Genomic DNA, 110,032 nt, shown 5'->3' with positions numbered 1-110,032 from the left:
GTCGACGGCATCGCGCGCGCGGACTCGGTGGTGTGGGACGCGCACAAGATGATGCTCTGCCCCGCGCTCGTCACGGCGGTGCTCTTCAAGGACGGCCGCGACTCCTTCACCGCGTTCCAAGGCACGAAGGCCGCGTACCTCCTCGACGCGCAAGCCGCCGCGACCGACAGCGCCGTCCGCACGCTCGAGTGCACGAAGGGCATGCTCGTCCTCGGCCTCTACGCCGCCCTCGCCGTGCACGGCGAAGACACGATCGCGCGCTACCTCGACGACGTCGTCGATCGCGCGCGCGACTTCGCGGCGCTCCTCCGCCGGACGCCCGGCTTCGAGGTCGCGATCGAGCCCGAGTGCAACATCGTCTGCTTCCGGTACGGCGAGGGCGACGACGCGCAAGAGCGCATCCGCCGCGCGGTCCTCGAGGACGGACGCTTCTACGTCGTGAAGACGCGCCTCCGCGGGCGCACGTTCCTCCGCACCACGATCATCAACCCGCGCACGTCGTCCGCCGATCTCGATCGCCTCGTCGCGACGATCCGGGACCTCGCCGGCTGACCGTTCGCGGAGCTTGGCGCGCGCGGCGGACGGCTCTATGGACCGCCCATGTCCGCGGACGCAGCTGCATTCTCGCGCGAGGATCGGCCCTTTTGGATCGTGAACGGGGTGCTCTCCGTGGGGGCGCTCTCCGTCCTCGGGTACCTCTTGCTCTTGCGGCACGGCTCCGGCGATCGCGAGGCGCTGTCGTTCATGCCCTCCGTCAACGCGGCGTTCAACGGGCTCGCGGCGGTGCTGCTCGTCCTCGCGGTGCGCGCGATCAAGAGGAAGCAGGTCGCGCGGCACCAGGCGTTGATGCTGTCGGCGTTCGCGTCGAGCGCCTTCTTCCTCGTCGGCTACCTCGCGTACCACTACGTCCACGGCGACACGCGTTACCCCGGCACCGGCGGCGCGCGCGTCGCGTACCTCCTGCTCCTCGCGAGCCACGTCATCCTGTCGATCCCGGTCGTGCCGATGTGCCTCGCCGCGTTCTACTTCGCGTTCAAGCGGCGCTTCGCGACGCACAAGAAGATCACGAAGGTGCTCTTCCCGATCTGGCTCTACGTCTCGGTCACCGGCGTCGTCGTGTTCTTCCTCCTGCGGAGCGCGTACTGAAGCGCGCGCTCGCCCTCGTCGCCCTCGTCGCGTGCACCGCGCCCGCGCCCGACGCGGTCGAAGGGCTCCCCGCCGCCGCCGCCGCGAGCGGCGACGTCACCGGTCTCCCCGACGCGTACGACCGCGATCACCTGATGGACGACGGCTTCTACGAGGCGAAGGACTGGGTGACGGTCGCGGACGTGCAGCGCTTCCTCGAGCGCACGCCGTGGGATCGGCCGTCGTGGCTCGCGAAGGAGAGCGTGGTGCTCATGAACGAGCTGCCGCGTGGACCGGTGCCGGTCTCCGAGGCCGTCGTGCGGACCGCGCAGGCGCACAACATCAACCCGGTCCTGCTCCTCGCGCGGATGCAGGTGGAGAAGAGCCTCGTCGCCGCGAGCGCGCCGCCGCCCGCGAGCGTGCGCGCGTTCGCGCTCGGCTGCGAGAAGCCGACCGCGGCGTACCCGAACGGGCGCGATCCCGCCCACGCGAGCCTCGAGGTGCAGCTCGAGTGCGCCGCCGCCACGCTCGAGAACCAGTTCGCGCGCGCCCGCAGCGGCAAGGGGAAGTTCATGGTCTGGGGAGAGACCGCGACCGAGGACGGCGTCCTCGTGCGCCCCGCCGAAGCCGCGACCGCCGCGCTCTACGCGTACACGCCGGTCGAAGGCACGAAGGCGAAGAACGGCAACTGGCTCGTGTGGACGGTCACGCGCCGCTTCGCCCTCGCGCTGCGGGAGCGCGAAGCGTCGCGCTGATCGCGTCGCGGAGCTCCTCGCTCACGCCGTCGCGTGCTCGAACTCGCGCGGCGGGTGGTCGGTGTCGGCGCCGGCGGCGAGCCACGCCTCGAGCGGCGCGGTGTTCATCCCGAGCTGCTTGAAGCCGGGGACGATGAGCGTCTTCAGCGCGTCGACGAGGGCGTCGTGGAGGACCTTGGTCGGCGGCTCGCCGTGCTCGGAGAGGATCGCGGTGTGGCCGGGATCGTACGGCGTCTGCGTCCGCCACTCGCGCAGGTTGAGGTACGCGAGCGGGAGGAGCCAGGGCTCGACCTGCTTCTTCTGCGCGGGCGTGAGCTCGGCGAGGTGCGCCCAGCCGATGCGGCCGTGGTCGATCTCGTCGGAGAGGAGCTCCGAGATCGCCGCGCGCGCGAGCTTCGTCTTCGCGGTGTGGAGCGAGGCCTCGAGGTAGGCGCCCGCCGTCGTCTCGTTGAAGACACACTGGCCGATGATCGTCAGCGTGTCCTTCAGCTCCTGGCTCTCGCCCTTGTACTCGGGCTGGACGAGCGAGAGGCGCGCCGCGCGCGGCATCTCGCGGCCGGCGTAGCGCGAGGCGACGAGGCGGCTCAGCTCTTCGTGCCGGTACTCGTCGTCGACCGCGCGCTTCGCGAGCGTCTGGAGCGCGGGGGCGGCGTTGCGGCGCGCGAGCGCGCCGACGACGACGGAGAAGGAGTCACCGACACGCCGCTCCATCGCCGAGCGCACGTGCCAGAGCGTCGCGAGGCGGTCGCGCAGCTCCTTCGGAAGCTCGTCGATCGCCGGATCCGATTCGGGAAGCGGCTTCCCGGTCAGCCGGCCGTTCCAGCGGCCCTCGTCGGTGTACTCCTTGACCATCAGCGTCGCTCCGGCTTCTCGTTCAGCGGCCAGACGCACTCGCTCACCTTGATCGTCCCGGAGGGGCACGACCATTCGTGCGAGGCGCCCGTGTCCTTGCAGAATAGCCAGAACTCGTTGGTGAACTGGCAAGTCGTCACGTCGCCGGCGACCTCCGTCGGCACGCACGACTCGTTCCAGCCGCCGGGCTGCGCCGGGTACGAGCCGCACTCGCGCTGCGGATCGATGCAGAGCTGCGCCTGGGCGGGCGTCGGCTGCGGGGAGCCCTTCGTCGTCGGCCACGGGACCTCGCAGAAGCGGTCCGGCTGCGCGGCCGGCTCCGTGACCGGCTCGGTCGCCGGCTCGTAGCTCGTGACCTGCGCCGTGTCCGTCGCTGCGTCCGGAGCCTGCTCCGCCGCACAGCCCATGCTCATCGCGCCGAGCGCGAGGCCAACCCCAACCACCGTGTGAAAGAGTCTCGATGTCATGCGGAGCTTCTTACGATCGAGATCGCGCACGCGGAATCGATATGATCTTTATCGAAGCGTAAGGCTCCTTCGTACAATGCAATACTGAAGCAACTACTTGACTATTGCGCGGGCCGAGACAACACTGAAGCCAATGCTTCAGCATTCGTCCCTCGACCAGATCTTCCACGCGCTGGCCGATCCCACGCGGCGCGCGATGGTCGAGCGCCTCTGCGCCGGCGCGGCGTCCGTGAGCGAGCTGTCGACGCCGTTCTCGGTCTCGCTGTCCGCGATCGGGCAGCACCTCCACGTGCTCGAGGCGAGCGGCCTCGTTCGAACCCGCAAGGAGGGCCGCGTCCGCACCGTCGAGCTCGCTCCCGGCGCGCTCGGCCCCGCCGAGCAGTGGTTCATGCAGCACCGCCAGCGATGGGAGCGCCGCCTCGACCGCCTCGGCGCGTTGCTCGAAGAAGAAGAAACCAGCAGCCCCAGAAAGAGGAAAAAGAAATGAGCCGTCCCGTGATCCACAAGAGCTTCACCATCGAGCGCACCTACGAAGCGACCGCGACGCGTGTGTTCGCCGCCAACTCCGACCCCGCGAAGAAGCGCCGCTGGTTCGCCGAGGGCGAGGGCTTCATCGTCGACAGCTACACCCTCGACTTCCAGGTCGGCGGCTTCGAGCGCTCGCGGTTTCGCTTCGGGAGCGACGGTCCGCCGATGACCTACGACGGCGTCTTCCTCGACATCGTCCCGAACGAGCGGATCGTCCTCGCCTACGCGATGACGATCGGCGGGGCGCCGATGTCTTCGTCCCTCTCCACGATCGAGCTCGTGCCGTCGGGTCAGACGACGCTGCTTCGCTTCACCGAGCACACCGCGTTCGTCGACGGCAACGACGGCTCGGCCGGACGGCGCGAAGGCTCCCTCGGCCTGCTCGCGGCCCTGGCGAAGGAGCTCGAGACCCACCGCTGACCGGCGCCGTCCACGTACCATGCAGCGATGCGCGTGATCCTGCCGAGCGAGCACCGCCGCATGCCGTGGAAGAACGGCGGCGGAACGACGACCGAGGTCCTCGTGGAGCCGGGCGTCGAGGACACCGCGCGCTTTCGCTGGCGCGTGAGCATCGCGGACGTCGCGAGCGACGGGCCGTTCTCGCGCTTCGACGGCTACGAGCGCCACATCGTTCTCCTCGACGGCGCGGGGATGACGCTCGACGCCGGCGCGCACGGACGCATCGAGCTCGCGCGTCACGTCCCGCGCACCTTCTCCGGCGACTGGGAGGTGACCGGGAGCTTGAAGAACGGACCGGTGCGCGACTTCAACCTGATCGTCGATCGCGCGCGCGCGACCGCGGAGCTCGACGTCCGCACCGTGACGCAAGCGACGACGGTGCGCGCGCCGGTGTGCATCGCGCACGTGCTCGCAGGCACGCTCGTCGACGCGCCGGAGGGCTCCACCCTCGTGGACGCAGGCGAGCTCCGCTTCGTCCCCGCCGAGAGCGCCATCGTGGTGGTGGCGCGCATCACGCCCAGCTGAGGACGCTCAGATACGGCGAGGCGCCCGGCCCGTCATGCGTTCGAGCGGATCAGCCCTTCGAAGAGGTGCATGAGCGGCGCCGCCTCGTCGAGGACGCGCGCGAACGACGGGCGCGCGCGGAGGCGCTCGAGGTACGCCGCGAGCGCGTCGTGGGCTCCGAGCGCGTGCACGCGGTCGGCGTAGTAGAGCGCCGGCGCGGCGGCGCAGTCGGCGAGGGTGAAGTCGTCGCCGCAAGCCCAGGTCCGCCCGCGCATGCGCTCGTCCGCGACGCGGTAGGCGGTCTCGAGCTGCGCGCGCGCCTCGGCGACGCCGTACGGATCGCGCGCGGCGGCGGGGCGGAGCTCGTCGAAGACGACCTTCTGCATCGGCGCGTGCACGTAAAAGTCGTAGAAGCGATCGAGCGCGCGGCACTCGAGGCTCTGGACGAGGCGGCGCTCGAGGTCGACGTGCTCGAGGAGGATCGTGCTCTCGAGCACGACGCGATCGCCGTCGACGAGGGCGGGCATCTTGCCCATCGGCGAGAGCTTCGTGAATGCCGCTTTGGCGTCCGGATCGGCGAGGTCGACGACGTGCTTCTCGAACGGCACGTCGAGCTCGTAAAGGCCAATCAGCACCTTCCAGCAGAAGGACGCGATCGGGTGATAATGCAGAGTCTTCATCGCCAGAGCGTCCAGCGATAGCCGTTCGGCCGAAACGGCACCGCGAGCTCGGCGCAGACCTCGGCGAGGAAATCGGGGCTGAAGAAGTAATTCTGGAGTCGCACGATCCCGGACTCGTCCGCGACGACGCGCGTGATCGCGCGCACGAACGAGCCGTCGTTGTGCTCGTACCAGTGGAGCAAGAGCCACTCCCCGCGGTGCGCGCGCGCCTCCACCCGCGGCGAAACCGGGAGCGCGCCGCAGACGAAGCGCGACTCGACGCCGGTGCCGTTCGCGAGCGCCGGGCTCCCGAAGAGCATTCCGCGCAAGACGTTGCGCCCTGCCCGCTCGCGGCCGTAGAGCGTCGTCGCGCCCACGACCTCGACCGACGCGGAGTCGAGGAGCAGCGCGGTGAGGCGCGGCAGGTCGGCCTCGTTGAACGCGGCGCAGAACGCCTCGATCGCCCCCGGAGCCGGCGGCTCCGCGAACGCCGGCTCCGCCTCGACGAGCTTCCCGCGACCGCGATGCAGCGCCGCCTTCACCGCGCCCGTCGTCGTGCCGAGCGCCTCCGCCGTCTCCTCGAGCGAGAAGTCGAAGACGTCCTTCAGCACCACCGCCGCGCGCTCTCGCGGCGCGAGCTGCGTGAGGAGCGTGCCCGCGGCTTCGCGCGTCGCGATCGGATCCGGCGCCTCCGGTCCCGGCGGCGGCTCGAGCCGCGCGGCGTGCTGCTCGTGTCGCCGCCGATCGATCCAGAGGTTGGAGGCGACGCGGAAGAGCCAGGCGCGCGGGTTCGGCGGCTCGTGCCCCATCTGCGCGAGCGTCACGAACGCGCGCGCGATCGCGTCCTGCGCGAGGTCCTCCGCGTCCCACGGGCTCCGCGTGAGGTGCCGGCAATAGCGGTAGAGCTCCGGCCGCAAGGGCTCGTAAGTAAGGAGGAAACGGTGCCACGAGCCGCGCAGCTCGTCGGGAAAATCGGAGCTCATGACAGGAAGACGATCGAGCCGTTCGAAAAGATACGTCAGGCGCGCTCCTACTGCGCGCGTCGCGTCATCGCGGCGTTTAGCCCTTCACCCAGCGTTCTTCGAGCCACGCGAGCGGGTCCTTCGCCGCGCGCAGCGCGCGCTCGATCTCTCTCGTTCGCGGCGAGGGCTCGGGATCGCCGTAGGCGCGCGCGTAGAGCACCCAGTTCGCGAGCTCGTAGCGGTAGAGGAGCGGACCGAAGCGGTGCGACTCCAGCTCCGCGAGGACGCCGAGCGCGGACTCGGCGTCGTTGCACGCGAAGAGCGCCGACGTCGCGTCGGTGAGGAGCTCGCGGAGCCGCGCGAACGCCTCCTCCGGATCGCCGGCCACACCCTCGAGCAAGCGCTCGAACGCGTCCTCGTCGAGACCGGCCGCGGACGCCGTCTCCGCCATCGCCTCGACCTGCGTCGCGAGGAAGGTCGACTTCGGCGCGTGGCCGAGCGTGCGGCCGACGAGGTACAGATCGAACGCGCTCGCGATCGCCTCGCCGAGGAAGAGCGCGTCGACCGGCGGCCGCTTCGCGCCCGGCGCCATGAGCGCCTTCGCCGCGAGGTGGTGCCACGCCACGTGCGCGACGACGTCGGCGGGGACGTTCGCGTCGACGAGCACGTCGCCGCCCTCGGCCGCACCCCAGAACGTGAGGTTGAGGAAGAGGGCGCGGTCCCAGCTCGCCGCGCTCTCCGGCAACGCGCGAAATCCATAATTGGCGCGCCGGAGGACCTCCTTCAAATCGGCATAAAGGCCAATGTGACGGAAAGATTTCTCGTCTTCGATCGTGAGGTCGTCGAGGCGGAGGCGGGTGAATTTCGGTTTATCGGTCTTGGGCATGGAATTCCGAGAGCGCGCGATGGTGACGGGAAGCGGCGATCATCGCGCCGCCGGCGACGAGGCCGAGCGCGCTCGTGAGCTGAAGGACGCCGGTGACGAGCCCGGCCGCCCCCGGCGCCGCCGCGCGCTCGCCCGCCAGGGTCCAGACCAGCTCGTATTTGGCAATCAGCGCGAAGAGCCCCATCGCGGCGTGGACGAAGAGCGCGAGCCCGCCGACGAGGCGCCAGCGCCGGAGGGGCGCGTGCCCGCCGCGCGTCGCCCGCGCGACGGCGGCGACGGCGAACGCGATCCAGGCCGCGGCTGCGAGCGCGCCGAAGACGAAGGTGCCCTTGGTCGTCGCGGCGTAGAGGCTGTCGAAGACGACGATGACGGCGGCGTCGGCGCCGGCGGAGGCAAGCCCCAGCGCGATCGCGGCGCGCACGAGCGGCGGCGCCGACGAGCGCGTCATCGCGATCTCTCCCGCGCGATAACCCGCACCTGCGAGCAGCGGCGCGGCGGGGAGGCGCCGCCAGACGTCGGTCGCGCGCGCGACGAGGCGGCGCGCGGAGAGGAGGCCGACGAAGATGCCGGCGAGCGCGACCGCGCCGGTGAGCCAGGCCTTTCGATCCGCCTGCGCGAGCGCCTCCGCGCCGGCGCTGAGCTGCACCCAGCCCATCGCGTGCGGCGCCTTCGCCCTTTGCCGCGGCCCCTCGTAGCCGACGCCGAGCCGCCGCGCGTCGCCCCAGCAGAGCACGTTGCCGGCCGCGTCGTTGCCGCACGCGAAGAACGCGCCGACGACGAGGTCCTCGAGGGCGTCCGCGTTCGAGATGCGCTTGGGCGAGAGCCAGCTCGAGGTCTCCGCCTTCGCGACGCCGCGATCGCCGCCCCAACACGCGGTGCCGCCGCCGGCGAGGAGCGCGCACGCGCCCCACGGCCCGGCCGCGATCTTCGCCGCGGGCGGGAGATCGATCCGCTGCGGCGAGGTCTGCACCTTCGAGAGGCTCTCCGCCGCGACGCCGTCGCGCCAGCACGCGACCTCGCCGCCCCGCCGGCGCACGCAGTGGAACGCGTGCCCCGACGCCGCCTCGACCGCGTCGTCGACGCCGGCGACGCGGAGGACCCCGCGCGCGACGCCGCCGAGGACCCACGCGGAGCCGTCCTCGCCGATCGCGAGGGCGGAGCCGACGCCGACGGAGAGGTGCACGATCGGCGGGAGGCCCTTCACGTCGGTGACGAGGTGCCCGTTCGCGACGCGCGCGCCGGCGGGGCGCGTGCGGTCGTGCGTGCCGGTGCGCAGCACCTCCGCCGCGTCGCCCCAGCACGCGACGGTGGCGTCGCGCCGGCGGACGCAATCGATGTACGTGCCGGTCCCGACCTGCACGACGTCCTCGAGGCCGCTCACGCGACCGAGCCGCACGGGCCGCTCCGATCGCGCCGCCGACTCGGGCAGGAGCTGCGCCGGCACCGGCGCCCAGGCCGAGTTGAAGCGACCGAAGCTCGCCTCGCTGCAGGCGACGCTCCGGTCCTGGAGGATGACGCAGACCTGCGCGCCCATCGAGGACGCGCGCTCGATCCCGGGCAGGACGGCGGGGCGCGCATACGACGAGCTGCCGCTGCCGGTGAGGGAGGTGTCGCCCCAGCACCACGTCGAGCCGTCGCTCCGGTGGGCGCACGCGAGATCGTCGCCGCCGGAGAGCGCGACGACGCCGTCGAGCGAACCTTCCGGCTTGCTCGGCCCGCAAGCGACCAGCGCGAGCGACACCAACGCGAGGACGACGAGCCTGCGCACGCAAAGGAAAGGATGACCGTTCGCGGAGGACGCGTAAACTCGTATCGCGTCCCCGCGTGAGGCGCGCGCTCAGAACATCTGGCTGAGGTAGTGACGCGCCTGCTTCTGCCACCACGGGTACGTGTGACTCGCGTCTTCGCCCCAGAACGCGATGTGGTTCGGGATCCGCTTCTTGTGCAGGATGGCGCCGAACTCGCGCGTCTCGGTGATGCAGCTGCCTTCGTTCGCGCCCTGGCCGACGACGACGGTGATGTGCGTGTTGCGGCGGACGCGCTCGAGCGCGGCGCCGCGGAGGTTCGGCGTGAACGCGAGCGGATCGTTGAAGTACACGTCGTCGTTGACCTGCCCTTCGAAGAAGGAGCTCGCGCGGTACTTGCCCGAGAGGCAGAGCGCCTGGCGGAAGGTCTCCGGGTGCTTGAGCGAGAAGATGGCGGAGTACATCGCGCCGACGCTGCAGCCCGTCGCGACCATGCGCGCGTGCGGCTGGCGGAGGTCGTTCCTGATCCACGGCACGAGCGTGTTCATCACGAAGCGCTCGTACGCGGCGTGATGCGCCATCCGCCAGCGAACGCCGCCCTTGCCCGAGAAGCTCTTCGAGACGTTCGTCTCCGGGCAGTAGACCTTCATCCGACCGCGCGCGAGGAGCGGCGCGAGCGCGTCGATCATTCCGCCCTTCTCCCACTCGTGCGCGACGCCGGCGTTGGAGGGGAAGACGATGAGGGGTTGCCCGACTTCGCCGAACGTCCACATATGGACGCGGCGACCCATGTCCGGGCTCTCGATCAGATGATGTCGTGCAGTCATTTTTCGCGCGCCCTCGGTAGCACGCGCACTGCGGCAAATCGAGCGCTATGCCGCGCTCAGACCGGCGCGCGCGCGGCCGAGGGCCTTTTCGCCGACGTTGCGGACGCGCTTCATCGAGGTCTTGCCGACCGCGACGGAGAGCATCTTCCGCGCGCGCGACCAGACGCTCTCCTTCACGTACGGGATGCCGTGCTTCGCGCAGAGCGCCTCGATCTTCGGCTGGATCTGGCGATAACGCGCCATCGGGATGTCCGGGAAGAGGTGATGCTCGACCTGGTAGTTGAGATAGAGGTGCGCGTAGTCGACGAGCTCGCTCCCGGTCGCGTAGTTGACGGAGCCGAGCACCTGCCGCACCGCCGCCTCGGCGTGCGAGCGCGCGGGCTCGTCGAAGCGATAGAGGTCGTCGCCGGTGTGGTTCGGCCCGACGACGAGGAACGTGTGCACGTTCGTGATCGCCTCCGCGCCGAGCGAGTTCACGAGCGCGCTCGCCATCGCGAGCGGCCCGAGCGGCGCGAAGAGCGCGGGCAGCGCGACGAACTGGAAGAGCGCGTACGGCGCATAACAATGGAGGAGGAGCGTCTTGAAATAGCCCGGCGGGTTCTCCTCGCCGGTGAGGTCCGTCCCGCGCTGGAGCCAGACGCGGATCGTCGTCGGCGCGTAGTACGAGGCGCGCCACGTCATCGCGAGGAGCCCCATCACGCCGTACTTGAACGCGGCCGGCGCGCGCATGTCGCGCAGCACCTCGGTGTTGCGCTCGATGAGGTCCGGATCTTTGAGCTCGCCCGTGTTCGTGTGGTGGAGCACGTTGTGCTCGTACTTCCAGGCCTCGGGCAGCATCCAGTCGGGCCAGTCGAGGAAGCGGCGACGTCCCGCCGCGAAGCCGCGGCTCGTGAGGTGCTCGGGGATGCCGGGCACGCGGTCGTAGCCGCGATGCCCGACGTGATGCATGAGGAGCCAGCTCGTCGAGCGGCCGAACGCGAGCGCCGCCATGCTCAGCGGGTTCGGGAACCACGCCGTCGCGAGGCCGAGCGCGGTCGACGCGCGGCCGAAGCGCTCGATGAAGCGCACGTGGGCGACGTCCTCCTCGCCGTAGGAGGTCTCGACCTCGCGGCGGATCGCGCGGAGGTCACGGAAGAATGCGTCGCAGTCGACGGCGCTCGGATCGAAGGGCTGGGCCAAAGCGGCCGCAGCTTAGCTCAACGGGCGAGGCCGTCGAGGCGATAGCCGTAGAATGCGCCTTCGAGCGAGAGCCCCGACGCGCCGTCCTCGGCGACCCAGGCGCGGTAGCCCCACGTCGTGTTGACGAGGAGCCCCTTCTTCCCGTGCCCCACGACCAGCACGAAGTGATCGAGCCCCCACGTGGGATGCGCGCTCGGCACGAGCTTCACGCCCGCGAGGACGGGGTGCCCCGCCGCGAGCGCGTCCACGACCCAGCGCCGGAAGCCCTCGTAGCCGCGACCGCCGGGGTACCGCGTGAACCGCACGCCGAGCTCCTTCAACGCGATCGGGATCTCCGTCGCGTAGAGATCGGGGTGCGCCGGCTTCCCGGCGCGGTTGATCGCGCGCTGCGAGACGGAGCGTCCGAGATAGAGGAGGCCTTCCTGGATCGCGGTCTCGCCGCACCATCCCGCCGGCGGCGCCTCGGGGGCCTGACTCCGCGCGGGGATCGGAAGGACGAGGTCGGCTTCGGCCGCGGGCGGCGCCGCGGGGGGAGGCCGCTCCGTGCACGCGACGAGGAAGAGGAGCAGCGCGCACGTTCGCATCGGAGGAGCGTCGCGCGGCAGCACGCGAGTGTGACCACGGCGGCCGCTGCATTCTTGGCGGCCGTCCGCTACGCTCGAGCGATGAGCGACGAGCCCCGCTTCCCGACCGCGGACGAGGCGAAGGCGCAGCGCACGGCGTATCGGTCGAGCGCGTCGACGCCCGCGGCGGAACCGGAGCGGGAGCCGACGCCGCGGCGCGTGGTCGTCGCGCGCGCCAAGGCTCTGCAAGACGAGACGGACGAGCGCGGAGCGGTGAAGCTCACGAAGGAAGAGGTGCGGGCGCTCCTCGAGGTCGAAGGGGCGAACGAGCGAACGAGCGCGTCGTTCTGGGGCCGCCGCGGCCGCGTCATCCTCGTGCCGACCGGCCTCTTCATGTTCGCGGCGCACGTGTTCTTCGGCTCCGCCGCGCCGTACGTGATGTTCGGCGCGGCGATCGTCGCGCTCGGCTGGATGGGACGCTCGCTCGTGAAGCGCGGCTGGTAGCTCCGGCTCCGCTCCACGACTCGTGCTCCGTTCAACGACGGCGGCGGCGGCGCAGCCACGACGCGCCCGCGAACGCGAGGCCGACGCCGATCGCCCACGCTCCCGCGCGCGAGCGGGCGGAGCGCGGGGTCGTATCGCAGCGGCCCTTGGTGCTCTCGGGCACCGCCTCCCCCTCGGCGTAGAGGGCCCAGTGCAGGTTGCTGACCGTGGTCGTGTCGGCGCGCCCGTCGGAGAGCTTCGCCGGCTCGACGATCAGATCGCCGTCGGTGAGCACCGTGCTCGGGAGCTGGGAGCGAAGGCGCGTGACCCACACGTTCTCGCGCGCGAGGCCGTCGATCGCGAGATCGAGGTCGTCGAGGTACGCGCAGTCCCGGACGAGGTTCCCGCTCGGCCTCGGATCGTCGGGATCGGGCTCCGGCTCCGGGTCGGGCTCTTGGGTCGAGCCGGCGTCGATCCCCGCGTCGTCGTCGTCTCCAGCGTCGGCGTCGGCTCCGGCGTCCACGATCGGAGGACGGCTCTGGCTGCCGCCGTCCTCCAGGCACGGCGTGAGGACGACGTTCCCGGACGACGACGAGCTGCTCGTCGACGAGCCGAAAGGCGACGGCGGCGGCCGGTAGAATTTGCAAAGTCCGTAATAGAGATCGGTCAAGCCGGTCTGCAGGCGGCGGGACGCGGCCGTGGTCTGGCCGAACCGCGTTTGCTGTTGCGGTGTCTGCCAGCCTTTCACGAGCGGCAACTGCGGGCGATCGGCGTATTCCGTCACCCACGTCCGCCCGTCGTCGCGCCCCATGATCTCCTGAGAGAGCGGCTCGTAGTTCGATTTGTTTTGCGAGTAATCCCAGCGGAGGTCATCGTCGTCGATGAGCGCGTGCGGGAAGTTCTGGGGCTGGTATTTGCCCTCCGTGATCACGTAAAGCGTGATACCGACGCGCGGCCCTACCCCCGCCGCGACCATGCGGAGCGGGAGGGTGGGGATCGCGCCCGGGCTCACGACGCGGACCGGTCGCATCTGGCGCTCGCCGCAGGTCGGCCGGAGCTTCAGCGCGATGAAGTCGAATCCCTCCTTCACGTAGGCGGCGATCGTCGGCTCGATCGACACGGGGATGACGAAGTCGTTGTTCCGGAGCCAGTTGGTGAGGGCGTCCTCCTCCGTCGCGCGGAGCGTGACCGTGTCGTAGGGACCGACCACGCTCTGGCTGAGGATCTCGACGTCGCTCCCACCGCCCGCGCTCAGGGCCGAGGCCTCGCCGTCGTCGGCGCAGCCGGAGAGGCCGCACCCCGCGTTGTCGAAGGCGCCGAAGCGCTGCGGGGCGTAGACGACGGGCTGGGTGCTCGTGTCGAGCGCGGTGAAGAACTCGTCGTTCGCGAGCTCGATGCGGGCGCCGGGCTTCACGGGGAGGACCCACGCGAACTCGGACGGATCGCCGGAGTAGCGGATCTGGTCCCAGAGCACGGTCTGGTTCTGCGAGATCGAGAACGCCATCCGGTGGTCGTTCACGACGGTGGCGTCGGCGGGCGGGATGAAGCAGCCGCCGCATGCCTCCGCCTCTCCGGCGTCGGTGACGAGAGCGGCGGAGACCGTCGCGAGGAGGAAGAGACGAAGCCCGTATTTCATGACGACACGTTTTTCGCGCGCCTCTCACCGTACACGCGGACCTTCGCGAAGTCATCGAGACACGGAGGCGTGGCACCGGATACCTTCGGGGCGTGCGTGTTCGACGCCATGGGCTCGGGGTGCTCGTCGCCCTCTTCGTCGCGGCCGCCCTCTCTTGCGCCAACTTCGACAACGACGAGCTCCAGTGCGAGGAGGCGGTCTCGCGCCTCGAGGAGTGTTGTCCCGACATCGACGCGCGGCGGTTCAGCTGCGACGTCGGCTGCAACTCCGGCGTCGACTTCACCAACCGCGCCGCCGGCTGCGTGCGCGACCGCAGCTGCGACGACCTCCGCAACCGAGACATCTGCGCCGCCATGACCCGCATCGCGAACGAGCCGTACCCCGGCCAGTCCACCGCCCAGATCGAGCAGGAGGTCTGCCGATGAGCCTCCGCGGCGTCCTCTTCCTCGGCGTCGCCGCGGCCGGCGCGCTCTCCCTCTTCTCGATCGCGCACGCGCAGGAGCTCGAGACCTTGCCGGCGCCGGCTCCCTCGAGCAGCGACGGCGGTGGCGAGCCGGCGATCGTCTACGAGCAAGCCGACGCGGGCGCCGAGCCCGACGCCGCGGGCCCCGCACCCGCACCTGCGTCCGCGCCGCCCCAGTCCGAAGAAGACGCCGCGAAGAAGCACCGCCTCTCGTTCCGCGGCGCGGGCGGCTTCCAGTACCAGCAGGTCAACGGCATCCCGGTCACCGGCGCGCGCGTCCGCCTCGGCGTCGGCTCGCAGACCGACACCATTGCCCACTACGGCGGCATCTCCGTGCTCTACGGCGCGACCGAGAACGATCTCCGGACATGGGACGTCCGGCTCGGCTACACCGGCGATCTCCTCCGCATGGGCGTGCTCCGCCTCGGGGGCACGGCGGAGACCGGATATCTCTTCATCCGCCGCGCGACGATCGACAAACGCATGTACGCGCTCGGCATCGGCGCCGGCGTGCACCTCGGGGTCGACCTCTTTCCGTTCGGACCACGCAACGACCACGCGGTGACGGCGGAGGCCCGCTTCGACGCGCACCTCCATTTCGGGAGCGTGTTCGTGTGGGGGCCGAGCGTGCTCCTCGGCTTCCGCTATTAGCGATTATCACGACGCGAGGTAGCGGCGGCGGAGGTGCGCGAGGAGCGCGTCGACGTCGAGGCCGCGGCCCGTCGCGCGCTCGAGGACGCCGTTCGTGTCGAAGCGCGAGCCGTGCTGGTGCACGTGCTCGAGCGCGTAGGCGCGGAGGCCGGTGAGCTCGCCGCGCGCGAGCTCCGACGGGATCGCGGGGTTCGCGGCGAGCGCGCCGGCGAAGAGCTGCGCCGCCGCGATCGCGCCGAGCGTGTAGCTCGGGAAATAACCGAACGCCCCCGACGGCCAGTGCACGTCCTGGAGACAGCCGTCCCGATCGGTGTTCGGGCGAACGCCGACGACGCGCGCCATCGCGTCGCGGAACGCGCCGGGGAGGTCCTTCACCGCGAGGTCCCCGCTCATGAGCGCGCGCTCGATCCCGAAGCGAACGATGATGTGGAGTGGATACGTCGCCTCGTCGGCGTCGACGCGAACGAGGCTGCGCTCCACCTTCAGCGCGTGCTGCGCGAGCGACTCCGGCCGGAGCTCGATGCCGAGGAGCTGCCCCGCCGTCTTTGCCAAGTATCCGAGGAACTCGGGAGTACGCGCCGCCTGCATTTCCATCAAGAGCGATTGGCTCTCGTGGAGCCCCATCCCTTGCGCGTGCCCGATCGGCTGGCGCGCCCACGCGCGCGGGAGCCCCATCTCGTAGAGCGCGTGCCCCGTCTCGTGGATGACGCCGAGGACGCTCGTGAGGAAGTCGCGCTCGTCGTAGCGGGTCGTCATTCGCACGTCCTCGGAGGCGCCGCCGCAGAACGGATGCACGCTCACGTCGAGGCGGCCGCGCGTGAAGTCGAACCCCATCTGCTGCGCGAGGTGGCGCCCGAGCGCGGCCTGCCGCTCGATCGGGAACGGGCCGGCGAGCTCCGGCGCCGGCGGCCGCTTCGCTTGCGCCTCGATGATCGCGTCGACGATCGTGGGGAGCTCGTGCTCGAGCCGCGTGAAGAGCGACGCGAGCTGCTCCTCGCGCGCGCCCGGCTCGTACTCGTCGGCGAGGGCGTCCCACACCGAGAGCTTCATCAGCGCGGCCTTCGCCTCTCCCATCTGGCGGGTGAGGTTCACGACCTCGGAGAGGAGCGGGAGGAGGCTCGCGAAGTCGTCGTCGCGGCGCGCGCTCCGCCAGGCGAGCTCGCAGGCCGAGGTCGCGCGCGTGCGCGCCTCGACGAGATCGGCCGGGACCGCGGCGGCGTGCACCCACGCGCGCCGCATCGCGGCGAGGTTGTCGCGCTCCCACGGATTGGCCGGCGGCGCGGCGTCGGCGCCGTCGAGGAGCGCCTGCATGTCGGCGCCGGAGATCGCCTCGTGCGCGAGGACGCGGAGGGTGCCGAGCTGCGCGGCGCGGAGGTCGCCGCCGCCGTCCGGCATCATCGCCTGCGCGTCCCACTCGAGCATGTCCGCCGAGCTCCGCAGGAGGTAGTGCCGATCGAAACGCCAATGTAGCTCGCGATACGCATCCATCGCGCCCAGGGTATCGCAGGCGGCGCGGCGCTCAGCGCGGCATCTTCTTCGCGTAGCTATCGCGCCACGCGTCGAGCTCCCAGTCGTACGAGGCCACCGTCCAGTGTTCGTCGGTCGCGTGCACGACCGCGAACGTGTGCGCGTCGTGCTTGACCGCGCCCGGCTTCCACACGTCGATGCCGCGCCACTCGTAGTGGCCCGTCGCGTGGTGATGGCCGTGGAAGATCGCGACCACGTTGCGCCCGTCGATGAGGCGATGGAGGCGGTCCTTGTAGACGCCGTCGAACCAATTGCCGTCCGACCACGGCCCGAGGAGCGCGAGGTGGAAGAAGAGGACGAGCGGCACGTCGGGCGCGACGTGGGCGAGGTCCTTCTCGAGGAACGCGAGCCCGTCGTCGTCCGGCGCCTCCCCGAGCGCGAGGAGGTGGAGGTCGCCCCAGTCCCACGCGTAGTAGCGGCCGCCGTGACGCTCCGCGACCCGATCGGCGACCCAGGGCCCGAGCGCGACCTTGTCGTGATTGCCAATCATCTCGAACACCGGCAGCTTCAGCGGCCCCTCGGTCCCGGTGAGGCCGTAGAGCTCGACGAACCGCTCCCACTCCAGGGCCTGCCCCCACTCGGTGAGATCGCCGGTGATGACGACGCCGCTCGGCGGCGCGACCTTGCCGCCGATCTTGGCGGGGTAATCGCGCCCCGCGATGGAGTTCAGGCGCGCGATCAACTTGGCATTGTCTCTTTCGAGCCCGACGGGCTCCTTCACCGCGCTCTTCGAGAGCTTCGATTTCTCGGCCGGGTACAAATAGCCAACATGCGTATCGGAGACGACGACGAACGTGGCGTCCGTGCCGCCGCGACGCACGCGCGTGTACGCCGGCGCGGCGTCCTGCGTGGGCGGGGCGGCGTCGGCGGCGGGCGGCGGCGGCGGCGGCGACGCGCGGGAGCGACAAGCGATCAGCGCGAGAGCGAGCAACGACCGGCGCACGATCCGTCTTATCGCACGAGCGTGGAGAGACGTGACTCATCGAGATTCGATGACGGTCCCGGTCGGGCCCTCGAGGACCTTCGCCGACCAGGCGGGATAGAACACGCGCACGCCCGGGCCTTCGGGGTGGCTCAGCGTGCGGACGCGCGAGCGCATGATGATCGGGTATCGGGGCTTCGGGATGGGCTGGTACGCGCCGCTGCCCTCGCCGCGCGCGTAATACGTCGCGGCGCCGGCCTTCTCGACCATGATGATGGTGGGGGTGACGGCCGACATCGTCCCGAGCATCGTGATGCGGTCCGCCTGGAGGCCGTTCACGAGCGCGGCGGTGGGCGAGCTCGGCGCGAACAGGTTGCCGAGCGCGATCGTGAACGCCTTGTGGTTCGTGCGCACGGTCTCGTCGACGAACCGCTCGTTGCCGGAGTAGAGCTTGTTGGTGAGGCGCGAGCGGACGAGCGCGACGACGTCGTCGGGCGACTTGCCGTCGAAGCCCGCCTCGACCGTGACGTCGTTCGACGTGGGCGGGCGGCCGAGGCCGTCGGGGATCGAGAGGCGCGCCGACGTCGGCGGCTCGAACCCGCGCGCCTCGACGTACCCGTTCGCGCGCGCGTCGGCGACGAGCTCGTCGAGCGCGTTCGCGCCGAGGCCCGGGAGCGCGGTGAGCTCGTCGAGCTCCATGAACCAGCGCGGCGCGCCGTCCGCGTTCGTGCGGTAGTCGACGATCGCCTGCGCGCCGGGCGCGGTCATCCCCGCGCGCGCCGTCAACACGTCCGCCGTGACGGCGCGATCGTTCACGAGCAGCAGCACACCTTCCTCGTCGAGCGGGTTCAGCGCGTCCTCGCCGAGCTCGCCCTCCGCCACGCTCGCGTCTTCGCCGCGCGGCTCCGCGCACCCGACGCCAACCATCGCCGCGAGCACGATCGCCAACCAGGGACGAAGTGTAGGCATATGTAAGATTGACACGCCATACGCTGCGCGCAACCCTAGTCATTTCCTACGGTTACCGTACTGCGGCGGCGAGCTCGTCGTCCGATCGAGCGTCTCCGACTGAGCGAACGACACTACGCGGTCGGGGCTTAGGTTCTGGTGCGTGAAGAACAAGCGCGTTGGAATCATCGTTGGTCTCTCTCTCCTCCTGGCAGCGGTGGGCTGCAGCGGCGCCGCCGAAGGCGACGGGCAGAACGACGGCGACGAGAGCGCGACGAGGACGGGCTTCGGCACGAACGACGGCGCGTCGTCGGGCGCGGTCCCGACGCTCTCCGCGTCCTCGTCGGGCGGCGCGGGCGACGTCGGCAACGTGACGCCGGGCTCCGCGTGCGCGACGTCGAGCGCGTCGGTGGAGGCGCCGCCGGTCCATCTCGTCTTCATGATCGATCGCTCGGGCAGCATGGGGAACTCGAAGCACGGGCAGAACGAGAAGGTGCGCTGGAAGCCGGTCGTCTCCGGCCTCAAGGCGTTCTTCGCCGATCCCGCGAACGCGAACGTTCACGCGTCGATCGCCTTCTTCGGTCAGGGCGGCGGCGACGCGGTCCAGTGCAGCGCCGCGACGTACGCGACGCCGGCGGTGTCGATGCGCGGCCTCCCGGAGGCGGACGCCTTCGCGGACGCGCTCGACGACGCGTCGCCGGGCGGCGGCACGCCGACGAAGCCGGCGCTCAAGGGCGCGATCCAGTACGCGCAGCAGATCAAGGCGTCGCTCCCCGCCGGCGAGAAGGTCGCGATCGTCCTCGCGACGGACGGCGATCCCAACGACTGCAGCTCCACCGCCGAGAACGTCGCGGCGGAGGCGGCCGCCGTCGCCGCGAGCATCCCGACCTACGTGATCGGCGTCGGCCCCGAGGCGACGAAGCTCGACACGATCGCGAACGGCGGCGGCACGGGCGACGCGATCATGATCCCGACGAGCGACCCCGCGCAGGTGAGCGCGGACCTCCGCGCGGCGGTGGGTCAGATCAAGGCGGAGCAGCTCGGCTGCAGCTACGCGCTCCCCGCGCCGCCGTCGGGCCAGACGCTCGACGTCAACGCGGTCAACGTCGACTACACGCCGGCCGGCGGCTCGTCGCAGACGCTCCCGTACAGCGCCGACTGCTCGAACCCGAACGGCTGGCACTACGACGACGCGGCCGCGCCGAAGGAGGTCGTGATGTGCGCCGCGAGCTGCGCGACGCTGAAGGCCGACGTGACCGGCGGCAAGCTCGACATCGTCTTCGGCTGCGCCATCAGCGCGCCGCCGGGCACCGAGCTCCCCGGCGGCGGCGTGCGCTGATCGCGCGCGCGGCTCTCAGAACGTGCCGGTGACCCCGGCCCCCTGCGCCGACACGAAGGGACGAACGACGACGGCGGACCGTCGTGGCTCGTCCTTTCCCATTTCGGCGAGCCCGAGGATCGACGCGGCGAGCCCCATCGCCTCGGTGGCACCGAGCGCCGTGATCGCCCCACCGAGCAGGAAGCCCTCGCCGTCGCCGTAGAGCGTGGCGGCGAACATCGCGCCGAGACCGTGGAAGAGGCCGCCGAACCCCGGGACGAGCCAGAGCCCGTCGGCCTCCCACGAGACTTCTCCCGCCGTGACGCGATCGGCGCTGGATTCGAAGGCCTTCAGACGGGCGACCATCGCGAGCGGCGTCACGGTGATGCCGCCGGCGACGAGGAGGAAGGCCTTGCTGATCCGCAGCGGCGCCTCGTCATCGGCGGCGCGGGCGGAGCCGGTCGAGAGCATCAGCGAGAGGACGACGGAGCAGAAGAACAAGCGCATCACCTCGGGATACGGCGCCGAGGCGTGAAACGCCCGCACGAGTCAGCCCGTGTCAGCCCGCGCGAGGCCGCGCGTCCGGCGGTGGGCCGCGCCGAGCGCGTGGTACGGAAGCCACGGCGCGAGGTGGTGGAGCGCGTGGTACCCGATCCCCATCGGAAAGAAGAGCCGCACGAGCCCGCGCGCGTGGAGGTCGACGGAGTCGCGCACCTGCCGCTCGAGGGTGCCGCGCTCGCCGTCGTCGCCGAAGCGATGCAGCACCTCGCCGCGCAGGTCGCTGATCGCGGTCGCGATCCCGAGCGCGATCCACGCCGCGACGAGCGCGCGCCACGGCATCGTCGCGAGCGCGATCCATGACCAGGCCATACACGCGAGCTCGGCCCACAGCTCGTGCGGCGCGCGACGCGTGGGCGGCACGTAGAGCGGGTTCATCGTGAGCGACGAGAAGCGACGCAGCACCCAGGCCCTGCCGCCCGGCACGACGAACGAGAGCGGCGCGACCACGGACCATCGCGCGAGGAGCAAGCCGGGGAACACGAGCGCGGCGGACTGGCTCACGGCGAGCCGCTTCCATCGCGGCCGTGTGTCGGGCGCGTGCTCGGGATCGCGCGCGGTCCGGTACACCGCGAGCCGATGATGCTCGCGATGCACGTGCTCGTAGATGAACGACGGAAACAGGAACGGCACCCCGATCGCGACGTGCCACGCGAGCCGCAGCCCCGGCACCGCGTCCCGCTGATGCGCGAGCTCGTGCGCGAACAGCGCCGCGCGACTGAGCGCGAGCGCCGCGACGCCGCCCCCCACCACGAACGCCGCCACGCCCGACGACGACGCGGCGACGCCGAGCGCCGCGTACGCCACCGCCGACGTGATCGCGAGGTCCAAGAAGTAAACGCGCCGATCCGGCGCCCGAAGATCGACGAGCGAGCGCCGCAGCGCCACGAGCGATGACATGCCCAGACGATGCGGCGCGCTCGTCGCGAGCGCGTCCACCCGAGCGCCAATGACGTCCATCCCAGCGCCAACGTCGATCCCGTCCAGGACCGCGACGAGCCCAACGACCAGCTACGAAGCGTCGACCCAGCCGTCGAGCACGAGGAGGCTCCGAATCGCGCCAACGAAACGTCCGGCCGATGCAAGGTCGGCCGTAACAGCTTCCGTCGTGAACACGAACTCGGCGACGTAGTCCGCGTCATGACGGAATTTCTGCAACGCAGAGAAGGCGCGTCCCATCTCCGCGTCGAGCTTTCCCGTCGCGACGAAGTCTCGCTGCAGGAGAATCCGCGCCGACGTGAGCGCGGCATCGGCGCGCCTTAGCTCGGCGGCGATGTTCGCCTTCTTGTTGTCACGCGTCATACGCGGACGCCTTCACGGTCGATGTCGAGAAACAGGCGGCGCTCGCGCTGGCGCAGCTCGCAGGCCTGCTGGGTCGAATAAGCCAGCGGGGAGATTCCGAGCCAGGGACCTGCAAAGTCGACGTCGTAGGAGAGATCGACGACGACGCGCCGCTCTTCGGGCGTGAGAGCGTCGATCACGACGAGGACATCCACGTCGCTTTCTTCATGCGCGTCGCCGCGAGCGCGCGAGCCGAAGAGCACGACCTCGCGAAGTCGCGCGCCAAAGCGGTCCTCGAGGAGCCCGCGGAAGCGCTCGAGCGACGCGAGGACTACCGACGACGGGTTCGCGCGCGCAGCCATTGAGACCCGATCCTAGCGCGCCGAAGCGCCTACGTCTCACCGCACCGATCGCGGAGCGGTGTCGTCTCGCGTCGACAGGGGATCCACACGGGTGTCCCCAATGCTCGATTCTCTCGGCGATTACGGACAAAACGAGCCGGCACGACGCCTGCTCGATGTCCGGACATCATGCGATTCCACAACTACGTCGTCGCTCTGTTCGTCGGGTCCTTCACCTGCGCCACCGTGGCGTGCCACGTCGCGGAGCAGGAGGCAGCGGAGGAGGTCGGCGAGACGAGCAGCAACCAAGTAGGCCCCCAGTGCGGGAGCTACCCGCAGAACCCGGCGTGCGACACGTCCTTCTTCGTCGAGAACCTCTGGCACAACGTGCAGGAGGACGGGTTCGCCGGCTTCGTCGTCCCCGCGGCGCAGGCCACCTCGTGCCTCGCCGGTCTCTCCGCCGGCGCGGCGATCGCGTTCGGCGCCGCGGGCGCGCCGCCGGTGGTCATCTCGGTCGGCGCCGTGGCCAAGGCGCTCGGGACGGTCGTGGCGTGCAAGGGCATCGTCGAGTACCTCCACCGGAGCGGCGTCGCGGACAACATCAGCTGCTTCTTCGAACCGAACCTCTACGATCGGGAGGTCCACCTCTGCGAGTGCCGCAACGGGTGCCGCAGCGGCCTCCGCAACAGCGGGACCGCCGGCGTGGGCGAAGAGCCGAAGGTCTACCGCTACGGCTACGTCACGCCCGGCGCCGCGCTGTGCTTCTGCACGGACGACGCCAAGGAGGTCGCGTGCGGCTGGCACTGCGAGAACGGCTGGCGCTCGACCGATCGCGACGACTGCACCTGCCGCTGACGCGTGCACACCGCCCGCGTCCGCGACGCGCTCACGCCGTGGCGGCGCCCGACAGGTACGCCTTCCACGCGGCGTCCGGCTTCACGTCGATCCCGTCCAGGAACGCGACGAGCCCTCGATCTTGATTGGGGAGGACGGAGTCGAACCACGGCGCGAGCCGCAGATCGAGAGACGCGATCGACGCCGAGGCGCGGACGACGGGAAAGAGCTCCTCCGCCCCCCCCTGCTTCCGACATCGCCTCATCCTATGCGTCGGCGGTGACGCGGGGCCGGGCGCTCGGAGGCGTCGAGCGCGTCGGGAATGACGCACGCACGTGCATGAATCCTCGCGTAGGATCGGCGCGGCGTCTGGCGCGCGACGTGAAACCAGGGGACGTCGACAGCCGCTGCGGCGGCAACTTCCGGGAGAACCAATGAGATTCCACGCCTTGTCTTGCGCACTGTGTCTCGGCAGCCTGTTCCTTGGTGCCGCGTGTCAGATCGAGACGACCGACGGCGGTGGCAGCTCCGGCACGAGCTCGTCCACCTCGTCTACTTCGTCCAGCTCCTCCACCTCGTCCAGCTCCGGGGGGACCACCTCCAGCGGCGGCACGAACGACGACGCCGGATCGAGCGGCGACTCGGGCGGCGGCGGCGGCAAGAACGGCACGTGCAGCGAGGGCGACTGCAACTGCGACGGGCAGGCCGAGTGCACGCGGACCTGCAGCGGGGGCAACTGCGCGATGAAGTGCGCCGGCCGCGGCGCCTGCAATTTCTCGTGCGACGGCGGCGGGTGCACCGTGCAGCACACGAGCGAGGGCGCGCTCTCGCTCTCTTGCAAGGGCGGCGGCTGCGCCGTCACGTGCGCCGGCACGGGCGTCTGCGAGATCGAGGACTGCTCGAACGGCTGCAGCTGCCAGTCGGTGATCGGGCTCTGCCTCTGATCCTCCGCTGATCCTTCAGCGCGGATGGCTGACCCGCCATCCGCGCGTCAGAACGTGGCGCACCCGGCGGTGCACGTGCTCGTCGCGATCACGCATTGGCTGTTGCACATGCCGAGCGCGTTCGTCCCCGAGATCCCGCTCGTGTACGTCGCCACGGTGGTGGAGGAGCCGTAGGTCTTTCCTCCAACGGTGACCGTCTTGCCGATCGTGAGCGATCCCGTCGAGCCCGGGTTCGTGGAGCAGCGCAGCATGCACGCCGCCTCGACGCTCATGCACTGGTTGACACACGATGAGAACCTCTTCGTGTCCGGCCCGAGCGGCATCGTGCCGTAAGGGACGTTCGACTCTCCTCCGAAGGAGCCGCCCGTCGTGTTGGTCGGCGGAAGCGAGCCGCCGGCGCCGCGCAGGCAGTCGTTCGTGTAGACGTCGCCCATCGTGGCGTTCTCGGCGTCGTAGGTCTTCACGAGATCCTTGCACGCCTTGATCCCCACGCCGTCGATCGTGGCGACCTCGGGCTCGTCCGGAATTTCGTCCGCTTCGACGCCACAACCGAGCGTGGACACCGCGAGAGCCAAGCCGGCAGTCATGAGGAGCGACTTCATGCAAGCAGGTGTGGCACACGAGCGACCAGCGGTGCCATGGTCATTTTTCCAGGGGTCGAGGGCGTGAGAATTTTTTCTCGTCGAGGCGCTACACCCCGTGACCCGCGCGTGTCTTCTCCGCGGAAGGACAAGACGCCGGTAAGGAAACCGGCTCTCACACCCTTCCCGCGAGGGAATCCATGTTTCTTCTGTCGATGATCATCGGGGTTGCGGGCGGTCTCTTGGCGATGTCGTCTCTGCTCGTCGGGCGGTCCGCTCAAGCGGCCGAGAAGCTCGCCACGCTCGCGAAGTACCAGGGCTGGATCGGGCTCACGATGTTCGGCTGGGGCGTGTGGGAGCTCATTCAGTGCGTGCTCAACATGTCGCTCCTCGGGAGCAGCCCCCTCCTGTTCGCGTTCTGGGCGCTCACCGGCTTCGCCGACTTCACGGTCGGTCTGCTCCTCGGGTTCGGGCTCATCTCGACGTACGCGTTCCGCGGCAACCAGATGGCGATCCAGAAGGGCGACGCGATCCGCTCGAAGCTCGTCGCCTTCCAGGTCCCGCTCGGCGGCCTCGCGATCGTGATGTCCGTCCTCTACGGCGTCCTTCACTTCGTCTGATCCTGATCGGGAGCGAGCGCGCTCTGCAGGCTCACGTCGAGGCGGCTCTGGATGAGGCGCAGCAGGCTCTCGACCTCGGTCGGTGCGAGGCGCAGCTCGGTCTCGAGCCGCTCCTTCGTCCCCTCCGAGAGCTCGAGCCGCGCGCGCTCGAGCCGCCGCAGCACCGTGAGCCGATGCACGCCGAGCACCTTGCCCACCTCCTCCATCGAGAGGCGGTCGAGGTAGTGCAGCTTCAAGAGGAGCCGCGTGCTCGGCGCGAGCGCGTCGACCGCTTCGAGGAAGACCCGCCGGAACGTCTCGCGATACTTGCCTTTGAGTAGCTCCAGCTCGAGGTCGCCCGCTGCCTCGGTCACGAGCGCGTCCTCCGCGCTCTCCGCCGAGGCCGCGCCGGGCGGCTTCTCGCGTTTGAGGTTGAGCCACGCGCGCACCGCCGCGACGCGCACCCAGGCTCGCAGCTCTCCGCGGCCGCCATACGTGAGGATGCGGCTCGGCTGTCCGGGCTCCGCGACGAGCAAACGATGTCGAAGCCGCTGCACCACCTCCTCCGCCTCGGCGGGATCCGCGCGCCGAGCGCGGAGGACCACGTGGAGATCCGCGAAGCAGCTCGCGTCGAGCGCCGCCACCGCCGCCGCGACGCCGCGACCCGCGTGGAAGGCGAGCCAGAGATCGGGGGCGCGGAGCTCGCCGAGTGGGACGGGTTCGGCGGCGCCGGCCTGGAGATCGTCGACGAATCGAGCGAACGCGGCGTCGTCCGCGCCCGGCCACGCCGGCCACGCCGCCCGAGCTGCGGTGACGAATTCGTCTCGCGTCATGTCGACGAGCCGCCGCTAACGGTACCATGGCGGGGCATGTCCGAGTGCCTCGACGACAACCTCGCCCTCGAGCTGATCGACGGAAAGCTCCCGTCGCCGCGGCGTACGGCGGTCGAGCGCCACATCGCCACGTGCGACGCGTGCCGCGAGCTGGTCGTCGCGCTCGCGAAAGACGACGCGAAGAGCGCCTCGCTCGGTGAGCCGCCGATCGACACGCACCGCGCGCCCGAGTCACCGCCCGTGCTCAGCCAGGCCGGTCCGTACCGGATCGAGCGCGAGGTCGGGAGCGGCGCCGCGGGCACGGTCTTCCGCGCGGTGGACGAGCGCGACGGCCAGGTCGTCGCGCTGAAGTACGTCACCGATCCGGGTTGGCGCGCCCGCTTCGCGCGCGAGATCGAGACGCTCTCGCGCCTCGTGCATCCCGGCATCGTCCGCTACGTGTCGCACGGCGAGACGCGCCAGGGCCTCTACCTCGCGATGGAGTGGCTCGACGGCGAAGACCTCGCGCGCGCGATGGACCGCGGCCCCATCCCCTGGCCCGCCGTCCGCCTCCTCGGCCTCCGCCTCACCGCCGCGCTCGCACACGCGCACGCGATGGGCGCGGTGCATCGCGACATCGGCCCGCGCAACATCTTCCTCCCCGGCGGGCGCCTCGAACAGGCGAAGCTCCTCGACTTCGGCCTCGTGCGCGTCCACGACACGCTCGATCGCACCGCGTCGCAAGCCGTCCTCGGGACTCCGCATTACATGGCGCCCGAGCAGGTGAAGGATCCACGCACCGTCGACGCGCGCTCCGACATCTTCTCGCTCGGCGTCGTCTTCTACGAAGCCCTCGCCGGGCGACGCCCCTTCGACGGAGACGATCTCTTCACGATATGGCAGAAGATCGTCGAGCAGCCCGCGCCGGACCTGCGCGCGATCGCGCCGACGGTGCCGGAGGGCTTCGTCGCGCTCGTCGAGCGGATGCTCGCGAAAGACCCCGCGCAGCGCCCGACCGCCGCCGCCGTCGTGCACGAAGCGCTCGTCCGCCTCGACGCGCCGAACGGCTCCGCGGGCGGCGTCTCGACCGCGGTCACGCCGCCGCTCCAGCAGCTCCCGACCCAACGCTCCGCCGGACCGCCGCCGCCCGTCTACACTTCGCCGCCGGCGGCGCCGTTCTACAGCGCGCCGCCGGCGCCTGCGTTCACCGCGCCGCCGCCCACGTACACGCCGCGCTCGGGCCCGTACGTGCTCCCCTCCTCCCGCGACGTCGCCCCGCCGACGACGAAGAGCAACAACAGCGGCATCATCATCGTCGCCGCCGTCCTCGTCGCGGGGGCGATCGTGATCGCGGGGCTCGTCGTCGTGCTCGGGCCTCGTTTCTTGAAGGAGACGAGCCTCGCGGCGGGGGGCGCGCAGCCGGCGGCGACCGCACCCGCGCCTGCGGCGGCCGCGGACGATGACGACGACGAACCTCCGGCGAAGAAGCCGAGCGCCAAGCCGGCCCCCTCCCCCTCCCCCGCTCCCGCGAAGCCGGCGGCGCGTGTGGCGGAGCAGTTCTTCTGCGGCTCCGACGCGATCGAGCATCGGCGCGGCGGGCTCTACGCGGCGAAGGACGCCGAGGACGCGGTCGTGATCGGCGCCGAATGCCAGGCTGTGCTGGAGGACTGCGTCATCAACGGGCCCAACGCGATCAACATCCTGAACAAAGGCCAGCTCACGCTGCGCCGCTGCCGCGTGACGGGCAAGACGCAGCTCATCGGCGACGCGCCGGTCCTCATCCTCGAAGGCACGGCGCTCCCGAGCCCGGCGAAGATCGTCGGGCGCGGCCGCGTCGTCCAGCGCTGACGATCACCAGCCCAGGTCTTTGGCGATCAGCGCGCCGACCTCGTCGGCGATGCGTTGATGCCACTCCGGCGTACCGTGGCCGTTGCAGGCGACCATCTCCGTCCAGACGTAGTCCTTCGCGACGAAGACATGCATCTTGTGGTCGCCCGCCGCCGCCCGCTCGTCGATGATCTCGCGCGCGATCTTGTCGATCGAGCCGCGCCCGCCGCGCCCGACGACGGACATGTAGATATGCGTATTGGGCCCGCGGCCGCGCAGCGTATCCATGACGAACTTGCGATATCCGGTCCGAAATACGTCGTAGTCGACACCCGAATTGAAATCCATCGCACCCTGGGCGAGCACGACGACGTCGGGCACCCAGCTCTGCAGATCGAAGAGCGGCGGGTTGCTGTTCGCGATCGCCGGATTGGGGTTCGCGCGCGGGTAATAATCGGAGAGCGTGTCGAAGTCGGTCGGCCAGACGTTCTGGACGAGGCCTTTGCCCGAATACGCAATACCGTGGACCTCGGCGTCGAAGCGCTCCCCGAGCCGGGCGCCCCACGCCTTGCGGAAATTCTGCCATCGCCCGCCGTGGTCCGCGCCGGGGCAGTCGTGGTTCGGCGCGTTCAGCATCTCGATCCCGAAGCCGGTCGTCTGCGAGTCGCCCATCACCTCGATCTTGCGCGTCTGCCGCGGCGGCGGCGCGAGCGGCGTACCGCCGTGCAGGTCGAAGCCGAGGAGCTGCGTCATGCCGGTCTGCATCTCGCTCCGCTTGTAGAGCTCGATCGTGTGCGCCCCCGGCGGGAGCCCCTTCGCGATCGCGAAGTCGTGCGCCTGTCCGTCGGGGACCATCGCGAACGGCGTCCACTCGCCGCCGTCGACGCGCACCTCCCAGTAGCTCGGCGCGCCCTCCATCCACGTCTCGACGATCTCGCGGAACCGCACCGACGCGTCGGTGCCCTCGAAGCGGACGAGGATGCGCGACCCCGGCCACGACGCGATCGGTCCCGCCGGATCGCGCGTGTCGAAGCGGCCGACGAAGAGCGGGGTGACCTCACCGACCGGGACGTTCGGCGCGGGCTCCGGCGTCGGCGCGACGGGCGGCTCGCCGGGCTCGCCGGGAGCGGGCGGATCGGACGACGGCGGCGCGGTCGTCTTCGTCGTGCCGGGGGGCGGTGTGGTCGAGCTCACGTCGCTCGGCCTCTCGGCGAGCGGAGCGGACGACGAATCGCCGCAAGCAGCGACGGCAAGGAGAAGAAGCACGAGCGCACGAGGGGCAGTCATGACCAACGGCTCGAGCAAAGGCGAGACCGCGAGCTCGGGCACCATAGCGGCCTGATTTTTCGAGGACGTGCGCATCGCCGCCGCGTGCGGAGCCGCTCACTTTCTGCGATGGTGCACGCATGCCTCTCAGCGAAGCCGCGTTCACGGAGCTCGTCGACGGCGGCTGCGCGGCGTGCAAGAGCCGGCGCGTCGTCGTCGAGTCGTACGTCGCGCAGACGTTGCCGCTGATGGGCGGCGAGGTCTACGGCTCGCCGTCGTGGGGTTACAAGGGTGAGGACCTCGTCCGCGGCACGTTTCGGATCGCGTGCAAGGACTGCGACCACGAGCGCTTCACGTCCACCGCGTGTCCCCGTTGCGACGCGGCCGGTGCGCTCGACCGCGTGCTCGAGACGGAGAACTCCTATCCGCTCGCGGTGTCGTGCACCGGCTGCGGCAGCGAGCTCCTCACCGCGACGGCGTACGTCCCCGCCACCGTCACCTACGAAGGCAAACGCGCCGAGAAGGCACGAACGCAGACCGCCCCGGAGGACCCCGGCTTCCACGCCTTCAAGTTCGAGTGCAAGTCATGCCGCCACCAAGCCGCGCGCACCACCCCGTGCCCACTCTGCGGCGGCGACGCGCCGGCGGCTTGAGGCGCAGCCGAGCCGCAGGGGACTTCGTGAGCGCCTCAGCTGCTCCTGACGAAGTCGAGGCGCGCTGGCGTCTCCTTGAAGTTGCCCCAGAAGCGGCTGTACTCGAGCGTCGCGATCGTGGTCGTCGCCTCCTGCACGCCGAAGGTGAACGTCTTGTTGCGGAGGCCGCCGATGCTCGTCTGCACGGTGTGGAAGCCGGGCGGGAGCGGAGCCCACCAGTCGAACCCCTGCATGAAGCTCCCGGTGAAGGCGACGACGCCGTTCACGGTCAGCGTCACCGGCACGTCGAGGATGAAGAAGCCGGGCTTCGGGAAGACGACGCGGAGGTAGCTGTTCATCGACCTCGCCAGCGTAGCGCGGCGTAGGCTGGGCGGCGTGCGCGCGACGGCGAGTCGATTGACGGGGAGCTTCCGCGTCGGGGCGGACTTCTTCGCGCGGCAGGGGCTCGTCGTGACGGACGGCGCGGCGCCGCGCGGGGTGGTGGACCGCGTCGCCGACCTCGCGAACGCCGCGGTCGACACCGCGCGCATCGATCCCGCGCTCGTCCCGTTCTTCGAGGAGACGAGCGCGCTCGATCTGCGGATCCGATCGCGCTGGCGGTTCCCGTTCTCGATCGGGTGGCGGCTCGCGCGCGTCGTCGCGCGGTGGATCGGGCAGCTCGTGCTCCCTCGGCACGAGGCGCGCATCCGCACCGAGGCCTTCGCGATCGACGCCGCGCGTGACGGGCGCGCCGACGTGCGCGCGATCGTGCGGACGTACGCCGACACCGGCGAGGTCTTCCAGGCGATGGCGTACGCGACCTGGGAGCGCGGCGGCACGCGCTACATGAGCGCCGCGTTCCCGCTGCCGTTCGGCTGCCTCATGGGGCTCCTGCGGCTCGACGCGATCGCGCGCGACGGCGACGTCGTTCGCGCGGTCGCGCTGACGTCGGCGGCGCAGGACGGCGACGACGCCGGCGTGTGGCTCACGCTCGGACGGATCGCGATCCCGCTGCCGCTCGGCGAGCGCCTCGAGCTGTGGGCGCCGGGGACGGAGGGCGCGCCGGACGAGCCGCCGCCGGAAGGGGCGCCGCCCGCGACGATCCTCGGCCGCCACGTGCAGACCTGCTTCGGCGTCCGCGTCGTCACCCACCATTATTGGTTCTGCCCGTCGTGAGCCTCGATCGAGAACGTGAACGTCACGGCGGGGACGTGGAAGCAGAGCGGCTCTCCCTCTACCGCGAGCACCCGCGCGGCGCGTGAGACGACCTCGCCCTCGAGCGGGGCGCACGCGTCGAGCGGGATCCCGAGGTCGATCTCCTGCCGCGAGACGCGCCCGCGCAGCGGCTGGCTCGACATCGCGCGGTCTTGCGGCACGCAGTAGGCGAGGAAATCGCGGTAGTCGGTCCAGCACTCCGCCCACGCGCCGGTAAGCGCGGGCGGCTCCGCGGTCGGGCGGAGCACGAGGTCGGCGTCGGGCGCGGAGCCGGCGCCGGGATCGAGGTGCACCGTGAGCGTGCCGTCGGCGTCGCGCGTCACCGAGCCCTCCTTCAGCACGTGCATCGGCATGCCCTCCGTCGTCAGCCGCGCCGCGAGCGCGGGGAGGGAGGCGGTGATCGCGTTGGTGAGGAAATAAATGCCGCGATGACCGGTGTTCGGATCGAAGACGTGAATACGCCAGTTGGTCTGGACCGGCGAAGGGAGGAGCCGCCGCAGCGGACCGAGGAACGCAAATCCGAAGTTGCCGTGGCGATACGTGAGAAACGTGAAGAGGGCATACTTGCCATTCGGCCCGACGCGCTGGAGCTCGAGCCCGGGCGGCACGAGCGCGGCCGCGGTCTCCGCCGCGACCAGGTAATTCACGTAGACGACGTCGCGGATGTCGCTCCGCATCGTGACCTCCGGCAGCGGCTCGAGGACCGCGCCGAAGAAGCGGCTGTTCGCGAGCACATCGAGCGGCCGCGCCCACCAGCGCGGGTGGCGCCAGCGCGCGAGGCGTCCGTAGGCCTCGAAGGGGCGCGCGCGGAGGAGGACCGCCTCGGTGAGGAGCCCGATCCACGCCGCGAGCGCGCCGCCGGCGGCGAGGCGCGTCCGCGGGAACGCGAAGGCGATCGCGACGACCGCGCTCGCGAGCGAGAGCGGCCGCGACCACACGCCGGCGCGGACGAACGCGAACGTCCACGCGAACGCGGGCAGCAAGAAGAAGGGGAGGCCGCGCCGCTCCGCCGCGAGCGCCACGCCGGCGCAGACGAGCGCCGCCGCCGACGCGAAGCGCGAGATCCACGCGACGCGCATCATCGCGATCGCGACGACCGCGTCCATCCCCGCCGCGATCTCCCACGCCTCCCAGGGCACGACGAGCGCGTGGACGAGCACGGCGAGGATGAGCACGTGCTCGAGATCGCGCTCCGCCGCCGCGACGCCGGCGCCCAACTCAGTAGAGGCCGTGGCGCGTGCGGAGCCAGTCGATGACCTTCAGCCGGTCCTCGGCGGAGTGGCCCGCGCCGAAGACGAGGACCTCGGCGATCGAGCCTTCGAAGTTGCGCGTGAGGTTGTCTCCCGGAGCGGCGGCGCCGATGCTGAAGCCGCGCGCCCCGTAGGCGCCGACGTCTCCGGTCGCGACCTCGACGTTGTTGATCGCCATCCCCGAGCCGGGCCCGGCGAACACGGCTTCGAAGAGGACCGGCTGGCCCTCCGTCAGCGGGACGTCGGGATCGAGCACCGAGGCGCCGCCGAGGAACGGATAGATGCCGTCGCCGGCGCCGTTGGTGAAGCCGATGCGGCTCACGGCCGGCTCGTGCCCGTCGAAGACGTAGCCGCTGCTGCGGGCCGCGCTGTCGAAGCTCAGCGCGAGGTAGACCGTCATCGGTCGGATCGGGGCCTCGGAGACGATCTGCGTGAGGAGGCGCTGCGGCGTGTCCTTGTTCCCGGCGCCGCCGGCGAACTGGATGTACGGTCCGCCGTCGAAGCGCGCCGACGCGTCCCAGAGCGTCGGCGCCTCGGCGTCGCCGCGCGTCGCGTGGTGCCCGTTCTTCGACTGATCCCGCCACTCCTGCACTTCGTGGTTCACCGCGACGACGCCGCGGTCCGCGCGATACCAAGCGAGGAGGTCCGGGAGCTCGCACGGCGTGCCGGTGGCGCACTCGGGCGGCGGCCCCGCGTCCGCGTCCGCGCCGGCGTCGGTCTCCGCGTCGGCGTCGGCGTCGGCGTCCGGCGGCGGCGGCGTCGGTCCGCTGTCGTCGTCGACCGGGGGCGCGCTGTCCTGCCCGCCGGAGAAGCGCACGCAGCGGCCGCTCGCGCACGACAGCCCCGAACGGCACGTGCCGTCCTCGAAGCACGCGGCGCCCTCGTCGCCGCGCGGCTGGGTGTCGTTGATGTTCGGATCGGCGCCGACGCAGGCGACGAAGGCCGCGCGAAAGACGATCACGACCCCGGCGACCCGAAGCAAGCCTCGACGCATCGCCGGAGCGTACCACCTCGGTCCCGCGGTTCAGAGCGCCTTCACCTTGTTCGTCCCCGCTTCGGCCGCGAACCGGTGGCGCTCGGTGACGCCGCCGTAGCTCTTGTCCTTCGGGCTGCCGAGTTGCACGAACGTGGCCTCCGCCTTCGTCCCGTCCACCGTCATCAGCGTGAATCCGTACGAGTCGGTGTCGGCGTAACGGAGATAAGGCGCGTTCGAGTCGACGAGCGCCTGGTCCGCCGCGCCCGTCCACGCGTTCGCGACGAAGCGGAGGACCGAGTCCTCGGGGATGAACTTGCCGATGAGGTCCTTCAGCGACGCGGAGGAGATGCCGGCGGTGACGAACTCCACGCCCACCGGTTTGTCTTTCGGCGCGTCGAAGTCGGCGTGGAGCTCGGCGGCGTAGAAGGAGTGGATGTCCCCGGTGCAGACGAGGAGGTTCGATATCCCCGCGGTCTCGAAGTCGCCGAGGATCTCGGCGCGCTCGCTGCGATATCCGTCCCACTGATCGCCATTCAGATAAACGGTATACGGCGTGAACCCGAAGATGCTGTCCGGCACGCCGGGGAGGCGATAGAGGTCGAGGCACATCTGGTAGACCTGGACCTCGTTGCCCCAGACCTTCCAGGTCGCGGTCGACTTCTTCACCGCGTCGACGAACCAGGCCTTCTGCTCGGCGCCGAGGAGGGACGGCTTGGCCTGCGCCTCGCGCGAATCGAAGCCGGCTTTTCGGATGAAGTAGCGCGACCCGACGCTCGTGTAGTCGACGAACTTCCCGACCGCGAGCGAGGCGCCCTGCCCTTCGGGGACGAGGTGATCGGCGCGGTAGGAGCGCTGATCGGTCAAGAACAGCTCGACGTGTTTCCCGTACCGGAGCGACCGGTAAATCTTGAGATCGAACGGGAACTCGAGGTCGGCGCGGTGGACGACGTCGATCGGCTGATGCTCGAAGAAGGCGCGGTTCGCCGCGGTCCGGCGCGCGGTGCTCTTCTCGTCGCCCGGGTTGGCCTTTCCGGGGTTCTTCGGGTCTTCGCCGTTGAACGACGTGGAGTGGTCTTGCCAGCAGTCGTCGGCGAACTCGTGATCGTCCCACGTGACGATGAACGGATAGAGGCGATGCACCTCGCGGAGGAGCGCCTCCTGCCGGTAGACCTTGTAGAGGGTGCGGTAGTCCGCGAGCGTCCCGGCCGCGAGGCGCGAGCCGTCTTGCTTCGGGGACGTGTCGATCCCGTCCGGCAGCTTGATCTCGCGATCGGGCGTGGAGGACTGGAAGCGCGCGTCGTTGACCGACTCGTAGATGTAGTCGCCGAGGTAGAGGACGAAGTCGACGTCCACCTTCTCTTCGAGGAACGCGCGCCACGCGTGCCAGTAACGGCCGATGTAGTCCTGGCAGGCCGCGAACACGAACTTCACCGCGACGTCGGCGTCCGGATCCGGCGCCGTCTTCGTCCGCCCCACCTGCGTCGTCGCGACGCCGAGGAGCTCGAAGCGATAATGGTAGAAGCGCCCGGCCTCGAGCTCGGTCGGGATCACGCGGACGGTGTGGTCGGCCGACGCCACGGCGGTGACGTTCACGCGCGCGACGATCTCCGTGAGCGCTTCGTCCTTCGCGATCACGAGCTCGAGGTCGACGTCGGCGTCGGCGCCCTTCCCCGCGGCGGACGGATCGATGCGCGTCCAGAGCACCACGCGATCGGGCCGCGGATCGCCGGACGCGACCCCTTGCGGGAAGACGCGATGGCTGTCCTCCTCCGCCGAGGTAGGCCCCGGCGGAGCGAGCGGCACCTCGCCGTCGTCGATCGGCGTGCCGCCGTCCGGTCCAGGGACCACGGGAGGCGGAGCCTTCTCGGCGTCGCTCCCGCACGCGACATAGATGATCGATCCGAGCGCCCCGATCAGGAGCTCGCGCCTGCGCATCCTCCGATCGTCGCACGCCGCGGCGCGATACGCCACCGCCAGCCAGTGCGCTCACGACGTCCCCACCTCAAGGCACGCGCAGCGCCTCGACGATCGCCGTCGCGCCGAACCCTTGCCGCGTGCCGCCGCCGGGCACGTACACGACTCCGTCGATCGTGGCCGCGCCGGTGCCGTGACGCGGGGTCGGCATCGCGGGGAGCGCCTCCCAGCGATCGGCCGCGATCGAATACGCCTCGACCTCCGCGAAGACGCCGCTTGGAACCGCGGGGTTGCCTTCACCGCCGAGGACCACGATCCGATCTCCCGCGAGCGCGATCGAAGAGCCCGCGCGGCTCGTCGGCATCGGCGTGCGCGACGTCCACGCGCCGGTCGCGGGATCGAAGACGTCGAGGCGCGTCGTGTGCCCCGCGATCGACGAGCGGCCGCTCACCGCGAAGAAGAGCCCGCCCGCCGCGACGCCGCCGCCGTGATCGCGCGCGGACGGGAGCGGCGGCAGCGACGACCACGTATCGGTCTCCGTGTCGTAGGCGGAGAAGTCCGCGACCGCCCCGCCGCGGAGGCCGCCCGCGACGTAGATCGTCTCGCCGATCGCGGCCGTCATCGACGATCCGCGCTCCGAGCCCGGCGGCATCGCGCGCCGTTCGACCCAGCTCCCGGCGCCGGGATCGAACATCAACGTGACGCCGGTGGCGGTGAAGGCGCCGCCCTCGAGCGCGCCCGCGATCCAGATCCGATCGCCCACCACGGCGGCGTTCACGTGATGGAGCGGGCGCGGCAAGGCCACGCCGTCGCGCCAGCGATCGGTCGCGGGGTCGTAGATGCGGACGTCGGCGAGCGTCGCGCTCGCGTCGTCGAAGCCGCCGATCACGTAGACGAGCCCGTCGAGCGCGAGGACCGCGACCTCCTGCATCGGCCGCGGCAACGACGCGCGCGACGACCAACCGCTCGGCGCCGCGACGGCGTCGGCGCTCGCGTCCGGAACGGCGACGGGCGGCGCGCCGGCCTCTGCTCCGGCGTCGGCGTCGGCGTCGGCGACGACGGACGCGGGCTCCGAGCACGCGACGAGGACGATCGCTGCGAGGGAGCGCATCGAGGCGATCGTACGTCAGAGCGCGAGCAGGATCGCGCCCGCCGTGACGGCGGCGGTGCCGGCGAGCGCGAGGCGGCCGGGTCGCTCGCCGAGGAAGAAGCCCATCCCCTGCGCGAACAGGATCGACGTGTTCCGCAGCGTCACGACGAGCCCTGCGCCGACCTCCGCCAGCGCGGCGAGGAAGAGGAGGAAGCCGGTCGCGCCGAGGAAGCCGGCGAGCCCGATCGCGAGGGGCGAGCCACGCAGCGCGGCGAGCGCGGCGGTGCGGCGCGCGCGGCCGACGAGCGCGACGTTGATCGCGGCCGCGAGCCCGAGCGACACCGCGTTCGACGTCGCCGCCGACACGCCGCCCGCGAGCGCGCGCTTGTAGGCGAGGTTGTACCCGCCGATGAACAGGCCCGTGAGCGCGGCGATCGCGAACCCGGAGCTCGCCGGTCCCGCCGTCGCGCGCGAGGACGAGAACCCCACCCCCGCGAGCCCGGCGATGACGAGCATGGTGCCGCCCGCGCGGAAGGGGGTGAGCTCCTCGCCGAGGAGGAGCACCGAGATCGGCCACACGACGAGGAGCGCGCCGCCGCGGCTCACGGTGTACACGGTGCCGAGCGTGCCGCGCGCGAGCGCGCGCCCGAGCGCCTGGAAATACGCGGCCTCGAGGAGCCCGGCGACGAGCGCCCACCCGAGCGCGTAGCCGCGCCCCGGCGCGAAGCCGAGCAGCGCACCGATGACGACGGCGAAGGACGCGGACACCACCGAGCCCGCGATCACCGCGTGCTCCGGCTCGCGGCACCGCTTGAGGATCGCGTTCCAGCTCGCGTGGATGAACGCCGAGGCGAGGACGAGCGCGAGCGCCTTCGCCTTCATGACGTCGCCGACTTCGACACGCGAGCAGCGTACGGCCGATCGGGGCTATCCTCTTCCCCGAATGCTCGAATCCACGCCGATGCTCGTGGGCGACGTCATCGCGGGGAAGTACCGCATCGACAGCGTCGCAGGCGAAGGCGGGATGGGGATCGTCTACGAGGCCGAGCACGTCATCCTCCGCCAGCGCGTCGCGGTGAAGGCGATGCTGCCGGGCCTGCTCTCCTCCGCCGACGCGCTCGATCGCTTCTCGCGCGAGGCCTCCGCGATCGCGCGCATCACCTGCGAGCACGTCGTGCGCGTCACCGACGCCGGCACGCTCCCGAACGGCGCGCCGTACCTCGTCATGGAGTACCTCGACGGGAGCGATCTCGCCGACGTCCTCTCCCGCCGCGGACCGCTCCCTCCCTCCGAGGTCGTCGACTACGCGCTCCAGGCGCTCGAAGGGCTCGCGCACGTCCACGCCGCGCGCGTCGTGCATCGCGACCTCAAGTCGGCGAACCTCTTCCTCGCGCGCCTCCACGACGGCCGCCGCGTCGTGAAGCTGCTCGACTTCGGCATCGCGCTCGCGCCCGATCTCCTCTCGAGCGACGATCGCGCGATCGTCGGCTCACCGAGCTACATGTCCCCGGAGCAGCTCCGGCGCGACGCCCTCGATACGCGCACCGATCTCTGGTCGATCGGCGTCGTCATGTACGAGCTCCTCGCGGGCGAGGTGCCCTTCACCGGATCGCTCTCGCAGGTCATCGCCAAGATCCTCGAGAAGCGGCCGGTCCTGCTGAACGAGCAGCGGCCCGCCGTTCCGCCCGCGCTCGCGGAGGTCGTCGCGCGTTGCCTCGAGCGCGATCCCGACGCGCGCTGGCCCTCCACCCTCGAGCTCGCGCGCGCCCTCGCCCCGCACGGCACCGGGCAGTGGCGAGAAGCGGTCGGCCGCATCGAGCGCGCGCTCGCGAACGTGACGCCGCGGCGCGAGCCTCGTCGCTTCGAGACGCTCGACACCGCGCTCCAGGCGCTCGACGACGACGCGGCGCGCCCGCGCTGCGCCACCACGCAGCCGCCCGCCTCGGACGCCGCGGAGACGGAGCGGATCGGCGCGGCGTTCGGGCCGACGATGCCGATCGCGATGCCGACCGTGCCCGCGGCGCCGCTCGACGCGCGGCCGGGGGTGCCCGCGCCCGCGATCGCGCCCGCGCTCGCGCTCGCTCGCGAAGCCGAGTGGACGCTCCGCATCCTCATGATCGACGACAGCACGTTCGTCCTCGGCGTCTACTCGCAGATCCTCGTCAAGGCGGGCTTCGACGTCCGCACGACGACGTCGGTGCGCGAGTTCGACGACCTGCTCGCGCGCTGGCAGCCGCACCTCGTCTTGATGGACGTGCAGATGCCGGAGGTGAGCGGCGACGAGCTGTGCCGCCGCGTGAAGGCGCGCTTCAAGGCGACGGTGCCGGTCGTGTTCGTCTCCGACCTCCCGCGCGCGCAGCTCGCCGACCGCGCCGCCGCCGCGCAGGCCGACGCCTTCCTCTCGAAGACGAGCGACTGGAACGGCTTCGTCGACTTCGTCCGGAACATCTGCGCGATCACGTATTCGCCCGAACACCTGCCCTGAGCCGGCGGGCGCTATTCGCTCACGAACGCGAGGGCCTCGCTCATCGTCGCGGCGCCGTTCGGGCCGTATTCGCCGTGCACCGCGCCGGCGAGCGTCCAGAGCTTCGCGTTCAGCCCGCCGGCGGAGAGGCTCTCGACGGTCTGCTGCGACGGCGCCTGGTCCTCCTTCTCGCCGGCGAGCACCGCGACCGCCTTCGGGTTGCCGACGCTCTTCGGCGACGACTTCTCCGGCGCTCCCACCAGCACGAGCCGCGTGTACTTGTCCGGCGACCGGGCCGCGAGCGACACCGCGCGCGTCGCGCCCATCGACTCGCCGATGACGGTGACCTCGCTCGCGTCGAGGTCGATCCCGCGCACCGAGCGCACGGCCGCGATCGCCGTATCGACGCGACGGTCCAGCGCGGCGACGTCCTGCGACCACGTGCGGCCGCCGTTCGCGCACGCCGCGTCACCCTCGAGCGCGATGATCGTGCCGTGCGTCCGCACGCCCGACGACCACGCATCGAGGTCCGATTTCGCCTCGCCGCACATCCCGTGGATGTAGACGATCGGCCGCTTCGCCTTCGCCCCAACGCCCGCGACCACGAGCGCAGCGCGATCGCTGGCGACGTCGACGGTCTCGATCGCTCCGCGCTCGGGCTCCGACGACCGGCCCAGCTCGGCGGAGCGCGTCGTCGCGGCGCCGGCGGGCTCGCTGTCCCTGCGGCACGCGGCCGAGAGGGCGGCGAGCGCGACGGTGAAGATGACTGCTCGGTGGTGCATCCTTCGCCGACGAAGCAATCAGCTTGCCAGCGCCGGGGTCTTCGCGTGGTCCTTCGCGAGGAGGATGTAGAGCGACGGCACGACGAAGAGCGTGAAGAGCGTGCCGATCGCCATTCCGCCGACGAGCACGATGCCGATCGAGTTCCGCGCGACCGCGCCCGGGCCCGACACGAGCGTGAGCGGGAAGTGGCCCGCGACGGTGGCGGTCGTCGTCATGAGGATGGGGCGGAGGCGCGTGCGCGCCGCCTCCATCACCGCGTCGAGCTTGCCCTTGCCGGCGATCTGCTCGGAGTTCGCGAACTCGACGATGAGGATCCCGTTCTTCGAGACGAGGCCGACGAGGGTGACGAGCCCGACCTGCGAATAGATGTTCATCGTCGTCGTCCAGCCCTCCGTCAGCGCGAAATTCATCCCCGGCGGCCCCGCGAACTTCAGGAACGTGAAGATGAGCGCGCCGAACATCGCGAGCGGGACCGAGCCGAGGAGGATGACGAGCGGATCGCGGAACGAGTTGAACTGCGCGGCGAGCACGAGGAAGATGAGCAGGATCGCGAGCGACATCGCGGGGAGGAAGCGGCCGCCCTCCTGCCGGTGCTGCCGCGACTCGCCGGTGAAGTCGACGCGATAGCCGTGCGGCAGCTTCGCCGCCGCGATCGTCTCCACCGATTGGAGCGCGCCCTCGAGCGACTGCGTCGCGACGCCGGAGAGCTTCACCGCGTTGAGCTGCTGGAAGCGGTTCAGCGTGCGCGGCTCGACCTCGTCCCGGAGCGTCGCGACGGCGGAGAGCGGCATGAGCTGCCCGTTCGCGCCGGTGACGTGGATCTGCGTGAGCTGCTCCGGCGTGAGGCGGCCCGAGCGCTCGATCTGGGGGATGACCTTGTAGCTGCGACCATCCATCGAGAAGCGATTGACGAAGTTGCCGCCGAGCGCGGCGGACATGTCGGCGCCGATCTGCTGCATCGAGAGCCCCATCGCCGCGATCTTGTCGCGGTCGAGGACGATCTCCGTCTTCTGCTGATCGATCCGCACGTCGACGATGGGCGGAAACGCGAACTGCCCCGTCTTCATGAGCTCTTCGACGATCTGGTCGCTGAAGCGGAGGATCTCCTCGTGGTCCGCGGTCGACGCGATGACGACCTCGACCGGGAAGAAGCCGGGGCTCGGGAGCGGCGGCGGGTTGAAGACCGGCGCGCGCACGCCGGTGATGCTCATCGTCGCGGCGGAGAGCTCCTCCTGGATCGGGAAGATACTTCGTTTACGCTGGCTCCACGGTTTGACGATCATGCCGCCGAAACCGGTATTCGCGAACGTGATCTGAAAAGAATGGTCGAACTCGGGGACGGCCTCGAATTTCTCCTCGACCTGCTTCGAATAGGCGACGACCTGCTCGAGGCTGGCGTTCGCGGGCACCTCGAGCGCCCCGAAGACGCCGCCCTGGTCCTCGTTCGGCGCGAGCTCGGCGGGCGAGAACATGTACATCGGCACGACCAAGATCGAGAGCGCGACCCACACCGTGTACACGAGGCCGCGGTTCCGCAGCGTCGCCGCGAGCGCGCGCTCGTAGCGGCGGCGAATGGCGTCGAAGACGGCGTCGACCTTCGTCACGAACCAGCCGTGCTCGTGGCGGAGGAGCTTCGACGACATCATCGGCGAGAGCGTGAGCGCGACGACGCCGGAGATCGTGACCGCGCCCGCGAGGGTGAAGGCGAACTCGCGGAAGAGCGCGCCGGTGAGGCCGCCCTGGAAGCCGATCGGCGCGTAGACGGCGGCGAGCGTGATCGTCATCGCGATGACCGGCCCGACGAGCTCGCGCGCGCCGACGTACGCCGCCTCGAGCGGGCCCTTGCCCTCGCGCATGTTCCGCTCGACGTTCTCGACGACGACGATCGCGTCGTCGACGACGAGGCCGACCGCGAGGACGACGGCGAGCAAGGTGAGGAGGTTCACCGTGAACCCGAAGACCTGCATGAGGAACACGGCCCCGATGAGCGACACCGGGATCGCGACGACGGGCACGAGCACGCTGCGGAGGCTGCCGAGGAACAGGAAGATCACGACGATGACGATGCCGATCGTCTCGAGCAGCGTCGTGACGACCTCGCGGATCGCGTCGTCGATGTACGTCGTCGAGTCGTACGCCGTCTCCGCTTCCATCCCGCTCGGGAGCTCGCGCTTGATCTCCTCGAGCTCCGCGCGCACGGCGGCGATGACGTCGAGCGAGTTCGCGTTCGGCAGGACCCACACGCCCATGAAGGTCGCCGCCTTGCCGCTCATGCGGACGTCCTGATCGTAGGTGTCGGCGCCGAGGACGACGTCCGCGACGTCGGCGAGGCGCACGAGGGTGTCGCCCTGGCGCTTCACGACGAGGCGCCGAAAGTCCTCGATCGACTTGAGGTCGGTCGCGGCGGTGAGGTTGATCTGGACGAGCGCGCCCTTGGTCTGCCCGACCGCGGAGAGGTAGTTGTTCGCCGCGAGCGCCTCCCGCACCTGGAGCGGCGACACGCCGAGCGCCGCCATGCGATCGGACTTCAGCCACGCGCGGACGGCGAAGGTGCGGCCGCCGAGGATGTCGGCGCGCTGCACGCCCTCGATCGCGGAGAGGCGCGGCTGGACGACGCGTATGAGGTAATCGGTGACTTGATTGTCTTCGAGGATGGTCGACGCAAAGCTCAAATACATCGCCGCGACCTGCGCGTCGGACGGCTCGATGCTGATCGCCGGCACCTCCGACTCCGGCGGCAAGTCGGCGCGTACTTGATTGACGCGCGCGGTGATGTCCGCGAGCGCGTTCGCGGCGTTGAAATTGAGCTTCAGCCGGACGTTGATGGTCGAGAGCCCCTGCGTGCTCTGGGACTCGATGTAGTCGATGCCGTCCGCGGCCGCGATCGACCGCTCGAGCGGCGTGGTGATGAACCCGCGCACGAGGTCCGCGCTCGCCCCGACGTAGGCGGTGCGCACGGTGACGGTGGCGCTCTCGACCTTCGGATATTGCCGGACGTTGAGCGTCCTGATCGCCTGAATCCCGGCGACGATGATGATCAGATTGACCACGATCGCCAGCACCGGCCGGCGAATGAAGACGTCGGTAAACTTCATTGGCTTACCGGTTCTCGGGCACCGGCGCGAGCTTGGGATCGACCGTCTTCTTCGAGTTGTCGACCGCGACGGGGGCGTTGTTCCGGAGCTTGAACGCCCCCGCCGTCACCACCTCTTGCTTCGGCTTGACGCCGTCGAGGATGGCGACGAAATCGCCGCGCGACTCGCCGGTCCGCACGAACTGCTGCCGCGCGGTCTTGCCCTCGACGATGAAGACGGAGTCGCCGTAGGTCGCGTGGACGATCGCGGTCGCGGGCACGGTCGTGCGCTTGGACTTCCCCGGCAGCACGACCGCGACGTTCACGAACATGCCGGGGCGGAGCTGCTCCGCGCCCTTCCCCTCCTCGACGTCGGCGCGGAGCCGCGCGGTGCGGGTCGTGTTGTCGACGGTGGGATCGATCGCGGCGACCTTGCCCTCGACGACGCCGGCGTCGGACTCGAGCTGGATGCGCGCCGGCATGCCGAGCTGTACTTGCTGGAGCCGCTGCTGCGGCAGCGAGAAGTCGACGTGCACCGTCTCCGCCGTCTCGAGGCTCGTGATCGGCGTGCCGGGGTTCAGGTATTGCCCGAGGTTCACGCCGCGGATCCCGAGCTTGCCGCTGAACGGCGCGGTGATCGTCTTCTTCGCGATCTGCGCCGTGATCGCCTCCGCGTCCGTCGTCGCGTTCCGGAGCGCCGCTTCGTCCGCGTCGAGCTGGGCGCGCGAGATCGCACCCGACTGCGCGAGCGATCGCGCGCGATCGGCCGTCACGGCGGCGTGCTCGCGACGGGAGACCGCGGCCGCGAGCTGCGCGCGCTCGACGCTCGAGTCGAGCTCGACGAGGACCTGCCCTTGCTTCACCGTCGCGCCGGACTCGAAGCGGATCGCGCGGATGACGCCCGCGATGTCGGAGCTGATCGAGACGCCGCGCGCGGTCGCGACGCTGCCGACCGCGGTGACCAGCTCTTCCCACTCCTGCTCCTCCGCGATCGCGGAAGACACCGCCTCCGGTGGCGGCCCGGCCGCCTCCATCTGCTTGCCGAACCCGATGAGCTTGGCGATCTGCGCTCCCTTGATCGCCACGAGGGCGCCGATGACGGCGAGGACTCCGATGACGACGAGGACGTAACGCACGACCTTCCTTTAGTGCACGGTCCGTCGGCGCGCGGTGAAATCGACAGGCTGCGACTACCAGGCTTGCTCGAGCTCATGAGTGGTCGGGCGGGTCGCGGGGTCCTTGGCGAGGCAGCGGAGGACGAGCGCGTCCACGTCGGACGGGACGGCGGGCGCGTGCCTCGACGGCGGCTCGGGCGTCGCGTGGATGTGGCCGGAGAACACCTCGACGACGTTGCCGCCGGTGAAGGGCTCGCGGCCGGTGAGGAGGAAGTACGCCACGCAGCCGAGCGCGTAGACGTCCGCGGCCGGGCCCACCGTGTCGGGCGCGATCACGCACTCCGGCGCCATGTAGAGCGGCGTGCCGGCGAGCGCGCGCTCGCTCGTGAGCTTCATGTCCGGCGGGGTCGCGACGTCCTTCACGAGACCGAAGTCGAGGACCTTCACGAAGTCGCGCGCGCCGCCGCGGCGGCAGAGCATCACGTTCGCCGGCTTGACGTCGCGATGCACGAGGCCGGCGTCGTGCGCCTCGCCGAGCGCGGCGACGACCTGGCGCAGGATGTGGCGCGTCCGCGCGACCGGCTGCGGGCCCTCCCGCTCGACGAGCCGCGCGAGGTCCTCTCCCTCGAGGAGCTCCATCGCGTAATAGAAGACGCCGCCGCGCGTGCGGCCGTAATCGTAAATGGCGACGTTGTTGGGATGGGTGAGGCGGCTCGTCGCCAGGACCTCGCGCTCGAAGCGCGCCGTCGCCGTCTCGCCCGCCCGCTCCGGCGCGATGACCTTGATCGCGGTCGGGCGCTTCAGCATCGCGTGGCTCGCGCGGTAGACCGAGCCCATCCCGCCTTCTCCGATCTTCTCGTGAACGACGTATTGCCCGAGCTTGACCGCCTTCTCGACCGCGCTGCGTAGTCCGTAGATCGTCCTCGAGACGACGTAGACGCCGACGACGCCCGCCGCCATGCTGCGAGCCGCCGCGAACGTCGCCGCGTCGGAGAGGCCCGCCCGCCGGTACATCGCGGCGAGGCCGAAGAGGAAAGGCACCGCGCCCAGGGCCGCGAACGCCGTCGCGAGCCACGGCTTGCTCGGCACGAGCGCCGCGCGCACGACGAAGAAGAGGACGAAGAAGGCCACCGCCGACACGTCGACCGTGACGACGTACGGGACGACGGAGAGCGCGACCGCGGCGGTCCCCGCCGTCGCCACCGTCGCGACCACGTCGAGGGCGCGGAGGAGGAGCTCGTCGTGGACGCGGAGCCGCAACGCCGCGAAGACGAGGCCGAGCACGACCGCGTGGCCGGCCTGGACGTTCATGACGAAGCGGAGGAGCTCCGGATCGAGGTCCGCGAGGACGTGCCGGACGCGCCCGGCGAGGGCGGCGAGCGTCGCGAGCAACGCGAAGTAGCCATAGAAGACGGTGAGCCGGCGATGGAGGAGGGCCTTTCCGTCGACCGTCTCGGAGAGGGGGAGTCGATCGGCGGCGACGATCGCGCGCAAGGTGCCGTCGAGGACGGTCATCCCGCTCCCGAGCGCGCGAAGGCGCTGGGCGCGCAGCCGGTGTGGCGCGAAAACGCGGTGCTGAACGCGCTCGCCGATTGATATCCAATCTTCTCCGCCACCTCCGCGAGCGGGGCGCGATCCCGCTGGAGCACGTCCTTGGCAATCGCAATTCGCCATTCGAGCAGGTATTGCATCGGCGGCATTCCCACTTTGCGCGCGAACCGCTCCGCGAAGACGGCACGCGACATGCCCGCCGCCCGCGCGAGCTCCGCGACCGTCCAGCGATGGGCGACGTCCTCGTGGATGCGCCGCAGCGCGCGCGCGAGGGCAGGATCGGCGAGCCCGGCGAGCAGCCCTTGCTCCTCCCGCGCCGCCTCCACCGGGCGAAAGCGCATCGCCTCGACGAGGAGCACCTCGACGAGCCGCTCGAGGATCAGGTCCTTCCCCGGACGCTCCGCCGTCGTCTCCTCCGCGATCAGCTCCACGATCGTGCAGAGCCGCGCCGCGCCCGTGTCGCCGCGGCGAACGAGGACGATGGACGGCAAGAGCTTCACGAGCAGGTCCGCGTTCGCGCGGTCGAAGCGGAAGTAGCCGCCGAGCATCCGCATCGACGGCGGGCCTGTCTTCGTTCCGTGCCGCAGCTCCTCGCCGTGCGTCGGCGGTACGAGCCGTGGCTTCAGCGCGAGATCGCTCGCGAGCGTGAAGCCGGGCGTGGCGGGGAGAAGGACGAAGTCGCCCTCCGTCAGCTCGAGCGCGCCGATCCCCTCCCCGTCGAGGAAACACGAGCCCTCCAGCATGAGGCAGAAGCCAGGATCGACGTGCGCCTCGTACCGCACGCTCCAGCGCCCCGCGCCGGAGACGATCTTCGACAGCACCGTCTGCGGCCGCAGCAGCTGGATGACGGCGGCGAGCGGGTCTATGTTCGAGCCAGACGATCGCGAACGCATTCAGGAGTTCGCATTATAGCGCGTCTCGGTCGCGGGCCATATGGTCCTCTTCATGAAGACCGCTCTCATCACGGGTTCCTCCTCTGGTTATGGCCGCGCCACCGCGATCGAGCTCCTCGAGCGCGGGTGGAACGTCGTCGCGACGATGCGCTCGCCGCAGAAGTCCGACCTCCCCACCTCCGAGCGCCTCCGCGTCCTCCCGCTCGACGTCACCGATCGCGCCTCGATCGCCCGCGCGATCGAGGACGGCATCGCCGCGTTCGGCGGGCTCGACGTCGTCGTCAACAACGCCGGCATCGGCCTCCTCTCCGCGCTCGAGGCGACGCCGGAGCAGACGATCCGCGACGTCTTCGAGACCAACACGTTCGGCGTGATCGCGGTGAGCCAGGCCGTCGTCCCGCACTTCCGCGCGCGCCGCGCCGGCACGCTCATCAACGTCACGTCGAGCGCCGCGATCGTGCCGTTCCCGCTCGTCAGCGTCTACAACGCGAGCAAGTGCGCGATCGAAGGCTTCACGGAGTCGCTCTCGTACGAGCTCGCGTTCTTCGGCGTGACGGCGAAGATCGTCGAGCCGGGCTACGGTCCGGCGACGAGCTTCATCGCGAACGCCGCCGACCGCATGAAGGGCCTCGTCCCCGAAGCCTATGCGCCGTACGCCGAGCAGCTCGCGCGCGGCCGCGACGACACGAAGACCACGACCGACGCCGACGTCGCGCGCGCCGTGTGCCTCGCCGCGACCGACGGCTCCCGGCGCCTCCGCTACCCCGCGGGCCCGGACGCGGAGGAGCTGGCCGCGCTCCGCCGCGCCTACCCGGGCGACGACTACGTCGAGCACGTCCGCGCGCTGATGGGCCCGGCGCGGTAGGGGCGCGGAGCGACGCTCAACCGCCCGAGCTCGTCGACGACGTCGAGGAGCCGCCGCCCGAAGCGCCGTGGTCGGGCGGCACGGGAAGGTTGCACTTTGCATATTCCTCGGGGCCGGGGCCGCAGCCCTTCGCGCAATCGAACTCGAAGGTGATCCCGTTGCAGCTGCACGTGCCCGGCGCCCACTGGCCATTCTGCGAGCTGCAGCTGCACGTGAGGACGGCCTCGCCCGAGTCGCAGACGTACCGATTGGCGCTCTCGCACGAGAAGAGGCCCGCGCCGTTGCCGCCGCTCGACGAGCCGCTGCCGTCGTACTTGCAGCTCGAGGCGGGCGCGCCGGACGTCGAGGTCGTCGTCCCGCCCGTGGGCGGATTCTCCTTCACGGTCTCCGAACGATCCTCGTCCCGCTGGCCCGCGCGCGACCTCGACGACGTCGAGCCGGAGGGATCGGGATCGTCGACCTGGCCGTTGCAGGCGAACGCCGTCGCGCCGAAGAGAGCCGTGCCAACGAGGAGGAGAGCGAAGGTCCGAGTTGCGATCATGCCCGGTATTCAAGCACCGCGCGGGCCAACTCGATCTCGCGCCGTTTCAGCTCTCTGCCCTCGGAATGTGTGCCACTCGGCGCCCGAGGCACACCTTCGCGATCACGGATCGTGAGCTCTATCTCGATTGGCATTACACTGACGAGGCATGTCCGTCGTTCGCACGCGCGCGCTTCGTGGCGCGCTCCTCCTCGTCGCCGCGGCCTTCACCTCGTTCGTCCTTCAGGCTTGTGAGGACGACAGCGACCTCGGTCCGATCGCGTTCGACGCCGGCGGCCTCGACGGCGCGACGCCGCCGCGCGACGGCGCGACCGGCGACGTCGACCCGAACGCGCAGGTCGACGCAAACACGCAAGACGTCGCACCGCTCGACGGGGACATCGACTCGGGCGATACCGACGCCGGCGACGACGACGCCGGTACCGGTGACGACGCCGGCGACGAAGCAGACGCCGGTGACTCCGGTGACGACGACGCAGGTGACGACGCCGGTACCGGTGACGATGCCGGCAACGAAGCAGACGCCGGTGACGAGGCAGACGCCGGTGGCGACTCCGGCCTCCTCGATTCCGGCACCGAGATCGACTCCGGCACCGAGATCGACGCGGGCGGCTGCACGTCGCTGCCGCTCACCGCGACGGACAAGCCGCTGCTCGCCGCCGCGCCGCCGGCACCGACGCCGGCCGGAACGACGATCACGCCCGGCACGTACGACCTCTCCGGAGGGTTCTCGTACACGAACGCGTCGGCGCCCGGCACCGAGGTCGACACGCTCGACGCGGTGACGCTGCGCTTCAACGCGAACGGCACCTACGAGGCGGCGCACGACGACGGCTCGAAGAGCAGCGGCACGTGGACGACCGTCGGCACGAACCTCACGCTCAACATCGGCTGCCCCGGCGTCGTGGGCCCGATCGTCCGGCCGTTCACCGCGACGAGCACGACGCTCCACATCTTCTACGAGTCCTCGCTCGAGCACGTCTACGACAAGAAGTAGCGGCGCCGCACCAGCTCTCAGCCCGCGCCGCCGAGGAGCGCGACGGCGGCGCCGGAGCCATTGAAACGCATTCGTACCAATCAACTTGCAGACAGTGTAGTCTTTGCTACTACATGCGCATGAGTCAGCGCATTCTGAGCAAAATCCTCGCTCTCGTGGCGGTCGGTGCGGTGGTCGTCGCGTGCGACGCAGGCGCCGAGGCGGACGCGCCGGCGACGAGTGAGAACGCGCAAATCAGCGATATCCTTACGATGACGCGCCGTGCAGACGGGCAGTTCGACGTCCTCTGCGCGGACGGCTCCCGCGCGGTCGTCACCGCCGAGCAGATCGCGGCCAACCAGGTCTGCGGCGGGCCCGTGACTCCTCCACCCCCGGCGAGCATCCGCGGCCGCATCTTCGGGCGGACCGACAGCTGCGACGGCGATCCGGTCGCCACCGTGAGAGACGACACCGACTGCTTCGCGCTCAGCGCCTCCGCCGTCGCGTGGAGCGTCTGGAAAGACGGCCGCTGCGTGAACATCAGCGACACGAACGTCCGCTCCGCGTGCCTCGCGCTCAAGCCGGAGGGCAAGGCGGTCTTCGGGCGAAGCGACAGCTGCGAAGGCGACGCGGTCCAGGTCACGTCGGAGACGAACTGCTTCGCGCTCAGCGGCTCCGCCGTCGCGTGGAGCGTCTGGAAGGACGGCCGCTGCGTGAACATCAGCGACACGAACCAGCGCACGGCGTGCCTCCAGCTCAAGCCGGAGGGCCTCGCCGTCTTCGGGCGGAGCGACAGCTGCGAAGGCGACGCGACCCCGATCACGCCGGAGACGGACTGCTTCTCGCTCAGCGCGAGCGAGGTGGCGTGGAGCGTCTGGAAGGACGGCCGCTGCGTGAACATCAGCGACACGAACAAACGCGCGGCGTGCCTCTCGCTCCAGCCGAGCGGCCGCGTGATCTTCGGCCGGAGCGACAGCTGCGAAGGCGAGCCCGTCGCGCGCATCACGCCGGGCTTCGACTGCTTCACCCTCAGCTCGAGCGCGCCCGCGTGGAGCGTCTGGAAGGACGGTCGCTGCGTGAACATCAGCGACACGAACGTGCGCGCCGCGTGCCTGCAGCTCGAGCCGCAGTAGCGACGCGCTCACTTGCAGCAGACGGTCAGCTCCTGCGCGAGGGCAGGCGTCCCCGGCGCCGACGTGCCGCCCGTCTTGCACGACGTGTTCGTCGGCGGGTTCGGATCGTAGCGGTGCGAGCCGTAGGTCGTGGCCTGCGCCTGCGTCGGGTTGCAGCCGCCGACGGGGTACGTGAGGCCGGCCGTGCCGCTGCAGTTCGTGCTCGCGAAGTAGCGGAGCGTCCCCGAGGTGGAGCACTGCCCCTCGACCGAGCACGTGCAGCCGCTGCCGCACGTGAAGCTCGCGCTCGCGCCGACGCGATGACGGGTCGGCCACTCGGCCGGACACGCTCGCGCTCCCTGCGACGCGACGCACGTCTCGTACGGCGCCACCTGCGGCGCGCACGTCTTCCCGTCGCACTGCGGGATCACCGTCGCCTGACACACGCGGACGCTGGTCGTCTTCAGCTTCGAGTTGTCCTTCGACGCGGACGCGGTGCAGTTGCCGCCGGTGCGCGTCGCCGTCGGCGCGACGTAGTTGCGGTCGTACTCGATGAACGGCCCGTGGAAGCCCTCGGTCGAGCACCCCGTCGGAACGGCTTGTCCCGTGCTCGTGCACGAGCCGCTGCCGACGGGTCCGTAGAGGAGCGTGATGCTGCCGCCGGCGGGCACGGTGCACGTCGGCGGCTGCGTGAGGTTGCACCCGCACGTGCACGCGCCCGGATCGAGCGTCGGGTTCTCGACGCCGTCGAGGAGCGGCGCGAACCCGGTCGGACAATCCGCGTCCGAGCTCGGCGCACCGAGCGCGACGAGCTCGAACCCGTCGGGGAGGACCTCACAACCGCTGGCGCTGCACGCATCGACGACGGTCGCGTCGACGAGCGGCAAGCCGCCGTCCTCCGGCGGAGGAGGTGGCGGCGGGCTCGTGCCGGTCCCTGTCGTCGTCGGCGGAGGCGCCGCGGCTTCGGAGGCGTCGGGAGCATCGGGATCGACGAGCAGATCGCCGACGCCCGTGAGCGCCGTGCACGCTACGAGGACGGTGCCCATGGCGCATGCAACGACGGCGCGTGAGAGCCCTTTGCCCCGCATGCTCGCAGAGCGTAACGGAAGTCCGACCGATCCGTCGACGCGAAGGTTTGTCCGTAGATGTGCGCCCCGCCCGCTTCGCGCTCACGGGATCGGGACCTCGCCGCGAGCGATCGCGTTCACGACCACGCTCGCCGCGACGAGGCCGAAGGTCCCCGTCACGAAGCTCGCGCTGCCGCGGACGAGCACGCGCTCCTCGCACGAGTGATGCTCGTTCTTGCCGCCCGGGCACACGCAGTGAAACCCTTCGTCGCCGTCGTACGCGAGGGGGGAAGGATCGCGCGCCGGCTCGGTCGACCACACCGCGCGCACGCCGAAGCTGCCTCGCATCGGAAACCCGTGCTCGTGACGAAGCACGCGGCGGACGTCGGCCGCGAGCACGTCGCCCTTGGTCTTCGCGAGGTCGCTCGTCGTGACCGCGAGCGGATCCGTCCGGCCGGCCGATCCGAGCGTGGTGACGACACGGAGACCGCGCGCGCGACACTCCGCGAGGAGATGGCACTTCGCGGTGACGTTGTCGGTCGCGTCGATCGCGAAGTCGACGTCGCTCCGGAGGATGCGGTTCGCGGTCGGCGCGCCATAGAAGAGCGGCAGCGCCTGGACCTGGAGGCGCGGATCGATGAGCTGGGCGCGCTCGGCGAGGACGTCGGCCTTGCGCTTCGCGACGTTGACGGAGAGCGCCTGCAGCTGGCGGTTCGTGTTGGTAACGCAGACGCGATCGAAGTCGACGAGGGTGAGGCGTCCGACCCCGCTCCGCGCGAGCGCCTCGACCGCGAAGGACCCCACCCCGCCGAGCCCGATCACGAGCACGTGCGCGCGCGAGAGGCGCTCCAACGCCGCGTCGCCGTAGAGACGGCCGAGCCGATCGAAGCGGCGATGGAGCCGAAACGGCGCGCGGGCGGGCTCGGTCGTAACTTGGCTCATGGCTCCTCGATCCGGAACAGACGGCAGGCGTTGTCGTGCGTTCGCGCGGCGATCTCCCGTTCGGGCTCGCCGCGGATCGATGCTACCGCGCGCACGACGTCGGCGAGAAAGGCGGGCTCGTTCGGCGCGGGGCGACGCGCGCGCGGGGTCTGATCCGGCGCGTCGGTCTCGACGAGGAGCCGCTCCGGTGGACACGCCTTCACCGCCCGCGCCGCGCGGCCGCCTTCGTGCCACGTGATCGATCCCGAGAACGACAGGTGGAGCCCGAGCTCGAGGTAACGCGGGACGAGCTCGGGGCTGCCGCTGTAGCTGTGGACGACGCCGCCGGCCGCGGGCACGCCGACCGCGGCGAGGACCTTCAGCGCCTCCTCGTGCGCGCGGAGCACGTGCAAGAGGACGGGGAGGTCGTGCTGCTGCGCGAGCCGGAGCTGCGTCGCGAAGAGGTCGGCCTGCGCGTCGTAGCTCTCGCGGCGCTCGCCGACGCCGTCCATGCCGATCTCGCCGAGCGCGACGACGGCGCTCGAGCGTCGCGCGAGCGCGGCCGCGAGCCGATCGACCTCGGCCTCCCGCTCCTTCGGCGCGAGCGTCGCGACGACCTGCGGATGGATCCCGACGCTGCGCGCGACGCCGGGCAGATGCTCGAGCGCGGCCTGGCGCTCCCAATCGACGGAGTCGACGCCGGCGAGCAGCACGCGCCGAACCCCGGCCCCCTGCGCGCGCGCCCACACGCCGGCGGCGTCGTCGACGCGAGCGTCCTGGAGATGCGCGTGACTGTCGAACACCGCGCGGATGCTTGCGCGACCGCTCCCGGCACGCAAGCGCGGGACGCCTGCGCGGCCGCTCAGACGCGGCAGCCCTGATCGTCGCACGCGCGAGCGCCGGGGGTCGCGTTCGCGTTCGCGTCTCGTTGCGATGCGCGCGTGTCGTGCTCGGCCTCGAAGAGCAGCCGCGCGATCGAGGCGCCGAGGAGCAAGTCGTCGTGCGCGCCGAAGACCTGCTGGCGCAGGTGTCCTTCCGCGTCGATGAGCAGCGTCGTCGGGGTCCCCCGCATCGCGTAGGCCTTCATCGTGCGTGGGATCGGATCGCCGTCCGGTCCCGGCGCGTCCACGCCGACCGGGAACGTGATCCGATATTCGTGGAGGAAGGCGCGGAGCGACGCGAGGCCCATTCCGTCATGGTGCTCGAACACGGTGTGCAGGCCGACGACGGTGAGCGGCGCGGACGAGAACGCCTCCGCGACGCGCATCGCCTGCGGGAGCCCTCGCGCGACGCACCCCGGGCACAGCATCTGGAACGCGTGGACGACGACGACGCGGCCGCGCAGCTTCGCCAGCGTGAGCGGCTCGGGCGTGTTGAGCCACGTCGTCGTCTCCCACTCGGGCGCGAGCGCGGAGGTCATCAGAAATCACCGTCTTTCACGTACGGGTGGCTCCAGAGCGTCATCTGCAGGATGCACGATTTGACCCAGGCCCCGTACATCTTCTCGACGTCCTCGGCCGAGTGTCCCTTCTTCGCGAGGAACGGCTTGAGCGTGAACGTAACCGGATAAATCAGCGCGAAGAGGTGGCGAAAAGGGACGATGTCCGTCGACGGCGCGCCGTCGGTCGCGTTCTTCTTCGCGCGGTGATGGCGGAGCCCGATCTCGTGCTGGTAATCGAGCCACTTCTGGTCGTATTCGGCGCGCGCGGTGTCGAGGATCCACTGCCCGAAGCGCTTTCGGACCGCGCCGAGATAATCGCCAATGGGTTTCCCGTCTTCCTTGTTCGTGAACGACGCCAGCAAGTGGGGATTCGCGCCGACGAAGCCGTACCAGACATCGAGGATCGCCTCGACGTGGTCCTTCACGACGTCGAGAGAGAGGCGGAGGTATTTCACGTCCTCGTCGTCGAACAAGGCGCTCTTTTGCATCAGCGCGAAGTCGGACAGCGTCACGGGCGAGGGCGCGACGGCGCCATACGTGTAACCGGGAATGCTCATCGTCTTTTCTCCTTCCGTCGGTGGACGAACCTCGACGCTCTTCCCTGCCGGAGCGCGGCAGAAGGACGAGCGGCGATCTTTCTTCGGTCGCTCAGCTCGTGTTCACGAACCGCTCCCACGCCGCCGCGCGCTGGGCGGCGGGGGCCTCGAGGTGCTCGGGGCAATCGATGCGCAGGCTGCGATCGGCCATCGCCGCGTCGACGTAGGCGCAGTGGTGGGGCGCCTCGCCTTCGTGCACGTGGGGCCGGAAGTGCGTGCACGTCACGCACATTCGGTTCGTCGGGATCTGCCCGCTCTCCTGGAGCGCGCGGATCATCTTGATGAGCCCGGACAGGAACACCTCTTGTTCGGCCTCCGACATCGTGTCGACCGCGACGGCCAGGAACTCCGGCCACGCTCGCGCGCTCGCGGCCCGCGCACGCCCCGACGCGGTGAGCTCGAGGAGGCTCGCGCGCGGATGCCGCGGATCGCTCCTCCGAAGGACGAGCCCCTTCTCCACCAGCGCCTTCACCGAGTCGCTGATGGTCGGGAGCGTGAGCGCGAGCCGCTTCGACAGGTCGGTGCCGGTGAGCGCCCCCTCGCCCGCGAGCGCGGCGAGGATCTGCCCTTGCGTCGGCGAGAGGCCGTCCTCCGCGGCCTTCAGCCACGTCTGCTGCTTCATCGCGAGCCCGAGCTTGTGAAGCCCAGTCGCGATGCGCTCACCGAGCGGCGACGTTTCCTCGAACGATGGAAGCCGCCGCCGCGCCATGACCGACACTCTAACTTAGGACTCCTAACTGTCAAGCCGACTGGATCGTGATCGCTGGATCGCGCATGCATCTATTCGTCATCACGGAAGAAAATCGAACAAGGAGCGGAACCGACCGGCGGCGCTCGCGTAGTGACCGACATGAAAGGCATGAACGCTCGCGTCTTCGTCGCCCTCGCTGCCGCTGCTCTCGTCGCGCTCGCCTCCGGATGCGCGGCGCCGGAAGAGGAGAAGGAAGCACGCGGCTCGCACTCACTCGCGACCTACCCGTCGAAGTGCCTCGGGACGAACATCTGCGACAAGTCCGGCAACCCCAACGGCCCCGGCTCCGAGTGCCGCGGCACCGACTGCGATCTCCCCCGCGCCGCCGACGACGAGCCGCCGGTGACCAACGCCAGCTACGAGGAGGACCGCTACGACGACGAGGGCAAAGGCGACGACTACGAGGACGAGGACGACGACGACTACGAGGACGACGGCAACTACGAGGACGACGGTGACTACGAGGGCGACGGCGACGACTACGACTACGACGAGGCGTGAGCGCCGCGCGCCACCGCCGAAGCGCGCGCGTTCCGAGCCCCCGAGGAGATGGCAATCGCCGCCATCTTCGGCTCTTCCCAATAGGCCTCACCACCTTCGACTCCACGATCGTCCCGCCGAGCGAACGTGCAGCTCGAGGCGCCCGTTCTCCGCCGCCTCGCGAAAGAGCCCGCCGCCGTTGCCGCAACCGCGAAGGCGCTGCCGCGCTCGCTCTCGAACCGACCGCGGAAGCGAACGCGGGGCGGACCCAGCATCGCCCCGCGCTCACTCGAACCGTGACCGCCACCGACGCGAACGCGTAGCGGGCCAGCATCGAGCCGCGCTCACTCGAACCGTGACCGCCGCCTACGCGAATGCGTGGTTCAGTTCCCCGCCTCAATCTCGCGGAGCTTCTCGGCGAGGTCTTCGTTGATCGTCGGTACCAGGATCGTCCGTGCGATGAGCTTCGAGGTGACCTCGATCTGGTCCTCGATCGCGGGACGGAGGAACGGGAACGCGTCGCTCAGCGCGACCGCGTCGACCCAGGCCTTGAGCCGGCCGGCCGCGACCGCCTGGTAATACGTCTCGGTGAGGATCCGCATCACCGCCGCCGGCGACTGCCCGAGGCCCGGGGCGTACGTCTCCGCGAGCGAGCTCAGCGTGGCGTCGACGTTCTCGCGCAGGATCTCGTTCACCTTGAAGTGATCGCGCTTGCGGCTCTCGCGCACGGCCCCGCGCTCGCCGATGCCGACGATGTAAAGCGTGTGCGCGAGGTCGCGGTTCACGTGCGCGTTCACACCGAGCGTGACGTGCTGCACCTGCAGCGGCCGCTCGTCGCGCGCGGCGTCGAACGCGATGCGCCACGAGCCGGGGATCTCGTCCGCGCGCCCGTCGGCGTAGCCCACGAACGCCTCGCGATAGAGCTCGGCGAAGGTCGTCATGTAGCGCGCGACCCACACCCCGTCCTCGAAACGCCCCGCGTCGATCGCGGCGCGCGCGGAGATCGTGATGTCGGTGTAGAGCGAGGCGAACGGAGCGCGATCGTCCTTCTGCCGCGTGAGGATCGTGCGCAAGCATCCGAGCCGCGTCTCGGCGTCCTCCGGATCCTTCAGCGGCTCGTCCATCAGCCGCCGCGGCGACGCGGGCGACGTCGGATCGAGCCCGCACGTCGCGGCGTTCAGGTTCGCCGAATCGGACGCGGTGCTCTCGTCGGTCTCGGCCGCGCAGCCGGCCGCCGCGAAGGAGAGGACGAGCGCAACGGACCACGAGCGCAAGGAAGGCATACCCACATCTCAGCAAGTCATACGCCGGTGTAGTCCGCCCAGATTCCAAGCACTTCGGCTCGCGTTTGATCCGTGGCGGATCGACCCCAGCCCACGACGCGCGGCCCACCCACCTCGCGCGCTGCGCGGTTTGCGCGAGCTTCGGCGCAGGCCGCAGGCCGCAGGCCGCAGGCCGATCAGAAGTGCCGCTCGAACCAAACGTCGAGGACCGACACGATGCGGCCGTCGCTCATCGTCGCGCCGCCGCGCTGCCGGATCGCGCCTTCGATCTCGCCGCCGGAGGTGAGCCGCTGCGAGACGGAGACATAGCCGGTCGCGATCGAGCGGACGCCGCGCGCGCCGAGCGTCTCGAGCTCGTCGGGCGTGCTCCGGCCGTCGTGATCGCGATCGAACCAGAGCCGGAGCGAGGACCAGACGCGGTCCTTCGCGTCGATCACGCCGTCCTCGACGTCGTCGTACGCCGCGAGCGCCTCGAACCCGTTCGCGCTCGAGAGGAGCCCGTCGCGGCCACGCGTCCGGTTGCCGAACAGCTCCTCCGCGCCGTCCACGACTCCGTTCCCGTTCGCGTCGCGCACGAGGAACGGCGTGTCCTCCGAGATCACCCAACCGAGCGTGTCGCGGCGGCCGTCACCGTCGATGTCGAAGACGTCCGCGCGCGCGGGCCCGAGCTTCACGCCGGCGCCGCGGAGATCGAGGACGAGCGGCGAGTCGTGGTTGTCGCAACCCTTGTGGCCGTAGCCCTTCGGGAAGCCGGCGCGACCTTCGTCGTCGGCGGCGATGACGAGCGGCGACGTCGGCCGCGCGTACACCACGCTCCGCGACTCGTCGTAATAGGCCTGAAGGAACCCGACGATCCCGCAGCCGGTCCCGCCGATCCCGCGGTTGAACGCGATCGTGCGGCCGGTCGGGAAGCGGCCCGCGCTGCCCTTCACGCCGCGATCGCTCTCGTTCTTCGGCTGGATCGACGCCCCGCACGCGGCGGGGCTCCCGAAGCGACCGTCGCCTCCCATCACGATCGCGTATTCGGTCGACGTCGCCGGGAGCGCGCCTCGCTCGACGGGAATGTCGAGCTCGCCGTTGCCGCTGACGACCGACGCCTTCAGCTTCTCGAAGGCGGCGCCCTCGACCTTCACGAGCACCTTCTTGTCGACCACGTTCACGAGCGAGAGCGAGGTCGCGTCGGCGAAGCTCGCCTGGTTGAAGTCGACGCCCATGTCGCTGCACGAGCGGTAGATCGGGACGTTCCCGAACTTCTGCCCGGCCGACGCCGCGAACGTCACCTTGATCGACGGCGGCGCGGCCTCCTCGCCCGGCTCGATCGACGCCACGTCCGCCTCCGTCGCGGAGGCCTTCGTGCTCTTCGTCATCGCGCTCGTCGTCGACGCGCTCTCGTCGTCGGCCTCTTCGTCGCTCTCGTCATCGTACGTCGCGCCCGTCTCGCGCTCGTCGTCGTCGGCGGCGATGCGCACGCGGCGCTCGATCGTGACGGGCGCCTCCGTGCACGCGGCCGAAGCCATCGCGATCATCAGCGCAGTCACGCAACGGAGCTCGATCTTGCTCATGCGAGGACGAAGAGCAGCGACCGTGCCCGCGCCTCGCCACGCGGATCCGCCGAATTAGGTAGTTGTCTCGTCTCCGCGTGGCGACAACCAAGCCCCGCCGCGATCCACGCGCCATCGACCTACACCCGATTACGTTTCGATCACCTGGCCACGATCTGCATCCTGAAAGCCGCGGCCTCTTTGAGGATTTAAGCGCGCCCACATCGGCACACCCCTGCTTCACGGGCCCGGCAACGAGACGGCGAATCCGAACGAGGACGAGCCGAAGAGAGCGCGAGCGTCGACTTCATCCAGGACAAGGTGCCGATGACGGCGGGCGGCATCGCGACCAGCGGCGCCGACGTCTACACGCGCACCGAGAAGGCATCGTCCGCGCGCCGATCAACGCCGCGTCGAACGCGACCGCCACCGTCGTCGTCGCCGGCACCGCGTGCCCGATCTTCGACGCCGTCGTCCTCGACGGCACGACGCTCTACGCCGCCTGGTCCGCGCCTTCGCGCTCGACGGCACGTCGACGAAGACGATCGCGGCGGTCCCGTACGGCACGGGCATCGGCCGCCTCCGCGTCGCGTCGACCGCGGCCTACTGGCTCTCGACCTCGAACGCGCTCGGCACGCCGCAAAGTAGCTCCTCTACGGCGGAGGAAGGTTGCACCTTGCATACACATCGCCGCTCGGAGCGCACGCGCCGTTGCAGTCGATCGCGAAGCTCTCGCCGTTGCAGCTGCACGTCCCCTTCTTCGCGGCGCACTTGCACGAGAGCGCCCTCGTCTCGGCGCCACACTGGTAGAGGCTCACGCTCTCGCAGTAGGACTGCGGAAAGTCGGAGGTCCCCGAGGAGCTCCCGCCGCGGAGCACGCAGCTCGACGCCGGCGGCGGCGAGTCGTCCTTGCGCTCGATGTCGTCGTTCTCGCCACGCTGCGACCTGGACACGCCCGATCCGGTCGGATCCGGATCGGGATCGGGATCGATCTGCCCGCCGCACGCATACGCGGTCACGGCGAAGAGCGTGGTACCGGCGATCAGGAGGACGAGGCGGCGAGCGTTCATCGAGAGAAAGCATAGCGCTTGCTCCCACCACGATGGCGACAGGTACCGTACGATCGGCACGCCATGGCGACTCGCTCGACGAAGCGCCGCGACGAGCTCGCGGACGATGCTCCGTTGCTCGCGGCCATCCGCGCCGTGCCGAACGACGACGCGCCGCGCGCCGTCTACGCCGACACGCTCCTCACGCGCGGCGATCCGCGCGGCGAGATGATCGCCGTGCAGCTCCGGCTCTCCGCGCTCGAAGGCATGGGCCCGCTCTCGCGCGACGAGACGGAGGAACGCGCTCGCCTCCTCGCGCGGCAAGGCGAGCTCGGAGAGGCCTTCGGTCGCGCCGCGCCGAACGTGAGCGCGCAGCTCCACCGCGGCTTCGCGACGCGCGCGCTCCTCCGCGCCGGCGGCGAGCGCGAGCTCACGCGCGATCCCTTGTTCCACTACGTCCTCCGCGAGCTCGTGCTGTGGCAATGCTCGCCGCGGCTCGTCTTCGAGCTGACGCGCTCGCTCCGCCGCGAGCACCTCGTCCTCCTCCGGAAGGTCGTCTTCAACGGCGCGGTCGGCGCCGAGAACGCGGAGGCGCTCGCCGGCTGGCCGCCGCTCGCGCGTCTCGAGGCGCTCCGCTTCGTCAAGAGCGAGCTCGGACGCGACGCGCTCACGACGATCCTCCGCGCGACGCGCACCGGCGCGCTCCGGAGCCTGGCCGTCTTCGACGACGACATGTCGGGCCTCGCTCCGGCGCTCTTCGAAGTATGCCCATCGCTGCTTCGTCTCGAATTGTCCTTTTGCAATTTGGCAGTCGCGGACGTCGCCGCCATCGTGGCCAATGAGCGCCCGCTCCGCTCGCTCTCGCTAAATGGCAATCGCTTCGGTGACGCGGGCGTGGAGGTCCTCGCCGCGTCCGAAGCGCTCGCCGACCTCGAGGAGCTCGACCTCACCGCCTGCGGCTCGACCTCCGAAGGCCATCGCGCGCTGGCGCGTGGGAGTCTCCCGCGCCGGCTCCGCCTCGTGCTCGAGCGCGCGGACATCGAGCCGGAGGACGCCGCCGCCCTCCGCGCCCGCTTCGCGGACCTGAGGCTATCGTGAGTTTGAAGCGCGTCATGGCGGCGCTCGCGGCGCTCGCGCTCGTCCTCCTCGTCGCGTGCTCGCGATCGAGCACCACGAACGTGCCGGCGATGCAGGATGCCGTGACCGACACGGCGGGCAAGCTCTCCCCGACCGACGACGCGGCCCTCGAGACGCGCATCACCGCCTACCGCAACCGAACGGGCAACGAGATCGCGGTGCTGCTCATCGGCTCGCTCGGTGACGAGTCGATAGAGGACGTCGCGTACCGGACGTTCAACACGTGGGGTATCGGGAAGAAGGGGAAGGACAACGGCGTGCTTCTCGCGATCGCGCCGAACGAACGCAAGACACGGATCGAGACGGGCAAGGGCGTCGGCCACCTGCTCACCGACGTCGAGTGCGGGCGCATCCTGCGCGAGCGACTCGGGCCGTACTTGAAACAGGACCGCTTCCGAGAGGGAATCGAGGCGACGCTCGACGCGATCGAGGCCGTGCTCGACGAGCGCGCTCTTCCTCCGCCGCCCGCGTCGCTCCACGCAGCGCCCTACGCGCGCGGGATGTACGTCATCGCCGAGGCGGGGACGCTCGGAGACTCGGTCGTCGCGACGCTCGAGGAGGAGATCGCGCGCGAGGGCACGCTCTTCAGCAACATCGCGATCGTCATCGTACCGGGCCTCCCGAACCTCGAGCCGCACGTGCGCGCCGCCAACGCCCCGTCCTGGTCCAAGGCCCACGCCGAGATGCGTCAGCTGCGAATGAAGGCGCGGCTCGACGCCGACCCGATGCTCGTCATCATCGGCGTCACGCCCCGCGCCGCCGCGGTGCGCCCGATCACGGTGATCCAGCACGAACGGGTGAAGACACTCGGACCGCGCTTCGAGGCGGCCGTACGCTCCGCGCCCTCGGTCGAGGAGGCCGTCCGCGCAGTCGCGCGCGAACAGATCGCGTTCGCGCGCGCGGAGAGCGAGCGGGCGGCCGCACAGACAGCAGAGAACGCCGCCGACGCAAAGCGGAGCAACACAGCCCTGATCGTCGTCATCGTCGCGCTCGCTCTGTTCGTCGGGGCGCTCATCTGGTTCGTGATCTGGGCGGTGCGTCGAGGCGAGTATTCCGGCTACGAGCCGTCGTCGTCCGACGCCGCCACGTCGTACTCGTCCTTCTCTTCCGATACGTCGAACACGTCGACGTCGACCGACACGAGCTACTCCGGCGGCGGAGGCCGCTCGGGCGGCGGCGGCGCAAGCGACAGCTACTGATCGCGCGACGAAAGCGAACGCCGACGGCGCCAGGCGAACGCGTGGGCGTGCCGAGGATGAGGCCATTCGCGTCGAAGAGCGGACCGCCGCTGTCGCCGTTGCACACCGACTCGCCCGTCGCGAAGTCGTTGGCGTGATCTCACCCGCGCGCGGGGAGTCTATTCGCGCGGGAGCTTCGCGACGATCTCCTCGGTGACCGTCCAGAGCTTCTTCGCGGTCGCTTCGTCGGTGCCGTCGCGGCGCGGACGGGCGACGTTGCAGTTCGAGAAGTACTTGCCCGAGACGCCTTCGAGGGACGGATGTGTCGCGACGAAGACCTGCGTCGCGGCGCCCTGCGGGATGCTCTTCAGCGCGAGCGGACCGGCGACAGCATAGAAGGCGCCGACGAGCGGGTTCATGTTGCGAGCGAGGTTCGTATCGATGACGCCGGGGTGGAGGGAGTTCGCGGTGCGCTTCGTGCCGCGGAGGCGATTCGAGAGCTCGAGGGCGAAGAGGATGTTCGCGATCTTCGAGCGGCCATAGGCGCCGAAGGAGCTGTAGCCCCGCGAGCCGTCGAGGTTGTCGAAGTCGATGCCGCCGCGAGGCGCCCGCTTGTGTGCGTCGCTGCTCAACATCACGACGCGACCGGTATCGGTGAGCTGGTCGAGGAGCCCGTTGACCAGCATGAAGTGACCGACGTGATTGGTGATGAACTGGAGCTCGTACCCGTAGGCCTTCTCGAGCTTCGGCAGCGCCATGATCCCCGCATTGCAGACAATCGCGTCGAGCGCGAACCCATGTGCCTTCACCGCCTCGATGCAGCGATGGATGCTCGGCGCATCGGCGAGCTCACAGGCGACGGGAACGACCTCGCCCCCCGTCACACGCGCGTCGGCCTCCCTCGCCTTTGCTTCGGTGCGAGCGGTCCCGACGACCCGAGCCCCGCGGAGCGCGAGCACGCGCATCGTCTCCAGGCCGAGGCCAGAGTTGCATCCGGTGACGAGGAAGGTCTTCCCCGCGAGCGAGAGACCTTCCGTCACCTGCTCCGCCGTAGAGCCATAGCCAAAACCGCTCGGCCCCACCTTCGTGAAGTGCTCATAGAGAGACATGCATCCCCAGAATAGACCGACGCGACCAAGAAGGTCGCGACGTCGACCGATCGCTCCGGCGACCGCGATGGGAGAGGTCTCCGTCGAGCGGCTTGCAGCCGACCTCCTCGTCAGGGCGCTGCGAAGCCAGTCTTGGTGACGGGGCGGAGAAGTCGAAGCACTCGATCCGCGACGTGCCGATCGCGGCGCCGCTCCTGCCGGTGCTCAGGGCCGCGTGCGCCGGCGAGCTCCCGCTCGCGCGGGTCGTCACGAGCGCGCACGGCGGCACGCCGATAGACGCCGCAGCGCCCCGCCTCCACCGCGTCGAAGATCCAGGGATGCACGAGAGCGTCGCCCTTCAGCCAGGTGAAGGGTCCGAGCACACCGATTCGTGTTGCGTCGCTTGGCGCGAGCATCGCTCCCGTCCCCGCTCCGATCGTCCATTCCTGTCTCGTGAGAAATCCGCAACCGCACGCGACCCCGTGAAAGACCGGGCTCGCGGGTGCGGATGGTCGGGGAGGCGGGAGCTGACGCGGGCTGTGCGAGATCGGCCCGAAGGAACGATGGATCGCGCGTTCCGCGCGGTCGCGAGGCTGGCCGCAGAGGTGCACGAAGTGCCGCCGCGTTCCACGAAGTGCGGAAGTCATGTGAACGGGACGTGAACGGCAGACGAGGCTGCTCGATGGTTGGCGGGACACGTCGAGGAGGCGTCCGAGCTGCTCGATCGGACGATCTCACGGCTCTTGCAACCGGCGACGCCAGTAGCCAGGACGGCGACGCCCGTGAGCCACGGCAAGGACGCGGACGTCTTCTCCGGTCACGAGGAACACGACGCGGTACGGGAATCGTTCGACCTTGGCCGAGCGGACATGCGGCGGACGAAGAAGAGGGAATGACAGGGGCGCTGCGACGATGCGTACCAGCGCCACGTCGATCGCCGCGAGGAAGCGGAGCCCTCGACCGGCCCGCTGGCGTTGGTAGCGGCGAAAGTCCGCTTTCAAGCTCGCGAGACGCGCCGGCCGAGAACCGAATCAACCGCCGCCGAGCCTCTTTCGGAGCTCATCCCAGGGGACGCCTGGATCCTCGCCCGAAAGCGCCGCGGCGGCCCGCCTGTCGATCTCTTCCGCGTCGTCGATCGAGATCCCGGCCGGGGCCTCAAGGGAGTCGAGCAGGATGGCTGCAAGCTCTTCCCGTTCGTCGGGCGGAAGAGCCATGGCTTCATCGACGAGCTTGGGGAGCCCCATAAACACAGCGTAGCGCGCCTCGCCCGCCCGCGGAATGGACGGCGTGCAGCGCGATACTCGTGCGCATCGAGCGCCCGAGACTCCGGGCGCGTCTCGGGGCCAGTCAGCAGCCGCATCAGGAGCAACACGGCCGACGGCGCCGGCGTCGGCAGGGAGCGCACTGCACGAGACGTCCAGAGGCTCGGGTTTCACCGTCCGATACTTCATCGAGTCCACCGTTGGCGTTCTGCCGCTCTGGCCGCTGCCGCTCGGCCGGCGTCGGCCGCGCTGCTCTTCGGCGTCGGCGTGGTCGGCGACCAACTCGCTCAACCCACCCCGTGAACGGTTACCTTGCACCGCATCACGCGGCGTCGGTGCAGACTCTCGCACGCTCCGCTCCGCGCTGCGAATGAGCGCTCGTGCGGAACAGGCCGCGCAGCGACACCCGCCGCCGTCCGGTCTCGCGATGCTTCACGTGGGCCGACACGAAGATGCGATCTCCGTCGCGCCTTGAAGACGCGCGGCCGCACCAATCGCAGCGCGAACAGCGGTAAGCAGGTCTTCACGTTCCGTCGTCATGACGACCATCGCGATGAGCCTAGCGCTTCCGAAGCCGTGCATCCGCGAGGTCGACCACGTTGGGGCCGCGCGCCAGCACTTCAAGCTGGCGGCCGAGCAACTCGACGACGCCCCATTCGCCGGCCGCAGACGCGCGCTCGATCGCGCGGGTGAGACGGCTCACGTCGGTGTCCGGCTCCTCGTGAACCGGTCCACCCTGCCGTCCAACCAGCTCGGAAGTCCGCGGAATCTTGGTCGGGGAGGCGGGATTTGAACCCGCGACGACAAGCACCCAAAGCTTGTGCACTACCGGACTGTGCGACTCCCCGTGGAGTGGGCATCTCTTAGCACGGCGGGTGGTGTGGCGTCGACGGGGCGGCGTATAGGATTGGGGCGATGACGGCTGCGGTTCGGGCGCGGTTCGTGGAAGCGTTTGGGTTTGCGCCGCCTCGGGTGCTCGTGGAGCGGGGGCTCGTGGATTCGAGGAGGAAGTCGATGTTTCTTCCGCCGCTCGAGACGATGCTCGGGGGCGCGAATGCGTTCGAGGAGGTGCTTGCTCACGCCGAGCATCAGAACTCCATCTGGCCCGTCGCTCAGTTGCTCGCCGCGTGCTTCGAGCTCTCGCACGAAGGGGAAGGGCTCCTCTTCGTGCATGTCATGCCTGATGGTGGGGAGCGCGTCGTGTGGTGGGATCGCGGCGAAGGGTTCTCGCGGCCCGTCGCTACCGATGCGCGGCTCTTCCTCGGTGCGTACGACGCGTTCCAGAAGTGGCATCGCGACCGGCGGGCGGCGCCGTTCGCGCGCGCCGTCGATGCCGCGCGCCATGTGCTCGACTGGCCCGAGTGGCCGCCGATCGAGTGGGTCGAGACGTTTGGGTGGCACGATGACGTCGCGAAGCTCGGGGCGCTGCCCGCGCTTCCGAAGACCGCGTTCCGCGCGTCGGAGCGGCTGCGTCGCGCGCTGTGGCTCGCCGAGCTCCTCGTTCGCGGTCGCGTCGAGGAGATGCCCGAGCCCTCGGAGGATGAAGAAGACGCGAAGCCGCCGGCGCGGATCGCCGACTACATGCCCGACATCCTCTACTGGCTGTGGCACTCCGCGGCCTTCGGCGACGACGAGACACGGCACCGCTTGATCGCGCGTGCGCAGTCGTCGCGCTCCCGCGTCGTCCGCGACGCCGGGGCGACGCTCCTCGAGCGGATGCGTTCGCTCGAGGAGAGGGAGGAAAAGAAGAGGAGCAAGGAGAGGGCGAAGAAGAGGAGGAGTGGTGTCCGTTCTGGGTGACGCCATGGGCGGGCTCGCTGGATCAGCTGCCTCGAGAGGGCCTTCCAGTGAGACCGGAACCAAGCCTGAACCGCTATTTTGACGGCATTTCCGCTACGACGCAGCCGATCACCCACACTGGCATACACCGTGCTCGGCGGTGGGTATGCGGTTCGTTCGCTCGCTTGTGTCGGTTGGTCTCGTTGCCCTTGCTGCCGCTTGCGCCGCCACGTCCGAGGAGGCCGAGGACGAGGCGACCGCCGGCGACGAGAGCGCCGTCATCGATCGGAGCCAGCCCGCCCTCACGCACCAGCGCCTCGAGCAGATCGCCGCGCCGCTGCGGTCGCTCGATCAGCTTCCCGCCCAGCTGCCGAAGGACTTCCTCATCAACTTCACGCTGAAGCACGGGCGGCTCTTCGAAGGGCCGCGTGGGCACCTCGTCGAGCGCGTCGTCTCGCAGAGCTCGTCGCCGACCGCGCCGCGCGCGATCCTCTGGGACGAGCGCAGCGGGCTGATGATCAGCTACAACGGCGGCGCCGCCGGACAGACGGAGCCGAATCGCCTCGACGTGATCGACTTCGACGCGAACGCGAAGACGTTCAAGCTCACCGCTGCGCAGTTCGGCAACGGGCGCCCGCCGGTGTGGCAGTCGAACGCGGACATCGCCGAGGCGAGCCGTAAGTGCACGACGTGCCACGGGCCCGAGCACCGCCCCATCTTCTCGATGTACCCCGACTGGCCGTCGTTCTACGGCTCCGACAACGACGAGCTCACGAGCCGCACGAACCACGTCCAGGAGCGCGAGCTCGAGGACTACGGCAAGTTCCGGCGCGAGGTCGCGACGCGGAGCCTCCCGCGCTACACGCCGCTGTTCGACGCGGCGAACGTGCGGGCGCAGCTCCGCGGCACGCAGATCTATGCGTCGTATCCTTATCGCCCCAACCTCGACACGAACATCGAGGCGGTGTCGCGCTCGTTCGCGTTCCGGCCGTCGCTGCGCCTCGGCATCCTCGCGAATCGCCTCATGGCGCAGGCCGCGACGAAGCGCATCGTCGACCACGAGAACTTCGACAAGTTCGGGCCGCTCTTCCTCCACGACCTCCTCGAGTGCCGCTCGTCGACGACGACGAACCTGTGGAAGGACTCCGTGCGGAGCGCGATCGGCCGCGCGCCGCGCACGGTCGTCAACAACCAGACGCTCCACTACCGCGACCTGCTCGCGATCTTCGACCTCGAGGTCCGCGACATCGACATCCGCTACTCGTACAACCACGAGGGCTACAAGAACGACGACGCCTCGCGGAAGGTCATGGAGGTCGGGTACATCGACGGCTACTGGAACTCGTACTTCGACGGCTCCGCGACGATCGACGAGCTGATCGCGATGCAGCTCTACAAGCACCTCGCCGCGACGAGCACGTACGCGGACCTCCGCGGCACGATCGACAACCCCGACGGGCTCGTCGTGAAGTATCAGCGCCGCACCGAGCGCTTCAAGTTCGACCGGAACTTCTTCGAGGAGATGGATCGCAAGGGCGAGTGGATCCCGATCCCGTACCCGCTCGCGAAGCTCAACGACGTCCACCACCGCGAGGGATACCCGTCGCGCTTCTCGACCCAGCACCGCAACCTGTGCGCGAAGCTCGATCGGCACCTCGCGCGCGGTCCGGGCAGCAGCACCGGTCCGGTGGAGCCGCCGCCGTCCGCGGACGCGTGCCCCGCCAACTGCGTCGCCTCGAGCTACTGCGTGAACCACCCGAACGCCTCGCAAGCGATCAAGGTCGACGGCCTCCCGTGCATGGTCGCCGGCGCCGGCGGCTGCCAGCCCTGCCGCTGAGCCCGCCGCCACGTCGGACGGGACGCGACAAAGGCACGCGGTGTGCGCTCGCGTAAGGGCGCATCGTCCCGATTTTTCCGGGAATGTGTCAGCGACTGAGCCGTTCGTCGTCCATCCCCCGCGTGGCTATCCTTCGCGATGGGAGGTCCCATGAATAGCGCGGCGCGCGTCCCCGGACGTGCGGCGATTGGGGCGCGAGCACTCCGTGCGGTCGGCCCTGCCAACGATCATGATTTCCGCTCCGCGCGGGACGAGCTCGCCGCGATCCTTCGCGCCGAAGCGGTCCGCGTGCTCACCCAGAACGGGATCCCCGCCCAGTCGCGCGAAGACCTCGCGCAGGCGGTGACCCTGTCGGTCCTCGATCGCATCATCGCCGGCAACGTCGAGCCCGGCTTCGAGGACGGCTACCTCGCCGTCGCCGCGAAGAACCGCGCGCGCGACTACCACCGCGAAGCAAGCGGCGTCTACGAGAAGACCGAGTGTTACGAGGAAGACTTCTTCGCTTCGAGCGGGCTCGACCCACATGCTGCCATGGAGCGCGCGGAGGAAGAGCGGAGCGAGAAGGCGCTCGTCGATCAGGTCGTCCTCGTCCTGCATACCGCGCCGGCCCGTTATCGCGAGGTGCTGACGGCCGTATATCTGGAAGGCGTGCCGATCGATCACCTCGTAGACCGTGAAGTGGAGCGCGAGTCCAGCGAGGGCACGCCCTACACCGACGACACGAACGTCCGCGCGCGGAGCGACGGTCACCACGCGTCCGACGTCGAGGCCGCGATCGCGCGGCGGCGGCGCGCGCGCGCGCGCGTCGACAAGCTCCTCCAACGCGCACGCGACTGGGTTCGCGCACGTGTCCTCGCTCCACGGACGACTCCCCCGCCCCCGATGATGAACGAGGCATCGCGATGAGCAACGTGAGCATCCGCATCACGCTGACCGATATCTCGCACGAGCCGCGCGTCGTCCTCGCGCGCTACTGGCTCGACCTCGAGGCCGCTCGCCGCGCGATCGCGCGCGGGAGGCCGTCCGCGATCGCCCATACCGCGCGCGGCCTCCTCACCGCGCTCGGCTCGATCCGCGTCCGCGTCGAGATGGAGCACGCCGCCGCCGCCTTCGCGGAAGGGCTCGACGCGCGCTCCGACGCGGAGGAGTGGGTCTCCTTCGCCGTCTCCGCCCGCGCCGCGCTCGAGAGCGCGCGGAAGAGCGGCGCCGATCTCGAAGACGAGCTCGCGATGGTCGACGCCTCGCTCGAGAACGCGCGCGAGGCCGTGCTCCTCCTCAACCCCGAGGACTACAAAGACGCGCTCGCCGCCACGCCGCCGGACAAGACCGCGTGGTGGGGGGAACGTGCGCGGCTCGACGCCGGGCTCCGCGAGATCGACCTCGAGCGCGCGCTCGGCGACCTCGCCGATCGCCGCTACTGATCGCGACGCGCTACTCGCAACGCCAGGTCGGTGCACCCGGAGGCGGCGGCGGCGGAGGGGGTGGCGGCGGCGCCGCGTCCGGATCGGCGTCGGGCCCGGCGTCCTCCGGTTCCGGCTCCGGCGGCGGCGTGCTGTTGGGGATCGCGCACGTGCACACGACGAGGATGTCGCAATCTCCTTGTTGATCGCGCGCGCCCACGAGCTGCACCTTCCAGCCGACGCCGTAGCGACCGCCGCGCGGGAGGCGCTCGATCACCGGCTCGCCGGTGCCGTCGCCGCTGCACGTGTTCTCGGTCTGCTCGTTCGGGAGCGGGAGCGCTCGGTCCCCGTTGTCGTTGAAGACGAACGGACCGGGATCGCACGCGCGCGGGGCGGCGTCGGGCGGGTCCACCGTCTCGAGCTCGTTGCAGCCCACCGTCGCCGCCGCGGCGAAGGTGAGCGCGGACGCCGCCGCGGCGGCGAAGGCGGCGAGGAACGGCGCGCGCTTCATCAGCCGCCGAGTCTACTCAGGTGCGCGCAGCTTGCCGAGCGCTTCGGGCAGTCCGGCCGGTGTGGCACGAAGCTTCACGTAGAGGTGATCGCGATCCGTCTCGATCGCGCGGATGCCGAGGATCGGCGACAGGATGCCGAGCGCGCGGCGAAGACGGGCGTCGTTCGCGAGCTTCGGCACCTTCATCAGATCGACCACGACGCGATCGCCCTCCGCCTCGACGACGGCGGCGGGGCGCTTCGGGATGTATTTGACCAGGTTGCCGGGCTTCGACAGATCGAGCGCGCCGGACTTGATGAGCGTGGCGACCGGCGACTCGCTGTCGGCCGCGAGCGCGAGCTTCACCTCGCGCAGGCGCACGCCGATGCGGAGCGAGTCCTCCGTGATCGTGACCTCGTCGATCTTGATCGCGGCGGAGGCGCGGACGGGCGTGCCCATCGCGTCGACGACCGCGCTGAGCTTGAGCGCGGGCGGCGCGCTCGAGATCTCGACGTCCTTCGGCGCCTTCGATCCTTTGATCTGTCCCGCGAACCAGCGCAGCGTCGCGATCGGCACGCCGAAGCGCAGCCCCGTCGCGTTGACCGCCGCTCGAACCACCTCGTCGGGGTTCTTCCTCACGTAACCAACAGCGGCCTGAATCATGGCGCGCGGGCTGAACATATTCGGTTATCGTCCAGCCTATCACGCGGTCTTGGACCGCCAGGATTTTCGTGGACCCGAGGGGGATCGAACCCCTGACCTCCGCATTGCGAACGCGGCGCTCTCCCAGCTGAGCTACGAGCCCTGATTCCGAGCCGCGGACTCTACGCGCGGCGCCGACGATGTCAAGCGCGGTCCTCCGTGATCCTCAAAGCTGGACGTCGCCGGGCTGGGGCTGCACGGCGGGCTGGCCCGGGCCGGGCGGCGGGAGCGCCGGCAGCGCGTCGGGCGCCGCCGCGTCGGGCGCGCCGGAGCTCGAGGCCGACGTCCCGCCGAGGTTGTTCACGTTTCCGTTCGGCACCGCCATCGGACGATTCAGCTCGTCGCACGCGGCGAGCAGGGAGAAACAGAAGAGGACGATGACGCCGAACGCTCGCATCGACCGCTATCTGTACCCTTGAACCAGCGCCTGCGCCAAGAGCCCCCAGCCGTCGATCGCGACGAAGAGGAGCAGCTTGAACGGGAGGCTCACCTGGGTCGGGCTGAGCATCTGCATCCCGAGCGCGAGGAGCACGTTCGCGATCACGAGGTCGATGACGAGGAACGGCAAGTAGATGAGGAAGCCGATCGCGAAGGCCTCGGTCAGCTCCGTCACGACGAACGCGGGGACGAGGGTGGTGAGGTCGTCGGCGCCGACGTCCGCGCGCTCCGCCTCGGGGCGGGCGTTCTTCGCGACGGCGAAGAAGCGCGCGCGCTCCTTCTCCGAGGAGTTCGCCTTCAGGAAGTCGCGCATCGGCTCGCGCACCGCCTCGACGCCGCGCTCGATGAGCACGGTCGTGTCCTGGTTCTTCCCTTGCGCCTCGCGCGCGATCGGCGCGGCGCGATCGAAGATGCGCTGCCCCACCGGCGCCATCGCGATGAGCGTGAGCGCGGTCGCGAGCGCCATCACGACCGTGTTCGAGGGGACCGACTGCGCGCCGATCGCGCTCCGCGTGATCTGGAGGACGGTCGAGATCTTCACGAAGGCGGTGACGCCCATGAAGACGAACGGCAGGAGCGAGACCAGCGCGAGCGCGACGACGAGCGCGATCGGCTTCCCGAGGAAGTCGGTCATCGCTTGTCGCGTCGGAGCGCGCGGCTGAGGACGTCGGCGAACGCGGGCGACTCGGCCGGCGCCTCCTCCGGCACGTCCGTCGCCGCGACCTCGCCGAGCTTCGTGAACCCCGCCTCCGACGCGCCGACGACGATGACCTGCCCCGCCACCTTCACGAGGTAGATCGAGCGACGCGCATCGAGCGGGAGGAGACCGACGAGCGAGATCGGTCCCCGCGGCCGCCCGAGGCCGAGCCGCCGCGCGCCGTACAGCACGACGAACGCGAGCGCGCACACCGCGAGCAGCGTCACGAGCGTCTGCACGATGTACCCCGCGTAAGGCCCCACGAGGGCCCCTCATCGACCAGCCGCGCGCGGAGGTCAACCCCCCGACCACGGATTTCGTGTTTCGCGCGGGTGACGCCTGAAGCGATTTGACTACAATCATGGTCATGCAACGACGCGCCGAGATCACGATTCCCGCCGCCCAGTTCAAGGCGAAGTGCCTCGCGCTGATGGAGCGCGTCGCGGCGACGGGTGAGGAAGTGGTGATCACCAAGCACGGTCGTCCCGTCGCGAAGTTGGTGCAAGCCGTCGAGCCGCGGAAGAGCTCATTCGGTTTCGCGAAGGACATGGTGCTGTACATGGGCGACGTCATGTCGCCAGCCATCGACCCTGCGGATTGGGAGCCGGATGAGGAAGAGCTTCGCCTCGTCGGAGCACTTCCTGCTCCGACACCCAAGCGTCGAAGCAAGAAGAAGCGATGATCCTCCTCGATACTCACGCTCTCCTCTGGTGGGGCACGTCGGCCGAGAAGCTGGGACGGTCGGCACGCCGCACGATCGCGCTGGCAGATCGGTCGCGAGAGCTGGTGGTGTCGGCCATCAGCTATCTCGAGCTCGGAAACCTCGTCGCCGCCGATCGAGTCAAGCTCACCGGTACGGTGGCGGACTTTCGGCGTAGGGTGCAGTCCGGTGGAATCCTCGAGATCCCCGTCGACGGCGAGATCGCGATCATGGCCTCGCGGCTCGAGGGGCTTCACGGCGACCCGATGGACCGCATCATCTTCGCGACGGCGTTGCGGGAGAAGGCGACGCTCGTGACCGCGGACGCGAAGCTGCTCGAGCCGAGAGCGGGACCGAAACGCGTCGATGCCCAGAGTTGACGCGCTACGTCGCGCCGAATAGACATCCCCGCCCCGTGGCACTCGTCGTCCAGAAGTTCGGTGGCACCTCCGTCGGTTCGGTCGAGCGCATTCGCAACGTCGCGAAGCGCGCGCTCGCGGAGCAGAAGAAGGGCAACGACGTCGTCGTCGTCGTGAGCGCGATGAGCGGCGAGACCAACCGCCTCCTCAAGCTCGCGCACGAGGTCGCGCCGGTGCCGGACGCGCGCGAGATGGACGTCATCGCCGCGACCGGCGAGCAGGTCACCTCCGCCCTCCTCTCCCTCGCGATCCACTCGGAGGGCGGCAAGGCCCGCTCCTTCCTCGGCCATCAGGTGAAGGTCCTCACCGACCACGCCTTCTCGAAGGCGCGCATCAAGACGATCGACGGCGAGAGGATCCGCGAGGCGTGCAAGCGCGGGGAGATCGCGGTCATCGCCGGGTTCCAGGGCGTCGACGAGGACGGGAACATCACGACGCTGGGGCGCGGCGGCTCGGACACGTCCGCGGTCGCGGTCGCGGCCGCGATCAAGGCCGACGCGTGCGAGATCTTCACCGACGTCGACGGCGTGTACACGACCGACCCGAACATCTGCTCGTCGGCGAAGAAGATCCCGAAGATCTCCTACGAGGAGATGCTCGAGCTCGCGTCGCTCGGCGCGAAGGTGCTGCAGATCCGCAGCGTGGAGATTGCGATGAAGTACGGCGTTCCGGTCCATGTCCGCTCCTCGTTCAGCGACGCCGAGGGCACGTGGGTGACGGGAGAGGACAAGACGCTCGAGGACGTCGTCGTCGCCGGCGTCGCGTACGACAAGAACGAGGCGCGCGTGAACGTCATCGGCCTCCACGACAAGCCGGGCGTCGTCGCCGAGCTCTTCAGCGCGCTCGCGGAGAAGAACATCTCCGTCGACATGATCATCCAGAACGCGACGACGGGCGCCTCCGACCGCGCCGACGTCACCTTCACCCTCGCGACGACCGACCTCCAGCGCGCGCGTCCGTTCATCGACGAGATCGGCAAGAAGCTCGGCGCGACCGAGATCCGCTACGACGAGGACGTCGTGAAGGTGTCGATCGTCGGCCTCGGCATGCGCTCGCACGCCGGCATCGCCTCGCGCATGTTCAAGCTCCTCGCCGGAGAGGGCATCAACATCCAGGCGATCTCGACGAGCGAGATCAAAGTGAGCTGCCTCGTCCACCAGAAGTACACCGAGCTCGCCGTGCGCGCGCTGCACGACGGCTTCGGCCTCGGCAAGGAGCGCGCGTCGCTCGAGCCTCAGGCCAAGAAGTAGAGGCTCACGAAGAGCGCGGGCAGCGTCGCGGTCGCGCCGATCCAGAGGAAGCGGCGCATCGGGAGCTCGACGCCGCCGCGGCGGAGCATCTCGAACCAGAGGAGGCCCGCGAGCGAGCCCATCGGGAACATGCGCGGGCCGAGGTCGCCGCCGATGAGCGCCGCGAGCACCGACGGCGCGTGCGCGTCGCCGCCAGCGCCGTGCGCGCCGAGGGCGAACATGTTGAGGTGGCTCATCGGGTGGTTGTTGAGGATCGCGGAGCCGACCGCGGAGACGAGGCCGACCTTCATCGGCGACGCGCCGTCGTAGACGCTCGCGAGGTGCGAGAGGATCCCGACGTTGCGGAGCCCGATCGACAGGATCAACGCGCCGACGAGGAAGAGGAGCGTGTCCGCGTGCACGCCGTCGCGGAGGACCTCGCGCGTCGGACAGCGCGCGACGGCGCCGATCGCGAGGAGCAGCACCGCACCCGCCGCCGCGACGATCCACACCGGACCGCCGAAGTACGAGACGACCGGGTACGCGACGACGACCGCGCCGAGGGCGAGCAGCGTCACGAGGCGGAGACCGGTCAACGTCAGGGGCTCCGCCCCCGACACCCCCGCCCCAGACACGGCCCTCGCGCTTTGCGCTCGGGTCGCTTCGCGACCGCATTCGCGGCCGCTTCTGGGGCCCCGTGCACCGAGACTCCGGCGGAACACGAGCCATGCGACGGCGAACGTCGTGAGGCCACCCGCGATCGACGGCAGGGCCATCGCGCGGGCGTAGTCGTTGAAGCCGATGCCCGCGTACGACGCGACGACCATGTTCATCGGGTTCGACACGACGAGCGGGGCGACGCCGGCGGAGAGGAACACCGCGAACGCGAGCGGGATGACGAGATCGGGGCGGCGGCGGCGCGCGATGTCGACGACGAGCGGCGTCAGGAGGAGGATCGCCGAGTCGTTGTTGAGGACCGCGGCGGTGACGGTGCCGAACGCGAACACCGCCGCGAACAAGCCGCCCGCGCTCCGCGCCGCGCGCCGGAAGATGATCTCCGCGATGCCGTCGAGCACGCCCATCCGCCGCGCGACGCCCGTCATCACCATGATCGACACGACGCCGAGGAGCGGACGCCACATCGTCGACGCGGCCCAGCCGATGTCGGCGACACGAACGCTCCCGAGCGCGGTCAGCACCGCCACGCCGGCGGTGACCGCGGTCGCGGGCGTGAGCCGGAAGCGCGCGCCGATGCGCGGGCGCGCGACGACCAGCCCGAGCGTCAACGCCACCGTGGAGTACGTCGCCGTGACCACGGCTCTTCCTGTGCAACAAACGTACTCGGCGCTCGGTGCCGAGTTTTTCCGAAAGATCCGGTATGGCTGCGCAACCTTGCGTGGATCGGGAGGATCTCAGTATCCCCACATCAGCTCGAAGCGCAGGAGCACCGTCGTGTAGGACGGGTAGGTGTCGAGCTTGCTGACGAAGAGGTGCTCGCGGCCCGCGACGCCGACCGCCATCGAGCGGGAGATCTGGTAGTCGACGCCGAGGCCCGCGGAGACGGTCGGCAACACGAGCGCGCGATCGAGCGTGCCGCCGGTGAGCATCGCGGCGCCGCCCTGGAGCTGGAGGTACGGGACCCAGCGGAAGATGTCGATCACGTACGAGACGCCGGCGGCGGCCTGATGCACCATCGTCGGGCGCGTGTGCGGGCTCGTCGGGAGCTCCTTCTGGTTCGCCGCGACGACGACCGAGCTCGCCTCGAGCGCGAGGTTGAACTGATCGGTGAGGCCGTACGTGTAGTGGAGCGCGCCGCCGGCGCCGGTGCTCGTCGTCGACTTGTCGGAGATGACGAGGATGCCGAGCGCGGGCGCGAGGCCGAGGTGATGCTGCCCCTCGATCGCGTGCGCCGCGCTCGGGACGAGCGTGAGCGCGACGGCGATCGCGAGGGAGCTAGCGAACCTCGAGGAGGTCGACCTCGAAGACGAGCGTCGACTTGGGAGGGATCGTCGCGCCTGCACCACGGTCACCGTAAGCGAGATCCGGCGGGATCGTCAGCTTCCGTTTGCCGCCGACCTTCATTCCGACGAGCCCCTCGTCCCAGCCCTTGATCACGCGGCCCTGCCCGACCTGGAAGGTGAAGCCGTCGTCGCCGCGCTTCTTCGACGCATCGAACACGGAGCCGTCGGTGAGCGTGCCGACGTAGTGGACGCGCACGGTGTCGCCCGACTTCACCTCGCGCCCGGTCCCGATCGCGACGTCCTTGATCTTGAGGCCGGTCGGCGTCGTGCGCTCCGGACCGGGCGCCGGCGCGACGGGCGGCGGAGGCGGCGCAGGCGGCGGGTTCATCGCGAGCGCGACGACCTTCTTGAACTTCGAGAGCGGCTGCGCGCCGGACACCCAGTACGGCCCGACGAGGAAGCCCGGCGTGCCGGTCACCTTCGCGTCCTCGGCCGCCTTCTTCTCGGCCTGCACCGCCGCCGCGTGGGTGTGGTTGTCGAGCGCGACGGCGAACTTCGTCGCGTCGAGCCCGATCTGCTGCGCGTAGCCGTCGAGGTCGCTCCGCGACAGCGCGCTCTGGTTCTTGAAGAGGAGGGCCTGCATCTTCGCGAAGCCGTCGTTGCCCTTCTGCTTGAACGCCTCGCGCGCCGCCTCGGCCGCGAGCGGCGCGTCGGCGTGGATCGAGAGCGGCAGGTCGCGCCACACGATCTTCACCTTGCCGGGGTACGCCTTGAGGAGGTCCTCGAGCGTCGCGTCGACCTTCGCGCAGAAGGGGCACTGGAAGTCGGCGAACTCCTGGATGACGACCTTCGCGTTCGCGGCGCCGCGGAACGGCGCGTTCAGCGAGAGCCCCGGGACCGCGCGGCGCTCCGGCTCGGGCGGCGTCTTGCCGTCCTTGATCAGCGCGTCGTAGAGCGCGGTGCGCGCGGTGCCGGCCTTGAGGAGCGCGGTCGCCTTCGCGATCTCCTCGTCGATGAGCGGCTTGAACTTCTCGAAGGGCTGCGCGCCGGAGAGGCGGCGGCCGTTGACGAAGAAGTTCGGCGTGCCCTTCACCTCGAAGTCGTCGCCGAGCACGACGTCGGCGTCGATCGCGCTCGCGTACGTCTTCGCCTTCACCGCCGCCATCGCCTTCTGGACGTCGAGCTTCGCGTCGGTCGCGATCTGCTCGAGGTCCGCGTCGTCGAGCTTGGGCTGGCTCGCGAAGAGCGCGTCGTGCACCGCCCAGAACCCGGCGTCGCCCTTCTGCGCCCGCGCCGCGCGCGCGAGCTGGGCGGCGGGCTCCGCGCGCGGATGGAACGAGAGCGGGTTGTCGCGCCACACGATCCGGACCTTGTCGCCGTACTCGCGGCGGATGCGCTCGAGGGTGGGGCCGACCTTCTTGCAGTAAGGACACTGGAAGTCGGAAAACTCGATGATCGTCACCTCCGCCGTCGCCGGCCCGCGCGCGGGGCCGTTGCCGGCGGGGATCTTGTGGACGACCTTCAGCTCCGCCGCCTCGCGCGCGGCCTCGGCGCGCTCCTCCGCCGCCGCCTCGTCTTCCTTCGACTTGAAGTTGGTGGCGGCGAGGCGCGTGTAGATCTGCTCGCGCGGGATCCCCTGGCTCGCGAGGCCGCGGCTCACCTCGAGCTCCGCCTCGACGACGGCCTTGAACTTCTCGAAGGACTGCGCGCCCGAGACGAGGATGCCGTTGACGAACGACGCCGGCGTGCCGTTCGCGCCGACCGTGCGGGCGGCCTCCCGGTCGCGACTGACCTTCGTCGCCCAGCGTCGCTGCTGGATCCCGTCGCGGATCAGCCGCTCGTCCGCGCCCGCGGCGGCCGCCCACGCGAGGATGGGCTCCGGCTCCATGTCCCGCTGCTTCTCGAACACGAGGTCGTGGTAGCGCCAGAACGCTTCGTTGCCCGAGAGCTCGAGGACGCCCTGCCCCACTTCGGCCGCGAGCTGCGCGTGCGGGTGGAACGGGAGCGGCTGGTTCTTGAAGACGATGCGGAGGTTCTCGGCGCCGTACGTCTCGTAGAGGCGATCGAGCGTCGGCACGAGCCGCGAGCAGAAGGGACACTGGAAGTCGGAGAAGACGACGATCGTGACGGCGGCGAGGCGGCTCCCGCGCGTCGCGTCGTTCGCGAAGATCGGCACCGCCGCCTCGTCCTCCGATTGCGGCGCGGGCGCGGGCGCGGCGGCCTGCACCTCGATCACGCCGCCGTCCGACAGCTTGCCGATGACGAGGTTGTCCTCCTCCTGGGGCGTCTTCGACGGCCTGCATGCGAGCACGCCGACGACGAGGCTCAGCGTGAGCACGACGAAACGGGGAAGCGTCTTCACGCTCCCCCGTGTAGCGCGGGACCCCGCCGGCGCCTACTCGAACAAGATCGGCTCGCGAATCGTCGTCATGAACTTCCGGATCGCCGCGAGCGACCCGAGATCGAGCCCGACGAACTTGATGCCGAGGCCGGGCGGGACGTCGTCGTCGCCCGTGTACGCGCGGCTCCAGCGCACCTCGCCGAGCGTCATGATGCGGTGGCCTCGGTTCGGGAGCTCGAGGTGCAGACCGACGAGCGTGCCGGGCTCGAGCATCACGTGCGTCGCGACGAACACGCCGCCCTCCGAGATGTTCATCGTGAGGCCGGTCCAGAAGTTGTGCTCGCTGCAGAGGTCGATGCAGAGATAGGCGATGGCGCGCGGCGACCTCCGTGCATCCGCGAAGACGCCGAAGCTCTCGTCCGGCGTGAGTTTGAGCGCTGCACCCATCGTCCTCTCTCCTCCCAACGTCGCTTGCATTGCCACGGTGGAGGGAACGGCGAATCGGTCGGGCCCTTCAGCCGGAGCAGCAGAAAAAGCAGTGACGCCAAGGCCTTGACGGTTCCGTCATGACGGTGGCTCGCGCCGGCACGCTCGACCGTCATGCGTCCGATGCTCGCCGCCCGATCGAGAGCAGTTACGGGGCTGGTACGGAGGGTGCTGGGCTTGCGGATCATGACCCTAGTCCAATCCCTACCCCCGAACCTCGACGGTCCGCTGGACACCGTCGTGGTGCTCCCGGAGGGTTTCAGCGGCGCCGAAGTGGCGCGCGTGTGCCGCGAGACAGCGGTCCAGTTCATGAACGAGTCGGCGCGCTGGGGGAAGCCCGAGCTCGCGATGTGGCTCGCGGGCCCTTACGCCATCGCCACGCGTCACGTGAAGAAGGAGGAGGGGCCCAACCTGCTCGGCGGGACGCCGCTCATCAAGGAGATCGACATCCGCGTCGTCGACCGCGTGATCCGCGCGGCGCGGACGGAGGTGCACCAGGCGCTGGCGCAGGTCTGCGCCGACCAGTCGTCGGCGTTCGTCCTGCGCGCCCTCATCGCGGGGACGGTGACGCGGTGCGAGGACGGCCTCCGCGAGCCGGCGTGGGCGCCGGTGCGAGGCGCGTCGATGCGCCTCGCGGACCGCGTGCTCTCTCTCTTCGCGGTGGACTACCTGGTCCGACCGGGCGACTACGAGACCGATCTCTCCATCTGCGCGAGCTGCTCCTCCATCACCTTCGACGCGTACGCGCGGCGTCGCGACTACTGCAGCCTCCACGCGCCGCAGCCGGCGCGGAAAGGCCTCACGGTTCCGTATCCGGGGCTGCCGCAGCTCGAGGCCTGATCGCGCATGAACGTCTCGGTCGCCGCCACGCTGCGGCCCACGAGCCGCGGCAAGATCGTCGGCCGCGATCCTCGGCTCGCGAACATGCTCGAGACGATCGATCGTGTCGCGCGGTCGTCGTGCACCGTGCTCGTGAGCGGCGAGAGCGGGACCGGCAAGGAGCTGGTCGTCGCCGCGCTCCACGACGCGAGCGATCGCCGCGCGGCGCCGCTCGTCACGATCAACTGCGGCGCGATCCCGAACGACCTGGTCGAGAGCGAGCTCTTCGGCCACGTCCGCGGCGCGTTCACGGGCGCGACGACGGACCATCACGGCCACGTCGCGGCGGCGGAGGGCGGCACGCTCTTCCTCGACGAGATCGGCGAGCTCCCGCTCACGATGCAGGTGAAGCTCCTTCGCGTCTTGCAGCAGCGCGAGTACACGCCGCTCGGCGCGACGGAGGCGCTCCGCTGCGACGTCCGCGTCGTCGCCGCGACGAACCGCGACCTCGAAGCCGAGGTCGGCGCGGGCCGCTTCCGCGAGGACCTCTACTATCGTCTCGACGTGATCCATCTCGCGCTGCCCCCGCTCCGCGAGCGCACCGCCGACCTCCGCCTCCTCGCGCGCCACTTCTGCCGCGTCTTCGCGGAGCGCGCCGGGCGCGACGATCTGCGAGGCCTCTCCGACGCGGCGTTCGCGGCGATCGAGGGCCATCCGTGGCCCGGCAACGTCCGCGCGCTGGAGAACGCGCTCGAGCGCGGGGTCCTCCTCGCGCGGGGACCCTTCGTCGAAGCGGACGACGTGTTCGGCCGCGTCGCGCGCAGGCCCGAAGCGCCGAGCCTGCTGCCGCGCACGCTGCCGAGCGCGGGCCTCGACCTGTTCAAGACGCTCGAGTCGTACCAGAACAGCCTGATCCGCCAGGCGCTGGAGCGAACGAGCGGCAACCGCAACCGGGCCGCCCGCCTCCTCGGCATGAACCGCACGACGCTGGTGGAGATGATCCGCCGCCGCGGCCTCTGAGCGCGCTCAGCGCGGGGCGAGCCACTCGAGCAGGGCGACGATCGTCGCGAGCGCGACGAGGAGGCCGAGGAGCCAGACGCCGAGCCCGCTCCACGCGCCGCGGAGCGATCGGCCCTTCTTCCGATCGCACTCGAGGCAGATCGCCCACGTCTTCGCGCCGCCCTCCGTCAGCGTGCAGCAGTCGCCGCAGACCGAGCGCCGGCACGAGGCGCAGGGGCCGGCCGCGTCCGCGCTGCAGAAGGCGCAGCGCTCGACGCCGTCGTCGCCACTCGACTGCAGCGCTCCGGCCACCGGCGAAGTGTACGCCGCCGCACGAATCGAAGCGCGGAGCTCGCGCTGGGCGCGGCTCCGCGTACGCGTCGCGATTTTTACGGCGAATCAGGCGGCCTGCGGGAGCATGTCCTGGTCGGCGAGGAGGAGCTCCTTCAGCTGCGCGGTGGCGCGGGCGAGGAGCTGGCTCACGCGGGCCTCGCTGAGGCCCATCATCGTCGCGATGCTCTTGCTCGACTGGTCCTCGAAGTAGCGCATGCAGACGATGCTGCGCTCGCGCGGCGGGAGCTTGTCGACGGCGCGGCGGAGGTCGCCGTTCTCGCGGCTCGTCTCGACCTGCTCGAGCGGGGACGGGCCCTCCTCGCGGATCGCGTGCGTCGGCGGGAGATCGTCGAAGCCGATCACGACAACGCCCTCCGGCTTCTCCGCCGGCGCCGGCGCGCCGTTCGTGATGACCGGGCTCGGTGTGGTCGCGCCGGGCGTGCGCCGGCGGCGCGGGCTCCAGTCGTGACGGCGAAGCTCGTCGATGATCGCGCCGCGGATGCGGATGCGCGCGTACGCGGCGAGCATCTCCGGGCAGGTGTGCTTCTTGGAGCGGAGCGCATGGAGGAGACCCACGGAGCCGGCGGCCACGAGGTCCTCCCGCTGAACGCTGCGGGGAACGCGGCGCATGAAGTCGGCGACGATTCCGAGCACGAGATGCATGTGAGAGGCGAAGCCGTCGTTCGTGCTGGTGAGAGCGGTCTGTTCCATCGTGACCTCCCTCTAGCAGCCCCCGTGCCTCCCTCTGTTTTCTGGATTTCCCTGTATTTTCGTCGGTGTCGTTGGTTGTAGAACCGTCATGGACCTGGCGGTCGTCAAACGGGTGGCGCTGCGAGCGTCACGCCGCCGCCCGGCGCGGGGAGACGAGGCTCGTGATGTAGGACTCCCACGCCCGCTTCTCCTCCCCCACCAAGGCGAAGAAGCGGACGCCGACGCCGGCGCGGCCCTGCGCGTCGGGGACGATGCGCACCGACACGACATGCGCGTTGATCACCTTCTTCCCCGGCAGCTCCACCCTCACCTTGAGCAGCTCGTTCAGCTGCGGAGGCTCATCCATCCTCACGAAGAGCCCGCGGTAGCTCACGTTCAGGACCTCCACCTTCTCGACGGATCCGATCCGGACGATGTGGAGTGGTGGGGAAGCGTGGGCACGGAGGTCGCGGCGGCGCTCGGAGGAATCCATGGGCATCCTGAACGTCCACCCCGCGCGGGGCTTAAGGCGGCTCGGGCGCTAACCGGGGAATGGTGCCGCTGTGCTTATCGGGACACTTTCCACGGCTTCCCCCGGCTTATCGTTTGACGATGGTCCGCCGTAGGTGTCCCATGCGTCCTGGGCCCATGGGTGCACCCAACGAGATCCCCGCGAAGCCGCGCCTCCTCGTCGTCGAGGACGACGAAGCCTTGCGCGCGGTCCTGGTTCGACGCCTCGGCGCGCACTTCGAGGTCGTGCCGAGCGGCGACGGCAGCGGCGCCGCAGGGCTCCTCGTCGATCAGACCTTCGACGCCATCCTCAGCGACATCAACCTGCCCGGGATGTCCGGCGTCGATCTCCTGCGCCTCGTCCGCTCGTACGACCTCGACGTGCCCGTCATCCTCATGACCGGCCAGCCCAGCATCGAGACCGCGATCGCGGCGCTCGAGCTCGGCGCGCTCACGTACCTCCAGAAGCCGTTCTCGCACGAGCAGCTCGAGACGACGCTTCTCCGCGCCGGCAAGCTCGCGCTGCTCGCGCGCACGAAGCGCGAGGCCGCGCTCGCCGGGCTCGGCGGCTCCCCGCTCGCGGGCGATCGCGCCGGCCTCAGCGCGAGCTTCAACCGCGCGCTCGACACGCTCGCGATGGCGTACCAGCCGCTCGTCGACGGACGCACGCAGAAGACCGCCGGCTACGAGGCGCTCATGCGCACGAAGGAGCCGTCGATGCCTCATCCCGGCGCCGTGATCGAAGCCGCGGAGCGGCTCGGGCGCCTGCACGATCTCGGACGCCGGGTGCGCGCGTGCGCGGTGGAGGGGTTCCGGCCCGGGGACGACGACTCGCTCCTCTTCGTGAACCTCCATCCGTCCGATCTCCTCGACGCGGACCTCTACGATCGCGCCGCGCCGCTCACGAAGATCGCGCCGCGCGTGGTGCTCGAGATCACGGAGCGCGCGGCGCTCGACGATCTCACGGAGACGAAACATCGCGCCGCCGAGCTGCGCGGGCGCGGCTTCAAGATCGCCATCGACGATCTCGGCGCCGGCTACGCGGGCCTCACCAGCTTCGCGACCTTCGAGCCGGAGGTCGTGAAGCTCGACATGACCCTGATCCGCGACGTCGAGAAGAACCCGGTGAAGCGCCAGATCGTCGCCTCGATGACCCGCCTCTGCCGCGATCTCGACATGCGCGTCGTCGCGGAGGGGATCGAGACGGCCGACGAATTGGCGTGCGTCGTCGGGCTCGGCTGCGACTATCTCCAGGGCTACTATCTCGGTCGGCCCTCGCCCGAGATCGCGGCTTCGACCCAAAAGTGGTGACATTTCTTATACATAAGTGTCCCAAAGGGCGACCTACCCGCCCCCCGCCTCCCTCGTCGAATTCGTCACCTTTCTCTGAACGCCCGCGCCTCTTTGGCCGTAAACTCGTGGGTTGGCCGGGACCAACGTGATGTAATTGCGACGCCCTGCCCCGATTCTGCTGCAAAACCACCAATCGAACGAATTTAACGAATTCGTTTTGACTTTGCCCCGCATTCCGAGTAAGGAGAGTAATCCGTGAAAATCGTCAGCGACCAACTACTGACCTCGAGCGAGGTGGGGGAGCTCCTCCAGGTGAACCCCTCTTCGGTCAAGAAGTGGGTGGACGACGGGCTCCTCCTGGCCTTCCGTACGCCTGGTGGGCACCGCCGCATTCGCGCCGCGGATCTCGTCTCGTTCCTCGTAAGGCACGAGATGCCGATCCCGGCGGACCTTCAGGATGCGGCGAAAAAACGCCTCCTGATCGTCGATGACGAGGTGGATCAGCTCAAGGCCCTTTCCCGTTCCTTCAAGCGCTTCGCTGATCGCGTCGAGGTCACCACGACCTCGAACGGCATCGACGCGCTCGTGCTGGTGGGTTCCTTCCACCCGCACGCCGTCCTCCTCGACGTCTACATGCCTGGCATCGACGGTCTCGAGGTGTGCCGCCGGCTCAAGAAAGCGCCGGCGACCAAGGACGTGGCGGTGTACGTCGTCTCCGGCGCATTCACTTCTGCTCTCGAGCAGAAGGCGCTCGAAGCCGGCGCGGTGAAGTGCCTGGCGAAGCCGATCGACGCACGGCAGATCCTCGCCCTCATGTACCCGGCACGCGGCGGAGAGCTAGAAGCTCGCGCGCACTAGTCACTCACTAGCTCAAGAAAGTCTGAAGGTTCTCGCATGGGCTATGCAGCACACGCGGCGGAGACGCTCGTCCAAATTTCGGACGAGTCTCCGCCTCGCTTCTCGGAGTCTCCCAGCTCGGGCATCGCCCTCCGGAAGACACCGACGCGCACAGCCAACCTCCTCGTCGACGTCCTCGCCAAAGCCGGGGTCGAAGTCATCTTCGGGCTCCCCGGCGGTCCGGTCGCGCCGATCATGGACGCGCTCCTCGATCGTCCCGAGATCACCACCATCACCACGCGGCACGAAGCGGGCGCGATGTTCGCCGCGGCGGGCTACGCGCAGGCGACCGGAAAGGTCGCCGTCGTCGTGGTGACGTCCGGCCCCGGCATCCTGAACGCGATGACGGGCATCGCCTCCGCGCACTGCGAAGGCCTCCCCGTCGTCGTCATCGCCGGCGACGTCCCGCGCGATCGCGTCGGCAAGGGCGCCGCGCAGGACGGCACCTCGCACGGCCTCGACATCATCCACATGGCCAAGCCGATCACGAAGATGGCGGCCGAGGTGATCGACTCGACGACGGCGCCGGGCTTGCTCCGCCGCGCGCTCGCGACCGCGGCGAGCGGCCGGCCCGGCCCGGTCGTGCTCACGATCCCGATCGACGTCTCCACCGCGAAGGCGACGCCGCCGGTGGTGGAGGTGAACACGAAGGAGACGTACGAGCCGCCGGCGGAGTCGCTCGACGCCGTCGCCGGCGCGCTCATGTCGGCGCGGCGCGGCCTCATCCTCGTCGGCTCGGGCGCGCGCTGGGGCAACGGCCCCGAGCTCGTGCGCCAGCTCGCCGAGCGCCTCCAGATCCCGGTGATGACGACGCCGAAGGGCAAGGGGGTCCTCCCCGACACGCACCCGCTCAGCCTCGGCGTCTTCGGTTGGGGCGGTCACGCCTCCGCGACCGAGTACCTCGAGCGCGGCGTCGACGTGCTCTTCGCGATCGGCACGAGCCTCGGCGAGCACGCCTCCGACAGCTGGAGCACGAAGCTCGCCGCGAGCGAGCACTTCATCCACCTCGACGTCGACCCGTCACGCATCGGCCGCAACTACCCGGTCTCGCTCGGCCTCGTCGACACGGTCGAGGGCGCGATCCCGAAGCTGCTCCAGCGCATGCAGGGCATGCCGCGTCGCCTCCCGATGAAGCACGGCGTTCGCCGCGCGAACACCGGCGATCAGGTCCTCGTCGGCAAAGAAGGGAAGATCGCTCCGCAGCGCGCGCTCTGGGAGCTGCAGCAAGCGGTCCCCGCCGACACGCTCTACACGTCCGACATCGGCGCGCACATGTTCTTCGCGCTCCACCACATCGAGGCCCGCTCGCCGCGCGGCTTCATGATCACGCTCGCGCTCGGCTCGATGGGCTCCGGCATCGGCGCCGCCTTCGGCATGAAGGTCGCCAGGCCCGAGGCGCCCGTCGTCTCGATCTGCGGTGACGGTTGCTTCTCGATGGCCCTCGGCGACATCGCCACCGCCGCGCAGAACGACGTCCCGATGATCGTCGCCGTCCTCAACGACGAGCGCTACGGGATGGTGGAGATCGGCCACGATGCTATCTACGGCCGCACGCCAAAATTCTCCATGCCGATGGACATCAAACAGCTCGCCGAAGGCGCGGGCGCGAAGTGCATCGTCATCGACGCCCCCGATCAGCTGAAGGACCTCGACCTCGTCGCCCTCGCCGGCAACAAGCCCCTCGTCCTCGACATCCGGATCGACCCGACGATCCACCTCTCGCCCTCACGCCTCGAGTTCCTGAAGAAGGCGGCTTCTTCATCGCAGGGGGCTGCGCCCCCTGCACCCCGCTCGCAGCCGTAGGACGCGCGCGAAGACGCGCGCATCCTCCGCTGCTCGCCGATGGGGGGGCCGCGGGCTTCCGAATTTGGCCGCGGCGGGGGGCTTCATCGCAGGGGGGGTCTTCATCGCAGCCGTAGGACGCGCGCGAAGACGCGCGCATCCTCCGCTGCTCGCCGATGGGGGGGCCGCGGGCTTCCGAATTTGGCCGCGGGTCTTTATCGCAGGGGGCTGCGCGCCCTGCTCGCCGAGGGTGGCGGGCTTGGGCCTCGGAGCTCCCATGCCAGGCTCGAGTGGGTTCGCTCGAGCTTGTGAATCAGTTTTGGCTAATTTGGGTTATTTCACGGAGTGATGTCATGAACAAGTCGGTTGGTATCGTTGGGGTGGCGGCTTACCTTCCCCCGAGCGTTCGTACGAACGCGTACTGGTCCGAAGAGACGGTCAAGTCGTGGCGGGAGAAGGCGCTGCGGCGGATGGACAAGCTCCATGCCGCGCTCGTGGCGGAGAACACCGAGGGCTCGCGCCGGACGCTCGAGGCGCTCGCCGCGCTCGCGAACGATCCGTTCCAGGGCGCGGTGGAGCGGCGGGTCGTCGCCGACGACATGACCGCCTCCGACATGGAGACGCTCGCCGCGCGTGAGGCGATCGCACGCGCGGGCATCGACAAGGACGAGATCGGCCTCGTCCTCAGCCACCAGATCTGCGTCGACTACATCAACGTCCCCTCCGCCGCGATGGTCGCCGGCAAGCTCGGCCTCCCGCAGCGGACGATGGTGATGGGCACGGACGCTGCTTGCAACTCGTTCATGCTCCAGCTCAGCCTCGCGCAGGCGATGATCCAGAGCGGGGCGATCAAGTACGCTCTCCTCACGCAGTCCTCCGCCCTCACCCGCTTCCCCGACTCGGGCGAGATGATCGACGCCTGGGGCGGCGACGCCGGATCGGCGGTGGTGCTCGGCGAGGTCAGCGAGGGTCGTGGTCTCCTCTCCTTCTCTCACCACCAGAACGGCAACCTCTGGGGCGCGCTCCTGTGCGGCGTCCCCGGCAAGCGCTGGCAGGACGATCGCTGCGTGATTTACTCCGAGGACCGAGCCGCGAACCTCGACATGGTCGTCCGGATGGCCGATCGCGCGAAGCAGTTCGTCGGCGAGGCGCTCGAGAAGGCGCGCCTCGCGCCGTCGGACGTGTCGTTCTTCGCCGGGCATCAGGGGTTCAAGTGGCTCCTCCCCGTCACCCAGGCGTGCGCCGGCCTCGCCCACGCGAAGACGGTCGAGCACTTCCACTACACCGGCACCGTGAGCTCGGTGAACCTTCCCCTGCAGCTGGCCGTAGCCGAGAAGGAAGGTCTGCTCCGCCCCGGCGACGTCGTCGCCGGCTTCTCCGGTGGAACCGGGATGACGTGGTCCGGAATGGCGATGCGATGGGGGCGCTGAAGTCGGTGTCATGAAAGAAGTCTCGTGCCGTGTCCTGGACGTCCACTTCCGTGAGCTGAAGAAGCGCGGTCTTCCGCCGGACGTCTGGACGCGCGGGGTCGACATCCCGCTCGCCCACCTCCAGAACAAGCACGAGCGCATCGACTGGGCGGACTTCGCCCAGCTCATGACGAACCTCCGCCGCATCTGGACGCCGGACGAGATCGAAGCCCAGGGCGCGTCGTGGATCGACTCGCCCTTCCTCCGCTACGCGCGCCTCCTCGCGAGCGCGCTCTTCACGCCGAAGGAGTTCTATCGCTGGCTCGCGAACGGGACGAAGAAGGGGAAGAAGGGCGGCGGCAGTCAGATGCACGACTGCACGACGACCGACTTCCACGACCTCGGAACGAACCGGCTCAGCCTCGACGTCCGCATCGACGACGGGTACGTCCACTCCCCCGAGTTCTTCCTCCTCGTGAAGGGCGGCTTCCGCGTCGTGCCGCTCATGTTCGGGAAGAGCGAGGCCGGCATCACGCTCGTGCCGATCGAGCGCGGCATGCGCTTCGACGTGACGCTGCCGGCCGGCAGCGAGCGCGTCAGCACGCTGCGGCGCGCGTACAACTGGGTGACGGCGTCACGCGAGATCGCGAGCGAGCTCGACGACGCCGAGATCGCGCTCCAGGCGCGCTACCAGGAGATCGAGCGGCAGAAGGCGAAGCTGGAGGTCCAGGCGAAGCAGCTCTCGACCGCCCACCGCGTCAACGAGCTCGTCCAGCGCCACCTCGACCTCGACGTGAGCCTCGACGCGATCGCGAAGGCGCTGATCGACGTCGGCGGCTACGCGACGGTGACGTTCGCCCTCGACGTCGAGATCGACGGCCTCTCGATCGTGCGCGAGGCGTCGCACGGCGCCGGCGGCGTCACGTGCTGGGACCGCGAGCTCGTCGGCCAGGACGGCCGCCGCAACGGCACGATCCGCGTCTGCGCGTACGCCCACGCCGACCCGGTCGAGCGCGAGGAGCTCCTCGCGTTCATCGTCCCGAACATCGCGATGGCGATCGACAACGCGATCTCGTACCTCGTGCTGGACGACTACCGCCGCGGCCTCGAGGCCCGCGTCGCCGAGCGCACCGCCGAGCTCCGCGAGGCGAAGGAAGCGCGCGATCGCATCTTCGCGAACGTCAACCACGACCTCCGCTCTCCGCTCTCGCTCATCCTCCTCGCCGTCGCGGAGGCGCGGCGGAGCGGCAACGTCGACCCCGCGGCGGAGAAGACGCTGAGCGCGATCGAGCACGGCGCGCGCCGCGTGCTCCGCATGGTCGACGAGCTCCTCATCCTCGCGGAGGGACGCGAGAACGAGGTCAAGCTCGCGACGACGCGCTGCGATCTGGGGCGCATGGCCGGCGCGGTCGCGGAGGCGTGGACCGCGGCGGCGGGGGCGGCGTCGCTCACGCTCTCGCACGACGTCGCGACGGGGACGATCGTCCTCGCCGATCCGAACGCGCTCGAGCGCATCATGGCGAACCTCGTCTCGAACGCGCTGAAGTTCACGCCGAAGGGAGGGACCGTCCACGTCGCCGTGCGGCGAGAGGACGGCCGCGCGGTCCTCGAGGTGCAGGACGACGGCGCCGGCATCGACGACGACCTGAAGAAGCGCCTCTTCGGTCGCTTCGAGCGCGGCGAAGGCGCGCGCAAGGCCGCGATCGGCGGAAGCGGCCTCGGCCTCTCGCTCGTGAAGGAGCTCGCGGAGGCGCACGGCGGCGCCGCCTCCGTGCTCGACGCGCCGGGCGGCGGCGCGCTCTTCCGCGTCGAGCTCCCGCTCGCGGAGCCGGCGGAGCTCGCGGAGCCGGCGGAGTCGGCGGAGGGCGCGACCGCAGCGAACGACGCGAACGCGCCGGCGCTCCGCCCCGAAGACTACGGCGCCGCGGGCAGCGCGCTCGCGGAGCCTCGCATCTACGAGTGCATGCGCGGCGGCGCGCGCGCGACGATCCTCCTCGCCGAGGACGACCCCGCGCTCCGCGACCACACCGCGAAGCTGCTCGCGACGAGCTACCGCGTCATCGCGGCGCCCGACGGCACGAGCGCGCTCGCGCTCGCGAAGGACCACGCGCCCGATCTCCTCATCACCGACATCGCGATGCCCGGCATCGACGGCATCGAGCTCACGAAGCGCTTCCGCGCGCTCCCGAACAACCGCATGGCGCCGGTGCTCATCCTCACGACGTTCGGCGGAGTGGAGGACAAGCTCGCCGGCTTCGACGCCGGCGCGATCGATCACATCCACAAACCGTTCGAGCCGGAGGAGCTCCGCGCGCGCGTGCGCTCGCAGCTCGCGATCCGCGCCCTCGCGCTGCAGCTGCTCGAGACGGAGAAGCTCGCCGCGCTCGGCACGCTCTCGGCCGGCCTCGCGCACGAGATCCGGAACCCGGCGAACGGCATCGTCAACGCGGTCGCCCCTCTGCGCGAGCTCCTCCCCGCCGAGGTCCTCGAGGCCGGCTCGATGACGGCCGAGCTGCTCGACGTGATCGAACATTGCGCGAACCAGGTCGGCTCCCTCTCGCGCGAGCTCCTCGGGTTCAAGCGCGGCGTGGAGCTGAAGCGCGCGGGCGTGCCGCTCGACGCGCTCCTGCGCCGGGTGAAGACGACGATGCAGCACACGCTCGACGGCGTGAGCCTGCGCGAGAAGCTCGAGTACACCGGCCCGATCCGCTGCGCGGAGCCGCTCTTCGCGCAGGTCCTCACGAACCTGCTCGAGAACGGCGCCCACGCCGCCGGCCGCGGCGGATGGGTCGAGGTGCGGAGCGGGCTCGAGGAGCAGCGCGTCGTGCTCGAGGTCACCGACAGCGGCCCGGGGGTCCCGGAGGACCTCCGCGAGCGGATCTTCGAGCCTTTCTTCACGACGAAGCCCGCGGGCAGCGGCACCGGCCTCGGGCTCTCCACCGCGCGCGACATCGCCCTCCGTCACGGCGGCTCGCTCGACGTCCGACGGCACGGCGGAGGCTCGGTCTTCCGCCTGGAGATGCCGCTCGAATCCTGACGTCTCAATCAGGGAAGCCGGTAGAATCAGCGCGAGTCCGTCATGACTCCGACTCCGACCGAACAACTGATCCTCTACGTCGACGACGAGCACGCGAACCGCGTCGTCTTCCAAGCGACGTTCGGCAAGAAGTTCAAGATCAAGGCGGTCGCCTCCGCCGAGGAGGCGCTCGACTTCTGCGCGAAGACGCACGAGCCCGTCGCGGTGATCGTCTCCGATCAACGGATGACGGGGATGAGCGGCGACGAGCTCTTGCGGCGGGTGAAGGACGTCTCGCCGGACACCGTCCGCATGATCCTCACCGCCTACAGCGATCTCGAGCCGATCCTCGGCGCGGTGAACGAAGGGCTCGTCGCGCGCTACGTCATCAAGCCGTGGGATCGGACCGAGCTCGAAGAGACGTTGCGCTGGGCGCTCGAGGCGTTCGTCGCCGGTCGCCAGAACAACGCGCTCCAGCTGCGCCTCGTGCAGACGGAGCGCCTCCGCACGCTCGGTCAGGTCTCGGCCGCCGTGCTCCACGACCTGAACCAACCGGTGATGGCGGTGTCGATGAGCGCCGAGCAGCTGAGCGAGCTCTCGAAGGTCGCGCCCGCGCTGTCGCGCATCGCGAACGGCGACACGAAGCTGACCGAGCAAGAGCGCTCGACGCTCGCCGCCCTCGGCGAGGAGCTCCCCGATCTCGCGTCGAACCTCGCGAGCTGCGCGACGTTCATGACCGACCTCATGAAGCAGATGCGCCAGTTCCAGCGCCACGACACCGCGCCGCCGACGAGCGGCGACGTCGCGCCGGGACCGGTGTTGAAGCTCGCGCTCTCGATGTGTCGGAGCGGCGGGATCGCGGGCGGGAGCAAGCTCGTCTTCGAGGGACCGAGCGACCTCCCGCGCGTGCGCGCGACCTCGACCGACCTCCTCCAGGTCATCGTGAACCTGATCCGGAACGCACAGCAGGCGCTCGAGGAGCACCACGTGCGGGAGGGCGTCGTCCGCATCCACACGGCGGTGGCGGACGGTTTCCTGACCGTCTCGGTTCACGACAACGGCCCGGGGATCCCGCCCGACGTCCTCTCGAAGCTCGGCACCCCTTTTTACACGACGCGCGACGCAGGCACCGGGCTCGGCATCGCACAGTGCAAACGCCTCGTCGGAAGACTGGGCGGGGATCTGCGCATCGAGAGCACACTGGGCACCGGCACGGACGTGACGTTCACGCTCCCTGTCTTCGGCGCGACGCACTGAACGAGGCCTGGTACTCTCGCTTCGTCCTTGGGAGAGGCATGAGGACGACGGTTCTCCTCGTAGAAGACAACGACGACGACGCGGCGCTCATCACGCGCGTGCTCACCCGCTTCAAGCGGATCGAGTTCGTGGTGGAGCGCGTGGCTTCGCTCGCCGACGCGAAGGCTCGCCTCGCGGGGGCGCGCTTCGACGCGTGCGTCGCCGACCTCGGCCTGCCGGACTCCGACGGCCTCTCGACCTTCGAGAACATCCATGCCGCGGCGCACGGCGGCGCGGTGCTCGTGCTCACGGGGGACGATCGCGAGGACCTCGGCCTCCGCGCGGTGGAGCTCGGCGCGCAGGAGTACATCGTGAAGGCGGAGCGCGCGTGGCCCGGCCTCCCGCTCTCGGTCGCCTACGCGGTGGAGCGGGTGCGCCGCCTCGCGGAGATCAACGAGCTCTCCGCGGCGCTCGCCCACGCGGTCGACGCGATCACGCGCGTGGACGAGCGCGGCATGTGCGTCGGCGGCAACCCGGCGATCCACTCGCTCCTCGGTTACGCGGTCGGCGAGATCGAGGGCATGCCCTTCCTCGATCTGATCCACCCGAGCGATCGCGCCCACGTCGCCTCCGCGCTCGCGGCGGCGCGGCCCGACGAGCTCCACGAGACGGAGGCGCGCGCGATCCGGAAGGACAACCGGCTCCTCCCGCTCCAGATCTCGATCAACGCGCGCGCGGGCGGCCGCGGCCACTTCGTGTTCGTGCGCGACCTCACGCGGAAGAAGACGGAGGAGGAGAAGCTCGCCGCCTCGGTGTCGGTCACCGCGATCGGCTCCTTCGCGACCGGCCTCGCGCACGAGATCAACAACCCGCTCGCGGTCGTCCTCGCGAACGTGGAGGAGGCGGTCCACGTCACCGGCGAGCTCGAGGGCAAGGTCCCGGAAGACACGCTCGACGACTTCGGCGAGCTCCGCACGATGCTGCAGGAGGCGCACAGCGCCTCGCAGCGGGTCCAGAACATCGTGCGCGACGTCCGCGTGTTCGCGTGCCCGGACCATCGCTCGGGCCGGGTCGACATCAACACGATCACGGAGTCGTGCTGCAACATCGTCTTCGCCGAGATCCGCCACCGCGCGAAGCTCACGAAGAAGCTCAACGCGGCGGTGCCGATCATCGGCAACGAGGCGAAGCTGGCGCAGCTCGTCTTGAACCTCCTCGTGAACGCCGCGCAGGCGATGCCCGAGGGCATGGTGACGAACAACGAGATCACGGTCGAGACGCGGCAGCAGGGCCGCGGCACGGTCGTCCTCGAGATCAGCGACACGGGCTCGGGCATCGATCCCGCGATCGCGAGCAAGGTCTTCGACGCCTACTTCTCGACGAAGCCGCGCCGCCCCGGCATGGGCCTCGCCATCGCGCGCGCCGCGGTCTCCGCGCACAGCGGCGAGCTCACGCTCTCGCCGCGCCCGGGGGGTGGGACGATCGCGAAGGTGGCGCTCCCCACGGTGGAGGCGGGAGCGGACGACGCGACGAAGACGCAGAAGGAGTCCGCGCTCCAGCGCCGCGTCCTCGTCGTCGACGACGACCCGCTCGTCCTCCGTTCGCTGACGCGCATCCTCGCGCGCGACTTCGAGGTCGCGCAGGCACGAAACGGCCGCGAGGCGCTCGACCTCGTCCGCGCCGGCGGCAGCTACGACGCGATGTTGTGCGATCTGGTGATGTCCGAGCTCTCCGGCATCGAGCTCCACGAGGTGTTGACGCACGACGACCCGGAGCTCGCGAAGCGCACGGTGTTCCTCACCGGCGGCGCCTTCACGGGTCGCGCGCAGACCTTCCTCGACACGGTCGGCCAGCCCCACCTCGAAAAACCGGTCGACCTGAAGGAGGTCCGCGACCTCCTCATGCGCATGAGCCGCCCCCCCGAAGGCGAACGCACCAGCGTAAAGTGGCTCGCCCGGGGCGACTGAGGCTCTCGCTCGTCACTGCGTGACGGTGAGCTTGTACCTGCGCTCGAAGTTGTCGGGGGCCGGCCCCTTGCCGGTGTGCGGGATGTTGCTCCACGGCATGACCCGCACGTAGTGCTTGCCCGCGCTGACCGCCTTCGACAGGGTCACGTTGGCGCCTTTGGTCGAGGAGTAGTCGGACCCGATGCGCGCCCCGTCCGCGTTGTAGAGCTCGATCTCGCCGGAGAGGTTCGTCGCCACGTTCTCGAGCTTGATCGTCGTGCCTCCCGAGGCCAGGTCCACCGAGAACCAATCGGACCAGCCCTTGTCCGCGCCCGCGAGCGTGATCTTCGGGGTCAGAGTGCCTTCGATCGACGTGCCGACCGTGATGGGCTTCGCCTCCTCACGCGTGTCGTTCGGCTCGAACTCGTCGCTCGTCTTCGTGTAGCTGACCTTGAAGTCGTACGAGAAGGCGTCGTTCGCCGTCGACCAGGAGGTGACCATGAGCCGGTACTTCACGTTCGGAGCCACGCCGAGGTACACCCGATGATCGGCGCCCTTCGTCGTCTCGTACTCGGAGCCGATCTTGTCGTTGTCGGCGGCGGTGAAGAGCGTGCTCTCGATCCGGCCGTCCTTCACGTTCGTGAACGTGATCTCGAGGAGCCCGCCGGCCTTGTCGTCCGGCGTCGTGAACTCGTAGAAGTCGTCGTCCTTCGAGGACGTGCACGCGGTGTAGGCGGTGCCGATCGTCAGCGCGGTCGCGTTGTCGCGATCGTCGTTCGGCTCGCCGAAGGCGCAACCGCCGATCGGCGCCGTGGACTCATCCTCGCCCCCGTCGGGCGACGACGACGCGGCCGCGTCGTTCTCGCCGAGCGGGGCGCCCGAGTCGGCCGCGCTCCCTGGATCGTTCGAGACCGTCGTCACCGTGCAGGCGACGAGAATGGTCGACATCGCGATCGTGGCGAAGAGCGCAGTCGTACGGATCATGGAGCTCCTGGAGCGGAAGGTGACAGAAGGTGACGCGGCGAGCGTCGGTGTGGGGGAGTTCGACGGGACCTCGGCTCCCGAAACGCAATCGACGTTGTCACCCAAACCGCGTGGATCGAGGGCGCTCCATACCCGTGCCCGCACAAACACGAAGGCCCCCGCCGCGAAGTTGCGGCGAGGGCCTCGAGGGTTGCGCTGATGCGTCAGCGTCGCGTCACTTCGCTTCGGCGAGGGCGCGGTCGATGAGCTTCTTGAACTTCGCGTACGGCTGCGCGCCGCTGATGTAGTAGCCGTTGATGAGGAAGGCGGGGGTGCCGCTGATGCCGATGTCGGTGCCTGCCTTGTCGTCGGCGTCGACGGCGGGCTTGTGGGCGCGGGAGTCGAGGGCCGCCTTGAACTTCTCCATGTCGAGGCCGATCTCCTTCGCGTAGCCGTCGAGGTCCTCGCGCTTCAGCTTCTGCTGGTTGTGGAACATCTTGCCGTGCATCTTCCAGAAGCCGTCAGGGCCCTTCTGCTTCAGCGCCTCGCGCGCGGCCTCGCTCGCGAGCGGGGCGTCGGGGTGCATCGGGAGGGGCTTGTCGCGCCACACGAACTTCACCTTGCCCTCGTAGTTCTTCATCACCTCGTCGACGGTGCCCTCGACGCGGCTGCAGAACGGGCACTGGAAGTCCGACCACTCCTGGATGACGACCTTCGCGTTCGCCGCGCCCTTGTACGGCGAGCCCGCGGGCACCGGCGGCGCCTGCTTCTTCTCCGGCTCCGGCGCGCCCTTCGCGTCCTTCATCAGGTGGTCGTAGTAGTCCTTCGCCGCGACCTTGCCCTTGAGATCGTCGAACTTCTTGATCTCCTCGTCGATGATCTTCTGGAACTTCTCGAACGGCTGCGCGCCGACGAGACGGCGGCCGTTCACGAAGAAGTGCGGCGTGCCGGAGGCCTGGACGTCCTCGCCGAGCTCGGCGTCCGCGTCGATCTCCTTCTTGTACTTCTTGTCCTTGATCGCGGCCTTCACCTTGTCGACGTTGAGGCCCATGTCGGCCGCCGCCTTCTCGAGGTCGGCGTCCTCCAGCTTCGGCTGGATCTCGAACAGCTTGTGGTGCGCCGCCCAGAAGCCCGGGTCGCCGCCCTTCTGCGCGCGCGCCTCGAGCGAGAACTCCGCCGCCGGCTCGGCGCGCGGGTGGAACGGGAGCGGCTCGTGCTTCCACACGAGACGGACCTTGTCACCGTAGGTGTCCATCACCTTCTTGAGCGTGTCCTCGACGCGCTTGCAGTACGGGCACTGGAAGTCGGAAAACTCGATGATCGTGACGATCGCTTCCTTCTTGCCGAGCTGCGGGGAGTTGCCGACCGGCACCTTCCACACCGTCTTGTCGTCTTCCTTCTCGCCCTCGTCCTCGTCCTTCTTCGGGGGCGCGGCCTTGAAGTTCTCCGTCGACATCGCGACGTAGACCTTGTCCTTGGGCGTCCCGCTCGCGATCTTCGCGTTCGCCTTCGAGAGCTCCTTGTCGATCGCCTCCTTGAACTTGTCGAACGGCTGCGCGCCCGAGAGCTCGACGCCGTTGATGCGGAACGCCGGCGTGCCGTTCGCGCCGACCTTGTTCGCGAGCGCCTGGTCCTCGTCGACCTTCTTCGCGCCCTTGTGCGCGGCCATGTCGGCCTTGAACTTGGCGAGGTCCGCGCCGGCCGCGACCGCCCACTTCTCGTAGGACTCGGGGCTGAGCTCCTTCTGGTTCTTGAACGCGGTGTCGTGGAACTTCCAGAACGCGTCGGAGCCCTTCTGCATGAAGACGACCTGCGCCGCCTCGGCCGCCGGCTTCGCCTTGTCGTGGAACGGCAGCGGCTGGTTCTTCCAGACGAGACGGACCTTGTCCTTGCCGTACGTCGACTTCACCTGATCCAGCGTCGGCTCGACGCGCGAGCAGAACGGGCACTGGAAGTCGGAGAAGATGACGATCGTGACCGGAGCGTCACGGTTGCCCCAGACCGGATCCTCGCTCGACACCGGGATCGGCGAGTCCTTGTCCGCCCACGCTCCACCCCCGCTGCCGCCGTTGTCGGCGGAGATGCCGGCCGTCTTGATGCGGTGGCTGTCGTAGCCCCACATCACCGCGCCGCCGGCGAGGAAGCAGAGGATGAAGCCGATGATCGCGACGCCGGTGCTCATCCCGCCCGCGTCGGGCGGGGGCCGCACGTCAGCCGCGTGGCTCTTGTGCTCTTTCTCTTTTGCCATGGTCGTTCACCCAGTCCATTTCAATGCAAACTACAACTATCGCGCGGACCGAGGGCCGCGCGGAGACCCGTGGCTGCGCGCGGGCGCGGAAAGCGGCTCGCGGCCGTAGACCTGCGTGAACGCAGATCCCGGCCCGAGACGGCTCACCGCGAGCGCGCGTCAGCTTCGAGGCGGTCGATCGATGGAGTCGTGGTCCGCGCGCGAAGGCTCGCGTTCCACGAGGACCCGAACGGGCAGCCGTTCGGAGAAGACGAGATCGAGCCGCAGCCCGAGGAGCGCGGTCGCGGAGTCCTGCGACGACGAGAGCTCGGGGGGCGCGGGGCGACCGTGGTCCACGTTCTTGAGGAGACGCAGATCGAGCGGGCCGACGTCGTAGCAATCGGCCGGGATGTCGAGCGAGAGCTCGGCGTCCTGGATCTGCGGGGGCGGCGCGAACGTGATCGCTCCGCGCGGGTCGCAGATCGGCGCGCCCGACCGCGGGAGCGCGAGCGCCGTCTTCGGCGCCACGACCAGCCACACGACCACGAGGGTCGCGCACGCCAGCAGCGTCCGGAGCAAGAGCCTCCGCCTCATCGGCCCGAAGTCTCGCGCGGTTTCCGGGTCGATGGCAAGCTCAGCCACGCAACTCTGCGACATCGCGGGATTTCTGTTGGAGGCGGAGGTGGAGGTGCGCGCCGACGCCGCCGATCGTCGCGCCGAGGATCCCGCCGGCCAGGATGTCGCCCGGGAAATGGACGCCGAGCGCGATCCGCGAGAGCGCGACGCCGGTCGCGACGAGGACGAGCGCGGTCGCCCCCGCGACGCGGAGCGGCCGCGTGCCGATCGAGCTCGCGAGGAGGACGACGGCGAAGAAGACACAAAAGGAGAAGCTGCCCGCGGAGTGGCCGCTCGGGAACGAGTAGTCGGTGGGCGACCCGAACACGAGGCCGCGCACCTCCGGCAGGCAGTTGCACGGGCGCGCGCGCGCGACGACGTGCTTGAGGCCGTAGACGACGGCCGCGTTCACGCAGAGCACGTAGGTGAGCGAGCGCGCGACGGCGCGGGAGCGCGGCGACGCCCAGAGCGGCACGACGACGAGGCCGCCCCAGCCGCCGCCGATCGCGCTCAGCACCGCCGCGACGCCGAGCCACGAGGCGAGCGCGTGATGGAGATAGAGGAAGACGCGGACGTCGAGCTCGGCCAATGCGAAGGAGCCTCGAAGGAGCCTCGGAGGAGCCTCGGAGGCGCAAAGGATAGATCGCGAAGCACGCGCCGGCGACCCGCGCCGGGTCGTCTCGATCGGTGCACACGAAGCGGCCAACTGCCCGTAGATTCGGCGACATGACGAACGAAGCAGCGCCGCGCGACCTCGCCACCCTCCGCGCCCTCCTCGGCGAGACCGACAAGGAGCTGGTGCGCGTCCTCGCCAAGCGCACCGCGCTCGTGCGCGAGGTCGCGCAGTACAAGGCGTCCGTCGGCGCGCCGTCGTTCGATCGCGAGCGCGAGAGCGTCCTCCTCGACTCCACCCTCGACAAGGCGAAGGAGGCGGGGCTCTCCGAGCACCTCGTGCGCGACGTGTTCGCCTCGCTCTACGCCGCCTCGCGCCTCGATCAGCGACGCTTCCTCCAGACGAAGGCCGAGAAGTATTCGATCGGCATCATCGGCGGCACCGCGGGCATGGGCGCCTACCTCGCGCGCGTGTTCGCCGGCGCCGGCTACACGGTGGAGACGATGGGCCTCGAGGCGGGACGCTCCGCCGAGGACGTCGCCGGCGCGCACGACGTCGTCATCCTCTCCGTCCCGATCGCGACGACGGTGGAGGTCGCGAAGCGGATCGGGCCGCACGTGCGACCGGGCGCGTGCCTGATGGACATCACGTCGGTCAAGCGCGCGCCGCTCGCGGCGATGCTCGACAGCGCGCCTTCGAGCGTCGACGTGGTGGGGACGCACCCGATGTTCGGCCCGCACGGGATCGACTTCGATCGGCAGAAGGTCGTCCTCTGCCGCGGCCGCGGCGAGGCCGCGTTCACGCGCGTGAAGAAGCTCTTCGAGGCGTTCGGCGCGGAGACGATCGAGGCGACGGCGGACGAGCACGACGCGCAGATGGCGCTCATCCAGGTGCTCGTCCACGAGAAGACGATGGTGCTCGGCTCCGTCCTCGAGCGCCTGAAGGCCGACCTCGGTCGCAGCCTCCAGTTCGCGAGCCCGATCTACCGCAGCGAGCTCGCGATGGTCGGCCGCATGTTCTCGCAGCGCGCCGAGCTGTACGCCGACATCCTCACCGCGAACCCCGACGCGCTCAGGCTCTCGCACGTGTTCGAGCAAGAAGCGGCGCACTTCGCGCGCGCGATCGCGATGGGCGATCGCGAGGCGGTCGTGCACCGCTTCCGGCAGGTCGCGGACTACATGCAGGACTTCGCCGCGTGGGCGAAGAAGCAGTCCGACGCGATCCTCGAAGAGCTCGTCCGCCGCGGCTGACGCTGCTCAGCTCTTGATCACGCCGAGCCGCTTGCCGACCTGCGCGAACGCGGCGACGGCCTGGTCGACCTGCGCGTCGGTGTGCTGGGCGGAGAGCTGCACGCGGATCCGCGCTTCGCCCTTCGGCACGACGGGGAACGAGAAGCCGATGACGTAGATCCCCTCGTCGAGGAGGCCCTTCGCCATCTCCACCGCGAGCCGCGCGTCGCCGAGCATCACCGGCACGATCGGCGTCTCGCCCGGCTTCACCGTGAGGCCCGCCTTCGTCACGCCGTCGCGGAAGCGCTTCGCGTTCGCCATCAGCCGATCGCGGAGCTCGGTCGTGCTCGCGAGGAGATCGAGGACCGCGACCGCGGCGCCGGCGATGGCGGGCGGGATCGAGTTCGAGAAGAGGTAGGGCCGCGAGCGCTGGCGGAGGAGCGCGACGATCTCCTTCTTGCCGGTGGTGAAGCCGCCGGCCGCGCCGCCGAGCGCCTTGCCGAGCGTCGAGGTCATCACGTCGACGCGGCTCTGCACGCCGAAGTGCTCGGGCGTGCCGCGCCCCGTCTTGCCGATGAACCCGCTCGCGTGCGAGTCGTCGACCATCACCATCGCCCCGTACTTGTCGGCGAGGTCGCAGATGACGTCGAGCTTCGCGAGGTAGCCGTCCATCGAGAAGACGCCGTCGGTCGCGATCATGCGGAGGCGCTTGCCCTGCGTCTTCTTCAGCGCCTCTTCGAGCGCGGCCATGTCGCCGTTCGGGTAGCGGTGCCGCTCCGCCTTGCAGAGGCGGACGCCGTCGATGATCGAGGCGTGGTTCAGCGCGTCGGAGACGATCGCGTCCTCCTCGCCGAGGAGCGTCTCGAAGAGCCCGCCGTTCGCGTCGAAGCACGACGAGTAGAGGATGGTGTCCTCGGTGCCGAAGAAGGAGCTCACCTTCGCCTCGAGCGACTTGTGGAGGTCCTGCGTCCCGCAAATGAAGCGGACCGAGCTCATGCCGTAGCCGTGCGAGTCGATCGCCGCGTGCGCCGCCGCGACGACGCGCGGATCGGACGAGAGCCCGAGGTAGTTGTTCGCGCAGAAGTTCAGGACCTCTCGCTTCTGATCGCTGACCCCGATCGTCGCCGCCTGCGGCGTGACGATGATGCGCTCCTCCTTGAAGAGACCTGCTTCACGGATCTCGGTGAGGGCCTTCGCGTAGTGCTCTCTCGCGTTGTCGAACATGTTGGCGCCAATGTAGCGCAATGAAGGATGGATCCTTTCTCCATCCTCCAACGCGCCGAAAGGACGGCGCTTATAGAAGTGTAACCCTTGGAAACCGCTAGAAAAAAGCGACGAGCCGTGCGGTCCATGGATTGCACGGTACATGCGTGTGCAGTACACCGACCCCTGCTTCAACCACGCACAGGAGCTTCCAATGAGCACCAACGACAAGGCAGTTGCAGCGCACGTCCTCCGTCACCTCGCCCGCGCGCACGCGAAGGGGCGCGCCACGCGCCTCGATCAGCTCGCTTCGGACATCGGCGTCCGCCGCGAGGACGTCCGCGGCGTGGTCACGAGCCTCGACGCGGAGGGCCACGTCGACGCGCGGCGCATGCGCCTCACGATGACGGGCTTCGCCCTCGCCGCCTCGATGCGCGAGTGCCATCTCGCCTCGGTGCGCATCCCCGCCCCGCCCCCGTCGCAGCTCCACGTCGCCTGAGCGATCCGCGGTCGGCGACCGGGCCGAACACGACTGGCACGAGTCGCAAGGGGAAGGCGATCGACGATCCAATCTCGTGCGCGCCAGCGCGGGGGGTTCGCTACGCTGGGGTCGATGCGTCGTGGAGTCTTCGCGCTGCTCGCGGTGGCGGGGTGCCTCTTTCCGTCGTTCGACGGGCTGAAGGGCAGCGGCGCGGGGGACGACGACGACGATGACGGCGGAGCGAAGACGAGCGCGTCCAGCTCGTCGTCGAGCACCTCGAGCTCCTCCACGTCATCGTCTTCGTCTTCGTCGAGCGGAGACTCGGGCTCGACGCCCGACACCGGCGCGCCGAAGGTCCGGTGCGGAGGCGCGCTCGACTGCGACGTCGCGACCACGTTCTGCTGCGCGAAGATCACCGGCCCGAACGAGTGTCGCGCGAGAGGCAGCGGCACCGGCGGCTGCAACAGCGTGCTCGACTGCGACGGTCCCGAGGACTGCACCTCCGGGCAGTCGTGCTGCCAGAACATGTTCGGCGGCTCGAACGCGGTGTGCAAAGCCGGGGGTTGCGGCAACGGCTACACGTTCTGTCATCCAGGGGTCCCGAACACGTGCCCGCCGTCCGAGCCGTCGTGCTCCGGCGACCACATCGGCATCCATGGAGCAGAACCCGTCAGCTGCGAGTGAGCGACGTCGCGGATCCAGATCATCCTCTGCCACGCCGAGGACCCGCGCTGCCCGGACGGCCAGGCGTGCGAGGGCCGGGAGACGATCGTGACCGGCTTCACGCTCGACTTCTGTCGCTAGGCGCGCAAGGCTGCGCGGGCGATGCAGAAGCCCGTCGTCCTCGTCACCGGCGCAAACGGAGAGATCGGCCGCACGCTCCTCCAGCGGCTTCATCAAGACGGCCGCTACCGCGTCGTCACCGTCGACCTCACCCCGCTCCCGGAGCGGTACCGCGGCTTCTGCCTCGAGACGTACGCCGGCAACATCATGGACCGGTACCTCCTCGATCAGATCGCGGCGCACCACGAGATCGAGGTCGTCTTCCACCTCGCCGCGCTCCTCTCCACCCGCGGCGAGCGCGATCCCGAGCTCGCGCATCAGGTCAACGTCGAGGGCACGCTCCACCTCTTGCGCATGGCGCAGAACCAGTCGGGCCGCCTCGGCCGCGCGGTGCGCTTCATCTTCCCGAGCTCGATCGCGGTCTACGGGATCCCGAACCTCGAAGAGAAGGCGCGCGCCGGCCGCGTGAAGGAAGAAGCCTACAACGTCCCGATCACGATGTACGGCTGCAACAAGCTCTATTGCGAGCACCTCGGCCGCTACTTCACGTCGTACTTCCGCCAGCTCGGCGCGCTCGCGTCGGCCGCGCGCCTCGACTTCCGCTCGCTCCGCTTCCCCGGCCTCATCTCCGCCGAGACCGTGCCGACCGGCGGCACGAGCGACTTCGGGCCCGAGATGCTGCACGCCGCGGCGCAGGGGCAGCCGTACAAGTGCTTCGTCGGACCGGAGGCGAAGATCCCGTTCATGGCGATGCCCGACGCGGTCTCGTCGCTCCTCCAGCTCCTCGAGGCGGACAAGAGCAAGCTCTCGCAGACCGTCTTCAACGTGAGCGGCTTCAGCGTGAGCGCGAAGGAGATCGCGGATCGCGTGAAGAAGAGCTTCCCGAAGGCCGAGATCGCGTTCGAGCCCGACGCCGTGCGCTCGAAGATCGTCGACTCGTGGCCGGAGGACGTCGAGGACGCCGCCGCGCGCCGGGACTGGGGCTGGCGCCCGGCCTACGACTTCGCGCGCGCGTTCGACGAGTACCTCGTGCCGACGATCCGGAAACGCTACGCATGAGCGGCGACGGCTCCGAGCTCCGCATCCCGGACATCCTCACCTTCCTCGCGGTGTGCCGGCACGGCTCGGTCACCGGCGCCGCGCGCGATCTCCGCGTGACGCCGTCGCAGGTGTCGAAGGCGGTCGCGCGGCTCGAGCGTCACCTCAAGCGACCGCTCCTCTCGCGCAAGGCGCGCGGCGTGTCCGCGAGCGACGAGGGACAGAAGATCGTCCCGCGCCTCGAGGAGATCATCGAGAAGGTGCAGTCGCTCGCCGAGGTGAGCGACGTGCCGCCGGAGATGAAGCTCACGCTCGCGGCGCCTTCGTACCTCTGCGCGGCGTACCTGCCGACCGTCGTCGCCGCGGTGAAGGACGCGCGCTTCCGCGGCCTCGAGTGCGGGAACGCGTTCATGCGCGCCTACGCGACGGAGAACGTGTTCCAGGTCGCGATCACGATCGGCGAAGAGAAGCTCCCCGACTCGTGGGTATCGACGAAAGCGGGTTTCATGCGCCGCGCCGCGTTCGCGTCGCCGGAGCTCGCGAAGAAGCTCGGGAAGGAGCCGTCGATCGACAAGCTCCTCCAGCACCCGTGGGTGCTCCCGGTCTACACCTCCGGCAGCGGCGGACAGTTCTTGCCCGGCGACGACGGCTGCCCGATCCCGCGCGAGGATCGGCTGATGGGACACGAGGCGGCGACGGTCGGCGTCGCGTTCGAGCTCGCGGCGGGGACCAACCAGCTCGCGTTCGGTCCGACCATCGCCGCGCGCACGCTCGTCCTCGCGGAGCGCCTCGTCGAGGTGAAGGTCCCGGGCTGGAAGCTCACCGAGCCGCTCTACGTCCACACGAACGCGGACCGCGTCCTCGCGCGCGTGCAGAAGGCGATCGTCGAGGCGCTGCGCGAGACCGCCAAAGAGACCTGAAGAGGCCTGAAGAGACCGGCGAAAAACCGCGTAAGACGCGCGTCGAGTTAACATACTGACAGCACAAAGTGCCTATAAATTAGGGCATTTGCGTATTCTCTGCTTACTCTGGGAGCATGAACGTCTCTCGTCTTTTTGCTCTCTCCAGCGTCGTGGGTCTCGTCGGTGTCGTGGGTTGCAGTGACGCCATTCAGGCCGCAAACCCGTTCCCCGAGAAGCAGGCGCGCTGCGATTTCCGCCCGGAGAAGCCGCAGTGCACCGACTGGCGCAAGTTCCAGGGCCCCTCGATGGCCACGATGCAGGGCGTCTGCTCCGCGACGCCGAACGCCTCCTACAACGAGGGCTCGACCTGTCCCGTCGAGGACATGCTCGGCGGCTGCCAGACCGAGAGCGGCGACGGCACGCTCCAGACGAACTGGTTTTACAAGAGCGACGACTACAAAGAGGTCGCGGACGTCCAGAAGAAGTGCACCGACGACAAGACCACGTTCGTGAACCCGAGCTGATCGGTCACGCGAGGGCGCCGGCGTAGCGGTATGGCCGGTAGAACGGGCGCCACATCAGGCGCTCGATGCGCGCGTCGATCTGCACGTCCTCGAACGGCTCGCAGAGGCCCTCCGCCCTCGCCGTGCGCGCCACCGCGCGCGCCACGACGCGCGCGACCTCGCGGAGCTCGGTGACGGGCGGCAGGAGCGGCTTCGTCGGATCGGTCTTCGCCGGCGACACCGCCGCGACCGCGCGCGCCGCGGCCTCGAACATCGCGTCGGTCACGCGGCGGGCGTCGACCGCGAGCACGCCGAGGCCGACCCCCGGGAAGACGTACGAGTTGTTCGTCTGGTCCGTCTTGAAGGGGACGCCGTCCCTCATCACCGGCGGGAACGGGCTCCCGGTGCCGACGACGGCGCGGCCCTCGCTCCAGACGTGGATGTCCTGCGGCGTCGCCTCCGCGCGTGAGGTGGGGTTCGAGAGCGGGAAGATGACGGGACGCTCGACGCCGCGCGCCATCGCGCGGACGACGTGCTCGTTGAACGCGCCGGTCACGCCCGAGACGCCGATGAGCGTCGTCGGCTTCGCGTTCTGGACGACGTCGAGGAGATCGATGTAGCCGTTCCCCGCGCGCGACCAGCCCGCGACCGCCGCGCGCGGCTGCGCGAACGGACGCTGGAAGTCGAGGAGCTCGGGGACGTCGTCGGTGAGGAGGCCGGGACGATCGACGGCGTAGAAGCGGCTCCGCGCCTCGCGCTCGGAGAGGCCCGCGCCGATCATGATGTGGACGAGCAGGTTCGCGATGCCGACGCCCGCCGCCCCCGCGCCGAAGATCGCGATGCGCTGATCGGCGAGCGTGCCGCCGGTCGCCTGGATCGCGGAGAGGAGCGTGCCGGCCGCGATCGCGGCGGTGCCCTGGATGTCGTCGTTGAAGGTGCAGAGCCGATCGCGGTAGCGCTCGAGCAAGCGGCCCGCGTTCCCGCGCGCGAAGTCCTCGAACTGCAGGAGCACGTTCGGCCAGCGCTTCATCACCGCGGCGATGAAGTCCTCGACGAACGCGTCGTAGTCGGCGCCGCGCACGCGCTTCTGGCGCCAGCCGAGGTAGAGCGGATCGGCGAGGCGCGCCTCGTTGTCGGTCCCGACGTCGAGCAGGATCGGCAGCGTCGTCGACGGATGCAGCCCCGCGCACGCGGTGTAGAGCGCGAGCTTGCCGATCGGGATCCCCATCCCGCCCGCGCCCTGATCGCCGAGGCCGAGGATGCGCTCGCCGTCGCTGACGACGACGACGCGGACCGGATCGAGGCGCGGGTCGGCGAGGATCTGCTCGACGCGATGGCGATGGGGCCAGCTCAGGAAGAGGCCGCGCGGCTTCGACCAGTAGTCGCTGAAGCGCTCGCAGCCTTCGCCGACGGTGGGCGTGTAGACGATCGGGAGCATCTCCTCGAGGTGCGCGCCGAGGAGCGCGTAGAAGATGGTCTCGTTCGTGTCCTGGAGGCCGCGGAGGAAGCCGTACTTCTCGAGCGGCGTCAGCTCGGCGCGGAACGCCTTGAGGCGACGCTCCACCTGCTCTTCGAGCGTGCCGACGTGCGGCGGCAAGAGGCCATGGAGCCCGAGCTCGTCGCGCTCGCGATCGGAGAACGCGGTGCCCTTGTTGAGCAGCGGATCGCGCAGGAGGTCGGGTCCCTTGATGTGCACGTCGAGCGGCATCATCCGCGCGGGCATGTCCATCGTCGGCGGGTGCTTCATCCGGGTCATCGGACGCCGGATTGTACCGCTCATGGACCGGCGAAGTGGACGTAGAGAACCGGCACGAGGATCCCGAGCAGCACGAGGACCGCGCCGCGACCGACGATGCCCTTCTTGCCCGCGATCATGAAGATGCCGCTCGTCGCGAGGAGGAGGAGCCCCGCCGCGTACGCGTCGGCGAAATACGTCCACGCTTTCTTGCCTCGGTTCAAGTGGAGCCAGTTCGCGACGCGGAGGAGGAAGCGCGGCTCCTGGCCTTCGTCGACGACCTCTCCCTTCGCGCGGTCGTAGTGGAGCGATCGCTTGTCGAAGAGGACCTCGAGGTTGTCGGGGCCCGCGCGGTAGATCTCGCGCGGCGTGAGGTCGACGCCGAGCCTCTTCCGCAGCTCGTCCGCGATCGCCTGGTCCTCGCCTTCGATGTTCCCCACCTGCACCGTGCGCGTGTAGTTGCGAAAGCTCGGGTCGCCGTCCGACCAGTCGGTGATGTGGTTCACCGCGAGGCCCGAGAGCGCGTAGATGAAAGTAAGGCCGACCGCGACGTAGCCGACGTCGCGATGCACCGCGCGCAGCCACGGCCGCACGCGCGCCATGAAGCTCTTCTCAGCCATACCGCTCTTCGGTCCACGGGTCGGCGTGGTTGTGGTAGCCGCGCGTCTCCCAGTAGCCGGGGCGATCGGCCGCGACGAATCGGATGCCGGTGAGCCACTTCGCGCTCTTCCAGAAGTAGAGGTCCGGGATGAGCACGCGCACCGGCGCGCCGTGCGCGCGCGCGAGCGGGGAACCCTCGTACTTGTGCGCGACGAGGTTCTGCGGAGCGAGGGCCTCCTTGATCGGGACGTTCGCGGTGTAGCCCGCGGTCGCCTCGAAGATGACGTGACGCGCGGTGGCCTTCGGCTTCGCGCGCGCGGCGAGGTCGGCGACCTTCACCCCGGTCCACTTCGAGTCGAGGCACGTCCACTTCGTGACGCAGTGGACGTCGCACGTCTGATCGACCTGCGTCATCTTGAGGAGCTCGGCGAAGTCGACCGTGAACGGCGCGTCGACCTCGCCGTGGACCCGGAGCTTCCACGCGCTCGGGCTCGGATCGCCCTCCGTCCCGCCCATCGCCCGGATGCGCGAGAGCAGGTACTGGCCGGGCGGGAGCCGCGGTCGCCCGTCGGGCCGCTTCGCCGCGCGCGCCTTCGCCTCCTCTTCCGTGCCGGCGAGGCACCACCCCGCGCCCCCGAGCGCGATGATGCCGGTCCCGATCATGGCGGAGCGCACGAAGGCGCGGCGGTTCATCGACGGCTTGAACATCGGATCGAAGGGGTCACGGCTCATGGGCGTCGGAAAAGAGTACGCGCGAGACCCGGGGTCGGTTACGCGGGCGCGACGGTTCAGGTAAAGACTCGGGATCGTGACGACTTCTAGCGACATCGCGACACGGCTCGGCGATCCCGGCTTCACGCCGGGGATCAAGACGCTGAGGGCGCTCCTCGACCTCTCCGGCGCGGACGACGAGGACACCGCCAAGCTCGCGGCGCGCGCGGTGCTGCGGATCGAACGGCAATACGCGGGGCGCGTCGCGAAGGCGGTCGTGACGCGGGCTCGGGAGGCCGCGCGGCCGGCGCGCGGACGGCTCACGCAGCTCGCGGGTCGGCTCGTCGCGGAGGCGCGCGATCCCGACGGCGACGCGCGCGCCTGGCTCCTCGACGCGCTCGGCGACGACGATCCGAAGACGCGCCGCGCGGCGACACGTGCGCTCGGCAAGCTCGCGCCGGCGCCGGAGATCACCGCCGCGCTCGAGGCCGCGTTCGCGCGCGCCGCGAGCGACGACGACAAGAAGGCGCTCGGCCTCGCGCTCGGCAAGGCCGGCGTCGCGGTCGGGCAGACGGGGCGCGCCGGGCTCATCGCGGAGCGCGAGGAGGCGCGCCGCTCGCCGGGGGCGATCGATCTCCTTCGCGCGCCCGCCTCGCCGTTGCGTGTATTTCACAAGACGCGCTCCGGCCTCGAGGAGATCGTGAAGCGCGAGATCGGACGCGGCGCGCGCTTCTTCGCGCCGGGGGTCGTGGAGACCAAGCTCGCGGGGCCGCTCGCGGAGGCGCTCGCGATCCGCACCGCGGCGGAGATCGCGTTTCCGCTCGCCGATCGCGAGGTGGAGGACCTGCCGAGCGACGTCGCGGACGCCCTCGCCTCCGAGGAGGCGCTCGCGATCTTCCGCGCGTTCACGAGCACGAAGGCGCCGATCCGCTTCCGCGTCGCGCTCGCGCGCGGAGGCCATCAGCGCGCGCTCGTCTGGAAGATCGCGGAGGCGACGCGCGCGCGGACGAAGGAGCTCGTCAACGATCCGAAGGAGAGCACGTGGGAGGTCGCGGTCGACGTCGCCGGCTCGCGCCTCCGCATCGAGCTCGTGCCGCGCGGCTTCGTCGATCCGCGCTTCTCGTACCGAGAGGACGTCGTGCCCGCGTCCTCGCACCCCACGATCGCGGCCGCCCTCGCGCGCGTCGCGCCTCGCCGCGACGACGACGTGGTGTGGGATCCCTTCGCCGGCGCGGGCGCGGAGCTGATCGAGCGCGCGAAGCTCGGGCCGTACGCGCGTCTCTTCGGGACCGACATCGAGAGCGCCGCCGTCGCCGCGGCGCGCGCGAACGCCCGCCGGGCGGGGGTCTCGCGCATCCTCGTCGAACGCGGCGACGCGCTCGATCCGCTCGTCCCGCCCGACGGCGTCACCACGATCATCACGAACCCGCCGATGGGACGGCGCGTCCAGCGCGGCACGCACGCGGAGCTCCTCGAGCGGTTCGTCGATCGCGCGGCGGAGGTCCTGGTGCCCGGCGGCGCCCTCGTGTGGATCGTGCCGGAGCCGCAGCGGCTCCGGGCGCGCGCGGCGGAGGCTGGTTTCGTGCTGGAAAGCGCGACCAGCCTCGACATGAGCGGCTTCTCGGCGGAGCTCTCCGTCTACGTGAAACCCGGCCTTTCGAGGACACGAAAGCGCCGGTAGCATAGCCCTTGCGATGAAGTGCGGAACATGCGGCGCCGAGCTGATCGGAAATGCCAAGTTCTGCCCGTCGTGCGGGACCGCGACGGCGTCGGCGCCGCCGAAGAGCGGGCTCGCGGACAAGGTCCCGCCCGCCTCCGCGAACGAAGGCGCGAACATGCTCGTCGTCCCCGACGTGCCGCTGAGCCCGCCGGCCTCGGGCGCGAGCGTCAACCCGTTCGCCGCGACCGCGCCGCCGGGCTCCTCGCTCCCGAGCCGATCGCCGTCGTCCGACGCGCTCAAGGCGGCGGGGGCGGCGGTGCCGTCGAACGCGAGGCCGATCGCGATCGAATCGAAGAGCGACTCGAGCGCGCCCGCGCCGCTCAGCCCGCGCGCGGTGTCGCCGCTCGCGGTCAGCAACGGCATCTCCGGGCGCACGCCGTTCCAGGAGGCGGTGGAGAAGGCGCGGCAAGCGGTGCCCGCGTCGACGCAGCCCAAGAAGAAGACGCAGGGCACGCAGCTGATGGTCAACGCGCCGAAGCTCCCCGCCGCCGCGGCCGCGGCGAGGGCGGAAGCGGAGTCGCCGGCGGAAGCGCCTCCGGAGGAGACCAAGAAGCGCGCGGTGCCCAAGACCGTCGCGATGTCGCCCGCGCCGCGCTCGGCGGTGAGCGGCGTTGGAGGTGGCGCGCCGCCGAGCGGTGTCGGTGCGGCTCCGCAGAGCGCCCTCGCGCCGAGCGGGCAGGGCCCGGCTCCGCAGAGCATGCTTGCGCAGAGTGGGCAGGGCGCGGCTCCGCAGAGCATGCTTGCGCAGAGTGGGCAGGGCTCGGCTCCGCAGAGCATGCTCGCGCCGAGTGGGCAAGGTCAGGGCGCGGTTCCGCAGAGCATGCTCGCGCCGAGTGGACAGGGGCAGGGCCCGGCTCCACAGAGCATGCTCGCGCCGAACAGCTACGTCGCCGCGCCGGGCAGCGTGTTGGGCGGCGCGCCGAACAGCTACATCGCCGCGCCCGGCAGCGCGATCGGCGGCGCGCCGGGCAGCGCGATCGGCGGCGCGCCGGGCAGCGTGCCGCCGGGGGCGCTCGGGCAGCAGTTCCAGCAGCACGCGACGCCGAACCCCTACGCGCAGCATCCGGCGCAGCTCGCGCCGTACCAGCAGCCGCCGTCGGCCGCTTACCCGCCGCCGCAGTGGGGCGCGCCTCCGCCGGGCTACGGGTTCCAGATCGTCCCGGGCGCGCGCGTGCAAGTGACGTGGTCGAACGGGCAGCGCTACCCTGCGACGGTGAGCCAGGTGAACGGTCCGCAGTGCCTCGTCGTCTTCCCCGACGGACAACAGCATTGGGTGCAGCTGCAATACCTCTCGCCGGGATGACACCATGAAGCCGGAGACGATGAAGCGGTTGATGGAGGACCTGATCCCCTTCAATCGAGTCCTCGGCGTCCAGTGCACGCGCGTCGAGCACGGCTTCTTGCGCCTCGAGATCCCTTTCCGCGCGGAGCTGATCGGCGATCCGACGCGCCCCGCGCTCCACGGCGGCGTGCTCTCCGCGCTCGCCGACACCGCCGGCGGCGGCGCGGTGTGGACGACGCTCGAAGACGAGCGCGCGCGCGTCTCCACGATCGACCTCCGCGTCGACTACCTCCGCCCGGGCAGGTCGGAGCTCCTCGTCGCGGAGGCCACCGTCGTCCGCGCCGGCAACCGCGTCGGCGTCACCGACATGCGCCTCTTCCATCCGTCGTCGGAGAGCGAGACGATCGCGACGGGGAAGGGCGTCTACAACATCGTCCTCAAGAAGGACAAAGCGCCGGGCTGAGCGCGCGCCGCGGTCACTCGCCGAGCTCGATCATCGACTTGAAGCCGCCCCAGAACATGCGCTTGCCGTCGAAGACGTCGGCGTCGCCCATCTGCAGGCGCGGATCGCTCATCACCGCCTTCATGACGCGGTCGCGGTCCTTGCGGTTCTTGTACGTCGCCCACGAGAACACCACGACCTCGCCGGCCTTGAGCTTCACCGCTTGCGGGAACGACGTCGTCTTGCCGGGCTTCACGTCGTCGGCGATGCACTCGACGTACGAGAGCGCGCCGTGCTCGAGCCAGATCTTGCCGGCCAGCTTCGCCATCTTCTTGTAGGCGGCGAGGTTCTTCTTCGGGAGAGGGAGGACGAATCCGTCGACGTAGCTCATGCGGCCGTCATAAGCGAATGGCATACGGCTCGCTAGCCCGGGTCATGGAGATCGTGACGACCGCGGCGCCAGGCGGCATCGACGAGATCCTCGCATCGGATCTCGTCGACGATCCTTCCCGCGCCGCGGCACGCGAGCCCGCGCGCGCCCGCGCCACGGCGAGGCGGCGACGACGGTGGGGCGAACAGGCCGCGCTCGCTGCGTCATCGGCCCTCGCGCTCGGCGTGTTCATCGGGCTGAGCCGCGCGATCGCGAGGCGGTCCGCGCTCGTGTTCGACGAGCGCGTCGTGCGCGCGGTGGGGCGCGCGCGCGGACCGGTCGCGAACGTCGTGGGGCGCGGCGTCACGTTCTTCGGCGGCGTGCCCGGCGCGTCGCTCGTCACCGCGACCGCGCTCGTGCTCGCGCGGAAGCGGCCGCGCCTCGCGGCGCAGGTGATGAC

The 110,032-nt window shown here is 70.1% G+C and carries 116 protein-coding genes and 2 tRNA genes (2 of these 118 only partly in view); 50 read left to right on the top strand and 68 right to left on the bottom strand.

The features are described 5' to 3' along the window. The 3 genes from KF837_15250 to KF837_15240 form a co-directional block, all read left to right on the top strand. Window positions 1-552: the 3' portion of an aminotransferase class V-fold PLP-dependent enzyme gene (locus tag KF837_15250; protein MBX3228675.1), read on the top strand. The gene continues 825 nt to the left of window position 1, outside the view; only the last 552 of its 1,377 coding nucleotides appear in the window; its start codon lies off the left edge, out of view; it ends in the stop codon at window positions 550-552. Between the two features lie 48 nt (window positions 553-600). Next, window positions 601-1,146, top strand: coding sequence for a DUF420 domain-containing protein (locus KF837_15245; GenBank protein ID MBX3228674.1), 546 nt, complete (start codon window positions 601-603; stop codon window positions 1,144-1,146). A gap of 134 nt (window positions 1,147-1,280) precedes the next feature. Next, a complete protein-coding gene (locus KF837_15240; GenBank protein ID MBX3228673.1) occupies window positions 1,281-1,880 on the top strand; it encodes a hypothetical protein in 600 nt (199 codons plus the stop codon). A 21-nt stretch (window positions 1,881-1,901) separates the two neighbouring features. On the opposite strand, the gene KF837_15235 is transcribed toward KF837_15240, so the two are convergent. Both KF837_15235 and KF837_15230 read right to left on the bottom strand, forming a co-directional pair. Further along, entirely contained in the window at window positions 1,902-2,732 is an 831-nt protein-coding gene (locus tag KF837_15235) for a hypothetical protein (protein MBX3228672.1), read from the bottom strand. Further along, window positions 2,732-3,199: a hypothetical protein gene (locus KF837_15230; GenBank protein MBX3228671.1), complete on the bottom strand. Its 468-nt coding sequence runs from the start codon at window positions 3,197-3,199 to the stop codon at window positions 2,732-2,734. Before KF837_15230 ends, KF837_15235 begins: the two co-directional genes overlap by 1 nt. 133 nt (window positions 3,200-3,332) lie before the next feature. Between KF837_15230 and KF837_15225 the strand changes: the two genes are divergently transcribed. The 3 genes from KF837_15225 to KF837_15215 are packed head-to-tail and all read left to right on the top strand — an operon-like array spanning window position 3,333 to window position 4,711. Next, window positions 3,333-3,686 carry a helix-turn-helix transcriptional regulator gene (locus KF837_15225; GenBank protein MBX3228670.1) on the top strand — a complete coding sequence of 118 codons (354 nt, stop codon included), beginning with the start codon at window positions 3,333-3,335 and terminating at the stop codon, window positions 3,684-3,686. Further along, entirely contained in the window at window positions 3,683-4,147 is a 465-nt protein-coding gene (locus KF837_15220; protein MBX3228669.1) for an SRPBCC family protein, read from the top strand. The genes KF837_15225 and KF837_15220 overlap by 4 nt, the downstream gene beginning before the upstream one ends. A 27-nt stretch (window positions 4,148-4,174) precedes the next feature. Then, window positions 4,175-4,711 (top strand): HutD family protein, encoded by a 537-nt coding sequence (locus KF837_15215; protein ID MBX3228668.1) that lies wholly within the window; start codon window positions 4,175-4,177, stop codon window positions 4,709-4,711. 32 nt (window positions 4,712-4,743) lie between these two features. Here the strand turns inward: KF837_15215 and KF837_15210 are convergent, their stop codons facing one another. The 7 genes from KF837_15210 to KF837_15180 form a co-directional block, all read right to left on the bottom strand. Continuing rightward, entirely contained in the window at window positions 4,744-5,376 is a 633-nt protein-coding gene (locus KF837_15210; GenBank protein MBX3228667.1) for a glutathione S-transferase family protein, read from the bottom strand. After that, window positions 5,367-6,332: an RNA polymerase sigma factor gene (locus tag KF837_15205; protein ID MBX3228666.1), complete on the bottom strand. Its 966-nt coding sequence runs from the start codon at window positions 6,330-6,332 to the stop codon at window positions 5,367-5,369. Before KF837_15205 ends, KF837_15210 begins: the two co-directional genes overlap by 10 nt. 76 nt (window positions 6,333-6,408) lie before the next feature. Beyond that, on the bottom strand, window positions 6,409-7,197 hold the full coding sequence (locus KF837_15200; GenBank protein ID MBX3228665.1) for a hypothetical protein: 789 nt from the start codon (window positions 7,195-7,197) through the stop codon (window positions 6,409-6,411). Next, window positions 7,181-8,965, bottom strand: coding sequence for a hypothetical protein (locus KF837_15195; protein MBX3228664.1), 1,785 nt, complete (start codon window positions 8,963-8,965; stop codon window positions 7,181-7,183). Before KF837_15195 ends, KF837_15200 begins: the two co-directional genes overlap by 17 nt. Before the next feature lie 69 nt (window positions 8,966-9,034). Beyond that, on the bottom strand, window positions 9,035-9,733 hold the full coding sequence (locus KF837_15190; protein MBX3228663.1) for a hypothetical protein: 699 nt from the start codon (window positions 9,731-9,733) through the stop codon (window positions 9,035-9,037). 81 nt (window positions 9,734-9,814) lie between these two features. Next, the gene (locus KF837_15185) at window positions 9,815-10,948 is read right to left on the bottom strand and encodes a fatty acid desaturase (protein MBX3228662.1); all 1,134 of its coding nucleotides are present in this window, start codon (window positions 10,946-10,948) and stop codon (window positions 9,815-9,817) included. Between the two features lie 17 nt (window positions 10,949-10,965). After that, window positions 10,966-11,532, bottom strand: a complete 567-nt coding sequence (locus KF837_15180) for a hypothetical protein (protein MBX3228661.1) — start codon at window positions 11,530-11,532, stop codon at window positions 10,966-10,968. Between the two features lie 81 nt (window positions 11,533-11,613). Between KF837_15180 and KF837_15175 the strand changes: the two genes are divergently transcribed. After that, window positions 11,614-12,015, top strand: coding sequence for a hypothetical protein (locus KF837_15175; protein ID MBX3228660.1), 402 nt, complete (start codon window positions 11,614-11,616; stop codon window positions 12,013-12,015). Window positions 12,016-12,046: 31 nt separating this feature from the next. On the opposite strand, the gene KF837_15170 is transcribed toward KF837_15175, so the two are convergent. Further along, the gene (locus KF837_15170; protein ID MBX3228659.1) at window positions 12,047-13,630 is read right to left on the bottom strand and encodes a DUF2330 domain-containing protein; all 1,584 of its coding nucleotides are present in this window, start codon (window positions 13,628-13,630) and stop codon (window positions 12,047-12,049) included. A gap of 92 nt (window positions 13,631-13,722) precedes the next feature. On the opposite strand from KF837_15170, the gene KF837_15165 reads away from it, so the two are divergent. Together KF837_15165 and KF837_15160 are read left to right on the top strand one after the other, a co-directional pair. Beyond that, window positions 13,723-14,055, top strand: coding sequence for a hypothetical protein (locus KF837_15165; GenBank protein MBX3228658.1), 333 nt, complete (start codon window positions 13,723-13,725; stop codon window positions 14,053-14,055). Then, a complete protein-coding gene (locus KF837_15160) occupies window positions 14,052-14,744 on the top strand; it encodes a hypothetical protein (GenBank protein MBX3228657.1) in 693 nt (230 codons plus the stop codon). The genes KF837_15165 and KF837_15160 overlap by 4 nt, the downstream gene beginning before the upstream one ends. Window positions 14,745-14,750: 6 nt before the next feature. Here KF837_15160 and KF837_15155 read toward each other — a convergent pair whose 3' ends face one another. From KF837_15155 to KF837_15145, 3 genes are read right to left on the bottom strand one after another with little or no spacing between them, the layout of a single operon-like run. Then, window positions 14,751-16,232 (bottom strand): carboxypeptidase M32, encoded by a 1,482-nt coding sequence (locus KF837_15155; GenBank protein MBX3228656.1) that lies wholly within the window; start codon window positions 16,230-16,232, stop codon window positions 14,751-14,753. Window positions 16,233-16,263: 31 nt separating this feature from the next. Next, window positions 16,264-17,214 (bottom strand): hypothetical protein, encoded by a 951-nt coding sequence (locus KF837_15150; protein MBX3228655.1) that lies wholly within the window; start codon window positions 17,212-17,214, stop codon window positions 16,264-16,266. Window positions 17,215-17,250: 36 nt separating this feature from the next. After that, the gene (locus KF837_15145; protein MBX3228654.1) at window positions 17,251-18,141 is read right to left on the bottom strand and encodes a hypothetical protein; all 891 of its coding nucleotides are present in this window, start codon (window positions 18,139-18,141) and stop codon (window positions 17,251-17,253) included. A gap of 163 nt (window positions 18,142-18,304) precedes the next feature. Between KF837_15145 and KF837_15140 the strand changes: the two genes are divergently transcribed. Further along, the gene (locus KF837_15140) at window positions 18,305-19,480 is read left to right on the top strand and encodes a VWA domain-containing protein (protein MBX3228653.1); all 1,176 of its coding nucleotides are present in this window, start codon (window positions 18,305-18,307) and stop codon (window positions 19,478-19,480) included. A gap of 15 nt (window positions 19,481-19,495) precedes the next feature. Here the strand turns inward: KF837_15140 and KF837_15135 are convergent, their stop codons facing one another. Next, window positions 19,496-19,966 (bottom strand): hypothetical protein, encoded by a 471-nt coding sequence (locus KF837_15135; GenBank protein ID MBX3228652.1) that lies wholly within the window; start codon window positions 19,964-19,966, stop codon window positions 19,496-19,498. A gap of 42 nt (window positions 19,967-20,008) precedes the next feature. After that, on the bottom strand, window positions 20,009-20,917 hold the full coding sequence (locus tag KF837_15130) for a fatty acid desaturase (GenBank protein ID MBX3228651.1): 909 nt from the start codon (window positions 20,915-20,917) through the stop codon (window positions 20,009-20,011). A 9-nt stretch (window positions 20,918-20,926) separates the two neighbouring features. On the opposite strand from KF837_15130, the gene KF837_15125 reads away from it, so the two are divergent. Then, window positions 20,927-21,280, top strand: a complete 354-nt coding sequence (locus KF837_15125) for a hypothetical protein (GenBank protein ID MBX3228650.1) — start codon at window positions 20,927-20,929, stop codon at window positions 21,278-21,280. Between the two features lie 35 nt (window positions 21,281-21,315). Here KF837_15125 and KF837_15120 read toward each other — a convergent pair whose 3' ends face one another. Continuing rightward, entirely contained in the window at window positions 21,316-21,660 is a 345-nt protein-coding gene (locus tag KF837_15120; GenBank protein ID MBX3228649.1) for a nucleotidyltransferase domain-containing protein, read from the bottom strand. Window positions 21,661-21,828: 168 nt separating this feature from the next. Here KF837_15120 and KF837_15115 point away from each other — a divergent pair, with 168 nt between their 5' ends. Continuing rightward, the gene (locus tag KF837_15115) at window positions 21,829-22,494 is read left to right on the top strand and encodes a hypothetical protein (protein MBX3228648.1); all 666 of its coding nucleotides are present in this window, start codon (window positions 21,829-21,831) and stop codon (window positions 22,492-22,494) included. Between the two features lie 31 nt (window positions 22,495-22,525). Here the strand turns inward: KF837_15115 and KF837_15110 are convergent, their stop codons facing one another. Then, window positions 22,526-22,738 carry a hypothetical protein gene (locus tag KF837_15110; protein MBX3228647.1) on the bottom strand — a complete coding sequence of 71 codons (213 nt, stop codon included), beginning with the start codon at window positions 22,736-22,738 and terminating at the stop codon, window positions 22,526-22,528. A 184-nt stretch (window positions 22,739-22,922) separates the two neighbouring features. On the opposite strand from KF837_15110, the gene KF837_15105 reads away from it, so the two are divergent. Next, entirely contained in the window at window positions 22,923-23,417 is a 495-nt protein-coding gene (locus tag KF837_15105; protein MBX3228646.1) for a hypothetical protein, read from the top strand. 47 nt (window positions 23,418-23,464) lie between these two features. Here the strand turns inward: KF837_15105 and KF837_15100 are convergent, their stop codons facing one another. Beyond that, window positions 23,465-24,019: a hypothetical protein gene (locus tag KF837_15100; protein ID MBX3228645.1), complete on the bottom strand. Its 555-nt coding sequence runs from the start codon at window positions 24,017-24,019 to the stop codon at window positions 23,465-23,467. A 227-nt stretch (window positions 24,020-24,246) separates the two neighbouring features. On the opposite strand from KF837_15100, the gene KF837_15095 reads away from it, so the two are divergent. Next, window positions 24,247-24,618, top strand: coding sequence for a hypothetical protein (locus KF837_15095; GenBank protein ID MBX3228644.1), 372 nt, complete (start codon window positions 24,247-24,249; stop codon window positions 24,616-24,618). On the opposite strand, the gene KF837_15090 is transcribed toward KF837_15095, so the two are convergent. Further along, window positions 24,606-25,430 carry a sigma-70 family RNA polymerase sigma factor gene (locus tag KF837_15090; protein MBX3228643.1) on the bottom strand — a complete coding sequence of 275 codons (825 nt, stop codon included), beginning with the start codon at window positions 25,428-25,430 and terminating at the stop codon, window positions 24,606-24,608. The two genes, KF837_15095 and KF837_15090, sit on opposite strands and share 13 nt — an antisense overlap. 36 nt (window positions 25,431-25,466) lie before the next feature. Between KF837_15090 and KF837_15085 the strand changes: the two genes are divergently transcribed. Beyond that, window positions 25,467-27,257: a protein kinase gene (locus KF837_15085; GenBank protein MBX3228642.1), complete on the top strand. Its 1,791-nt coding sequence runs from the start codon at window positions 25,467-25,469 to the stop codon at window positions 27,255-27,257. 3 nt (window positions 27,258-27,260) lie between these two features. Here the strand turns inward: KF837_15085 and KF837_15080 are convergent, their stop codons facing one another. Then, window positions 27,261-28,502: a hypothetical protein gene (locus KF837_15080; protein ID MBX3228641.1), complete on the bottom strand. Its 1,242-nt coding sequence runs from the start codon at window positions 28,500-28,502 to the stop codon at window positions 27,261-27,263. A 140-nt stretch (window positions 28,503-28,642) separates the two neighbouring features. Here KF837_15080 and KF837_15075 point away from each other — a divergent pair, with 140 nt between their 5' ends. Continuing rightward, window positions 28,643-29,155, top strand: a complete 513-nt coding sequence (locus KF837_15075) for a hypothetical protein (protein MBX3228640.1) — start codon at window positions 28,643-28,645, stop codon at window positions 29,153-29,155. Window positions 29,156-29,190: 35 nt separating this feature from the next. On the opposite strand, the gene KF837_15070 is transcribed toward KF837_15075, so the two are convergent. After that, the gene (locus tag KF837_15070) at window positions 29,191-29,493 is read right to left on the bottom strand and encodes a hypothetical protein (GenBank protein MBX3228639.1); all 303 of its coding nucleotides are present in this window, start codon (window positions 29,491-29,493) and stop codon (window positions 29,191-29,193) included. A gap of 37 nt (window positions 29,494-29,530) precedes the next feature. On the opposite strand from KF837_15070, the gene KF837_15065 reads away from it, so the two are divergent. Beyond that, the gene (locus tag KF837_15065) at window positions 29,531-30,310 is read left to right on the top strand and encodes a hypothetical protein (protein ID MBX3228638.1); all 780 of its coding nucleotides are present in this window, start codon (window positions 29,531-29,533) and stop codon (window positions 30,308-30,310) included. On the opposite strand, the gene KF837_15060 is transcribed toward KF837_15065, so the two are convergent. The 5 genes from KF837_15060 to KF837_15040 form a co-directional block, all read right to left on the bottom strand. Next, window positions 30,289-31,566, bottom strand: a complete 1,278-nt coding sequence (locus tag KF837_15060; GenBank protein ID MBX3228637.1) for a DUF2071 domain-containing protein — start codon at window positions 31,564-31,566, stop codon at window positions 30,289-30,291. The two genes, KF837_15065 and KF837_15060, sit on opposite strands and share 22 nt — an antisense overlap. A gap of 1 nt (window position 31,567) precedes the next feature. Continuing rightward, complete coding sequence (locus KF837_15055; protein ID MBX3228636.1) at window positions 31,568-32,593, bottom strand: hypothetical protein; 1,026 nt, start codon at window positions 32,591-32,593, stop codon at window positions 31,568-31,570. Between the two features lie 30 nt (window positions 32,594-32,623). Continuing rightward, window positions 32,624-34,510 carry an alkaline phosphatase D family protein gene (locus tag KF837_15050; protein ID MBX3228635.1) on the bottom strand — a complete coding sequence of 629 codons (1,887 nt, stop codon included), beginning with the start codon at window positions 34,508-34,510 and terminating at the stop codon, window positions 32,624-32,626. Between the two features lie 67 nt (window positions 34,511-34,577). Beyond that, window positions 34,578-35,600 (bottom strand): kelch repeat-containing protein, encoded by a 1,023-nt coding sequence (locus tag KF837_15045; protein ID MBX3228634.1) that lies wholly within the window; start codon window positions 35,598-35,600, stop codon window positions 34,578-34,580. A gap of 15 nt (window positions 35,601-35,615) precedes the next feature. After that, window positions 35,616-36,461 carry an EamA family transporter gene (locus tag KF837_15040; protein MBX3228633.1) on the bottom strand — a complete coding sequence of 282 codons (846 nt, stop codon included), beginning with the start codon at window positions 36,459-36,461 and terminating at the stop codon, window positions 35,616-35,618. A gap of 61 nt (window positions 36,462-36,522) precedes the next feature. Between KF837_15040 and KF837_15035 the strand changes: the two genes are divergently transcribed. Continuing rightward, window positions 36,523-38,064 carry a protein kinase gene (locus tag KF837_15035; protein MBX3228632.1) on the top strand — a complete coding sequence of 514 codons (1,542 nt, stop codon included), beginning with the start codon at window positions 36,523-36,525 and terminating at the stop codon, window positions 38,062-38,064. An 11-nt stretch (window positions 38,065-38,075) separates the two neighbouring features. Here KF837_15035 and KF837_15030 read toward each other — a convergent pair whose 3' ends face one another. Genes KF837_15030 through KF837_15010 form a run of 5 tightly spaced genes read right to left on the bottom strand, consistent with a single transcriptional unit; the run spans window position 38,076 to window position 45,458 of the window. Beyond that, a complete protein-coding gene (locus tag KF837_15030) occupies window positions 38,076-38,825 on the bottom strand; it encodes an alpha/beta hydrolase (protein MBX3228631.1) in 750 nt (249 codons plus the stop codon). An 18-nt stretch (window positions 38,826-38,843) separates the two neighbouring features. Further along, entirely contained in the window at window positions 38,844-41,921 is a 3,078-nt protein-coding gene (locus tag KF837_15025; protein MBX3228630.1) for an efflux RND transporter permease subunit, read from the bottom strand. Window positions 41,922-41,925: 4 nt separating this feature from the next. After that, window positions 41,926-43,035: an efflux RND transporter periplasmic adaptor subunit gene (locus KF837_15020; GenBank protein MBX3228629.1), complete on the bottom strand. Its 1,110-nt coding sequence runs from the start codon at window positions 43,033-43,035 to the stop codon at window positions 41,926-41,928. A gap of 54 nt (window positions 43,036-43,089) precedes the next feature. After that, a complete protein-coding gene (locus KF837_15015; protein MBX3228628.1) occupies window positions 43,090-44,529 on the bottom strand; it encodes a serine/threonine protein kinase in 1,440 nt (479 codons plus the stop codon). After that, window positions 44,526-45,458 (bottom strand): AraC family transcriptional regulator, encoded by a 933-nt coding sequence (locus KF837_15010; GenBank protein MBX3228627.1) that lies wholly within the window; start codon window positions 45,456-45,458, stop codon window positions 44,526-44,528. Before KF837_15010 ends, KF837_15015 begins: the two co-directional genes overlap by 4 nt. 52 nt (window positions 45,459-45,510) lie before the next feature. Between KF837_15010 and KF837_15005 the strand changes: the two genes are divergently transcribed. Beyond that, window positions 45,511-46,323 carry an SDR family oxidoreductase gene (locus KF837_15005; GenBank protein ID MBX3228626.1) on the top strand — a complete coding sequence of 271 codons (813 nt, stop codon included), beginning with the start codon at window positions 45,511-45,513 and terminating at the stop codon, window positions 46,321-46,323. 16 nt (window positions 46,324-46,339) lie between these two features. On the opposite strand, the gene KF837_15000 is transcribed toward KF837_15005, so the two are convergent. Beyond that, on the bottom strand, window positions 46,340-46,864 hold the full coding sequence (locus tag KF837_15000) for a hypothetical protein (protein MBX3228625.1): 525 nt from the start codon (window positions 46,862-46,864) through the stop codon (window positions 46,340-46,342). A 148-nt stretch (window positions 46,865-47,012) separates the two neighbouring features. On the opposite strand from KF837_15000, the gene KF837_14995 reads away from it, so the two are divergent. Then, window positions 47,013-47,861 (top strand): hypothetical protein, encoded by an 849-nt coding sequence (locus tag KF837_14995; GenBank protein MBX3228624.1) that lies wholly within the window; start codon window positions 47,013-47,015, stop codon window positions 47,859-47,861. A gap of 251 nt (window positions 47,862-48,112) precedes the next feature. Next, window positions 48,113-48,973 (top strand): hypothetical protein, encoded by an 861-nt coding sequence (locus tag KF837_14990; protein MBX3228623.1) that lies wholly within the window; start codon window positions 48,113-48,115, stop codon window positions 48,971-48,973. Window positions 48,974-48,981: 8 nt separating this feature from the next. Here the strand turns inward: KF837_14990 and KF837_14985 are convergent, their stop codons facing one another. The 6 genes from KF837_14985 to KF837_14960 form a co-directional block, all read right to left on the bottom strand. After that, window positions 48,982-49,998, bottom strand: coding sequence for a hypothetical protein (locus KF837_14985; protein ID MBX3228622.1), 1,017 nt, complete (start codon window positions 49,996-49,998; stop codon window positions 48,982-48,984). 123 nt (window positions 49,999-50,121) lie between these two features. After that, window positions 50,122-50,961, bottom strand: coding sequence for a tRNA threonylcarbamoyladenosine dehydratase (locus KF837_14980; GenBank protein MBX3228621.1), 840 nt, complete (start codon window positions 50,959-50,961; stop codon window positions 50,122-50,124). Next, on the bottom strand, window positions 50,958-51,743 hold the full coding sequence (locus KF837_14975) for a TatD family hydrolase (GenBank protein MBX3228620.1): 786 nt from the start codon (window positions 51,741-51,743) through the stop codon (window positions 50,958-50,960). The genes KF837_14980 and KF837_14975 overlap by 4 nt, the downstream gene beginning before the upstream one ends. A 59-nt stretch (window positions 51,744-51,802) precedes the next feature. Continuing rightward, a complete protein-coding gene (locus KF837_14970) occupies window positions 51,803-52,360 on the bottom strand; it encodes a redoxin domain-containing protein (GenBank protein MBX3228619.1) in 558 nt (185 codons plus the stop codon). Then, window positions 52,360-52,938, bottom strand: a complete 579-nt coding sequence (locus KF837_14965; GenBank protein MBX3228618.1) for a protogloblin ApPgb — start codon at window positions 52,936-52,938, stop codon at window positions 52,360-52,362. The genes KF837_14970 and KF837_14965 overlap by 1 nt, the downstream gene beginning before the upstream one ends. A 91-nt stretch (window positions 52,939-53,029) precedes the next feature. Further along, entirely contained in the window at window positions 53,030-53,686 is a 657-nt protein-coding gene (locus KF837_14960; GenBank protein ID MBX3228617.1) for a winged helix-turn-helix transcriptional regulator, read from the bottom strand. 150 nt (window positions 53,687-53,836) lie between these two features. Here KF837_14960 and KF837_14955 point away from each other — a divergent pair, with 150 nt between their 5' ends. Then, window positions 53,837-54,229, top strand: coding sequence for a hypothetical protein (locus tag KF837_14955; protein ID MBX3228616.1), 393 nt, complete (start codon window positions 53,837-53,839; stop codon window positions 54,227-54,229). A 362-nt stretch (window positions 54,230-54,591) separates the two neighbouring features. On the opposite strand, the gene KF837_14950 is transcribed toward KF837_14955, so the two are convergent. From KF837_14950 to KF837_14940, 3 genes are all read right to left on the bottom strand, one after another. Beyond that, a complete protein-coding gene (locus KF837_14950; GenBank protein ID MBX3228615.1) occupies window positions 54,592-55,491 on the bottom strand; it encodes a hypothetical protein in 900 nt (299 codons plus the stop codon). A gap of 176 nt (window positions 55,492-55,667) precedes the next feature. Continuing rightward, window positions 55,668-57,053 carry a hypothetical protein gene (locus KF837_14945; GenBank protein MBX3228614.1) on the bottom strand — a complete coding sequence of 462 codons (1,386 nt, stop codon included), beginning with the start codon at window positions 57,051-57,053 and terminating at the stop codon, window positions 55,668-55,670. A gap of 632 nt (window positions 57,054-57,685) precedes the next feature. After that, window positions 57,686-58,102 carry a hypothetical protein gene (locus tag KF837_14940; GenBank protein MBX3228613.1) on the bottom strand — a complete coding sequence of 139 codons (417 nt, stop codon included), beginning with the start codon at window positions 58,100-58,102 and terminating at the stop codon, window positions 57,686-57,688. A 63-nt stretch (window positions 58,103-58,165) separates the two neighbouring features. Between KF837_14940 and KF837_14935 the strand changes: the two genes are divergently transcribed. Beyond that, window positions 58,166-59,179, top strand: coding sequence for a TIGR02996 domain-containing protein (locus KF837_14935; GenBank protein ID MBX3228612.1), 1,014 nt, complete (start codon window positions 58,166-58,168; stop codon window positions 59,177-59,179). Continuing rightward, window positions 59,176-60,417: a TPM domain-containing protein gene (locus tag KF837_14930; GenBank protein MBX3228611.1), complete on the top strand. Its 1,242-nt coding sequence runs from the start codon at window positions 59,176-59,178 to the stop codon at window positions 60,415-60,417. Before KF837_14935 ends, KF837_14930 begins: the two co-directional genes overlap by 4 nt. 158 nt (window positions 60,418-60,575) lie before the next feature. On the opposite strand, the gene KF837_14925 is transcribed toward KF837_14930, so the two are convergent. The 5 genes from KF837_14925 to KF837_14905 form a co-directional block, all read right to left on the bottom strand. Continuing rightward, complete coding sequence (locus KF837_14925) at window positions 60,576-61,505, bottom strand: SDR family oxidoreductase (GenBank protein MBX3228610.1); 930 nt, start codon at window positions 61,503-61,505, stop codon at window positions 60,576-60,578. Between the two features lie 713 nt (window positions 61,506-62,218). Beyond that, a complete protein-coding gene (locus tag KF837_14920) occupies window positions 62,219-62,485 on the bottom strand; it encodes a type II toxin-antitoxin system RelE/ParE family toxin (GenBank protein ID MBX3228609.1) in 267 nt (88 codons plus the stop codon). Window positions 62,486-62,515: 30 nt separating this feature from the next. Beyond that, a complete protein-coding gene (locus KF837_14915) occupies window positions 62,516-63,037 on the bottom strand; it encodes an addiction module protein (GenBank protein ID MBX3228608.1) in 522 nt (173 codons plus the stop codon). 268 nt (window positions 63,038-63,305) lie between these two features. Next, window positions 63,306-63,449 carry a hypothetical protein gene (locus KF837_14910; GenBank protein MBX3228607.1) on the bottom strand — a complete coding sequence of 48 codons (144 nt, stop codon included), beginning with the start codon at window positions 63,447-63,449 and terminating at the stop codon, window positions 63,306-63,308. A gap of 68 nt (window positions 63,450-63,517) precedes the next feature. After that, a tRNA-Pro gene (locus KF837_14905) sits at window positions 63,518-63,594 on the bottom strand. Window positions 63,595-63,760: 166 nt separating this feature from the next. On the opposite strand from KF837_14905, the gene KF837_14900 reads away from it, so the two are divergent. From KF837_14900 to KF837_14885, 4 genes are all read left to right on the top strand, one after another. Further along, window positions 63,761-64,546 carry a hypothetical protein gene (locus KF837_14900; GenBank protein MBX3228606.1) on the top strand — a complete coding sequence of 262 codons (786 nt, stop codon included), beginning with the start codon at window positions 63,761-63,763 and terminating at the stop codon, window positions 64,544-64,546. Window positions 64,547-64,712: 166 nt separating this feature from the next. Then, complete coding sequence (locus KF837_14895; protein MBX3228605.1) at window positions 64,713-66,362, top strand: hypothetical protein; 1,650 nt, start codon at window positions 64,713-64,715, stop codon at window positions 66,360-66,362. A 150-nt stretch (window positions 66,363-66,512) separates the two neighbouring features. Continuing rightward, window positions 66,513-67,268, top strand: a complete 756-nt coding sequence (locus KF837_14890) for a sigma-70 family RNA polymerase sigma factor (protein ID MBX3228604.1) — start codon at window positions 66,513-66,515, stop codon at window positions 67,266-67,268. After that, window positions 67,265-67,783, top strand: a complete 519-nt coding sequence (locus KF837_14885) for a hypothetical protein (GenBank protein ID MBX3228603.1) — start codon at window positions 67,265-67,267, stop codon at window positions 67,781-67,783. Before KF837_14890 ends, KF837_14885 begins: the two co-directional genes overlap by 4 nt. Window positions 67,784-67,793: 10 nt before the next feature. Here KF837_14885 and KF837_14880 read toward each other — a convergent pair whose 3' ends face one another. The 6 genes from KF837_14880 to KF837_14855 all read right to left on the bottom strand — a co-directional run bounded on the left by KF837_14880 (window position 67,794) and on the right by KF837_14855 (window position 70,352). Beyond that, window positions 67,794-68,273, bottom strand: coding sequence for a hypothetical protein (locus KF837_14880; protein ID MBX3228602.1), 480 nt, complete (start codon window positions 68,271-68,273; stop codon window positions 67,794-67,796). A 12-nt stretch (window positions 68,274-68,285) separates the two neighbouring features. Beyond that, on the bottom strand, window positions 68,286-68,915 hold the full coding sequence (locus KF837_14875; protein MBX3228601.1) for a hypothetical protein: 630 nt from the start codon (window positions 68,913-68,915) through the stop codon (window positions 68,286-68,288). A 69-nt stretch (window positions 68,916-68,984) separates the two neighbouring features. Then, window positions 68,985-69,057 (bottom strand) — tRNA-Ala (locus KF837_14870). Window positions 69,058-69,120: 63 nt separating this feature from the next. Then, entirely contained in the window at window positions 69,121-69,351 is a 231-nt protein-coding gene (locus tag KF837_14865) for a hypothetical protein (GenBank protein ID MBX3228600.1), read from the bottom strand. 6 nt (window positions 69,352-69,357) lie between these two features. After that, on the bottom strand, window positions 69,358-70,026 hold the full coding sequence (sctR, locus tag KF837_14860) for a type III secretion system export apparatus subunit SctR (protein ID MBX3228599.1): 669 nt from the start codon (window positions 70,024-70,026) through the stop codon (window positions 69,358-69,360). After that, window positions 70,023-70,352: a flagellar biosynthetic protein FliO gene (locus tag KF837_14855; GenBank protein ID MBX3228598.1), complete on the bottom strand. Its 330-nt coding sequence runs from the start codon at window positions 70,350-70,352 to the stop codon at window positions 70,023-70,025. Before KF837_14855 ends, sctR begins: the two co-directional genes overlap by 4 nt. A 104-nt stretch (window positions 70,353-70,456) precedes the next feature. Here KF837_14855 and KF837_14850 point away from each other — a divergent pair, with 104 nt between their 5' ends. The 3 genes from KF837_14850 to KF837_14840 are packed head-to-tail and all read left to right on the top strand — an operon-like array spanning window position 70,457 to window position 72,458. Beyond that, window positions 70,457-70,771, top strand: coding sequence for a type II toxin-antitoxin system Phd/YefM family antitoxin (locus tag KF837_14850; protein ID MBX3228597.1), 315 nt, complete (start codon window positions 70,457-70,459; stop codon window positions 70,769-70,771). Beyond that, on the top strand, window positions 70,768-71,169 hold the full coding sequence (locus KF837_14845) for a type II toxin-antitoxin system VapC family toxin (GenBank protein ID MBX3228596.1): 402 nt from the start codon (window positions 70,768-70,770) through the stop codon (window positions 71,167-71,169). The genes KF837_14850 and KF837_14845 overlap by 4 nt, the downstream gene beginning before the upstream one ends. A gap of 35 nt (window positions 71,170-71,204) precedes the next feature. Then, window positions 71,205-72,458 (top strand): aspartate kinase, encoded by a 1,254-nt coding sequence (locus tag KF837_14840; protein MBX3228595.1) that lies wholly within the window; start codon window positions 71,205-71,207, stop codon window positions 72,456-72,458. Here the strand turns inward: KF837_14840 and KF837_14835 are convergent. From KF837_14835 to KF837_14820, 4 genes are all read right to left on the bottom strand, one after another. Next, entirely contained in the window at window positions 72,443-73,753 is a 1,311-nt protein-coding gene (locus tag KF837_14835) for a hypothetical protein (GenBank protein ID MBX3228594.1), read from the bottom strand. The two genes, KF837_14840 and KF837_14835, sit on opposite strands and share 16 nt — an antisense overlap. 96 nt (window positions 73,754-73,849) lie before the next feature. Next, the gene (locus KF837_14830; GenBank protein MBX3228593.1) at window positions 73,850-74,458 is read right to left on the bottom strand and encodes a hypothetical protein; all 609 of its coding nucleotides are present in this window, start codon (window positions 74,456-74,458) and stop codon (window positions 73,850-73,852) included. Continuing rightward, a complete protein-coding gene (locus KF837_14825; protein MBX3228592.1) occupies window positions 74,391-76,760 on the bottom strand; it encodes a thioredoxin domain-containing protein in 2,370 nt (789 codons plus the stop codon). Before KF837_14825 ends, KF837_14830 begins: the two co-directional genes overlap by 68 nt. Window positions 76,761-76,793: 33 nt before the next feature. After that, a complete protein-coding gene (locus KF837_14820) occupies window positions 76,794-77,186 on the bottom strand; it encodes a PilZ domain-containing protein (protein ID MBX3228591.1) in 393 nt (130 codons plus the stop codon). Between the two features lie 225 nt (window positions 77,187-77,411). On the opposite strand from KF837_14820, the gene KF837_14815 reads away from it, so the two are divergent. Next, window positions 77,412-78,065 carry a hypothetical protein gene (locus KF837_14815; GenBank protein MBX3228590.1) on the top strand — a complete coding sequence of 218 codons (654 nt, stop codon included), beginning with the start codon at window positions 77,412-77,414 and terminating at the stop codon, window positions 78,063-78,065. Between the two features lie 6 nt (window positions 78,066-78,071). Beyond that, a complete protein-coding gene (locus tag KF837_14810; protein MBX3228589.1) occupies window positions 78,072-79,064 on the top strand; it encodes a sigma-54-dependent Fis family transcriptional regulator in 993 nt (330 codons plus the stop codon). A gap of 6 nt (window positions 79,065-79,070) precedes the next feature. On the opposite strand, the gene KF837_14805 is transcribed toward KF837_14810, so the two are convergent. From KF837_14805 to KF837_14795, 3 genes are all read right to left on the bottom strand, one after another. Next, complete coding sequence (locus KF837_14805; protein MBX3228588.1) at window positions 79,071-79,355, bottom strand: hypothetical protein; 285 nt, start codon at window positions 79,353-79,355, stop codon at window positions 79,071-79,073. Between the two features lie 87 nt (window positions 79,356-79,442). Continuing rightward, entirely contained in the window at window positions 79,443-80,087 is a 645-nt protein-coding gene (locus KF837_14800) for a sigma-70 family RNA polymerase sigma factor (protein ID MBX3228587.1), read from the bottom strand. 127 nt (window positions 80,088-80,214) lie between these two features. Then, entirely contained in the window at window positions 80,215-80,559 is a 345-nt protein-coding gene (locus tag KF837_14795; protein ID MBX3228586.1) for a PilZ domain-containing protein, read from the bottom strand. A gap of 155 nt (window positions 80,560-80,714) precedes the next feature. Between KF837_14795 and KF837_14790 the strand changes: the two genes are divergently transcribed. From KF837_14790 to KF837_14760, 7 genes are all read left to right on the top strand, one after another. Further along, entirely contained in the window at window positions 80,715-81,887 is a 1,173-nt protein-coding gene (locus tag KF837_14790; GenBank protein MBX3228585.1) for an EAL domain-containing protein, read from the top strand. Window positions 81,888-82,124: 237 nt separating this feature from the next. Then, window positions 82,125-82,727: a response regulator gene (locus KF837_14785; GenBank protein MBX3228584.1), complete on the top strand. Its 603-nt coding sequence runs from the start codon at window positions 82,125-82,127 to the stop codon at window positions 82,725-82,727. Between the two features lie 36 nt (window positions 82,728-82,763). Beyond that, window positions 82,764-84,569, top strand: a complete 1,806-nt coding sequence (locus KF837_14780; protein ID MBX3228583.1) for a thiamine pyrophosphate-binding protein — start codon at window positions 82,764-82,766, stop codon at window positions 84,567-84,569. A gap of 449 nt (window positions 84,570-85,018) precedes the next feature. After that, window positions 85,019-85,978, top strand: coding sequence for a hypothetical protein (locus KF837_14775; GenBank protein MBX3228582.1), 960 nt, complete (start codon window positions 85,019-85,021; stop codon window positions 85,976-85,978). A gap of 10 nt (window positions 85,979-85,988) precedes the next feature. Then, complete coding sequence (locus tag KF837_14770; GenBank protein MBX3228581.1) at window positions 85,989-88,994, top strand: response regulator; 3,006 nt, start codon at window positions 85,989-85,991, stop codon at window positions 88,992-88,994. Between the two features lie 42 nt (window positions 88,995-89,036). Further along, on the top strand, window positions 89,037-90,230 hold the full coding sequence (locus KF837_14765; protein ID MBX3228580.1) for a response regulator: 1,194 nt from the start codon (window positions 89,037-89,039) through the stop codon (window positions 90,228-90,230). A 38-nt stretch (window positions 90,231-90,268) separates the two neighbouring features. Then, window positions 90,269-92,176 (top strand): response regulator, encoded by a 1,908-nt coding sequence (locus KF837_14760; protein MBX3228579.1) that lies wholly within the window; start codon window positions 90,269-90,271, stop codon window positions 92,174-92,176. Between the two features lie 12 nt (window positions 92,177-92,188). Here KF837_14760 and KF837_14755 read toward each other — a convergent pair whose 3' ends face one another. The 4 genes from KF837_14755 to KF837_14740 all read right to left on the bottom strand — a co-directional run bounded on the left by KF837_14755 (window position 92,189) and on the right by KF837_14740 (window position 96,549). Continuing rightward, window positions 92,189-93,139: a PPC domain-containing protein gene (locus KF837_14755; protein MBX3228578.1), complete on the bottom strand. Its 951-nt coding sequence runs from the start codon at window positions 93,137-93,139 to the stop codon at window positions 92,189-92,191. A 214-nt stretch (window positions 93,140-93,353) separates the two neighbouring features. Continuing rightward, the gene (locus tag KF837_14750) at window positions 93,354-95,366 is read right to left on the bottom strand and encodes a thioredoxin domain-containing protein (GenBank protein MBX3228577.1); all 2,013 of its coding nucleotides are present in this window, start codon (window positions 95,364-95,366) and stop codon (window positions 93,354-93,356) included. A gap of 159 nt (window positions 95,367-95,525) precedes the next feature. Further along, window positions 95,526-95,939 carry a hypothetical protein gene (locus tag KF837_14745; GenBank protein ID MBX3228576.1) on the bottom strand — a complete coding sequence of 138 codons (414 nt, stop codon included), beginning with the start codon at window positions 95,937-95,939 and terminating at the stop codon, window positions 95,526-95,528. A 40-nt stretch (window positions 95,940-95,979) separates the two neighbouring features. Then, the gene (locus KF837_14740; GenBank protein MBX3228575.1) at window positions 95,980-96,549 is read right to left on the bottom strand and encodes a phosphatase PAP2 family protein; all 570 of its coding nucleotides are present in this window, start codon (window positions 96,547-96,549) and stop codon (window positions 95,980-95,982) included. 137 nt (window positions 96,550-96,686) lie between these two features. Here KF837_14740 and tyrA point away from each other — a divergent pair, with 137 nt between their 5' ends. Then, window positions 96,687-97,823: a bifunctional chorismate mutase/prephenate dehydrogenase gene (tyrA, locus tag KF837_14735; GenBank protein MBX3228574.1), complete on the top strand. Its 1,137-nt coding sequence runs from the start codon at window positions 96,687-96,689 to the stop codon at window positions 97,821-97,823. A gap of 6 nt (window positions 97,824-97,829) precedes the next feature. Here the strand turns inward: tyrA and kbl are convergent, their stop codons facing one another. Continuing rightward, window positions 97,830-99,026 (bottom strand): glycine C-acetyltransferase, encoded by a 1,197-nt coding sequence (kbl, locus tag KF837_14730; protein ID MBX3228573.1) that lies wholly within the window; start codon window positions 99,024-99,026, stop codon window positions 97,830-97,832. 193 nt (window positions 99,027-99,219) lie between these two features. Between kbl and KF837_14725 the strand changes: the two genes are divergently transcribed. The 5 genes from KF837_14725 (at window position 99,220) to KF837_14705 (ending at window position 102,733) form a co-directional block, all read left to right on the top strand. Continuing rightward, window positions 99,220-99,504, top strand: a complete 285-nt coding sequence (locus KF837_14725) for a hypothetical protein (protein MBX3228572.1) — start codon at window positions 99,220-99,222, stop codon at window positions 99,502-99,504. Window positions 99,505-99,618: 114 nt separating this feature from the next. Next, the gene (locus KF837_14720) at window positions 99,619-100,170 is read left to right on the top strand and encodes a hypothetical protein (GenBank protein MBX3228571.1); all 552 of its coding nucleotides are present in this window, start codon (window positions 99,619-99,621) and stop codon (window positions 100,168-100,170) included. A gap of 141 nt (window positions 100,171-100,311) precedes the next feature. Further along, window positions 100,312-101,328, top strand: coding sequence for an NAD-dependent epimerase/dehydratase family protein (locus tag KF837_14715; GenBank protein ID MBX3228570.1), 1,017 nt, complete (start codon window positions 100,312-100,314; stop codon window positions 101,326-101,328). Beyond that, on the top strand, window positions 101,325-102,227 hold the full coding sequence (locus tag KF837_14710; GenBank protein ID MBX3228569.1) for a LysR family transcriptional regulator: 903 nt from the start codon (window positions 101,325-101,327) through the stop codon (window positions 102,225-102,227). Before KF837_14715 ends, KF837_14710 begins: the two co-directional genes overlap by 4 nt. A 116-nt stretch (window positions 102,228-102,343) precedes the next feature. After that, window positions 102,344-102,733: a hypothetical protein gene (locus KF837_14705; protein ID MBX3228568.1), complete on the top strand. Its 390-nt coding sequence runs from the start codon at window positions 102,344-102,346 to the stop codon at window positions 102,731-102,733. A gap of 4 nt (window positions 102,734-102,737) precedes the next feature. Here the strand turns inward: KF837_14705 and KF837_14700 are convergent, their stop codons facing one another. Genes KF837_14700 through KF837_14690 form a run of 3 tightly spaced genes read right to left on the bottom strand, consistent with a single transcriptional unit; the run spans window position 102,738 to window position 105,779 of the window. Continuing rightward, window positions 102,738-104,468: an NAD-dependent malic enzyme gene (locus KF837_14700; protein ID MBX3228567.1), complete on the bottom strand. Its 1,731-nt coding sequence runs from the start codon at window positions 104,466-104,468 to the stop codon at window positions 102,738-102,740. 20 nt (window positions 104,469-104,488) lie between these two features. Continuing rightward, window positions 104,489-105,067 carry a PepSY-associated TM helix domain-containing protein gene (locus tag KF837_14695; protein MBX3228566.1) on the bottom strand — a complete coding sequence of 193 codons (579 nt, stop codon included), beginning with the start codon at window positions 105,065-105,067 and terminating at the stop codon, window positions 104,489-104,491. Beyond that, a complete protein-coding gene (locus KF837_14690) occupies window positions 105,060-105,779 on the bottom strand; it encodes a molybdopterin-dependent oxidoreductase (protein MBX3228565.1) in 720 nt (239 codons plus the stop codon). The genes KF837_14695 and KF837_14690 overlap by 8 nt, the downstream gene beginning before the upstream one ends. Window positions 105,780-105,855: 76 nt before the next feature. Between KF837_14690 and KF837_14685 the strand changes: the two genes are divergently transcribed. Genes KF837_14685 through KF837_14675 form a run of 3 tightly spaced genes read left to right on the top strand, consistent with a single transcriptional unit; the run spans window position 105,856 to window position 109,223 of the window. Next, window positions 105,856-107,439 (top strand): methyltransferase, encoded by a 1,584-nt coding sequence (locus KF837_14685; GenBank protein MBX3228564.1) that lies wholly within the window; start codon window positions 105,856-105,858, stop codon window positions 107,437-107,439. A 13-nt stretch (window positions 107,440-107,452) separates the two neighbouring features. Continuing rightward, window positions 107,453-108,781 (top strand): hypothetical protein, encoded by a 1,329-nt coding sequence (locus KF837_14680; protein ID MBX3228563.1) that lies wholly within the window; start codon window positions 107,453-107,455, stop codon window positions 108,779-108,781. Between the two features lie 4 nt (window positions 108,782-108,785). Continuing rightward, complete coding sequence (locus tag KF837_14675) at window positions 108,786-109,223, top strand: hotdog fold thioesterase (protein ID MBX3228562.1); 438 nt, start codon at window positions 108,786-108,788, stop codon at window positions 109,221-109,223. A 13-nt stretch (window positions 109,224-109,236) separates the two neighbouring features. Here the strand turns inward: KF837_14675 and KF837_14670 are convergent, their stop codons facing one another. Further along, window positions 109,237-109,593, bottom strand: coding sequence for a DUF1428 domain-containing protein (locus KF837_14670; protein ID MBX3228561.1), 357 nt, complete (start codon window positions 109,591-109,593; stop codon window positions 109,237-109,239). Between the two features lie 44 nt (window positions 109,594-109,637). On the opposite strand from KF837_14670, the gene KF837_14665 reads away from it, so the two are divergent. Beyond that, a protein-coding gene (locus tag KF837_14665) for a phosphatase PAP2 family protein (protein ID MBX3228560.1) crosses the window boundary here: on the top strand, window positions 109,638-110,032 show its 5' portion. The gene runs 415 nt beyond the window's last position; only the first 395 of its 810 coding nucleotides appear in the window; it begins with the start codon at window positions 109,638-109,640; its stop codon lies off the right edge, out of view.

This window comes from Labilithrix sp. (assembly GCA_019637155.1).
Classification (GTDB): domain Bacteria; phylum Myxococcota_A; class Polyangia; order Polyangiales; family Polyangiaceae; genus Labilithrix.
Note: the sequence above shows the minus strand (reverse complement) of the source record. Positions and strands in the feature narration are given on the sequence as shown.

What these genes read in the sequence shown, in the direction of transcription:
- KF837_15245 (MBX3228674.1), top strand. Translation starts at nt 601, where the DNA reads ATGTCCGCGGACGCAGCTGCATTCTCGCGCGAGGATCGGCCCTTTTGG.
- KF837_15240 (MBX3228673.1), top strand. Translation starts at nt 1,281, where the DNA reads ATGGACGACGGCTTCTACGAGGCGAAGGACTGGGTGACGGTCGCGGAC.
- KF837_15235 (MBX3228672.1), bottom strand. Translation starts at nt 2,732, where the DNA reads ATGGTCAAGGAGTACACCGACGAGGGCCGCTGGAACGGCCGGCTGACC.
- KF837_15230 (MBX3228671.1), bottom strand. Translation starts at nt 3,199, where the DNA reads ATGACATCGAGACTCTTTCACACGGTGGTTGGGGTTGGCCTCGCGCTC.
- KF837_15225 (MBX3228670.1), top strand. Translation starts at nt 3,333, where the DNA reads ATGCTTCAGCATTCGTCCCTCGACCAGATCTTCCACGCGCTGGCCGAT.
- KF837_15220 (MBX3228669.1), top strand. Translation starts at nt 3,683, where the DNA reads ATGAGCCGTCCCGTGATCCACAAGAGCTTCACCATCGAGCGCACCTAC.
- KF837_15215 (MBX3228668.1), top strand. Translation starts at nt 4,175, where the DNA reads ATGCGCGTGATCCTGCCGAGCGAGCACCGCCGCATGCCGTGGAAGAAC.
- KF837_15205 (MBX3228666.1), bottom strand. Translation starts at nt 6,332, where the DNA reads ATGAGCTCCGATTTTCCCGACGAGCTGCGCGGCTCGTGGCACCGTTTC.
- KF837_15200 (MBX3228665.1), bottom strand. Translation starts at nt 7,197, where the DNA reads ATGCCCAAGACCGATAAACCGAAATTCACCCGCCTCCGCCTCGACGAC.
- KF837_15190 (MBX3228663.1), bottom strand. Translation starts at nt 9,733, where the DNA reads ATGGGTCGCCGCGTCCATATGTGGACGTTCGGCGAAGTCGGGCAACCC.
- KF837_15180 (MBX3228661.1), bottom strand. Translation starts at nt 11,532, where the DNA reads ATGCGAACGTGCGCGCTGCTCCTCTTCCTCGTCGCGTGCACGGAGCGG.
- KF837_15175 (MBX3228660.1), top strand. Translation starts at nt 11,614, where the DNA reads ATGAGCGACGAGCCCCGCTTCCCGACCGCGGACGAGGCGAAGGCGCAG.
- KF837_15170 (MBX3228659.1), bottom strand. Translation starts at nt 13,630, where the DNA reads ATGAAATACGGGCTTCGTCTCTTCCTCCTCGCGACGGTCTCCGCCGCT.
- KF837_15160 (MBX3228657.1), top strand. Translation starts at nt 14,052, where the DNA reads ATGAGCCTCCGCGGCGTCCTCTTCCTCGGCGTCGCCGCGGCCGGCGCG.
- KF837_15155 (MBX3228656.1), bottom strand. Translation starts at nt 16,232, where the DNA reads ATGGATGCGTATCGCGAGCTACATTGGCGTTTCGATCGGCACTACCTC.
- KF837_15135 (MBX3228652.1), bottom strand. Translation starts at nt 19,966, where the DNA reads ATGCGCTTGTTCTTCTGCTCCGTCGTCCTCTCGCTGATGCTCTCGACC.
- KF837_15130 (MBX3228651.1), bottom strand. Translation starts at nt 20,917, where the DNA reads ATGTCATCGCTCGTGGCGCTGCGGCGCTCGCTCGTCGATCTTCGGGCG.
- KF837_15125 (MBX3228650.1), top strand. Translation starts at nt 20,927, where the DNA reads ATGCGGCGCGCTCGTCGCGAGCGCGTCCACCCGAGCGCCAATGACGTC.
- KF837_15120 (MBX3228649.1), bottom strand. Translation starts at nt 21,660, where the DNA reads ATGGCTGCGCGCGCGAACCCGTCGTCGGTAGTCCTCGCGTCGCTCGAG.
- KF837_15115 (MBX3228648.1), top strand. Translation starts at nt 21,829, where the DNA reads ATGCGATTCCACAACTACGTCGTCGCTCTGTTCGTCGGGTCCTTCACC.
- KF837_15110 (MBX3228647.1), bottom strand. Translation starts at nt 22,738, where the DNA reads ATGAGGCGATGTCGGAAGCAGGGGGGGGCGGAGGAGCTCTTTCCCGTC.
- KF837_15100 (MBX3228645.1), bottom strand. Translation starts at nt 24,019, where the DNA reads ATGAAGTCGCTCCTCATGACTGCCGGCTTGGCTCTCGCGGTGTCCACG.
- KF837_15095 (MBX3228644.1), top strand. Translation starts at nt 24,247, where the DNA reads ATGTCGTCTCTGCTCGTCGGGCGGTCCGCTCAAGCGGCCGAGAAGCTC.
- KF837_15090 (MBX3228643.1), bottom strand. Translation starts at nt 25,430, where the DNA reads ATGACGCGAGACGAATTCGTCACCGCAGCTCGGGCGGCGTGGCCGGCG.
- KF837_15085 (MBX3228642.1), top strand. Translation starts at nt 25,467, where the DNA reads ATGTCCGAGTGCCTCGACGACAACCTCGCCCTCGAGCTGATCGACGGA.
- KF837_15075 (MBX3228640.1), top strand. Translation starts at nt 28,643, where the DNA reads ATGCCTCTCAGCGAAGCCGCGTTCACGGAGCTCGTCGACGGCGGCTGC.
- KF837_15070 (MBX3228639.1), bottom strand. Translation starts at nt 29,493, where the DNA reads ATGAACAGCTACCTCCGCGTCGTCTTCCCGAAGCCCGGCTTCTTCATC.
- KF837_15055 (MBX3228636.1), bottom strand. Translation starts at nt 32,593, where the DNA reads ATGCGTCGAGGCTTGCTTCGGGTCGCCGGGGTCGTGATCGTCTTTCGC.
- KF837_15050 (MBX3228635.1), bottom strand. Translation starts at nt 34,510, where the DNA reads ATGCGCAGGCGCGAGCTCCTGATCGGGGCGCTCGGATCGATCATCTAT.
- KF837_15045 (MBX3228634.1), bottom strand. Translation starts at nt 35,600, where the DNA reads ATGCGCTCCCTCGCAGCGATCGTCCTCGTCGCGTGCTCGGAGCCCGCG.
- KF837_15040 (MBX3228633.1), bottom strand. Translation starts at nt 36,461, where the DNA reads ATGAAGGCGAAGGCGCTCGCGCTCGTCCTCGCCTCGGCGTTCATCCAC.
- KF837_15035 (MBX3228632.1), top strand. Translation starts at nt 36,523, where the DNA reads ATGCTCGAATCCACGCCGATGCTCGTGGGCGACGTCATCGCGGGGAAG.
- KF837_15030 (MBX3228631.1), bottom strand. Translation starts at nt 38,825, where the DNA reads ATGCACCACCGAGCAGTCATCTTCACCGTCGCGCTCGCCGCCCTCTCG.
- KF837_15025 (MBX3228630.1), bottom strand. Translation starts at nt 41,921, where the DNA reads ATGAAGTTTACCGACGTCTTCATTCGCCGGCCGGTGCTGGCGATCGTG.
- KF837_15015 (MBX3228628.1), bottom strand. Translation starts at nt 44,529, where the DNA reads ATGACCGTCCTCGACGGCACCTTGCGCGCGATCGTCGCCGCCGATCGA.
- KF837_15010 (MBX3228627.1), bottom strand. Translation starts at nt 45,458, where the DNA reads ATGCGTTCGCGATCGTCTGGCTCGAACATAGACCCGCTCGCCGCCGTC.
- KF837_15005 (MBX3228626.1), top strand. Translation starts at nt 45,511, where the DNA reads ATGAAGACCGCTCTCATCACGGGTTCCTCCTCTGGTTATGGCCGCGCC.
- KF837_15000 (MBX3228625.1), bottom strand. Translation starts at nt 46,864, where the DNA reads ATGATCGCAACTCGGACCTTCGCTCTCCTCCTCGTTGGCACGGCTCTC.
- KF837_14995 (MBX3228624.1), top strand. Translation starts at nt 47,013, where the DNA reads ATGTCCGTCGTTCGCACGCGCGCGCTTCGTGGCGCGCTCCTCCTCGTC.
- KF837_14990 (MBX3228623.1), top strand. Translation starts at nt 48,113, where the DNA reads ATGACGCGCCGTGCAGACGGGCAGTTCGACGTCCTCTGCGCGGACGGC.
- KF837_14985 (MBX3228622.1), bottom strand. Translation starts at nt 49,998, where the DNA reads ATGGGCACCGTCCTCGTAGCGTGCACGGCGCTCACGGGCGTCGGCGAT.
- KF837_14980 (MBX3228621.1), bottom strand. Translation starts at nt 50,961, where the DNA reads ATGAGCCAAGTTACGACCGAGCCCGCCCGCGCGCCGTTTCGGCTCCAT.
- KF837_14970 (MBX3228619.1), bottom strand. Translation starts at nt 52,360, where the DNA reads ATGACCTCCGCGCTCGCGCCCGAGTGGGAGACGACGACGTGGCTCAAC.
- KF837_14965 (MBX3228618.1), bottom strand. Translation starts at nt 52,938, where the DNA reads ATGAGCATTCCCGGTTACACGTATGGCGCCGTCGCGCCCTCGCCCGTG.
- KF837_14960 (MBX3228617.1), bottom strand. Translation starts at nt 53,686, where the DNA reads ATGGCGCGGCGGCGGCTTCCATCGTTCGAGGAAACGTCGCCGCTCGGT.
- KF837_14955 (MBX3228616.1), top strand. Translation starts at nt 53,837, where the DNA reads ATGAACGCTCGCGTCTTCGTCGCCCTCGCTGCCGCTGCTCTCGTCGCG.
- KF837_14950 (MBX3228615.1), bottom strand. Translation starts at nt 55,491, where the DNA reads ATGCCTTCCTTGCGCTCGTGGTCCGTTGCGCTCGTCCTCTCCTTCGCG.
- KF837_14945 (MBX3228614.1), bottom strand. Translation starts at nt 57,053, where the DNA reads ATGAGCAAGATCGAGCTCCGTTGCGTGACTGCGCTGATGATCGCGATG.
- KF837_14940 (MBX3228613.1), bottom strand. Translation starts at nt 58,102, where the DNA reads ATGAACGCTCGCCGCCTCGTCCTCCTGATCGCCGGTACCACGCTCTTC.
- KF837_14935 (MBX3228612.1), top strand. Translation starts at nt 58,166, where the DNA reads ATGGCGACTCGCTCGACGAAGCGCCGCGACGAGCTCGCGGACGATGCT.
- KF837_14925 (MBX3228610.1), bottom strand. Translation starts at nt 61,505, where the DNA reads ATGTCTCTCTATGAGCACTTCACGAAGGTGGGGCCGAGCGGTTTTGGC.
- KF837_14900 (MBX3228606.1), top strand. Translation starts at nt 63,761, where the DNA reads ATGTTTCTTCCGCCGCTCGAGACGATGCTCGGGGGCGCGAATGCGTTC.
- KF837_14890 (MBX3228604.1), top strand. Translation starts at nt 66,513, where the DNA reads ATGAATAGCGCGGCGCGCGTCCCCGGACGTGCGGCGATTGGGGCGCGA.
- KF837_14885 (MBX3228603.1), top strand. Translation starts at nt 67,265, where the DNA reads ATGAGCAACGTGAGCATCCGCATCACGCTGACCGATATCTCGCACGAG.
- KF837_14880 (MBX3228602.1), bottom strand. Translation starts at nt 68,273, where the DNA reads ATGAAGCGCGCGCCGTTCCTCGCCGCCTTCGCCGCCGCGGCGGCGTCC.
- KF837_14875 (MBX3228601.1), bottom strand. Translation starts at nt 68,915, where the DNA reads ATGATTCAGGCCGCTGTTGGTTACGTGAGGAAGAACCCCGACGAGGTG.
- KF837_14865 (MBX3228600.1), bottom strand. Translation starts at nt 69,351, where the DNA reads ATGCGAGCGTTCGGCGTCATCGTCCTCTTCTGTTTCTCCCTGCTCGCC.
- sctR (MBX3228599.1), bottom strand. Translation starts at nt 70,026, where the DNA reads ATGACCGACTTCCTCGGGAAGCCGATCGCGCTCGTCGTCGCGCTCGCG.
- KF837_14850 (MBX3228597.1), top strand. Translation starts at nt 70,457, where the DNA reads ATGCAACGACGCGCCGAGATCACGATTCCCGCCGCCCAGTTCAAGGCG.
- KF837_14845 (MBX3228596.1), top strand. Translation starts at nt 70,768, where the DNA reads ATGATCCTCCTCGATACTCACGCTCTCCTCTGGTGGGGCACGTCGGCC.
- KF837_14820 (MBX3228591.1), bottom strand. Translation starts at nt 77,186, where the DNA reads ATGGGTGCAGCGCTCAAACTCACGCCGGACGAGAGCTTCGGCGTCTTC.
- KF837_14815 (MBX3228590.1), top strand. Translation starts at nt 77,412, where the DNA reads ATGACCCTAGTCCAATCCCTACCCCCGAACCTCGACGGTCCGCTGGAC.
- KF837_14810 (MBX3228589.1), top strand. Translation starts at nt 78,072, where the DNA reads ATGAACGTCTCGGTCGCCGCCACGCTGCGGCCCACGAGCCGCGGCAAG.
- KF837_14800 (MBX3228587.1), bottom strand. Translation starts at nt 80,087, where the DNA reads ATGGAACAGACCGCTCTCACCAGCACGAACGACGGCTTCGCCTCTCAC.
- KF837_14795 (MBX3228586.1), bottom strand. Translation starts at nt 80,559, where the DNA reads ATGGATTCCTCCGAGCGCCGCCGCGACCTCCGTGCCCACGCTTCCCCA.
- KF837_14790 (MBX3228585.1), top strand. Translation starts at nt 80,715, where the DNA reads ATGGGTGCACCCAACGAGATCCCCGCGAAGCCGCGCCTCCTCGTCGTC.
- KF837_14780 (MBX3228583.1), top strand. Translation starts at nt 82,764, where the DNA reads ATGGGCTATGCAGCACACGCGGCGGAGACGCTCGTCCAAATTTCGGAC.
- KF837_14775 (MBX3228582.1), top strand. Translation starts at nt 85,019, where the DNA reads ATGGACAAGCTCCATGCCGCGCTCGTGGCGGAGAACACCGAGGGCTCG.
- KF837_14770 (MBX3228581.1), top strand. Translation starts at nt 85,989, where the DNA reads ATGAAAGAAGTCTCGTGCCGTGTCCTGGACGTCCACTTCCGTGAGCTG.
- KF837_14765 (MBX3228580.1), top strand. Translation starts at nt 89,037, where the DNA reads ATGACTCCGACTCCGACCGAACAACTGATCCTCTACGTCGACGACGAG.
- KF837_14760 (MBX3228579.1), top strand. Translation starts at nt 90,269, where the DNA reads ATGAGGACGACGGTTCTCCTCGTAGAAGACAACGACGACGACGCGGCG.
- KF837_14755 (MBX3228578.1), bottom strand. Translation starts at nt 93,139, where the DNA reads ATGATCCGTACGACTGCGCTCTTCGCCACGATCGCGATGTCGACCATT.
- KF837_14750 (MBX3228577.1), bottom strand. Translation starts at nt 95,366, where the DNA reads ATGGCAAAAGAGAAAGAGCACAAGAGCCACGCGGCTGACGTGCGGCCC.
- KF837_14745 (MBX3228576.1), bottom strand. Translation starts at nt 95,939, where the DNA reads ATGAGGCGGAGGCTCTTGCTCCGGACGCTGCTGGCGTGCGCGACCCTC.
- tyrA (MBX3228574.1), top strand. Translation starts at nt 96,687, where the DNA reads ATGACGAACGAAGCAGCGCCGCGCGACCTCGCCACCCTCCGCGCCCTC.
- kbl (MBX3228573.1), bottom strand. Translation starts at nt 99,026, where the DNA reads ATGTTCGACAACGCGAGAGAGCACTACGCGAAGGCCCTCACCGAGATC.
- KF837_14725 (MBX3228572.1), top strand. Translation starts at nt 99,220, where the DNA reads ATGAGCACCAACGACAAGGCAGTTGCAGCGCACGTCCTCCGTCACCTC.
- KF837_14720 (MBX3228571.1), top strand. Translation starts at nt 99,619, where the DNA reads ATGCGTCGTGGAGTCTTCGCGCTGCTCGCGGTGGCGGGGTGCCTCTTT.
- KF837_14715 (MBX3228570.1), top strand. Translation starts at nt 100,312, where the DNA reads ATGCAGAAGCCCGTCGTCCTCGTCACCGGCGCAAACGGAGAGATCGGC.
- KF837_14710 (MBX3228569.1), top strand. Translation starts at nt 101,325, where the DNA reads ATGAGCGGCGACGGCTCCGAGCTCCGCATCCCGGACATCCTCACCTTC.
- KF837_14705 (MBX3228568.1), top strand. Translation starts at nt 102,344, where the DNA reads ATGAACGTCTCTCGTCTTTTTGCTCTCTCCAGCGTCGTGGGTCTCGTC.
- KF837_14700 (MBX3228567.1), bottom strand. Translation starts at nt 104,468, where the DNA reads ATGACCCGGATGAAGCACCCGCCGACGATGGACATGCCCGCGCGGATG.
- KF837_14695 (MBX3228566.1), bottom strand. Translation starts at nt 105,067, where the DNA reads ATGGCTGAGAAGAGCTTCATGGCGCGCGTGCGGCCGTGGCTGCGCGCG.
- KF837_14690 (MBX3228565.1), bottom strand. Translation starts at nt 105,779, where the DNA reads ATGAGCCGTGACCCCTTCGATCCGATGTTCAAGCCGTCGATGAACCGC.
- KF837_14680 (MBX3228563.1), top strand. Translation starts at nt 107,453, where the DNA reads ATGAAGTGCGGAACATGCGGCGCCGAGCTGATCGGAAATGCCAAGTTC.
- KF837_14675 (MBX3228562.1), top strand. Translation starts at nt 108,786, where the DNA reads ATGAAGCCGGAGACGATGAAGCGGTTGATGGAGGACCTGATCCCCTTC.
- KF837_14670 (MBX3228561.1), bottom strand. Translation starts at nt 109,593, where the DNA reads ATGAGCTACGTCGACGGATTCGTCCTCCCTCTCCCGAAGAAGAACCTC.